Consider the following 103,636-nt stretch of genomic DNA (forward strand, 5'->3'; position numbering starts at 1 on the left):
TGGGCCGGCCAATGCTGCAGGCGCGTCTGGAAGGCCTGCAGGCCTCCGGCCCGACCTACGATCTGGATTACGATCAGAACCGCGCAATGCTGGCGACGCTGAACGTTGGCCCGACGTTGGATGAGAAGTTCCAGACCTATCGCTATTTGCGCACGCCGGAAGAGCCGGTAAAACGCGACAGCCCACGCCGGGTCTTCTGGCTGATTTTGTGGGGCGCGATGGGCGCGTTGGTTGGCGCCGGTGTGGCCTTGGCGCGTCGGCCGCGTAGTTAAAAAAATAATATAATAATCTGATGCAGGGCGCGTGAGCGCCCCATTCGCAGGCGGGGCCTGCGATTAACCGACCAAAAGAGATTCGCTGTGAAAGTGTTGACTGTTTTCGGCACCAGACCTGAAGCCATTAAAATGGCGCCGCTGGTACATGCACTGGCCCAGGATGAGGCCTTTGAAGCAAGAGTCTGCGTAACGGCACAGCATCGTGAGATGTTGGATCAGGTATTGCGGTTGTTCGAGATCACGCCGGATTACGACCTGAACATCATGAAACCCGGCCAGGGGCTAACGGAAATCACCTGTCGCATCCTGGAAGGGCTGAAAGGGGTGCTGGAAGACTTCAAACCGGACGTGGTGCTGGTGCACGGCGATACCACCACCACGCTGGCGACCAGTCTGGCGGCGTTCTATCAACGCATCCCCGTTGGGCATGTCGAAGCCGGGCTGCGTACCGGCAATCTGTATTCTCCCTGGCCGGAAGAGGCCAACCGCAAACTGACCGGCCATCTGGCGATGTACCACTTCGCGCCGACCGAGAACTCGCGCCAAAATCTGCTGCGCGAGCTGCTGCCGGACAACCGCATTTTCGTGACCGGCAATACGGTGATCGACGCGTTGTTCTGGGTGCGCGATCGTGTGATGAGCGATGCTGCGCTGCGCGCCAGCCTGGCGCAGCGTTACCCGTTCCTCGATGTCGACAAAAAACTGATTCTGGTCACCGGCCATCGCCGGGAAAGCTTTGGCGGTGGTTTTGAGCGGATTTGCAGCGCGCTGGCGGAGATCGCCCGCAGCCACCCGGAAGTGCAGGTGGTGTACCCGGTGCATCTCAATCCGAATGTCAGCGAGCCGGTGAATCGCATTTTGAAAGGCATCGACAACGTCATGCTGATCGAGCCGCAGGATTATTTGCCGTTTGTCTATCTGATGACCCACGCTTACATGATCCTCACCGACTCCGGCGGCATTCAGGAAGAGGCGCCCTCGTTAGGCAAGCCGGTGCTGGTGATGCGCGACACCACCGAGCGCCCGGAGGCGGTAGATGCGGGCACGGTGCGCCTGGTCGGCACCGATGTGGCCAAAATTGTTGAAGCGGTGACCCGGCTGCTGACGGACGAAAGCGAATATCACGCGATGAGCCGGGCGCACAACCCATACGGCGACGGGCATGCCTGTCAGCGTATCCTCGAAGCTTTAAAGAATCATCAGGTGACACTATGAGTTTTGACACTATTTCGGTTATCGGCCTGGGTTATATCGGCTTGCCAACGGCGGCGGCGTTTGCTTCCCGCAAGAAAAAAGTGGTGGGCGTAGATGTTAACCAACATGCGGTAGATACCATTAATCGCGGTGCTATCCACATCGTCGAACCGGATCTGGATAAAGTGGTCAAGGATGCCGTCGACGGCGGTTTCCTGCAGGCGGTGACCAAACCGCTGGCGGCCGATGCGTTCCTGATCGCGGTGCCTACGCCGTTCAAGGGCGACCATGAGCCGGATCTGGCCTATGTCGAGGCGGCGGCGAAATCGCTGGCGCCGGTGCTGAAAAAAGGCGATCTGGTGATCCTTGAGTCCACCTCGCCGGTGGGCGCCACTGAACAGATGGCGGCATGGTTGGCGCAGGCGCGCAGCGATCTCAGCTTCCCGCAACAAGCGGGCGAAGCGGCGGACGTGAATATCGCCTATTGCCCGGAGCGCGTGTTGCCGGGGCAGGTGATGGTAGAGCTGATTCAAAACGATCGCGTGATCGGCGGCATGACGCCGAAGTGCTCGGCGCGCGCCAGCGAACTGTACAAGATTTTCCTCGAGGGGGAATGCGTGGTCACCAACTCACGCACTGCCGAGATGTGCAAGCTGACGGAAAACAGCTTCCGTGATGTGAACATCGCCTTTGCTAACGAACTGTCGCTGATTTGCGCCGAACAAGGGATCAACGTCTGGGAACTGATTCGCCTGGCGAACCGTCACCCGCGGGTGAACATTCTGCAGCCTGGCCCAGGCGTCGGCGGCCACTGCATCGCCGTCGATCCGTGGTTTATCGTAGCGCAGAACCCACAGCAGGCGCGCTTGATCCACACCGCGCGTCTGGTAAACGACGGTAAACCGTTGTGGGTAGTCGACCGGGTGAAAGCGGCGGTGGCCGATTGCCTGGCCGCCACCGACAAGCGTGCGTCTGAGGTGACAATCGCCTGCTTCGGCTTGGCCTTCAAGCCGAATATCGACGATCTGCGTGAAAGCCCGGCGGTGGAAGTGGCCCACCTGATCGCCGAATGGCACGCCGGCGAAACGCTGGCGGTGGAACCGAACGTCGAGCAGCTGCCGAAGTCGTTGGCGGGCCATGTGACGTTGACGCCAATCGCCGAAGCGTTGCAGCAGGCCGATGTGATCGTGATGTTGGTCGATCACCAGCAGTTCAAGGCCATCCGGCCGGAAGATGTAAAACAAACATGGGTAATTGATACCAAAGGAGTCTGGCGTTGAAACGTATCTTAGTCACCGGTGGTGCCGGTTTTATTGGTTCTGCAGTTGTGCGGCACATCATCGAGGCCACCGGCGATAGCGTGGTGGTGGTGGATAAGCTGACCTATGCCGGTAACCTGGAGTCGCTGGCGGTAGTGGCCGACAGCGATCGTTATGCCTTCGAGCAGATCGACATCTGCGATCGCGTCGGGTTGGATCGGGTATTCGCCCAGTATCAACCGGATGTAGTGATGCACCTGGCGGCGGAAAGCCACGTCGATCGCTCTATCGACGGCCCGGCGGCGTTTATCGAGACCAACGTGGTTGGCACTTACACGATGCTGGAAGCGGCACGCCATTACTGGCAGCCGTTGGCGGCGGAGAAGAAGCAGGCTTTCCGTTTCCATCATATCTCCACCGACGAAGTGTACGGCGATCTGCACGGCACCGACGATCTGTTCACCGAAACCACGCCATATGCGCCGAGCAGTCCGTATTCCGCCTCCAAGGCGTCGAGCGATCATCTGGTGCGTGCCTGGTTGCGCACCTACGGTTTGCCGACCCTCGTGACTAACTGTTCGAACAACTACGGCCCTTATCACTTCCCGGAGAAGCTGATCCCGCTGGTTATCCTGAATGCCGTCGCCGGTAAACCGCTGCCGGTATACGGCAACGGCGCGCAGGTGCGCGACTGGCTGTATGTCGAGGATCACGCGCGTGCGCTCTATCAGGTGGTGACCGAAGGCGTGGTGGGCGAAACTTACAATATCGGCGGCCATAACGAGCGCAAGAATATCGAAGTGGTGCAGACCATCTGTGACCTGCTGGAAGAACTGGCGCCAAACAAACCCCAGGGCGTGGCGCACTACCGCGATCTGATCACTTACGTTAAGGATCGCCCGGGCCACGACATGCGTTACGCCATCGACGCCGGCAAAATCGATCGTGAGCTGGGCTGGCGCCCGCAGGAAACGTTCGAAAGCGGCATTCGCAAGACGGTAGCCTGGTACCTGGCTAACGAAACCTGGTGGCGCCGGGTGCAAGACGGGTCTTATGCCGGCGAGCGTTTGGGGTTGTCAGATTAATTTAACGCCGCGCCGCCCTGAAGTGGCGCGGCGGGTTTTGGAGTTAGTATGAAAGGTATTATTCTGGCCGGCGGTTCCGGCACGCGTTTGCATCCGATCACGCGCGGCGTCTCGAAACAGCTGTTGCCGATTTACGACAAGCCGATGATCTATTACCCGATGTCGGTGCTGATGCTGGCGGGGATCCGCGATATTTTGATCATCTCGACCCCGGAAGATCTGCCGTCCTTCGAGCGTTTGTTGGGTAACGGCGAACAGTTTGGCGTCAATCTCAGCTACGCTGCGCAGCCTAAGCCTGAAGGCTTGGCCCAGGCGTTCCTGATCGGCGAGGAGTTTATCAACGGCGATTCTTGCTGCCTGGTGTTGGGAGATAACATCTTCTTCGGCCAGTCTTTCAGTCCAAAATTAAAAACCGTCGCGGCTCGTACCGAGGGCGCCACCGTGTTCGGTTATCAGGTCATGGATCCTGAACGCTTTGGCGTGGTGGAGTTTGACGATAACTTCCGTGCGCTGTCGATCGAAGAAAAACCGAAGAAACCGAAATCCGATTGGGCGGTGACCGGCCTGTATTTCTATGATAGCCAGGTGGTGGAGTTTGCCAAGCAGGTGAAGCCTTCCGAGCGCGGCGAGCTGGAAATTACCAGCATCAACCAGATGTATCTGGAGCGCGGTGATCTGACCGTCGAGCTGCTGGGGCGCGGTTTTGCCTGGTTGGACACCGGGACTCACGACAGCCTGCTGGAAGCCAGCAGCTTCGTGCAGACGGTAGAAAAACGCCAGGGCTTTAAAATCGCCTGTCTGGAAGAGATTGCCTGGCGCAACGGTTGGCTGGATGACAAGGGGCTGAAACGCGCCGCCACCTCGTTGTCCAAAACGGGCTACGGCAAGTATTTGCTGGATCTGCTGCATGCACGTCCACGCCACTATTGAGCCTTTGTCATGGGAAAGTGAGTTTTTCGCGCTAGACAGCGCGAAACTCAGTTTCTCCTCCTCAGCTCCGGTTCTGGCTGAGGCCGACGTGGCGGCTTATGCCCTGGTGCAGGCCAAAGTTTCCGCACAGCAATTGGCCTTGGCGGATGGCTTGGCCGATTTAGGCTTCCGCCTGGTTGAGGGCGAGGTCGATTTGGTTTTGGCGCTTGATAACAGACCGATGCTTGAATTTGGTGACCGCGTAAAGGCGATACGCTTCGCGACCGAGGCCGATATCCCCGCATTGCGTAGCGCGGCGGCTCAGGCATTCGCCGCCAGCCGCTTTCGTGCGCCCTGGTATCAACCTGATGACAGCGGCCGGTTTTATGCTTTGTGGATCGAAAAGGCCGTTTTGGGCACCTTCGATCATCAGTGCCTGTTGGCGCTGGACGAACAGGGGCACCCAGAAGGATTCGTCAGCCTGCGCAATTTGGGCGAACGGGAAACACGCATCGGCCTGTTGGCAGCTTTCCCCGGCGCATCCGGCCGGGGGATTGGTTCCAGGCTGATGGCGGCGGCGATCGCCGAATCCCGGCGTCAGGGGATGCAGCACCTGCGGGTCGCGACCCAGATAGGCAATATCGCCGCATTACGACTCTATCAACGACAGGGTGCCGTGATTGAAAGCACCGCGTACTGGTTATACAGAGGTAGACATGATTCCATTTAACGCACCACCGGTTGTTGGCACTGAACTGGAATATATGCAGGCTGCCATGGGCAGCGGCAAGTTGTGCGGCGACGGCGGTTTTACCCGTCGCTGCCAGCAGTGGATGGAACAGCATTTCGGCAGCGCGAAAGTGCTGTTGACGCCTTCCTGCACCGCGTCGTTGGAAATGGCCGCCATCCTGCTGGATATTCAGCCGGGCGACGAAGTGATCATGCCGAGCTTTACCTTCGTTTCAACCGCCAACGCCTTTGTGCTGCGTGGCGCCAAAGTGGTGTTCGTCGATCTGCGTCCGGACACCATGAACATCGACGAAACCAAAATCGAAGCGGCGATTACCGATAAAACCCGCGCGATCGTGCCGGTACACTACGCCGGCGTCGCCTGCGAGATGGATACCATCATGGCGCTGGCGAAGAAATATAACCTGTTCGTGGTGGAAGACGCCGCGCAGGGCGTGATGTCGACCTATAAAGGCAAGGCATTGGGCACCATCGGCCATATCGGCTGCTTCAGCTTCCATGAAACCAAAAACTATACCGCCGGCGGCGAAGGCGGTGCGACGCTGGTGAACGATCCGGCCCTGATCGATCGGGCGGAAGTCATCCGCGAGAAAGGCACCAACCGCAGCCAGTTCTTCCGTGGCCAGGTCGACAAATATACCTGGCGCGACATCGGCTCCAGCTACTTGATGTCTGACCTGCAGGCCGCCTACCTGTGGGGTCAGCTGGAAGTGGCGGAGCGCATCAACCAGCGCCGCCTGTCGCTGTGGCAGAAGTACTACGACAGTTTCCTGCCGTTGGTTCGGTCAGGCCGTATCGAGTTGCCGAGCATTCCGGCGGACTGCGTGCATAACGCGCACATGTTCTATATCAAGCTGCGCGATATCGAAGAGCGCACGGCCTTTATCGACTACCTGAAGGAAGCCGAAATCATGGCCGTGTTCCACTATATCCCGCTGCATGACTGCCCGGCCGGCGAACAGTTTGGCCGCTTTGCCGGCGAAGACCGTTACACCACGCAGGAAAGTGCGCGTCTGGTGCGCTTGCCGCTGTTCTACAATATGTCCGATGTCAATCAGCGTACGGTAATCAATACCATTCTGAGCTTCTTCGCCTGATATGTCGTTGGCAAAAGCATCGATATGGACCGCCGGCTCCACGCTGATCAAAATTGGCGTGGGGCTATTGGTGGTGAAACTGCTGGCGGTGGCGTTTGGCCCCAGCGGCGTGGGGCAGGCGGGTAACTTTCGCCAGTTGATCACCGTGCTGGGCGTGCTGTCCGGCGCGGGCATTTTTAACGGCATCACCAAATACGTGGCGGAGTACCACCAGGACTCGCAGCGTCTGCGTCTGGCGGTCGGCACCGCGTCGAGCATCGTGCTGGGCTTTTCGACCTTGCTGGCGCTGGTGTTTTTGTTCGCCGCCGAGCCGATCAGCATCGGGCTGTTCGGGCATGCCGATTACGTCGGCGTGGTGCGCGCCGTCGCCTTCATTCAGATGGGCATCGCCTACGCCAACCTGTTCATGGCGGTGCTGAAAGGCTATCGCGACGCGATGGGCAACGCGCTGGCGGTGATCGGCGGCAGCCTGATCGGCGTGGTGGCTTATTATCTGTGCTTCAAGCTGGGCGGCTATGAAGGCGCGCTGGCAGGGCTGGCGTTGGTGCCGGCGTTGGTGGTGGTGCCGGCCGGGCTGATGCTGTGGCGGCGCAAAACGTTGCCGCTGCGCTACCTGGCTCCGCGCTGGGACAAAGGGGTGGCCGGCAACCTCGGCAAATTCACCCTCATGGCGTTGATCACCTCGGTGACGCTGCCGGTGGCCTACGTGATGATGCGTAACCTGTTGGCCGCGCATTACGGTTGGGATGAGGTGGGGATCTGGCAAGGCGTCAGCAGCATTTCCGATGCCTATCTGCAGTTTATCACCGCCTCGTTTACCGTCTATCTGCTGCCGACGCTGTCGCGGTTGACGGACAAGGGCGCCATCTCGCGGGAGATCGTGCGCTCGCTGAAATTCGTGCTGCCGGCGGTAGCGGCGGCGAGCTTTACGGTGTGGCTGCTGCGTGATTTCGCCATCTGGCTGCTGTTCTCGGACAAGTTCGTCGCCATGCGCGATCTGTTTGCCTGGCAGCTGGTGGGCGACGTGCTGAAAGTCGGGGCCTATGTGTTCGGCTATTTGGTGATCGCCAAAGCGTCGCTGCGCTTTTATATCCTGACGGAAGTCAGCCAGTTTCTGCTGCTGACGCTGTTCTCGCACTGGCTGATCCCGCTGCGCGGCGCGCTGGGGGCGGCTCAGGCCTATATGGCAACCTACATCGTGTATTTCGCGCTCTGTAGCTGCGTGTTTCTTATTTATCGTAGACGAGTATGACCACACTGATTCACGTTCTGGGATCCGATATCCCGCATCATAACCAGACGGTGCTGCGCTTCTTCAACGACGTGCTGGCGCCGCGTTTGCCGGCTGAGCAGACGCGGCATTTTATGGTGGCGGCCAAGGATGTGGCGGCACTGGGGGATTTCCCCGCCCTGAACATTGAGCCTTACGCCGACAAGAAGAGCCTGGCGGCGGCGGTGATCGCCCGCGCCCAGGCCGATCGCGATGCGCGCTTCTTCCTGCACGGTCAGTTTAACCCGGGGCTGTGGCTGGCGCTGCTGAGCGGCAAGATCAAGGCGCATCAGGTCAGTTGGCATATTTGGGGCGCCGATCTGTATGAAGACGCCACCAGCTGGAAATTTCGGCTGTTTTACCTGCTGCGCCGCATTGCTCAGGGGCGAGTGGGGAACGTGTTCGCCACCCGCGGCGACGTGATCCACTATCAGCAGCGCCATGCGCGGGTGCCGGCCTCGTTGTTGTACTTCCCGACGCGGATGGATCCGGCGCTGACCGACGTTCACGTCGAGAAAAATCTGGCCGGGCCGATGACGATTCTGGTGGGCAACTCCGGCGATCGCAGCAACCGGCATATCGAAGCGCTGCAGGCGATACATCAGCAGTTCGGCGCCGACGTGCGCGTGATCCTGCCGATGGGCTATCCGGCCAATAACGACGCCTACATCGAGCAGGTGCGCGCCGCCGGGTTGCCGCTGTTTGGCGAGAAAAACCTGCAGCTGCTCACGCAGCAGGTGGCGTTTGAGGACTACCTCAACATCCTGCGTGCCTGCGATCTGGGTTATTTCATTTTCAATCGCCAGCAGGGGATAGGCACCCTGTGTCTGCTGATTCAGTTTGGCGTGCCTTTCGTGCTCAGCCGGCAGAACCCGTTCTGGCAGGATTTGGCGGAACAGCACCTGCCGGTGCTGTTCTACGGCGACTCGCTCGACGAGGCGGTGGTGCGCGAAGCGCAGCGTCAGCTGGCGGCGGTGGACAAGCAGACGATCGCCTTCTTTAATCCGAACTATGTCGATGGCTGGCAGCAAGCCCTGGCGCTGGCGGCGGGAGAGCACTCATGACGTTGGCGCAATTCGGCGGTCTGTTCGTCGTCTACCTGGTCAGCCTGACGTTTATTCTGACGCTGACCTACCAGGAGTTTCGGCGCGTGCGCTTTAACTTCAACGTCTTCTTCTCGCTGCTGTATTTGCTGACGTTTTATTTCGGCTTCCCGCTGACCTGTCTGCTGGTGTTTCAGTTTGACGTCGAGGTGGTGCCGGTGGAGTTTCTGCTGTACGCCTTGCTGTCGGCGACGGCGTTTTACGCCATCTATTACGTCACCTACAAGACCCGGCTGCGCAAGCGCCGCTCTCAGCCGCGCGCGGCGCTGTTCACCATGAACCGGGTGGAAACCCATATGACCTGGGTGCTGCTGGCGCTGGTGGCGATCGGGACCGTGGGTATCTTCTTCATGCAGAACGGCTTCCTGCTGTTCAAGCTCAATTCCTACAGCCAGATCTTCTCCAGCGACGTGTCCGGCGTGGCGCTCAAACGGTTCTTCTACTTCTTCATTCCGGCAATGCTGGTGGTCTATTTCCTGCGGCAGGATCTGCGCGCCTGGTTCTTGTTCCTGGTGGCGACGGTGGCGTTCGGCATTTTGACCTACGTGATCGTCGGCGGCACCCGCGCGAATATCATCATCGCCTTCGCGCTGTTCCTGTTTATCGGCATCGTGCGCGGCTGGATCACGCTGTGGATGTTGGCGGCGGCCGGCATATTCGGCGTGGTCGGCATGTTCTGGCTGGCGTTGAAGCGCTACAGCCTGGACGTTAGCGGCGCGGAAGCGTTTTATACCTTCCTCTATCTGACCCGAGACACCTTCTCGCCGTGGGAAAATCTGGCGCTGCTGCTGCAAAATTACGACAAGATCGATTTCCAGGGCCTGGCGCCGATCCTGCGTGATTTCTACGTCTTTATCCCAACGTGGCTATGGCCGGGCCGGCCGGACGTGGTGCTGAACTCGGCCAACTATTTCACCTGGGAAGTGCTGAACAACCACTCCGGGCTGGCGATATCCCCGACGCTGATCGGTTCGCTGGTGGTGATGGGCGGCGCGCTGTTCATCCCGCTCGGCGCGATTCTGGTGGGCATGATCATCAAGTGGTTCGACTGGCTGTATGAGTTGGGCAAAACCGAACCGAACCGCTATAAGGCGGCTATCCTGCAAGGATTCTGCTTCGGCGCGGTGTTCAACATGATCGTGTTGGCGCGCGAAGGGGTGGACTCATTCGTTTCGCGCGTGGTGTTCTTCTGCATTATTTTCGGCGCCTGTCTGGTGCTGGCGAAGTTGCTGTATTGGCTGTTCGATACCGCCGGGCTCATCAAGGCCAGAGTGACGCGCGCCCGCGCGCTGGCCTCTCCCCCACGGGCGGACGGTCTTTTGTAAGGGTAATGACGACGATGGAAACAAAGATTTCGGTGCCGCAGTATGAGCTGCGCGGTTTCAGCCTGTGGGGCTTTCGCGATATGGCGCACTGCATGGACTTTCTGTTCGACGGCGGCCGGGTCAAACAGGGCACGTTGGTGGCCATGAATGCGGAAAAGATCCTGAAGGCGGAAGAGGACCCGGCGCTGCATGCGTTGCTGGATGAAGCGGAGTACAAGTACGCCGACGGCATCAGCATGGTGCGCTCGATTCGCCGCAAATACCCGGCGGCGGACGTTTCGCGCGTCGCGGGCGCCGACCTTTGGGAAGCCTTGATGCAGCGCGCCGGCCGTGAAGGCACGCCGGTCTTCCTGATCGGCGGTAAGCCGGAGGTGCTGGCGGAAACCGAGCAAAAGCTGCGCAGCCAGTGGAATGTCAACCTGGTGGGCAGCCAGGACGGCTATTTCAAACCGGAGCAGCGAGAGGCGCTGTTCGAGCGTATTCGCGCCAGCGGCGCCGCCATCGTGACGGTGGCGATGGGATCGCCGAAGCAGGAGATCCTGATGCGCGACTGCCGCAAGGTGCATCCGCAGGCGCTGTATATGGGCGTAGGCGGCACCTACGACGTGTTTACCGGCCATGTGAAGCGTGCGCCCAAGGTGTGGCAGAACCTCGGTCTGGAGTGGCTTTACCGCCTGCTCAGCCAGCCCAGCCGCATCGGCCGGCAGCTGAAGCTGTTGAAGTTTGTCGGCTACTACTACAGCGGCAAAATGTAATCGGTTATCCGGGGTGGAATGTGTCGGTTCGCCCCGGTCTGCTGTACCAATAATCTGCTTTTGCCTATTTCTCCCGCATATCTATAACCCCCAGCCCTAAACGTCGCCGCATTTATTCCATAAAGTTTTAAATTGCGGTTTGCTTATAGCGACGAAATGCGAAACGATACCGCCCGGAAATTATCCCTGGCCGCTGAAGCCTGATGCGACAGCGCTGAACGATGTTCTTCTCACGGTAACTTCGCTCCGACTACCCGTTGATGCCAACCCGAACGGCAGGGGATGATTTATTCTTTTAATAATGACAATAACGACCGGCAGCGGCCGGCAGGCAAACACAACCCGAGAAAAATTATTGAGGATTTATGGCACACAAAGAGAAACCGCAAGGGCTACACCGAGGCCTTGAGGCCCGGCACATCGAGCTTATCGCTCTCGGGGGCACCATTGGTGTCGGCCTGTTTATGGGATCGGCCAGTACGCTGAAATGGGCCGGGCCGTCGGTACTGCTGGCTTACATCATCGCCGGGCTGTTCGTGTTCTTCATTATGCGTTCGATGGGGGAGATGCTGTTCCTCGAGCCGGTTGCCGGGTCATTCGCCGTTTACGCGCATAAATACATGAATCCCTATTTCGGCTACCTGACCGCCTGGGGGTACTGGTTTATGTGGATCGCCGTCGGCATTTCGGAGATCACCGCCATCGGGGTGTATGTGCAGTTCTGGTTCCCGGAAATACCGCAGTGGGTCCCCGCGCTGATCGCCGTGGCGATGGTGGCGCTGGCCAACCTGGCGGCGGTGCGCCTGTACGGTGAGCTGGAGTTCTGGTTCGCCATGATCAAGGTCACCACCATCATCGTGATGATTTTGGTGGGGCTGGGGGTGATCTTCTTCGGTTTCGGCAACGGCGGTGAACCTATCGGTTTCGCCAATCTGACGGCGCACGGCGGCTTCTTTGCCGGCGGCTGGAAGGGCTTCCTGTTTGCGCTATGCATCGTGGTGGCGTCCTATCAGGGGGTTGAGCTGGTGGGCATTACCGCCGGTGAAGCCAAAAACCCGCAGGTAACGCTGAAACGTGCGATCAACAATATCCTGTGGCGCATCCTGATCTTCTATGTCGGCGCGATCTTCGTCATCGTGACCATCTTCCCGTGGAACGGCATCGGCACTACCGGCAGCCCGTTCGTGCTGACCTTCGCCAAGATCGGCATCGTCGCCGCCGCCGGCATCATTAACTTCGTGGTACTGACCGCCGCGCTTTCCGGTTGCAACAGCGGCATGTACAGCGGCGGCCGCATGCTGTACGCCCTGGCCAAGAATCGCCAACTGCCGGCGGCGCTGACCAAGCTTTCCGCCAGCGGCGTGCCGGTCAACTGCATCGCCGTCACCATCGGCTGCCTGTTGGTGGGCTCCGCGCTGAACTACATCATCCCCAATCCGGAGCAGGTGTTCGTCTATGTCTACAGCGCCAGCGTGTTGCCGGGCATGGTGCCGTGGTTCGTGGTGCTGATAAGCCAACTCTATTTCCGCCGCGCGCACAAGGAAGCGATCAAAAACCACAGCTTTAAGTCGATCATGTTCCCGTATGTGAACTATCTGACCATCGCTTTTCTGGTTTGCGTGCTGGTCGGCATGGGAATCAACCCGGATACGCGAATTTCCCTGCTGGTCGGGGCGATTTTCTTAGCGGGCGTCAGCCTGTGCTACTTCGCTTTCGGCATGCATAAGAAACATCATCCGGCTGAAAATCGGGTAGAAACGCGGCAATAAACGGTGAAAAGGGGCTACGGAGTGCGCTTTCCTGCGCAGGAGTGAGCAAAGCGTAATCAAACGCAACATTTCTGCGAAAAAGCACTAGACAGGATTGGCGTAAATCCGTAGTATCCCCTCCCGCAACGGCGCTACGCGCCCGTAGCTCAGCTGGATAGAGCGCTGCCCTCCGGAGGCAGAGGTCTCAGGTTCGAATCCTGTCGGGCGCGCCATTAAGTTTGTGCGCAGGAGCTGCGGTGGTAATATTACCGCGTGAGTAAGAAGAAGTAGTAATGGTGGCTATAGCTCAGTTGGTAGAGCCCTGGATTGTGATTCCAGTTGTCGTGGGTTCGAGTCCCATTAGCCACCCCACTTCCTAAGTGAAGATTTAGCAGTATTTTGTGACAGTGCGAAGGTGGCGGAATTGGTAGACGCGCTAGCTTCAGGTGTTAGTGTTCTTACGGACGTGAGGGTTCAAGTCCCTCTCTTCGCACCACGCAAAATATCTGATAAATATAAGATTTATATGGACAACGGTCTGATAAATCGGGTAGTATGAGCAACACAAATCGGCGAGTAGCGCAGCTTGGTAGCGCAACTGGTTTGGGACCAGTGGGTCGGAGGTTCGAATCCTCTCTCGCCGACCACCATTCGAAAAACCTGCTTTTAAAGCAGGTTTTTTTTCGCCTGCAGTTTATGAGGATGAGTACCTCCGCAGGAGGTTCGAGCCTCGCGAAGCGAGACAACGTTGCTTTAGCAACGGCCCGCAGGGCGCGCATCAAGGATGCGCGTAATCCTCTCTCGCCGACCACTTTCAAAGAAACCGACGCAAGTCGGTTTTTTTACGCCTGCGGTTTATGAGGATGAGCACCTCCGCAGGAGGTTCGAGCCTCGCGAAGCGAGACGACGTTGCTTTAGCAACGGCCCGCAGGGCGTTACATCCTGGGGCGCGCGTCATCTTTCTCTCGCTGACCAGTTTCAAAGAAACCGACGTAAGTCGGTTTTTTTATTATGAGGGTAAGTCCTTCCCGCCGCGACGAAACGCATAGCGACCAACCCGTGCAGCATTGCACGGGTTTTTGCGTATCTGAACATTGGCATTTTGTCTCAACCGGCACGTGTGTAGGTTTTCAGCGACAATGTGGTTCGACGTTGTCGCCAGGTTGAGACACATAATGCATTGATTTTAAACATTAAAAGTGGCTTTGGCTTAAGTCGTCGTTTTGCGGCGACAGCGTCAGATCGTCCGTGGGTAAAGAACGACAGGGGACGGCATGCTGAGAGAAAGTTAGACGTAAATAAAAATTCAATATTTTCAATCAATTGAATGCTATTTTTTATAGCGACTTTCCTGAAACTGAAAGTTGGCACGCCAAGTGCAATACCTACAGCGTAGATGCTCATTCCATTTCTTATGTTCGCCTTAGGCTTCATAAACCCTGGGAATGACGCAGAGCCGATTTAGGGTGCCTATCGCCCACGAGAACGATGACTAACCCGTCATCACGCTCAGGGCAAAACGTTGAGTGAGGCACCGCCCCTGTTGTCCTAGACCTGATTGCTTCTTTATACACTTGCCATGCGGCAAGTGTTTTTTTTTGCGCTTCAGCAAGCTAACGGGCAAAAAAAAGCGTGGCACCGAGGCCACGCTTTCTCTGCCGGGCGGGCGGTTATTCGCCGCCGTTCTGTTTCAGCGTCAACATCAGTCCTTCACGCCGCATCTGCGCCGCTTCATCCGAACGATGCAGTTTCTCCAGCGTATCGGCCAGCCAGGCGTAATCGTAGGCGTCCGGACGCTGTTTCAGCGCTTCGCGGAAGGCGTCGGCCGCCTGCTGCCACTCGCCGTGCTTCATCAGCAACTGCCCCAGCGTGCTGTTCAACAGCGGCGTCGCGCCGTGCTGCCTCATCTGCTGACGCAGCGCTTTCTCAAGCTGGTCGGGGTTGCCGGACTTCAGCCGTGGCAGCAACAGCACCAGGCGCTCGTCATATTGGCGTTTCAGGCCGTCGAGCACAATCTCCTGCGCCAGTTCGTGGTCGTTGCATTCGATCAGGTGCTCCACCATCGCGATTTGCAGCGGCACTTCGTGACGCGTCTTGCGGCTCTGATCTTTCCACCAGCGCTTCAGGCCTTCGCTGCCTTCGTCCGCCATCGCCTGATTCATCAGCCCGATGTAAGCCTGTTGCTGCAACGCCTGCAGCTGCTCTTCGCTGTGCAGTTCGATTTTACGCATCGACGGCAGCACTTCCAGCAGCGACGCATAGGCGCCGGTGCGCAGATAGGCTTGTTCCGCCAGGCGCAACACTTCCGGATGGCGCGGCGCCTGGTTCAGCAAGCGATCGACGCCGTGGCGCGCGGCGTGGTTCTCGCCCTGCGCCAGCTGGATGCGAACCCGGGTGATATCCACCGGCAGCTGATCGGTATCGGCGGCTTCTGCGGCCCGCTCCAGATACTGATTGGTGCGGAAGTCATCGCCGCGTTGCTGCGCAGCCTCGGCGGCCAGCAGATAGTTCACCACCGGCTGTTCGGCGTGATCGGCGTTGCGCGTCATCAGCTTTTCAACCTGCTTGTAGTCGCCCTCCGCCAGTTTGATCAGCGCGGCTTTGGTTTGCTGACGCGCGCGGGTGCGCTTGCGGCCGATAAACCAACCGCGCGTGCGGGCGCCGGTACGGAAGATGCGGCGCAGGATCCACTCGATCGCCAGCAGCACCACGAACAGCAGCACCAACATGATCACCAGGCCGGTGACGCTGGTTTCAATATTGTAGTTATCGGTCTGGATCAGCACATAGCCCTGATGCCCGGCCAACATCGGCCCGAGCACCACGCTGGCGATCACCACCAGGAACAGAAATAGCACGCGTAACATGGCTTAACCCTCCTGATGAGCGGCAGGGGACTGGGTCATCAGGTTGCGCACCCGGGTCTGCATCACTTTTTCGAGCAGCGGCTGGCTTTTCAGCTGATCCGGCACGTCCATCGAGATCGACTGTTGGCTCAGGCTGTCCAGCTCTTCAAGGAAGGCCTTGGTCGCCGGATCGGTGGTGTCGAAATAGGCGCGCACCCAGGTGGAGACGGTTTCCAGCGACTGCTTGTAGGTCTCGTTCTGGTGACGCGGAATGGCCTGTGCGGCCACCAGCAGGCGCGAACGGATGTTTTCGCGCAGGTAGATGTCCTGATTCGGGGCCAGCAGCGGTTCGGCGCTGGTATCGCGACGGCGGATGGTGATGAAGTCGGCCATGAAATTGCGCCAGCTCTTGGCCAGGTTCTGCCGCCATTCGCCGATCGAGCCGGAGAGCTCGCTGCTGTTTTGATCCATCGGCGCTTCGTCGGTGTCGTTATCGGCCAGGCGCAGGTTATCCACCTGATTGGACAGCTGATTGACCTTGAGGATGATGCCGTCGTAATCGACCTGGGTCAGCGTAGAAAGCGTGCTGATGTCTTCGGTAATGGCGCGGCGCACGTCCAGCAGGCTCGGATCGTTCATGTCCGCCAGGCTGGCGTCGGCGCTTTTCAGCAGCGCGGCGGCGCTGGTCACGTCCTGATCGCTCCATAGCTTGCGGCCGGCCATTTTCACCAGGAAATCGGCCTGCGCCAGCAGCCAGGTTTTGGCGTCGCTGCCGGAGATGGTCGCCACTTTTTCCTGCAGCTCGCTCAGTTGGCGCGCCAGGTTCGCCTGCTCGCGATCGGCGGCGTCCAGGGTTTTACCCTGCTGTTGCAACAAGCCTTCCAGCGCATTTCTTTCCTGCTGCTGGCTCTGCTTCACGCCGTCAAGCTGCTGCTGCAGCGCCTGATTGGCGGCGATCAGCTGTTGTGCCTGCTTGTGCGTATGATAATAACCGCCCGCGCCGAGGGCGATGACCAGCACGATAGCGATCGCGCCGAGCACCGGGCCGGTGTTCTTGCCTTTGCGGCTGGCAGCGGCTGGCTGCTGGGAGCTCTCAACCGCGGTGGTGGGTTCTTCAACCGGGGCGGCTGGGGTATTTTGTTCCGTCATAGTGGCACATCCCATAGTCAGATTATTGTAGCGCGCGGATCAGCGCGTCATTATCGGCGTTGTCAGCTACCCGAATCGTACGCCAGCCCAATTCCCGGGCGAGGGTAGCCAGGCGTTCGCTCACTACTACCAGGCGGCAACGCAGCAGCCATGAAGAACGATAGTAATCAGGAACTAAAGTATAGAGCTGTTGTAACATTTCACCGCTGGTCACCACCAGCGTATCCACACCGGCGCGCTGCCAGTGGGCGCTTTGCTCGCTGCCGTCGTAGTGCACCGGGCTGCGTTGATAGCATTCATAATAGCTGACGTCGGCGCCGCGCTCGCTCAGCGTCGACCCCAACAGTTCGCGGCCGCCGTTGCCGCGTAAAATCAGCGCGCGTTTGCCCGCCAATTTTTGCAGCGCCGGCAGCAGCAGCAGCGTTTCGCTGATCTCGCGTTCGCGCGGGTATTCCACCGGCAAACTGCTGATGCGGTGCAGCGCCAGCCCGGTGGTGCGGCCGATGGCGTAATAAGCCAGGTGAGCGGGCCAGCTCAGCCCGGCGCGGCCGATAACCGAATCGGCATAACTCACCGAATGTTGCGACAGCACGAACACCAGATCGCCGGCGCTAAGCTGCTGCAACGCCTGCGGCAGCTGCGGCAGATCGCCGCCCGGCGCGAAGTCGATCAGCGGTGCATGATAGGCAACCCGGCCGAGTGCGCGCAGCCGGCTCACTAACAGCTCCCCCGAAGGCGATGGGCGGGTTACCAGGATCGTCATGCCGGCGGATTTCCCTGATAAACCTCGCGCAGGATCTCGCGCGCGCCGCGCGCCAGCAACTCTTCCGCCAGCTCAACGCCCATCCGTTCGGCCTCGGCGGCCGGGCCGCGGCGTTCGCCGCGCACCATCTGGCTGCCGTCCGGCGCGCCGACCAGGGCGCGCAGCCACAGGCTGTCGCCATCCAGTTCGGCATAGCTGCCGATCGGCACCTGGCAGCCGCCTTCCAGGCGGGTGTTCATCGCCCTCTCGGCGCGCACGCGGGTTTCGGTGGCCGCATGGTTCAGCGGCGCCAGCAGCGCGCGGGTGACGCTGTCGTCGAGACGGCATTCAATGCCGACCGCACCCTGGCCGACCGCCGGCAGGCACTCTTCGGCGCTCAGCGGGCTGCGGATGCGTTGCTCCAGGCCTAAACGCTTCAGGCCGGCCACCGCCAGGATAATCGCGTCGTAGTCGCCGTTGTCCAGCTTGGCCAGGCGAGTGCCGACGTTACCGCGCAGGTCACGCACGACAAGATCCGGGCGGCGTTCACGCAGCTGGCACTGACGGCGCAGGCTGGAGGTGCCGACCACGCTGCCCAGCGGCAGCTGATCGAGCGAGGCGAAACGATTGGAAACAAAAGCGTCGCGCGGATCTTCGCGTTCGCAAATGGTGGTCAAACCGAGCCCGGCAGGGAAATCGACCGGCACGTCTTTCATCGAATGCACGGCGATGTCGGCGCGGCCTTCCAGCAGCGCGAGCTCGAGTTCTTTAACAAACAGGCCTTTACCGCCGACTTTCGCCAACGGCGTATCCAGAATAACGTCGCCGCGGGTGACCATCGGCACCAACTCGACCTGCAGGCCGGGATGGCAGGCCATCAGACGTTGCTGCACATAATGTGCTTGCCAAAGTGCAAGCGGGCTTTGTCGGGTGGCAATTCGAATAATTTTGTCTAACATGCTTGTTACCGTTTTTATATTTCGCCATCCATCCTACCACTGAGAGTCAATACTGTCAGTGCAAGAAGCCGGAGGCGGAAAAAGGACAACGGAATCAAAGGGACGTGTGATGTGCTTTGGGGCAGTTAACACTGCGGGTAAATCGTTTAGGGAAGCGCTACAATAATTGTGAAGCGTTACCTCCTTTACGGTCAATCAGCAAGGTGTTAAATTGATCACGTTTCCAGCAATAAGTCGCCAAATATTCTTCTTACACTAACGGCGCTTATGGAATACGGGTTTTTTTCTAAACACCGGGATAATCAGGCGAGACGTCTTGTACCTCTACATCGAGACATTGAAGCAGAGACTGGATGCGATCAATCAGCTACGCGTCGATCGCGCCCTGGCGGCTATGAAGCCCGCGTTTCAACGGGTATACAGTCTGCTGCCCACCTTACTGCACCACCACCACCCGCTGATGCCGGGTTACCTGAACGGTAACGTTCCCCACGGCATTTGCCTCTACACGCCTGATGAAACTCAACAAGATTACCTGAACGATTTAGAAGACAAATGGGGCAGCCCGTTTGACAAACCGGCCAGCGGCGAGCTGCCGATCACCGGCGTCTATTCGATGGGCAGCACCTCGTCTATCGGCCAAAGCTGCAGCTCGGATCTCGACATCTGGGTCTGCCACCAGTCCTGGCTGGACAACGAAGAACGCACCCGCCTGCAGCAAAAATGCAGCCTGCTTGAGAAGTGGGCCGCGTCGATGGGGGTGGAAGTCAGCTTCTTCCTGATCGACGAAAACCGTTTCCGCCATAATGAAAGCGGCAGCCTGGGCGGCGAAGACTGCGGCTCGACGCAGCACATCCTGTTACTGGACGAGTTCTACCGCACCGCGGTGCGCCTGGCCGGTAAACGCATCCTGTGGAACATGGTGCCGGGCGAAGAAGAAGCGCACTACGATGAATACGTGCTGTCGCTGTACGCGCAGGGCGCGCTGACGCCGAACGAGTGGCTGGATCTCGGCGGCCTGAGTTCGCTGTCGGCGGAAGAGTACTTCGGCGCCAGCCTGTGGCAGCTGTACAAGAGCATCGATTCGCCCTACAAGGCGGTGCTGAAAACACTGCTGTTGGAGGCCTATTCCTGGGAATACCCCAATACCCAACTGCTGGCGACGGACATCAAACATCGCCTGCACCAGGGCGAGATCGTCAGCTTCGGGCTCGACGCCTACTGCATGATGCTCGAGCGCGTCACCCGCTACCTCACCGACATCAACGACACCACCCGCCTCGATTTGGCCCGTCGCTGTTTCTACCTGAAAGTGTGTGAAAAGCTGTCGCTGGCCAAGGCCTGCGTCGGCTGGCGGCGCGAGATCCTCAGCCAATTGGTCAGCGAGTGGGGCTGGAGCGAAGAGCGTCTGGCGATGCTGGACAACCGCGCCAACTGGAAGATCGAGCGAGTGCGCGAAGCGCACAACGAACTGCTCGACGCGATGATGCAGAGCTACCGCAACCTGATCCGTTTCGCCCGCCGCAACAACCTCAGCGTCAGCGCCAGCCCGCAGGATATCGGCGTGCTGACCCGCAAACTGTATGCGGCGTTCGAAGCGCTGCCCGGCAAGGTGACGTTGGTGAACCCGCAGATCTCGCCGGATCTGTCGGAAAACGATTTAACCTTTATTCATGTGCCGGTTGGCCGCGCCAACCGCACCGGCTGGTACCTGTACAATCAGGCGCCGGCCATGGATTCGATCGTCAGCCATCAGCCGCTGGAATATAACCGCTACCTGAACAAGCTGGTGGCCTGGGCCTATTTCAACGGCCTGCTGACGCCGCAGACCCGCCTGCACATCAAGAGCGGCAATCTGTGTGACACCGCCAAGCTGCAGGAGCTGGTGGCCGACGTTTCCCATCACTTCCCGCTGCGCCTGCCAGCACCGACGCCGAAAGCGTTGTACAGCCCGTGCGAGATTCGCCATCTGGCGATCATCGTCAATCTGGAAAACGATCCGACCGCCGCCTTCCGCAATCAGGTGGTGCACTTCGATTTCCGCAAGCTGGACGTGTTCAGCTTCGGCCAGCAGCAGCAGTGTTTGGTCGGCAGCATCGATCTGCTGTACCGCAACTCTTGGAACGAAGTGCGTACCCTGCATTTCAGCGGCGAGCAGTCGGTGCTGGAAGCATTGAAAACCATTCTCGGCAAAATGCACCAAGACGCCGCACCACCGGAGTCGGTGGAAGTGTTCTGCTACAGCCAGCACCTGCGCGGCCTGATCCGCACCCGTATTCAGCAACTGGTATCGGAGTGCATCGAGCTGCGCCTGTCCAGTACCCGGCTGGAACCCGGCCGCTTCAAGGCGGTGCGCGTCGCCGGGCAGACCTGGGGGCTGTTCTTCGAGCGCCTGAGCGTGTCGGTGCAGAAGCTGGAGAACGCGGTGGAGTTTTACGGCGCCATCTCCAACAACAAGCTGCACGGCCTGTCTATCAAGGTGGAAACCGATCAGGTGCATCTGCCGCCGGTAGTGGACGGCTTCGCCAGCGAGGGGATCATCCAGTTCTTCTTCGAAGACACCTCAGACGACAAGGGCTTCAACATCTATATTCTGGATGAGTCGAATCGGGTGGAGGTGTATCACCACTGCGAGGGCAGCAAAGAGGAGCTGGTGCGCGACGTCAGCCGCTTCTATTCCTCGTCGCACGACCGCTTTACCTACGGCTCCAGCTTCATCAACTTCAACCTGCCGCAGTTCTATCAAATCGTGCAGCTCGACGGGCGCACGCAGGTGATCCCGTTCCGCAGCAACGTGCTGTCCAGCCTGTGCGTGACGGTGGCCGACGGCGCCGCTCAGCCGCTGAAGCAGCAGTTCCAGCTGCATTGACGCCGCAAGGGCTCGGTTGCCGAGCCCTGCTTAGCCTCAGGAAAAACGCAGTTCCTCGCCGGCCTGCGCGCTGGCCGCTTCGCTGAGCAGTTGGTAAAACGGCTGCCCGCTGCGATCGCATACCCAGACGCCGTCGCGGTAGTTGAAGTGGTAACCGCCGGCCTTAGTGGCGAGCCACACCTGGTGCAGCGGCTCCTGGCGGTTGATGACGATTTTGGTGCCGTTTTCGAAGCTCAGCGTCATCACGCCGCCATTGGTTTCGTAATCGATATCCGCATCGCCGTCAAAATCGTCCAGTGTCTCTTCAATATTCAGCATCAGCTGGTCGGCCAACTGGTGAAACTCACTGTCGTTCATATTCAATTCCTATTGCTTTTCATGATCCACCTGCGATTATAGAGACCTTGGACGCATGAATTACAGGCATTAATGCAAATGAAAAAACAACTACGCTATGCGCTGATGGCCGTTCTGGTTACCGGCCTCGCCGGCTGTGGTCTGAAAGGCCCGCTTTACTTCCCACCTGCCGACTCCGCCGGCCAAAAACCGGCCAAACCGCCGGTGCAAACGGGCGATCAGGTGCAAAAGAACCAGCAGGAGCAGTCTGGCTCTCAGCAAAAACCGTCGATGGTTGCCCAGTAACACCCGGTTTGCGGTGGCGAGCGCCGCCGCAAAATCAAGACGGATAGCGCGTCCAGATAGCGGAGTATGATATGCAGTTCTCCAAAATGCACGGTCTGGGCAACGACTTTATGGTGGTCGATGCCGTTACACAGAATGTCTATTTTTCACCTGAGCTGATCCGCCGGCTGGCCGATCGGCACCTGGGCGTCGGCTTTGACCAGATGCTGGTGGTAGAACCGCCTTACGATCCCGAGCTGGATTTTCACTACCGAATTTTTAACGCCGACGGCAGCGAAGTGGCGCAGTGCGGCAACGGCGCGCGCTGTTTCGCGCGCTTTGTGCGGCTGAAAGGGTTGACCAACAAGCGCGATATCCGCGTCAGCACCCAAACCGGGCGCATGGTGCTCAGCGTCACCGACGACGATCTGGTGTGCGTCAATATGGGCGAGCCGAATTTCGATCCGCAGGCGGTGCCGTTCCGCGCCGCCAAGGCGGAAAAGACCTACATCATGCGCGCGGCGGAACATACCGTGCTGTGCGGCGTGGTGTCGATGGGCAACCCGCATTGTGTTTTGCAGGTGGATGATGTAAAAACCGCCAAGGTGGAGCTGCTTGGACCGGTGCTGGAGGGGCACGAGCGCTTCCCGGAACGGGCCAACATCGGCTTTATGCAAGTGGTTAGCCGCGATCACATCAAGCTGCGCGTTTACGAGCGCGGCGCCGGTGAAACGCAGGCCTGCGGCAGCGGCGCCTGTGCGGCGGTGGCGGTAGGGATCCAACAGGAATTGCTGTCAGAAGAGGTGCATGTAGAACTGCCGGGCGGCAGCCTGCATATTCGCTGGAAAGGGCCGGGCAATCCGCTGTTTATGACCGGTCCGGCAACCCATGTCTATGACGGATTTATTCATCTATGAAAAGCGTAGAAGAACAGAGCGTCGCCGGCCTGGCGCTGGATGACGACGCCGTGATGCAGTACCTGCTGCAGAACCCGGATTTCTTTATTCGCAACGCGCGCCAGGTTGAGCAGATGCGCGTGCCTCACCCGGTGCGCGGCACCGTTTCGCTGGTGGAATGGCATCTGGCTCGTCAGCGCAATCACATCGAACGGCTGGAAGAAGAGATCACGCTGTTGATGGAGCAGGCCAGCGCCAACGAAGGGCTGTTCGCCAGGCTGCTGCACCTGCAGGCCGATCTGGCCACCGCCGACAGCCTGCAGGACATGCTAAACCGGCTGCAGCGCTGGGCGCGCGGCTTCGGTTTGGCCGGCGCCACGGTTCGGCTGTTCGCCGAGCGCTGGAATATCGGCGCGCCTTCCGATTTCACCCACCTGGCGCTGACGCGTTCGGCGTTCGAACCGTTCCGCATTCAGCGGCTGGGCAGCGAACAACACTATCTCGGCAGCCTGAACGGCCCCGAGCTGCTGCTGCTGTTGCCGCAGGCCAAACAGATTGGCCAAATTGGCTCGGTGGCGCTGTCGATGTTGGGCGACGACGGCGAGCTGGGCATGGTGATCTTCAGCAGCCGCGATACGCAACATTATCAGCAGGGCATGGGCACGGTGATGCTCAATCAGCTGGCGCGCATGCTGCCGGCGCTGCTGGAACGCTGGATCGAACGCGCATGACGCCGATTGCGCCCAGCCTGCAGCAGCCGGTGGACGCTTTTCTGCGTTATCTCAAGGTAGAACGGCAACTCAGCCCGCTGACGCAGCTCAGCTATTCACGCCAGCTGACGGCGCTGATGCGCCTGGCGCAGGAGATCGGCGTCACCGACTGGACGACGCTGGACGCCGCCCGGGTGCGCATGCTGGCGGCGCGCAGCAAACGCGCCGGTCTGCAGTCCGCCAGCCTGGCGCTGCGGCTCTCTTCGTTGCGTAGCTTCCTCGATTGGCTGGTCAGCCAGGGCGTGCTGCACGCCAACCCCGCCAAGGGCATCCGCACGCCGCGCAGCGGCCGCCATCTGCCGAAAAACATCGACGTTGATGAAATGAACCAGCTGCTGGAGATCGATCTCAACGATCCGCTGGCGGTGCGCGATCGCGCCATGCTGGAGGTGATGTACGGCGCCGGCCTGCGCCTCTCCGAGCTGGTGGGGCTGGATTGCCGCCATGTCGATATGGCGGTGGGCGAGGTGTGGGTGATGGGGAAAGGCAGCAAAGAGCGCAAACTGCCGATTGGGCGCACCGCCGTCACCTGGCTGGAACACTGGCTGGCGATGCGCGATCTGTTTGGGCCGCAGGACGACGCCATGTTCCTGTCCAATCAGGGGCGACGCATCTCGACGCGCAACGTGCAAAAACGCTTCGCCGAATGGGGCGTGAAGCAGGGCGTCAATAGCCATATCCATCCGCACAAGCTGCGCCACTCCTTCGCCACCCATATGCTGGAGTCCAGCGGCGATCTGCGCGCGGTGCAGGAGCTGCTCGGCCACGCCAACCTGACCACCACGCAAATTTATACCCACCTCGACTTTCAACATCTGGCGAACGTGTACGATGCCGCGCATCCGCGCGCCAAACGGGGGAAATCCTGATGCATTTTTATCGCCCGCTGCGCCCGCTGGCGGCGCTGACTTTCGATCTGGACGACACGCTGTATGACAACCGTCCGGTGATCCGGCAAACCGAGCAGCAGTCGGTGGCCTTCCTGCAGAGCTACCATCCCGGCCTGAACGGCTTCCAGTCGGCGGATTTCCACCGCCTGCGCCAGGAACTGCGCGAGCAGGATCCGGAGATCTACCACGACGTCACCCAGTGGCGCTGGCGCGCCATTCATCTGGCGTTGAGCCGGCAGGGGCTGCGCGACGCCGAAGCGGCGATCGGGGCCGATGCGGCGATGCAGAATTTCGCGCTGTGGCGCAGCCGTATTGAGGTGCCGGAAGCGACCCATGCCACGCTGAAGGCGCTGGCGGCGCGCTACCCGCTGGTGGCGATCACCAACGGCAACGCCGATCCGGCGCAGTGCGGCCTGGACGGCTACTTTCAGTTTGTGCTGCGTTCCGGGCCGGACGGGCGCGCCAAGCCGTATCAGGACATGTATCACCTGGCCGTCGAGCGGCTGGGTGTGGCGCCCGAGCAGATCCTGCACGTGGGCGACGATCTGACCACCGACGTGGCCGGCGCGCTGCGCGCGGGGCTGCAGGCCTGTTGGATCAACGATCGGCAACGCAGCCTGATGCAGGCCGCCGACAGCCGCCTGCTGCCGCATATTGAGATTTCGCAGTTGGCATCGCTGACAGCATTGTTATAATCCCTGCCAGAACTCTGTATAAATTTCCAGTGAAAAACCCGTCGCCGGCGGGTTTTTCCTTAACCATTAGTGGTGCCTATGGACGTCTCCGATCTGCTCGACAGCCTGAATGAAAAACAACGTGAAGCCGTGGCGGCGCCGCGCAGCAACCTGTTGGTTCTGGCCGGAGCGGGCAGCGGCAAGACGCGGGTGCTGGTGCATCGCATCGCCTGGCTGCTGTCGGTGGAGAACTGCTCACCGTATTCGATCATGGCGGTGACCTTCACCAACAAGGCGGCGGCGGAAATGCGCCACCGTATCGAACATTTGATCGGCACCAGCCAGGGCGGCATGTGGATCGGCACTTTCCACGGTCTGGCGCACCGCCTGCTGCGCGCTCATCATCTGGAAGCCAACCTGCCGCAGGATTTCCAGATCCTCGACAGCGACGACCAGTTGCGGTTGCTCAAGCGCATCATCAAGGCGCTGAACGTCGACGAGAAACAGTGGCCGCCGCGTCAGGCGATGTGGTACATCAACGGCAAGAAAGACGAAGGCCTGCGCCCGCAGCACGTCGAGACCTACAACAACCCGGTAGAGGCCACCTGGCTGCGCATCTATCAGGCCTATCAGGAAGCCTGCGATCGCGCGGGGCTGGTGGATTTCGCCGAGCTGCTGCTGCGCGCGCACGAGCTGTGGCTGAACAAGCCGCATATCCTCAACCACTACCGCGAGCGTTTCACCAACGTGCTGGTGGACGAATTCCAGGATACCAACAGCATCCAGTACGCCTGGATCCGCCTGCTGGCGGGCGGCAACAGCAACGTGATGATCGTCGGCGACGATGACCAGTCGATCTACGGCTGGCGCGGCGCGCAGGTGGAAAACATCCAGCGCTTCCTGAAGGATTTCCCCGGCGCGGAAACCATCCGCCTGGAGCAGAACTACCGTTCCACCAGCAACATCCTGAAAGCGGCCAACACCCTGATCGCCAACAACGACGGGCGCATGGGGAAAAACCTGTGGACCGAAGGCGGCGAAGGCGAGCCGATTTCCCTCTACTGCGCCTTCAACGAACTCGACGAAGCGCGCTTCGTGGTCAACCGCATCAAGACCTGGCAAGACAACGGCGGCGCGCTGAACGACTGCGCCATTTTGTACCGTAGCAACGCCCAGTCGCGAGTGCTGGAAGAGGCGCTGCTGCAGACGGCGATGCCGTACCGCATCTACGGCGGCCAGCGGTTCTTCGAACGTCAGGAAATCAAGGATGCGCTGGCTTACCTGCGCCTGATCTCCAACCGCAACGACGACGCGGCCTTCGAGCGCGTGGTCAACACCCCGACGCGCGGCATCGGCGATCGCACCCTCGACGTGGTGCGCCAGGCGGCGCGCGATCGCCAGCTGACGCTGTGGCAGGCGACGCGTGAACTGATGCAGGACAAGGTTCTGGCCGGCCGCGCCGCGTCGGCGCTGCAGCGCTTCATCGAGCTGGTGGAGTCGCTGGCGCATGAAACCGCCGATATGCCGCTGCACGTGCAGACCGATCGGGTGATCCGCGACTCCGGGCTGTTCATCATGTATGAGCAGGAAAAGGGCGAGAAGGGACAGGCGCGCATCGAAAACCTTGAGGAACTGGTGACGGCGACGCGCCAGTTCAGCTATCAGGAAGAAGATCAGGATCTGATGCCGCTGCAGGCGTTCCTGTCGCATGCGGCGCTGGAAGCGGGCGAAGGCCAGGCCGACGCCTATCAGGACGCGGTGCAGCTGATGACCCTGCACTCGGCCAAGGGGCTGGAGTTCCCGCTGGTGTTTATCGTCGGCATGGAAGAAGGCATGTTCCCGAGCCAGATGTCGCTGGACGAAGGTGGCCGTCTGGAGGAGGAGCGCCGTCTGGCCTATGTGGGCGTGACGCGCGCCATGCAGAAACTGACGCTGACCTATGCCGAAACGCGCCGTCTGTACGGCAAAGAGGTTTATCACCGGCCGTCGCGCTTTATCGGCGAATTGCCGGAGGAGTGCGTGGAAGAAGTGCGCCTGCGCGCCAGCGTATCGCGCCCGGTCAATCACCGCCGCATGGGCACGCCGATCAGCGAGAACGACACCGGTTACAAGCTGGGCCAGCGCGTGCGTCATCCCAAGTTTGGCGAAGGCACCATCGTCAATCTGGAGGGCAGTGGCGAGCACAGCCGGCTGCAGATCGCCTTCCCGGGTGAGGGCATCAAATGGCTGGTGGCGGCCTACGCGCGTTTGGAAACGGTATAAAGAGAGAGGCGTTGCAGGGGCCAGCCCCTGCAACCTTTCACGATCAGTGAGGGTACCGGTCGCCGACCTGTGCGGTGGCATACCAGCGCATCACCGCTTCGGTGCCTTCACCGCCTTCCTGCGGCGCCCACTGCATGCAGTCTTCTTCGGTCAGCGCCTGATACGGGCCCTGCTTCACTTCGAACACTACGCCGCCGGCATCGACCGACAGCACCGCATGCCAGGTAAAGGCCGGCATCTCCAGCACTTTAGTTTCTTCGCCGAGCAGGGTGCGCTGTGTTACGACGCCGTCATCGTTGAACTGCAGCACCACAAAGCGGCCGCGCAGCGGCGTCAGCAGCTCCCAGGTTTGCGGGTGGCGGTGCGGGCGGATATAGGTGCCGGGTTCCATGGCGATCGCCAGGCGTTGCACCGGGTCGCTCAGCTCTTCGTGTAAGGTGCGGTGCGCGCGCAGGCGGGCCACGCTGGCGGCCTGTTCGCTCATCGCGGTCAGTTCATGGGCGGTAATCTGTTTCATCGTTTAAATCCGCATGCTTGTCGTACCATTAGGGTGATGTCATCTTAGCAACATTCTTGGTGGCGGTAAGCGATCGCCGCGACTTTTTCAGTACGGTTTAAGCCCCATTTCTGCTATTGATCATCGTGATGATTTGTTGCGCAATTATCCCGCCTAACGTGTTGACAGGCTTTTTCTTCTCGGCGTAACATGCGCGCACTATTATCATTGAGGACAGACGCCTTGGACACACCCAGTAGATACTGGCTCACTGACCTGCGCCGCAGGTATAACTTCTAAGGCTCTCCGTTTTTGCTGATAGCCTTCGTGGTTGTCGGCGACCCCGCAAAGTGTCGCTATGAGTCAGATCTCTTCATGGTCTGAAACAAATCGGTGATACGCATCCCCTCTGTTTCTGTGCTTCAACGCGTTGTCCGCACCCGTTACCTTCACGGAGTTTTGGCACATGCTGAGCGCTTTTAAATTAGATAACCGCCGCTTGTCCCGTCTGGAACTGGACGACTCAGATGATCTCACGTCATCGCTGTGGGTTGATCTGGTCGAGCCGGAAGAGGGCGAGCGTGAGCGCGTGCAGAATGAGCTGGGACAAAGCCTGGCGACGCGTCCTGAACTGGACGACATCGAAGCCTCCGCCCGTTTCTTCGAAGACGAAGACGGTCTGCATATCCACTCCTTTTTCTACTTTGAAGATGCGGAAGATCACGCCGGCAACTCCACGGTGGCGTTCACCATCCGCGACGGGCGTCTGTATACCCTGCGCGAGCGCGAACTGCCGGCGTTCCGCCTGTACCGCATGCGCGCCCGCAACCAGACGATGCTCGAAGGCAACGCTTACGAACTGCTGCTGGATCTGTTCGAGACCAAGATTGAACAGCTGGCGGACGAGATAGAGAATATCTACAGCGATCTGGAACAGCTCAGCCGGGTGATCATGGAAGGGCATCAGGGCGACGAATACGACGCCGCGCTGTCGACGCTGGCGGAGCTGGAAGATATCGGCTGGAAGGTGCGTTTGTGCCTGATGGATACCCAGCGCGCGCTCAACTTCCTGGTGCGCAAGGCGCGTCTGCCGACCGGCCAGCTGGAGCAGGCGCGTGAAGTGCTGCGCGACATCGAATCCCTGCTGCCGCACAACGAATCGCTGTTCCAGAAGGTGAACTTCCTGATGCAGGCGGCGATGGGCTTCATCAACATCGAACAGAACCGTATTATCAAGATCTTCTCGGTAGTGTCGGTGGTGTTCCTGCCGCCTACGCTGGTGGCTTCCAGCTACGGCATGAACTTCGAATTCATGCCGGAACTGAAATGGTCGTTCGGCTACCCGGGCGCGATCACGCTGATGATCCTGGCGGGCCTGGCCCCTTACCTGTACTTCAAGCGCAAGAACTGGCTGTAACCCGGCGGCGCCGGGCTCAGCGCAGCTTGCGCTGGGTATAGAGCGCGTCGAGGGTGAACAGGATCAGCGCCGCCCAGATAAAGCCGAAGGTCACCAGCTTGTCCTGGCCGACGGTCTCGCCGTAGAAGGTGACCGCCAGCAGGAACATCAGCGTCGGGCCGAGATACTGGAAGAAACCGAGCGTCGACAGGCGCAGCCGGGTAGCCGCCGCGGTGAAGCACAGCAGCGGCACGGTGGTGACGATGCCGGCGGCGACCAGCAGCAAGTTCAGCGACCACGGGTTGGCGCTCAGGTGGCTGGTGGGGCTGTCGGCGAACAGGAACAGATAGGCCGCCGCTACCGGCAGCAGCCACAGCGTTTCAATCAGCATGCCGGTCTGCGCGTCGATGGCGATTTTCTTGCGCAGCAGGCCGTAGAAGGCAAAGCTGAACGCCAGCCCCAGACCGATGATCGGCAACGACCCGAACTGCCAGAGCTGCACCAGCACCCCGGTGAACGCCAGCGCCACCGCCACCCACTGCATGCGGCGGAAACGTTCGCCGAGAAACAGCATCCCCAACAGCACGTTAACCAGCGGGTTGATGAAGTAGCCCAGGCTGGCTTCCAGCATATGGTGATTGTTCACCGCCCAGATGAACAGCAGCCAGTTGCCGCCGATCAACAGCGCGGTGACCGCCAGCAACAGCAGCCGTTTGCGATTTTGGCAGGCGGCGCGCACTTTAGGCCAGTTGCGGCCCAGCGTGATCAGCGCCAGCATGAAGAAAAACGACCAGATGATCCGGTGGGTGAGGATCTCATCCGCGGACACTTGCTGGATCAGTTTGAAATAAGCCGGGGCGATGCCCCACATAAAATAGGCGGCCAGGGCAAAGAAAATGCCCTGACGCGTTTGCTTTGCGTCCATGACGTCACTCTGGTGGGGAACTTAAGATGCGGTGAGTGTACTGAAGACGCTCACCGCACACAATCATCAGCCGACCAGGTAGGTGGCGGTGGCGGTCGCGATATGCAGACCGTCGTGGTTATGCAGTTCTACGCGCGCGACGGCGACTTTGTTGCCGCTGCGCAGCACGCTGGCGGAGGCGACGAAGTGCTCGCCGCGGCCGGGGCGCAGGTAGTCGACGCGCAGGTCGATGGTGCCCATGCGCGACAGCCTGGCGGCGATCTCCTCTTCGACCAGCGGCTCCAGGCGCGTCAGCACGCCGCCGGCGCAGGCCAGCCCGGCGGCGACGTCAAGCACGGCGGCGATCACGCCGCCATGCAGAATTTCCTGCGCGGCGTTGCCGACCAGCTTGCGCTGGTTGGTGAAGCTCAGCTCGACGTAGTCATCGTCGAAGCGGCGCAGCTCCAGGCCAAGCTCGCGGTTGAACGGCATGTGGTAGACAAAAATTTCGCCGATCTTGCGGCGGGCGGCTTCCAGGGTCAGTGGTGTTGTCGGCATAGCGGGTTTCCGTTTTTCTTTTGCGTTTTAAGGGAGCTAACTGGTCAGTCCAGGTTAATGGAATGTTGATTTTATGCTTAACCTTTGTTGCTTGCCAGCCCGTTTAGGCAAAAGAGTCACGCGCGCGTTGGTGTCATGCTGAACGATATTGTGTAATCATACCCGGTGGGTGTGTACCGATGAAAAAATGGGGAAGTGTGTGTCAACCGCAGCAGTGATTAACAGAGAGTTGCTGGCCGAGCAGGTATTGCGCGATACCTTCGGCTACCAGCAATTCCGTCCGGGGCAGCAAACGATTATCAATGCCGCGATCGGCGGGCAGGATTGCCTGGTGGTGATGCCGACCGGCGGCGGCAAGTCGTTGTGTTACCAAATCCCTGCGCTGGTGATGGACGGCCTGACGCTGGTCGTTTCTCCGCTGATCTCGCTGATGAAGGATCAGGTCGACCAACTGTTGGCCTACGGCGTTTCCGCCGCCTGCTACAACTCGACGCAAACCCGCGAGGAGCAGCTGGACGTCATGGCCGGCTGCCGCAACGGCACCATCAAGATGCTGTACATCGCGCCGGAGCGGCTGATGATGGAAAGCTTCCTCAACCTGCTCGATCACTGCCCGCCGGCGATGCTGGCGGTGGATGAGGCGCACTGCATCTCCCAATGGGGCCACGACTTCCGGCCGGAATACCGCGCGCTGGGGCAGTTGAAACAGCGCTTCCCGTCGATGCCGGTGATCGCGTTGACCGCCACTGCCGACGAAGCCACGCGCGGCGATATCGTGCGTCTGCTGTCGCTGCAGGATCCGCTGGTGCAGGTCAGCAGCTTCGACCGGCCGAACATCCGTTACACGCTGGTGGAAAAATTCAAACCGCTCGACCAGCTGTGGCGCTTCGTGCAGGATCAGCGCGGCAAGAGCGGCATTATCTATTGCAACAGCCGCGCCAAGGTGGAAGACACCGCCGCGCGCCTGCAAAGCCGCGGGCTGAGCGTCGGCGCTTACCACGCGGGGCTGGACAACGATCGCCGCGCCCAGGTGCAGGAAGCGTTCCAGCGTGACGATCTGCAGGTGGTGGTGGCCACCGTCGCCTTCGGCATGGGCATCAACAAACCCAACGTGCGTTTCGTGGTGCATTTCGACATCCCGCGCAATATCGAATCCTATTATCAGGAGACCGGCCGCGCCGGGCGCGACGGCCTGCCGGCCGAAGCCATCCTGCTGTACGATCCGGCCGACATGGCCTGGCTGCGCCGCTGTCTGGAGGAAAAACCCGCCGGGCAACAGCTGGACATCGAGCGTCACAAGCTGAACGCCATGGGCGCTTTCGCCGAGGCTCAAACCTGCCGTCGCCTGGTGCTGCTCAACTACTTCGGCGAAGGCAAGCACGAAAACTGCGGCAACTGCGATATCTGCCTCGATCCGCCCAAGCGCTACGACGGGCTGGAGGACGCGCGCAAGGCGCTGTCTTGCGTGTACCGCGTCGGCCAGCGCTTTGGCCTCGGGTACATCGTGGAAGTGCTGCGCGGCTCCAACAATCAGCGCATTCGCGAATACGGTCACGACAAGCTGCCGGTGTACGGCATCGGCCGCGATCAAACCACGGAGCACTGGACCAGCGTGCTGCGCCAGCTGATCCACCTGGGCTTTATCACCCAGAACATCGCCATGCACTCGGCGCTGCAATTGACCGAGGCGGCGCGTCCGGTGTTGCGCGGCGAGGTGGCGCTGCAGCTGGCGGTGCCGCGCATTCAGAGCCTGAAGTCGCGCAGCAGCGCCAACCAGAAATCCTACGGCGGCAATTACGATCGCAAGCTGTTCGCCAAGCTGCGCAAACTGCGCAAGTCGATCGCCGACGAAGAAAACATTCCACCCTACGTGGTGTTCAATGACGCCACGCTGCTGGAAATGGCCGAACAGATGCCGATCAAGGCCGGCGATCTGCTGAGCGTCAACGGCGTGGGGCAGCGCAAACTGGAGCGTTTCGGCGCGCCCTTTATGGCGATGATCCGCGACCATCTCGACAATGACGAAGACTGAGGGCGATAAATCATGCTGATGCTGTTTCTCACCGTGGCGCTGGTGCATCTGATTGCGCTGATGAGCCCGGGGCCGGACTTCTTTTTCGTGTCGCAGACCGCCGCCAGCCGCTCGCGCCGCGAGGCGATGATGGGCGTGGTCGGCATTTCGCTCGGCATCGTGGTATGGGCCGGCGTGGCGTTGATGGGGCTGCATCTGATCCTGCAGAAGATGGCCTGGCTGCATCAGATAATCATGGTCGGCGGCGGCATTTACCTGTGCTGGATGGGGTGGCAACTGCTGCGTTCCGCGCGGGCGCAGCAAGCTCCGCCGGCGGCGGAGGCCCAGGTGGCGTTGCCGAAGGCCGGGCGCAGCTTTATTCGCGGCTTCTTGACCAACCTGTCCAACCCGAAAGCGGTGATCTATTTCGGCAGCGTGTTCTCGCTGTTCGTCGGCGACAGCGTCGGCGCCGGGGCGCGCTGGGGGCTGTTCTTGCTGATCGTCGCCGAGACCTTCGTCTGGTTCAGCCTGGTGGCGGTGGTGTTCGCGCTGCCGGCGATGCGCCGCGGTTATCAGCGGTTGGCCAAGTGGATAGACGGGGTGGCGGGCGTGCTGTTTACCGGCTTCGGGTTACACCTGATCTTTACCCGCTAACCGGCAGTTAAATGCCCAAGGCCGAGCAGCGATGCCCGGCCTTTTTTGTCAGGCTTTGCGGGCGGTCGCCAGCAGCCCCGCCACCAAAATGAACAGCGAACCGAACACCCGGTTGAGCAGCTGCATTTGACGCGGGGTCTTCAGCCAGCCGGCGATGCGCGTCGCCAGGGTGGCGTAACCGATCATCACCAGAATATCCACCACCACGGTGGTGACGCCGAGCACCAGATACTGTTCGGCCTGCGGCTGATGGGGCAAGATGAACTGCGGGAACAGCGCGGCGAGGAACACGATGCTTTTCGGGTTGGTCAGGTTGACCAGCACCGCGCGGCGGAACAGGCGGCGGCGCGGCATGCTGCCCGCCAGCGCATGCAGATCCAGCGCGCCGGCGGCGCGCCATTGCTGGATGCCGAGCCACACCAGGTAGGCGGCGCCCAGCCATTTCAGCAGCTCGAACGCCAGCAGCGATTGCGATATCAGCGCGCCGAGGCCGATGCCCACCAGCACGATGTGCGCGCTCAGCCCGACCTGCAGCCCGGCGATTGACGCGGCGGCGCCGCGATAGCCGTGGCTGATGCCGGTGCTCATGGTGTTGATGGCGCCGGATCCGGGGGAGAGGCTAAGGATAAGCGTGGTCAGCAGGTAGGTTAACCACCAGTCCAAGGTCATGGTTCTCGGCTCCCTGAAAGTGTCGTTTTGTGCCACAATGCGCCGAGGCGGCGCCGTTTTTTGTCAGAATTGAATCACAATACGCTAGTATGATTTCTTGTGCCAGCGGTCACATTTTCCGCCGGCTCCACAGGGAAAACGCTCTCGATGACCTCGTTCACTCTCAGCTCCGATGACTGGTTAACGCGTGAAACGCAGTTCGCTGCCTTCGCCACCGGGCCGCTGCTGGATTTCTGGCGGCAGCGCGAAGAAGGCGAGTTCAGCGGCGTGGACGGCGTGCCGATCCGCTTTGTGCGTTTCCGTTCCGCGCGGCATCAGCGGGTGGTGGTGGTCAGCCCCGGCCGCATCGAAAGCTACGTGAAATACCCTGAGGTGGCCTACGACCTGTTCCACTGCGGTTACGACGTGGTGATCGTCGATCATCGCGGCCAGGGGCGCTCCGGGCGTTTACTGGCGGATACGCACCGCGGTCATGTGGTAAACTTTGCCGACTACGTGGACGATTTCGAGCAGCTGTGGCTGCGCGAGGTCGAGTCGCGCGGTTACCGGCAGCGTTTCGCGCTGGCGCATTCGATGGGCGGCGCGATCCTGGCGCAGTTCCTGCAGCGCCGGCCGCAGGCGTTCGACGCGGCGGCGTTTTGCGCGCCGATGTTCGGCATCCAGCTGCCGATGCCGGGCTGGCTGGCCGACCGCATTCTCGACTGGGTGGAGACACGCCCGGCGATCCGTGATTATTACGCGGTGGGCACCGGCCAGTGGCGTCCGCTGCCCTATGTGGTCAACGTGTTGACCCACAGCCGCGAGCGCTACCGGCGCAGCCTGCGTTATTACGCCGACTATCCCGAGCTGCAGGTGGGCGGGCCGACTTACCATTGGGTGCGTGAGAGCATCCGCGCCGGCCGGCAGATCATCGCGCAGGCCGGGAACATCACAACGCCGCTGTTGCTTTTGCAGGCCGGTGAAGAACGGGTGGTCGACAACCGTTCGCACCAGGCTTTTTGTCAGGCTCTGTCAGACGCGGGGCGCCCTTGCGAAGGGGGGCTTCCGTGGGTTATCAACGGCGCACGCCATGAGATCCTGTTCGAGCGGGACGCGATGCGCGCCGAAGCACTGAACGCAATCCTGCGCTTCTTTGCTCAACACTTAGGCGGCGCGCTGCCGCCGACAACTCCATCAGAGGTTAGAACATAACGCTATGTATCACGTCGTCGCTTCCGATTTAGATGGCACGCTGCTGTCTCCCGACCATACCCTGTCGCCGTACGCCAAAGAAACGCTGAAGTTGCTGACCCAGCGAGGCGTGCATTTCGTGTTCGCCACCGGCCGCCACCACATCGACGTGGCGCAGATCCGCGACAGCCTGGAAATCAGCGCCTTTATGATCACCTCCAACGGCGCGCGGGTGCACAACACGGCCGGCGAGCTGATCTTCAGCCATAACCTGGACGGGGATATCGCCCGCGATCTGTACGGCATGCTGCACGACGATCCGCAGATCACCACCAACGTCTACCGCAACGACGATTGGTTTACCAACCGCGAAAGCCCGGAGCAGGAAGAGTTCTTCCAGGAGTCGGTGTTCAAATATCAGCTGTTCGAGCCGGGCCTGCTGGAAACCGACGGCGTCTGCAAGGTTTACTTCACCTGTGAAGACCACGAGCGGTTGCTGCAGGTGGAAGACGCCATCAACGCCCGCTGGGGCGATCGGGTCAACGTCAGCTTCTCGTTCCCAACCTGCCTGGAAGTGATGGCGGGCGGCGTGTCGAAAGGGCATGCGCTGGAAGAAGTGGCCAAGATCATCGGCTATACGCTGCAAGAGTGCATCGCCTTCGGCGACGGCATGAACGATCTGGAGATGCTGTCGATGGCCGGCAAGGGCTGCATCATGCGCGATGCGCATCAGCGCCTGAAGGATATGCTGCCGGAGCTGGAGGTGATCGGTTCCAATGCCGATAACGCGGTGCCGCACTACCTGCGCAAGATGTTCCTCTGAAATAACAAGGGCGCCTTGCGGCGCCCTTGGCATTACTTGTGCTGGCCCTGCTTCTGCAGGAACTGCACGCCCTTGTCCGGGAAGTCGGTGAACACGCCGTCGACGCCGGCCTGGTTGTAAATCACGTCATACAGTTGGTTCACGTCGGTCACGTACTTCGGCAGCGCATCGGCGCGGATGGTGAACGGATGCACCGCCAGCTTGCTGGCGTGCGCTTCTTTCACCATGTCGGTCAGCACGATGTGGCCCGGCTTGGATTGATCCGCCACCACCAGCATGTGGTAGTCCGGCCCGATGCCGTCGGCATACTGAGCGATTTTCTTCATCGCGCCCGGTTTAAACATCCAGTCATAGTCGTATTCCACCCACTTGCCGTCGGCTTTCTGCTCGTAGGTTTCCTGCCAGTCGTTGTAGGCGATCAGCTGAACCAGCTTCAGATCCATGCCCAGCTTCGGCTCCAGCTCGTTCTTGATGCGTTTGAGCTCGTTGGCGTCGAAGCACTGCAGGTAGACGTTGTCGTTCTTGCCGGTGTAACCGTACTGCTTGAGCACCGCCAGCACTTTGCTGGAGATGTCTTTGCCTTCCTGCTTGTGGAACCAAGGCGCTTTGATTTCAGGATAGATGCCGATGTTTTTGCCGGTCGAATGGTTCAGACCCTGTACGAATTCGATCTCTTCCTGGAAGGTGTGGACGCGGAAGTCGGATTTGCCCATCGGGAAGCGGCCAGGGTAGCCCTGTACCTTCTTGCCGTTTTCGATGTCAAAGCCTTCGGTGAACTTCAGCGATTTGATCTCCGCCAGCGTAAAGTCGATGGCGTAATAACGGCCGTCTTTGCGTGCGCGGTTCGGGAAACGTTCGGCGACGTCGGTGACGCGATCGAGGTAATGGTCGTGCAGCACCACCAGCTCGTTGTCCTTGGTCATCACCAGATCTTGCTCGAGGTAATCGGCGCCTTGCGCGTAGGCCATCGCCTTCGCCGGCAGGGTGTGTTCCGGCAGGTAGCCGCTGGCGCCGCGGTGGGCGATCACCACTTTGTCCGCCGCCTGCGCGGCGCTGACCATTGAGGTGGCGAGAATGATCCCTGTCAGCAGGGCTTTGACTTGAGTCCGCATTCCGTTTTCTCCGTGTTGTTGGGGGCAGGGTAGTAAAAAGGCCGCAGGGCGGCCTTTAAATCATGCAAAAGTCGTGTGACGGTTAGCCGCGCTTGCCGGCAGCGATTTCCGCGTGGTGTTTCTTCTCGTTCAGCATGGTCAGCAGCAGCAGGATAACCGCCAGCACGCCGCCGCCGATCATCACCATGAAGCCGCCGTCCCAACCGAAGAAGTCCACGGTGTAACCGACGATGGCGCTGGCCGCAACCGAGCCGCCCAGGTAACCGAACAGGCCGGTGAAGCCCGCGGCGGTGCCGGCGGCTTTCTTCGGCGCCAGCTCCAGCGCGTGCAGGCCGATCAGCATCACCGGACCGTAGATCAGGAAGCCGATGACCAGCATACAGATCATGTCCACGGTCGGGTTACCGGCCGGGTTCATCCAGAACACCACGGTGGCGATGGTCACCAGCGTCATGAAGAACACGCCGGTGGCGCCGCGGTTGCCTTTGAACACTTTGTCCGACATCCAGCCGCACAGCAGGGTGCCCGGGATACCGGCGTATTCATACAGGAAGTAGGCCCAGGAAGACTTGTCCAGCGCGAAGTGCTTCACTTCTTTCAGGTAGGTCGGCGACCAGTCCAGAATGCCGTAACGCAGCAGGTAGACGAACACGTTGGCGACCGCGATGTACCACAGCAGCTTGTTCGGCAGGATGTACTGCATGAAGATCTGCTTGGCGGTCAGCTCTTCTTCGTCTTTTTCGCTGTAGTCGTCCGGGTAGTCGTTTTTGTACTCTTCAATCGGCGGCAGGCCGCAGGATTGCGGGGTGTCGCGCATCAGGCCGAAGGCGATCAGGGCCACCAGGATGGCGCCGAAGGCCGGCATGTACAGCGCCGTGTGCCAGTCGTTGAACCAGGCCATGCCCAGCAGGAACAGCAGCGGCGGCAGGCCGCCGCCCACGTTGTGGGCGCAGTTCCAGATGGAGACGATGCCGCCGCGTTCTTTCTGCGACCACCAGTGCACCATGGTGCGGCCGCACGGCGGCCAACCCATGCCCTGGAACCAGCCGCACAGGAACAGCAGGACGAACATGATGGCGATGCTGGAGGTTGCCCACGGCACGAAGCCCATGAACAACATCACCGCCGCCGCCAGGATCAGGCCGGCAGGCAGGAACACTCGCGGGTTGGAACGGTCGGAGACCGAACCCATGATGAATTTGGAGAAGCCGTAGGCGATGGAGATGCCCGACAGCGCGAAGCCGAGGTCACCGCGGCTGAAGCCTTGTTCGATCAGGTAAGGCATGGCCAGGGTGAAGTTCTTACGCACCAGATAGTAGGCGGCGTAACCGAAGAAGATCCCCAGGAAAATTTGCCAGCGCAGCTTACGGTAGAGCGGGTCTACCTTATCGCTCGGCACACGGGCGATGTGTGCGGCCGGCTTAAAAATACTCAACATGAGCGCCTCCGATGGCTTTATCTGTTATCACATCAATATGACCTTTTACGTTCATTTGATGATTGAGCGGATATCGAATGTGGTGTTTTTGTGTTCCATAACGAGCGCCATTGTCATCAAATACGCCTGGTGTCGCTGTGACGAATGGCGCAATTGTTACACTTTCATGAAACCACGGCGGATTTTGAGCGATTCGTTAACGTTATGAAATAGAAAAACGTCCAAAAATCGTGATTATGATCACATTGATGGTTTTTTGTGGACATTTTTATTTCGTTTCGTGTTCGTTATTGTTCCTTATCAAACAAAGACCCTAATAACCGTGGCTCAATAGGCTCATAACTACCGATCCTGAGGGAGCGACATGAGCAGCTATTTTGACGGCGGCGAAACGGATGTGATCATCATCGGCGGCGGCGCCACCGGCGCAGGCATTGCCCGCGACTGTGCGCGGCGCGGCTTGCGATGCATTTTGCTGGAGCGCCACGACATCGCCACCGGCGCCACCGGCCGCAACCACGGTTTGCTGCACAGCGGTGCGCGCTATGCGGTGACCGACGGCGAGTCGGCGCGCGAATGCATAGAAGAGAACCGCATCCTGAAACGCATCGCGCATCACTGTATCGAGCGCACCGACGGGCTGTTCATCACCTTGCCGCAAGACTCGCTGGACTATCAGCAGCAGTTTATCGCCGCCTGTCGCCAGGCCGACATCGACGCCGAAGCGATCGACCCGCAGCTGGCGCTGCGGCTTGAGTCGGCGGCTAACCCGGCGCTGATCGGCGCGGTGCGGGTGCCGGACGGCACCGTCGATCCCTTCCGGCTGACCGCCGCCAATATGCTGGACGCGCGCGAGCACGGCGCGCAGATCCTGACCTACCATCAGGTGGTGGGGTTGCTGCGCAGCGGCGATCGGGTGACGGGCGTGCGCGTTTACGACCATCAGAATCAGCGGCGCTATGAGCTGCACGCGCCGGTGGTGGTCAACGCCGCCGGTATCTGGGGCCAGCAGATCGCCGAATACGCCGATTTGCGCATCCGTATGTTCCCGGCCAAGGGAGCGCTGCTGATCCTCGGCCATCGCATCAACAACATGGTGATCAACCGCTGCCGCAAACCGGCGGACGCCGACATCCTGGTGCCGGGCGACACCATCTCGCTGATCGGCACTACCTCGACCCATATCGACTACGACCAAATTGACAACATGCTGGTGACCCCGCAGGAGGTGGACATTCTGATCCGCGAAGGGGCGCTGTTGGCGCCCACCCTGGCGCAGACCCGCATTTTGCGCGCCTATGCCGGGGTGCGGCCGCTGGTGGCCAGCGACGACGATCCCAGCGGGCGCAACGTCAGCCGCGGCATCGTGCTGCTCGATCACGCCGCCCGCGACGGGCTGGAAGGGTTTATCACCATTACCGGCGGCAAGCTGATGACCTACCGCCTGATGGCGGAGTGGGCCACCGACAAGGTATGCGAAAAGCTCGGCGTAAATAGTCCGTGCACCACCGCGCAGGACGCGCTGCCCGGATCCCGTCAGTCGGCGGAGGAAACGGTGCGCAGCGTGGTTTCTCTGCCCGCCAGCATTCGCGGCTCGGCAATTTACCGCCACGGCGATCGCGCCAGCCAGGTGCCGGCGGCCGATCGGCTCGACACCAGCCTGGTGTGCGAATGCGAGGCGGTGACCGCCGGGGAAGTGCGCTATGCGGTCAACTCGCTGACCGTCAATAACCTGGTGGATCTGCGCCGCCGCACCCGTGTCGGCATGGGCACCTGCCAGGGCGAACTCTGCGCCTGCCGCGCCGCCGGGCTGTTGACGCGCTTTAACGTCAGCACGCCGCAGCAATCCATCGCGCAGCTGTCGCAGTTCCTCAACGAACGCTGGAAAGGCGTACGGCCGATCGCCTGGGGCGATGCGCTGCGCGAGAGCGAATTTACCAGCTGGGTTTACCAGGGATTATGCGGGCTTGAAGCCCAGGCCGACCAGGAGCAGGAGGCGGATGATGCGATTTGACGTCGTGGTGATTGGCGGTGGTCTGGCGGGCCTGAGCTGCGCCATTGCCGTGGCCGAACAGGGCAAGCGCTGTGCGGTGGTCAGTTCTGGCCAGAGCGCGCTCTACTTCTCCTCCGGCTCGCTCGATCTGCTGGCGAGATTGCCGGACGGCACGCCGGTCGAGATGCCGCTGGCGGCGTTGCCGCAGCTGGCGCAACAGGCGCCGCAGCATCCGTACGCCCTGATCGGGCCCGGCCGGGTGGCGGCGCTGTCCGCCGCCGCGCAGCGGCTGCTGGAACGCTGCGGGTTGAATCTGCAGGGCGAGGGGGTGAACAACCATCTGCGCATCACGCCGCTCGGCACGCGCCGCGCCACCTGGCTCAGCCCGCAAGCGATCCCGACGCTGCCGCTGACCGGCCAACTGCCGTGGCGGCGTATTGCGGTGATCGGCATCGAAGGGTTCCTCGACTTCCAACCGCAGATGGCCGCCGACGCCCTGAGCCGCGAGCTCGGCGTGCAGACGAACGTGGCCTATCTGCACATGCCGGCGCTGGACAGATTGCGCAATAACCCCAGCGAGTTCCGCGCGGTGAACATCGCCCGGGTACTGGATTTGATGGAAAGCCTGCCGCCGATGGCCGAAGAGCTGCGACGGCTGGCGGGCGAGGCCGAGGCGCTCTTCCTGCCGGCCTGTCTGGGCCTGGAGGACGACGCGTCGCTGGCGGTGTTGCAGGATGCGGTCGGCAAGCCGATCCGACTGCTGCCGACGTTGCCGCCTTCGGTGCCCGGCATGCGCTTGCATCAGGCGCTGCGGCGGCGTTTCCAGCAGTTGGGCGGCGTTTTCATGCCCGGCGACAGCGTGCTGCGCGCCGAGAGCGAAGCCGGCCGCGTCACCGGTTTGTACACCCGCAACCACGGCGATATTCCGCTGCGGGCGCAGCAGGTGGTGCTGGCCAGCGGCAGCTTCTTCAGCAATGGGCTGGTGGCCGATTTCGACGGGGTGCGTGAGCCGATCTTCGGGCTGGACGTACACAGCCGGGCGGATCGCGCCGACTGGAGCCGACGCGAGCTGTTCGCGCCGCAGCCTTACTTGCAGTTTGGCGTGCGCACCGACGGCAGACTGCGGGCGATGAAGCAGGGAGTGCCGTTCGACAATCTGTACGCCATCGGCGCGGTCGCCGGCGGCTACGATCCGCTGCAGCAGGGCTGCGGCGCCGGCGTGTCATTGATCGGCGCGTTGCACGTCGCGCAGCAGATCGCCGCGGAGGAGAACGTATGAGCCTGCATCGGGACCACAGCTTTGAAAGCTGCATCAAATGCACCGTCTGCACCACTTACTGCCCGGTCGCCAAAGTGAACCCGCTCTACCCGGGGCCGAAACAGGCGGGGCCGGACGGCGAGCGGCTGCGGCTGAAAGACCCGGCGCTGTACGACGAAGCGCTGAAATACTGCACTAACTGCAAGCGTTGTGAAGTGGCCTGCCCGTCCGACGTCAAAATCGGCGACATCATTCAGCGCGCCCGCGCCGATTTCGCCCAGAGCAAGCCGACGCTGCGCGATGCCATCCTCAGCCATACCGATATCATGGGATCGCTGTCGACGCCGTTTGCGCCGATCGTCAACGCCGCCACCGGGTTGAAACCGGTGCGCAAGCTGCTGGACAAGGCGCTGAAGATCGATCACCGGCGCGAACTGCCGAAATATTCCTTCGGCACCTTCCGCCGCTGGTACCGGCAACAGGCGCAGGCTCAGCAGCGTTACGCCGAGCAGGTGGCATTTTTCCACGGTTGCTTCGTCAACTATAACCACCCGCAGCTGGGCAAGGATTTGGTCCGGGTGTTCAACGCGCTGGATATCGGCGTGCAACTGCTGAAACGCGAGAAATGCTGCGGCGTGCCGCTGATCGCCAACGGGTTTATCGACCAGGCTAAAAAGCAGGCCAGGGTCAATGCCGAATCGCTGCAGGAAACGGTGCTGGAGCGCGGCATTCCGGTGGTGGCGACCTCATCGAGCTGCACCTTCACCCTGCGTGACGAATACCCTCATCTGCTGGACGTAGACACCACTGCGGTGCGCGATCGGGTGGAGCTGGCGACGCGCTATCTCTATCGCCTGATCAATCAGGGGCGCAGCCTGCCGCTCAAGCGCACGCCGCTACGGGTGGCTTATCACACGCCTTGCCATATGGAGAAGATGGGCTGGACCGCCTACACCCTGGAGCTGCTGCGGCAGATACCGGGGCTGGAGCTGGTGGTGCTGGATTCGCAGTGCTGCGGCATCGCCGGCACTTACGGGTTCAAATCGGAGAACTACGCCACGTCGCAAGGCATCGGCGCGCCGCTGTTCCGGCAGATAGAAGAGAGCGGAGTGGATCTGGTGGTGACCGACTGCGAGACCTGCAAATGGCAGATCGAAATGTCCACCAGCAAGCGCTGCGAACATCCGATCACCCTGCTGGCGCAGGCGCTGGCATAAAAACTAAAGGGCCGGCACGCCGGCCCTTTGTGGGATTACTGCTTCAGCTTCAGGGTGGAGATGATGCCTTCGGCTTCGGTCTGCGCCTGCTGCTGGTTGTCCGCCGGCAGCGTCACCTGAATGGTCAGCATGTTGTTGTTCAGCGAACCGATCAGAACGGAGGAATAGGCTTTTTCGCCGCCGCTGGTGATGATGCTGTCCAACTGACGCAGCGGCACACCGTTGACGTCGAGCGCTTTGTTGGTGATCACCTGCAGGTTGGCGTCACGCGCGCGCTGGGTGTTCTCCAGGCGCTTGGCCAGGGTCTCCAGGCTGTCGGCGGTCTTGTCGCCCAAGATGACGATCACTGCGCGCTGACCGGTGCTGTCTGCGTAAACATGCATGTTGTTGGCCTGGTTGCCCAGTTTGCCGCTCTGATCCGCCATGCCGACCGGCAGGGTGAACGCCAGTTTACCGTCCAGCAGGTTGACTTGCTGCCCGGCCGGCGCGCTGGCCGCCGCGCCGTCTGGCGCTGCCTTGGTGTCTTTGGTATTGCCGTCGCAGGCCGCGAGGCCAAGCGCCAGCAGGCTGATACCCATCAATTTCGCTACTTTACGCATCGGGCTTCCTTCTTCCTTTCCGGTAGGGATTCACTGTCGTATCGCAACCTATTCCAGGTTGAAATGCAAGGCAGATGTTGTCACAAGTTTTTTTCCAGTAATAGCCGATAATCAGCCACTTCGCCTTTCTTTTCCAGATGAACAATCTGATAGTGATGGGCGAGCAGCATCGTCAGCATGGCGCGGAACCGGTTACGGGTTTTGACCGTCAGTTGGCGATAGCCTTGCGCCCGCGCCCAGCGCTCTTGTTCGGCCAACAAGGCCTGCGCCACGCCGTGGCGACGGAATGCCGGCAGCACGCCGCCCAGCCAGCTGTAAAACACCGTTTCCTGCCGTTGATAACCGAGTTTGAAACCGGCCGGCTGTCCGTCTATCTCGGCGATCAACAGGCTGGTGGGGGCGGCGCCGATACGTTGCTGCAGATCGGCCAGGCTGTGCAGGCCGCCGAATTCGGGGATGCGTTGGTAAAGGCGGTGGATTTCTTCGAGCGTGGCGGTGCGGATGATTGGGGTCATGAGCGGCCTCCAAAGGATAAGGCCGCCCAGAATAACACGACTCAGCCCGGCTGCAGGCTGCCGCTGCGCGCCGCGATGCGTTTGAGCAGCATGTTCAGCAACACGCCGTACATCGGCAGGAAGAACAGCAGGCAGATCATCACCTTGAAGCTGTAATCCACCAGCGCGATCTCCACCCAGTTGTTGGCCATGAAGGGATCGCTGCTCTTATAGAAGGCGATGAAGAAGAACGCCAGCGTATCGCTGATGTTGCCGAGGAACATCGCCGCCGCCGGCGCCACCCACCAGGCGCTGCGTTGACGCAGGCGGTTGAAGACGTGTACGTCGAGGATCTGGCCGAGCACATAGGCCATAAAGCTGGCCACCGCGATGCGCGCCACGAACAGGTTAAAACTGCTCAGCGCGGCGAAGCCCTGCCATTCTCCCTGATAGGTGACGGTGGAGATCACGTAGGAGATGAACAGCGCCGGCACCATCACCGCCAGGATGATGCGCCGCGCCAGCGGCGCGCCGAAGATGCGCACGGTCAGATCGGTCGCCAGGAAGATAAACGGGAAGGTAAAGGCGCCCCAGGTGGTATGGAAGCCGAAAACGCTGATCGGCAGCTGCACCAGGTAGTTGCTGGAGGTAATGATGGCGATATGAAACAGCGAAAGCCAGACCAACGCCGTGAAGCGCTGCTGTGCGGTAAACGAATACATACTTGTAGCCTTTTTAGCAGTGGGGTGAGGGAACCCAGTGTGTCTTGTCAAAACAGCAAAAAACGCTGCGCGGCGGCATGATACGCGTTTGCGCAACCAATGCAATGGTTAAATTTAACGCAAACGTTAACGCATCTTGCGCAGAAAAACTACCGGCGTAAACTAGGCGCTAATGAGATGCGGCGAGCGTTCGCCGATCGTTTTTGAACGAGAAAAATTGCATGACTGACTTATTTGCCCAGGCAGACCAGACGCTCGACGCGCTGGGGCTGCGTTGCCCGGAACCGGTGATGATGGTGCGCAAAACCGTGCGCCATATGGACAACGGCGAAACGCTGCTGATTATCGCCGACGATCCGGCCACTACCCGCGATATCCCGGGGTTCTGCCGCTTTATGGAGCACACGCTGGTGGCGCAGGAGACCGAGCAGGCGCCATACCGTTATCTGTTACGTAAAGGCGTCTAACGGCGGCGCGGCCGAGTTAAAAGTTCCCTCCCCCAAATGACAACGGGCGCGGTATGCCGCGCCCGTGTTTGTTTCAGAGCTTAGCTGCGCTTTCTCAACAGCCGCAGCGCGTTGGCGGTGACCAGCGCGGTGGCGCCGGAGTCCGCCAGTACTGCCAGCCACAGCCCGGTTAACCCCAGCAGGCTGGTGATCAGAAAGACCCCTTTCAATCCCAGCGCGATGGTGATGTTTTGCCGGATATTGGCGTGGGTGGCGCGCGAGATGCGGATCATTTCCGCGACGCCCACCAGCCGGTTGTGGGTCAGGGCGGCGTCGGCGGTCTCCAGCGCCACGTCGGTGCCGCTGCCCATGGCGATGCCGATGTTTGAGGCTTTCATCGCCGGGGCGTCGTTGATGCCGTCGCCGATCATCGCCGTCGGGCGCAGTTCGTTCAGCTCGGTAACCGTAGCGACCTTATCTTCCGGCAACAGACCGGCGCGATAGTCGAGGCCCAGCTCGCCGGCGATCGCCGCGGCGGCGCGCGGGTTGTCCCCGGTCAGCATCACGCCGCGAATACCCAGCGCGTTCAGTTCGGCTATCGCCTGTTTGGCGTCGCTGCGCAGCGTATCGCGCAGCGCCAGCAAGCCGATGGGCGCGCCGTCTGCCAGCACCACCACCGCCGTTTTACCGGCGTTTTCCAGCTTGTCTACCTGGCTCTGCCATTGGGTGGCGAGCAGGCCCGGCGCCAGCTTGCCCGGCGCGCTGATCAGCACGGTCTTGCCGTCCACGATCCCTTCCACACCGACGCCGGCCAGCGCGCGGCGCGCCTGCGCCAGCGGCAGCTCGGCCCCGCTGGCGGCGGCGCGGTTAATGATCGCTTGCGCCAGCGGGTGATGTGAACCGGCCTCTACCGCGGCGGCAAGCTGCAACAGCCGTTGTTCGGTCAGTGCGCCGATGGGCAGCACGTCGGTGACCGTCGGCTTGCCTTCGGTCAGGGTGCCGGTTTTATCGAAGGCGATGGTTTGAATCTGGCCCAGTTGCTCCAGCGCCGCACCGCCTTTAATCAGTGCGCCGCGCCGCGTGGCGGCCGCCAGCCCGGATGTGATGGCCGCCGGCGTCGAGATCACCAGCGCGCATGGACAGCCGATCAGCAGCAGCGTCAGGCCGCGATAGATCCAGGTCTCCCACGGCTGCGAGAACAGCAGCGGCGGCACCAGGATCACCGCGACGGCCAGCAGCATAATGGCCGGGGTGTAGTAGCGGCTGAAGCGATCGAGGAAGCGTTCGATCGGCGCGCGGCGCTCTTCGGCCTCTTCAATCAATTGCAGAATGCGGTCGATGGCGTTTTTGCCGGGCTCTGAGATCACCTTCATCTGTGCCGCCTGATCGACGGACAGGCTGCCCGCGGCCACTTTTTCCCCCCGTTGACGCTCGACCGGCACCGATTCGCCGGTCAGGGCGCTTTCGTCGAAGCTGGCGAACGGATTGAGCAGCTCGGCGTCGGCCGGCAGACGCCCGCCGGGCGCGATTTCAATCACGTCGCCGGGGCGCAGGCTGGCGACCGGCACGCGTTTGCGTTCCGTGCCTTGCAGCAGCAGCGCATCTTCCGGCACCAGCTCCATCAGCGCCTTCACCCCGCGCCGCGCACGGTTGGCGGCGTAGGATTCCAGCAGCTCGCCAACCATAAACAGCAGTAGCACCATCGCCGCCTCGGCGGTGGCGCCAATGAACAGCGCGCCGATGGCCGCCACGCTCATCAGCGTTTCGATGGCGAACGGCGTGCCGGAGCGAATCAGACGCAGCGCCTTGGCGGCGACCGGCGCCAACCCGACCAGCGTGGTGGCGATAAAGGCGATGCGACCCAGCTCCGGGTTAATCCGATCCAGCACCCAGCTGACCACCATCAGGGTGGTTAACAACAGCAGCGGCGCAAATTCGCCGAAGCGCGAGGCTTTTGGCGCGGCATCTTTGGCGGTCTGAGCGCCGAGCAGGGTAAAACCGGCCTGGGCGACCGCGTCCTGGATCCGCAGGCTGATATCGGACTGTGCGTCGACAACCAGTTTTTCGGTGGCGAACAATACGCGTGCGCTGTCAACGCCGGGGAGCGCGGTGACGGCATTTTCGATTTTCTTGGCGCAGCTGGGGCAGTCCATACCGGTGACTTTCCAGCTGAAACGTTGGCTGCCGGAAGGGGGAGCGGCGGCCAGCCTGTCGCTTTCCTCGTCCGGATCGTCGGGGGCGGCGGCGGCGCAGCCGCTCTCGCCATGATCGTGATGGTGATGGGCGTGTTCGGTCTGCGCAGCGGCGTTTTTCGGCTCGCTGCTGCAGCCATGCTGGGTTTTGCTGTGGCTGTGGTTGCAGCCGCATCCGCCTTCAGCGTGGTGATGTTCCTGATGATTATGATTTTGCTGATTGTGCATAACGTCCCCCTTCGGGCAGTTAACCGGGTTTGCTCAGCTGACTCTACACCCTGGAGTGCACTCCAGAGTCAAGCGCCGGATGAGAATTATTGCTAACGGCGTTCAGGCGTTATGGGGGGATTCATTCAATAATGAATAATGCGAATTTTAATCTATTGCTTTTTCTTATTACCTATTTCGAGAAAAAGTCTCGCCGCCGTTAGTTTAAATAAGAAAATAATATTCCTATAGAAACTAAAAAGTCGCCCGGTCTAATAATAAAGAGTTATTTATCTATAACGCGTTAGCAAAATTTATCTTTTGGCGCCTAATTAGCCAGCATGATTCGCTTGTGTCTGCAAGCCGCATTGCTATTGAAGTTTGGTGCCAACTTCTCCTCTCTAAGTTTCATTTGTTTTGTAAATAAGCGCAAAAAGTAGCATAACAAACTTTCGTTGCGATAATAAATGGTTGATTATTTTATGTGCAGTTTTGCGGTCCTGCCTATAATTGGAATCGATTACCATTTTTAATGGTGATCTTATTTGCTGATATATATGCATTAATTCTACCAAACACACTGCCGGTAACGGCGCATAAGCCCCTTCCAGCAAGCTTAAGGTTCATTAACCGTGGCTTACGGGGAGGTTATGTCTATCTGTCTGATTGATATCAATCAGGTAATGAGTGGAATCGAACCAATGCAATCTACTAAAAAGGCAATTGAAATTACTGAATCCAACTTCGCGGCCGCCACAACCGGCTACGATGCTGTAGACGACCTGCTGCATTATCATGAGCGGGGCAACGGGATTCAGATTAATGGCAAGGATTCATTTTCTAACGAGCAAGCTGGGCTGTTTATTACCCGTGAGAACCAAACCTGGAACGGTTACAAGGTATTTGGCCAGCCGGTCAAATTAACCTTCTCCTTCCCGGACTATAAGTTCTCTTCCACCAACGTCGCCGGCGACACCGGGCTGAGCAAGTTCAGCGCGGAACAGCAGCAGCAGGCTAAGCTGTCGCTGCAGTCCTGGGCCGACGTCGCCAATATCACCTTTACCGAAGTGGCGGCCGGACAAAAGGCCAACATCACCTTCGGTAACTACAGCCAGGATCGTCCCGGCCACTATGATTACGGCACCCAGGCCTACGCCTTCCTGCCGAACACCATTTGGCAGGGGCAGGATCTGGGAGGCCAGACCTGGTACAACGTCAACCAGTCCAACGTGAAGCATCCGGCGACCGAAGACTACGGCCGCCAGACGTTCACCCATGAGATTGGCCATGCGCTGGGTCTGAGCCACCCGGGCGATTACAACGCCGGTGAAGGCAACCCGACCTATCGCGACGTCACTTATGCGGAAGACACCCGCCAGTTCAGCCTGATGAGCTACTGGAGCGAAACCAACACCGGTGGCGATAACGGCGGTCATTACGCCGCAGCTCCGCTGCTGGATGACATTGCCGCCATTCAACATCTGTATGGCGCCAACCTGTCGACCCGCACCGGCGACACCGTGTACGGTTTTAACTCCAGCACCGGTCGTGACTTCCTCAGCACCACCAGCAACGCGCAAAAACTGATCTTTGCGGTGTGGGATGCGGGCGGCAACGATACCTTCGACTTCTCCGGTTATACCGCTAACCAGCGCATCAACCTGAACGAGAAGTCGTTCTCCGACGTGGGCGGCCTGAAAGGCAACGTCTCGATCGCCGCCGGTGTGACCATCGAGAACGCCATTGGCGGTTCCGGCAACGACGTGATCGTCGGCAACGCGGCCAATAACGTGCTGAAAGGCGGCGCGGGTAACGACGTGCTGTTCGGCGGCGGCGGGGCGGATGAGCTGTGGGGCGGTGCCGGTAAAGACATCTTCGTGTTCTCTGCTGCCAGCGATTCCGCGCCGGGCGCTTCAGACTGGATCCGCGACTTCCAGAAAGGGATCGACAAGATTGATCTGTCGTTCTTCAACAAAGAGGCGCAGAGCAGCGATTTCATTCACTTCGTCGATCACTTCAGCGGCGCGGCGGGTGAAGCGCTGCTGAGCTACAACGCGTCCAACAACGTGACCGATTTGTCGGTGAACATCGGTGGTCATCAGGCGCCGGACTTCCTGGTGAAAATCGTCGGTCAGGTAGACGTCGCCACTGACTTTATCGTGTAACGCAGCAACGGAGCGCCCGGCGCAGTCTCGGCCGGGCGTGATGTGGGAGCCGGTATGAAAGGTACTTTAACGCGCGCCGCCCTGGCGGCGGGAGGCATGATGGTGACGAGTGCGGTGATGGCCGGCAGTCTGGCGCTGCCGACCGCGCAGTCGCTGGCGGGGCAATGGCAGGTAGCCGACAGCGAACGGCAATGCCAAATCGAGTTTCTGGCCAATGAGCAAAGCGAGACCAACGGCTACCAGCTGGTGGATCGGCAGCGTTGTCTGCAAAGCGTATTTGCGGCCGAGGTGGTGGGCTGGCGCCCGGCGCCGGACGGCATCGCCCTGCTGCAGGCGGATGGCAGCACGCTGGCGTTCTTCTCGCGCGACGGCGATCTGTACCGCAATCAGCTGGGTGCGGGTGATGCCCTGACGTTGAAAGCGCTGGCTTGATGAAGAAACGGGTTCGGCGCGCCGAACCCGCGGCAGGTCTCTACAGGTAGAGCGAACGCACGATCAGGAAGTGGCCGGAGAAGTAACAGAAAGCCACGATGGCGTCCGCCGCGCGGAAGGTGAAGCGGTAGCGGTTGAGCAGCCAAACCACGTTGGCCAGCAGCAGCAGCGAGGTGCCGGTCAGCAGCGAGAAGCCGAAATCGGTGCTGCGCAGGAAATATTGCTCGCCCGCCAGCCAGACCATCAGCAGCGTCATCGCCACATAGGTGACGATCGGCCAACGCATCTCTTCCAACCGGGTCCAAAGGGCGGCCAGCAGCAATGCGCCGATCGCCAGCAGCGCCAGCGGCAGCGGCCAGAACAGACTGAACGTCATCTGGCTGGCGAAACTCAGGGTGTACAGCAAGTGGGACAGGAAAAAGGCGCCGATGGCGTACAGCACCCGCTCGCGCGGCAACAGAAGCAGCGCATCGCCGATCAGTGTCGCCAGCAGGCCGAGTACGATCAGATAGCCCGCGGCGCTGAGCACCGGCGCCTGCCAGGCCAACAGCAACAGCAGCAGCAGCGTGACGGGTTTGAACACCCAACGCTGCCAGCGCGGCCCACGGTAAGAGGCGTCGACGAACAGCCAACCGGAAAAGAATACGGCAAGGAACGGCCAACTCATTTATGTCTTCCTTATGTAGGAGGGAGCCGCAACCACCGGCTCCAAACTGTCACCCATGTCACTTCTTCATTTCAGTGTAGGTAGCCTGCCGACGATCGACAATGCTTTCTTGAGAATGCTATGTTTACGCCGATTTGACCGTGAAGGAAATGGGAAACCGATGAGTAAGCCACCGTTATTTTTTGTCGCCGTCATTGCGTTGATCGCCGTGCTGGCCACGCAACGTTACTTCAAACAGCGCCAGCAGGAGGCGGAAAACGATCGCGCGCCGATGCGCAGTCTGCAGGTGACGGTGAGTGACAAGCGGAGCTTCCCGGTCGCCAAGACCCGTGCGCCGCAGCGCGAGCCGTTGGTCAACGAGCCGATGTATTACGAGGTGGTGTTCAGCCCGAACCAGGGCGGTGAAGACATTACGCTGCGGCTGAAGCAATGGCAGTACAACCCGATAGAAAAAGGCGCGCAGGGCACGTTAAACATGCAGGGCACGCGCTTCGTCTCGTTCACCGTTCAGCCGTAGCGGTCACTTTTTCTTGATGGGCGGCTGTTTCTTTTGCCAGGCCAGCAGCTCGAACACGCCAAAGATAAAGATCTTGGCCTCTTGCCAGTAGCTGATCGGCTGATCCTTCGGCTGGGTGGATTTCAACAGCACCAGCTGCAGGCCGTGCATCACCACCATAAAGAACAGCGCCACGTCGATGAAATACTTCAGCGGCTTGGGAAACGGATGGAACAGGTTAGAGAGCAGGAAGCCCCATACGCACAGCATCAGCAGGCGGCCCAGATTAATCAGCATGGTCGGTTTTCTCTTGCGAACGAAGATAAAGGCGATAAGCCACCTGGCCGGCGACCTTCTCCCGGTGCAACTGCCAGCTGGCAGGCACGTCCGCCGCGGCGCTTTCCGCCTCGGCTTCTACATAGATCCAGGCCTCGTCGGCCAGCCAGCCCCGCTGCTCCAGCAACAAGACGGTCTCCGCCAGCAGGCCTTTGCGAAACGGCGGATCGAGGAACACCACGTCGAACGGTTGACCGTCGCCCGCCAGCCAGCTCAGCGCGTTGGTGTTGATAACCACCCCTTTGCCCTGCAGCAGCGCCAGATTTTTTTCCAGCTGCTGCGCCACCGGCCGCTCGAATTCCAACAGCGTGGCGCTGCCGGCATAGCGCGACAGCGCTTCCAGCCCTAATGCGCCGCTGCCGGCGAAGCAGTCCAGGCAGCGCGCGCCCTGAATCACCGGCGCCAGCCAGTTGAACAGGGTTTCGCGTACCCGATCGGTCGTGGGGCGCAGCCCCGGGCTGTTCGGCACCGGGAGCTTACGGCCGCGCCATTGGCCGCCGATGATGCGGATCTGTCCGGCTGCGGCCTGGGGCGGTTTTTTGGCCGCCGCCCGTGGCGAGAGTCTTGTCATAAGCGTTGTTTGATTTCTTTTGCGGCGCGGGGCCGCAGAGGTTAACGAAAAGTTGTCCCTATTCTACCGGTGACGGGCGTCGGGGGGAACGGTAAAACTTTGTTGTCTGATTTCACACCGGAAAGCATGCCGGATGCGTGTTGCTGCGCGAGGGAAAGTGATAGACTCGGCGGATTATTGTCAGCATATATCCTTCAGGTATGTAGGGTAAGCGAGCCTTCGGTACGGAGTAGAGTCATAACATGGCAAAAGATAAGAAACGTGGGTTTTTCTCCTGGCTGGGCTTTGGCCAGAAGGAAAAGGAAGAAGAGCAACAGCAACCTGAGCAGCCGGTAGAGCAGGCGGAAGCTCAGGCCGCGGAGACGCCGGCTGCACCGGCCGCCGCCAAGCTGGACGACAAGCTCCCCGCCCAGGAATCTGAACCTGCCGCCTCCGTCGACACCCCGGGAGAGTGGGATAACGGTCAGGCCGGCGAGCAAATCGCGGAAAATTTGCCGGCGGCGGCTGAACAGCCGGCGGCGCAAGCGCTGGCCGAAGAGATCGTCAGCGTCACCGAACAGGTGGCGGCGCAACAGCAACCGGTCGTTGAACCTGAGCCGGTCGTCGAGCCTGAGCCGGTCGTCGAGCCTGAGCCGGTGGTTGAACCTGAGCCGGTCGTTGAGCCTGAGCCGGTCGTTGAGCCTGAGTCGGTCGTTGAGACTGAGCCGGTCGTTGAACCCGAGCCGGTCGTCGAGCCTGTGTCGGTTGTTGAGCCGGTGCCGGTCGTCGAGCCTGAGCCGGTCGTCGAGCCTGAGCCGGTCGTTGAACCCGAGCCGGTCGTCGAACCCGAGCCGGTCGTCGAACCTGAGCCGGTCGTTGAACCTGAATCCGTGCCGGAAGTGGAAGAAGAACCGCTTGAGCCGGTGGTGCCGGCCGCGGCGCAAGAACAGGAAAGGCCGACCAAAGAAGGCTTCTTCGCCCGCCTGAAGCGCAGCCTGCTGAAGACCAAACAAAACCTCGGCTCCGGCTTTATGGGGCTGTTCCGCGGTAAAAAGATCGACGACGATCTGTTCGACGAGCTGGAAGAACAGCTGCTGATCGCTGACGTCGGCGTGGATACCACGCGCAAAATCATCACCTCCCTGACCCAGCACGCCAGCCGCAAACAGCTGAAAGACGCCGAAGCGCTGTACGGCAAGCTGAAGGAGGAAATGTCCGAAATTCTGGCCAAGGTCGATCAGCCGCTGGATGTCAGCGGGAAAACCCCGTATGTCATCCTGATGGTCGGGGTGAACGGCGTGGGTAAAACCACCACCATCGGCAAGCTGGCGCGTCAATTCCAGGCGGAAGGCAAGTCGGTGATGCTGGCGGCGGGGGATACCTTCCGCGCCGCCGCGGTGGAGCAGCTGCAGGTATGGGGTGAACGTAACCGCATTCCGGTGGTGGCGCAGCATACCGGCGCGGATTCCGCTTCGGTGATCTTCGATGCGGTGCAGGCCGCCAAGGCGCGCGGCATCGATGTGTTGATCGCCGATACCGCCGGCCGTCTGCAGAACAAATCGCACCTGATGGAAGAGCTGAAGAAGATCGTCCGCGTCATGAAAAAACTGGACGACCAGGCCCCCCATGAGGTTATGCTGACGCTCGATGCCAGCACCGGCCAGAATGCGGTCAGTCAGGCGAAATTATTTAATGAGGCCGTGGGCTTAACCGGCATCACGCTGACTAAACTGGACGGTACCGCCAAGGGCGGGGTGATCTTCGCCATCGCCGATCAGTTCGGTATCCCGATCCGCTATATCGGCGTCGGGGAAGGCATCGAAGATTTGCGGCCGTTTAAGGCTGACGATTTTATTGAGGCACTTTTTGCCCGAGAGGATTAATACGGATGATTCGCTTTGAACAGGTCAGTAAAGCTTATCTGGGCGGACGGCAAGCGCTGCAGGGGGTTGATTTCCATCTGCGCCCGGCGGAGATGGCGTTTCTGACCGGCCATTCCGGCGCGGGGAAAAGTACCCTGCTGAAACTGATTTGCGGTATCGAACGGCCCAGCGCCGGCCACATCTGGTTTGGCGGTCACGACATCAGTCGCTTGAAAAACCGCGAGGTGCCGTTCCTGCGTCGGCAGATCGGCATGATCTTCCAGGATCACCACCTGCTGCTGGATCGCACGGTGTATGACAACGTGGCGATGCCGCTGATCATCGCCGGCGCCAGCACCGAAGATATCCGCCGCCGCGTTTCCGCCGCGCTGGACAAGGTCGGTTTGCTGGATAAAGCGAAAAACTTCCCGATTCAGCTGTCCGGCGGTGAGCAGCAGCGCGTGGGCATCGCCCGTGCGGTGGTGAACAAGCCGGCGGTGCTGTTGGCGGATGAACCGACCGGTAACCTGGATGACGCGCTGTCGGAAGGCATTCTGCGCCTGTTTGAAGAATTCAACCGCGTCGGCGTGACCGTACTGATGGCGACGCACGACACCGGGCTTATCGCCCGCCGCAATTACCGCATCCTGACGCTGAGCCAGGGCCGCATGCAAGGGGGCGCTCACCATGGCCAATAACGCAAAAACCGCCAAGAGCAAGGCGCTGCGCGGCGGCTGGCGCGAACAGTGGCGTTACGCCTGGATGAACGCCATCAAAGACATGCTGCGTCAGCCGTTGGCGACGCTGCTGACGGTGATGGTGATCGCCATTTCCCTGACGCTGCCGAGCGTGTGCTACATCGTGTGGAAAAACGTCAGCACCGCGGCCAGCCAGTGGTATCCAACGCCGCAGCTGACCGTTTATCTGGATAAATCGCTCGATGACGACGCCGCGCTGAAAGTGCTCGACGCCATCAAGGCGGAAGCCGGCGTGGAGAAGGTCAATTACCTGTCGCGTGAAGAAGCGCGCGGCGAGTTCCGCAACTGGTCGGGCTTTGGCGGCGCGCTGGACATGCTGGAAGAGAACCCGCTGCCGGCGGTGGCGATCGTCACGCCGAAGATGAGCTTCCAGAGTTCGGATACCCTCAACACCCTGCGCGATCGCGTAGCGGCGGTGCAGGGCGTGGAAGAAGTGCGTATGGATGACAGCTGGTTTGCCCGCCTGGCGGCGCTGACCGGGCTGGCGGGTCAGATCGCGGCGATCATCGGCGTGCTGATGATCGTGGCGGTGTTCCTGGTGATCGGCAACAGCGTGCGTCTGAGCATCTTCAGCCGCCGCGACACCATCAACGTGATGAAGCTGATCGGTGCCACCGACGGCTTTATTCTGCGGCCGTTCCTCAACGGCGGGGCGATGCTGGGCTTTGCCGGCGCGCTGCTGTCGCTGGTGTTGTCCGGCGCGCTGGTGTGGCAGCTGGAGTCGGTGGTCGCCGGGGTGGCCAAGGTATTCGGCACCACCTTCACCTTGCACGGGCTGGGCTGGGATGAGGCGCTGCTGCTGCTGATCATCTCCGCGATGATCGGCTGGATCGCCGCCTGGCTGGCGACGGTGCAACATTTACGCCGATTTACACCACAGTAAGATTTTTTTGGTATACTCTTCTCCTGCTGCTTTTGATCGCGTTGCGGGAGAAGAGTGACCTCAAGCGAAGTCAGCACCATCCCTCTCTTCTTAGCGCACAAATTCCCTATCGGCCTGCACCCTCGTCACGTATTGTCAGCAACAATGCTTGCAAAAAAGGGTGAACTTTTAGGGCGGAGTACGGTCAAAAATTGCAGCAAATGTTAAGGTGCCCGGCGTGTGGAACCGCTTTTGCTTCAGCAACTGCCGTAGAATCAATCATTTCCCCGCTGTAATAATCACCTGCATGATTTTGTATTCTCATAGAGAGGGTTTGAATGACCAAAGAAATGCAAACTTTAGCCTTAGTACCCCAAGGTAGCTTGGAAGCCTATATCCGGGCAGCCAACGCCTATCCGATGCTGACGGCAGAGGAAGAGCGGGAGCTGGCTGAACGGCTGCATTATCAGGGCGATCTGGATGCCGCTAAGCAGCTCATCCTGTCTCACCTGCGCTTTGTCGCTCATATTGCCCGCAACTATTCAGGCTATGGTCTGCCGCAGGCGGATCTGATTCAGGAAGGCAACATCGGCCTGATGAAAGCCGTTCGCCGCTTCAACCCGGAAGTCGGCGTGCGTCTGGTTTCCTTTGCGGTGCATTGGATTAAGGCGGAAATCCACGAGTACGTATTGCGCAACTGGCGCATTGTGAAAGTGGCGACCACCAAAGCGCAGCGCAAGCTGTTCTTTAACCTGCGCAAAACCAAACAGCGTTTGGGCTGGTTCAACCAGGACGAAGTGGAACTGGTGGCCCGTGAGCTGGGCGTCACCAGCAAAGACGTGCGCGAGATGGAATCGCGCATGGCGGCGCAGGACATGACGTTCGATCCGACTCCGGACGACGAGGCCCGCGATGGCCAGTCGATGGCGCCGGTGCTGTACCTGCAGGACAAGAGCTCGGACTTCGCTGAAGGCATCGAGGAAGATAACTGGGAAAGCAACGCCGCAGACAAACTGGCCTATGCGCTGGAAGGTCTGGACGAGCGCAGCCAGCATATCATCCGCGCCCGTTGGCTGGATGACGACAATAAGTCGACGCTGCAGGAGCTGGCCGATCAGTACGGCGTTTCCGCCGAACGCGTGCGCCAGCTGGAAAAGAACGCCATGAAGAAACTCAAAATGGCGATCGAAGCCTGAGTCGATGCGAGATTCGATAAAATTCGATAAAAAAAGCCCGGCAAGCCGGGCTTTTTAGTGCCTGAAATTCGGCGTTATGGCGCCACGGCGGCGAAGTCCGGCGCCGGGCAGTCGTAGCCGAATTTCGCCGCCCACGGATAACGGGTGCCGGTGTTGATATAGCGCTGATAAAGCGCCCGGCCGGTTTTGGCATCGCGTTTGATAACCCAGCTGGCGGCGTTACACAGCACGGCGGCATAGGCCTGGCTCTTAGGCGGCAGCAGATCGGCCGCCTGTTGCGCCAGTCCCACCGCCTGCCAGCGATAGTGCAGGAAACGGTTGTCTTCCTCCGGTAGCGCCGCCTTGGCGCGCGCCGCTTCGGCGCTGTCGATCCAGCTTTTATGCTTCAGCTCGCGGGTATCGAACGCATCTCCCAGATAGGAATAGCCGGCGCCATAGATGGCGTAATCCGGCGTCATCTCATAGCCGGTAAACTCCAGCCCCTGGGCGCGCAGCAGGTTGGCGGCGCGATAGTAAGCCTGCGCGCGCGCCAGCGGCGCAGCGGATTTGTCCTTGGCGGCCTTCAGCTCGTCGGCGAACTGCTGCGCCGCTTGCCGGTAGTTGGGGATATCGAAATAGGCCAGCGCTTCCGGCGCTCGTCCGGCGCGCATCAGCCGCCGCGCCAGCAGTTCGCGTAGCTGCACTTCCGGCGTGATCTGCTGGCCGCCGTAGTCGTCCGGATTAACCGGCTTGAGCGGCGTCGTCGGCGCCGGGGCGTGCTTATCGACAAAGCCTTTCAACTCATCGACGGTCAGCACCCGTTCCGCCACGTCGGCCACGTCGGCCCAGTAGAGCGCTTTGCCGCGATACAGCAGGTCCATCGCCTGCAGATAGTCGCCTCGGTTCAGCGCCAGGATGGCCTGTTCGCCGGCCACCCGGCACTCGGGCACGATGGTTTCCGCGACGAAGTCGGCGTTGCGCTGTTCACCCCAGCTTTCGTCGGCGGGGAACGCGCTTGCCGCCTTGGCGTAGGCGGCGGTGGCGGCTTTCACGTCGCCGTCGCGCAGCGCCATTTTGGCGCGCAGCCACCACGCCAGGCCGCTGTCGCCGGCGTTTTTCAGCAGGCTGGCCGCCATCGGGTACTGCCCCGAACGGTAAGCCAGCGCCGCCAGCCGATCGCTGCCGGCGAAGCCGCTTTTCACTGAGCCGTCCAGCAGCGTCAGGATCTGGTTGATGATTTGCGCGGAGCGGCCGTTGCCGTCGGTATCCGCCATTTGCAGGTTGCCGCTGCGGGCGAACAGCTCAATGGTCACCAGCTGCTGGATCAACGGATCGCCGATAATCCGTTTCAGCGTGTCCAAATGGTCGGGGTTGACCAGGAAGCTGGAGACGTACTGCAGCGACTGCCCGCCGCTCGGATCGCCCTGCGCCGCCTGTTGCGCGTACAGATGGGCGGCGGGGGCGACGTCACCCAGCCACAGGTGGATGCGCGCCTGCTGCCCAAGGCTGCTCAGCGCCAACTGATCGGGATCGGCGGCGCCGCTTTTCACCCGGTCGATCACCTGCTGGAATGCCGTCAGCGCCTGTTCAAGCGCGGCTTTTGGCGGGTGCTCGGCGGCGGGGGCCGCTTCACCGGATTCGTTTACCGGCGTCCCGTGGTCAGCCATCAGTACGCGGCCAAGCGAATACTGCGCCCGCAGTCCCCAGTCGCCCTGCTCGGCGGCCGGTAGCTTCAGCACCTGTTGGAAATAGTCTGCGGCGCGCGGATCGTGGCTGGCGAAAGCCACGGCGCCCAGTTGATAGAGACGCGCGGCGTTGGACAACCCCTGCGTATTGACGGCGTCAGCCTCTTCCACCGTTTTGGCGGCGCGCATTTTGCCTATCGCTATCGTTTCCGGCGATTGCGGCATCGGTTTCGGCGGCATCGGCGGCGGCGGGGCTTGCCAGTGCGGCAACTGTTTATCCATCGGCACCAGCCGGCCGGCTTCGAAGGCGAAATTGCCCTCCGGCATATACAGCAGGGTGCCGTTGCGATCGATCAGCAGCCGGTTAGGAAAATCCGGGCCGCAGGCATAGCCGCCCAGCGGCAGTGCGGCGCCGATCAGCATGGCCAGCGGAAGAAGGCGGCGGGTGTTCCGTGCCGCGCGCGAATCAAGGTGTGACAAGGGTGCCTCCTGGCGTCAGTTGTTGGCAGCGCAGCCAGCCCAGCGGCCGGGATTGCCCGGCGCGCAGCTGGTCGCTGCTGATGCGAATAAAGCGTTGCCGTTGCGGTGCGGATTCCAGCCGGTAGTTGCCGACCGCGTCCGCCGCCAGGCAGTCGTCGGCGCGGATGACCACCTCTTGCGGCAGCGGGGCGTCCACCGGCCCGTTGTTATGAATTATCAGATCATACAGCCCGTTTTGCTGCGGCTGAGGCCTAAATTTTACCTGCCAGTCGACATTCAGCGGCCGCCGTTCGATCACCGCTCGTAGCGTGGCGAGCGACCAGGCGCGCCGATCGTCCGCCAGCGGCAGTCGGAACCAAATCACGCCGCGCAGCCGGGGCGGCGTTTGCTGCGCCAGCGTTTGCAGAAAATCGGCGATCTGCTGCGGCGCGACCGTCAGTTCGCGGCCGTTGCCGGCCACGCGCAGCGAGGATTCGCTCTCCACCTGCGCGCCTTGCGCATCAAACCCCAGCAGCGCCATGCCATAGGCCGGCAGCGCGACGCGAAACGGTTTCGGTGTGACGGCGGCGTACTGCCGCACCCAGCGCAGCGCCAAGGGGCCGTCAAACAGCCCCTGCTGCGGTGAGAGCACCGCATGCACTTGCAGAACGGAACTGTCGGCCTGTTGCAGTACGCCGGGCAAGTTGGGCGAGCCGATCCAGGCCGGCAGGGCGGTGATGCCGAGTTGCAAAGCGGCGGGCAGCCGTTGGCGCAGCCGCTGTAGAAAGCGTTGGTAGTCCGGCAGGCGAGCCGTGGCGGCGTCATGATCGATCTCGACGCCGGTGACGGGCAGCCCGGCCGCCTGCCAGCGCTGGGCGATCGCCAGCAGACGCTGGATAATGGCTTCTTGGTCCAGCTGCGGCAGCTGGCCGTCGAGGCGCGCTACCAGCCAGAGCGGGCGGCCGTCCTGCTTCAGCAGGCTGAGATCGGCCGGGATTTCCCGCCAGCCCTCGCGTGGATGCACCTGCAGCGCCAACACCCGCAGCGCGCCGAACAGATCGCGGCTGTGCGCCAGCGCATCGGCGTGTTGCGGCGTCCAAACCCGCTGCCAAACGTAAACCTGCTGATCCCAGCCTGAGGCCTGGCGCAGCGCCTGCTGACGCCCGGCGAACCAGGCCGCCAACCCCAGCGCAATCAAGACCAGCGCCGCCAGCCGGCGTTTCATTTTTGCCAGAGATCGCCCTGCGGCGCGAAGCCGCAGGCGCGCATGAAGTTATCGACTTCCCCACGTTCGCGCGGCGCCAGACCGGCGGTCGACAGCTGCCAATGGGCGACCTGCGGCAGCTGACGCTGTGCATCTTGCACCAGGTAAAGACCGACGCCGCGGCGGCGCGTCACTTCGCGTACCAGCAGATCCAGCAGTTCGGCGCGGTCGTCCTGCAGCGCAATTTTCACCGCGCCCAGCAGACGCTCGTTGAAGCGGGCGGCGAACAGCGCCTTGCCGCCGCTCAGCCAGCTCTGCCACTGTTCCGGCTGCTGGTGCGGCCAAATTTTACCGAGGTCGATAAGGTCTTGCGGGGACAGCGCGGTCAGGCGCTCGATGGTCAGTTTCATGCAGAATTTCCGCGCAGCTAAATGATGCCGACAGTGTAATAGATCTTGTGCAGAGCGTTGTGTAAGTTTTTCTGTACGATTACTGTGCAATATGTTTTTTGCACGGGGCATTTTCCGAGTAAATAGTTAGTAAACGGATTGTTAACCAGCACAACGCGCTACGCCTCAAGGTAAACAGCGCAGATTTAATTCGAATTTTATCCTGTTTACACCGCTTGTTTCTGTTGGGTGAAGTTGATTTGCAGCAGAAAATTCCTGTTTAATGGTATGAAAAATAAAGTCTTATTAGAAAATAATGCCAACAAAACGCCTAAATCATTATTACTTATAACAAAAGCGGTCAATAACGATCGGGCGCAGGCAAACACAACAGGTACGTTCACAACGACAGATGGGGATTTGCGGATGAAATTAACAACAGGTAAGGCACTGCTGGCGGGTTGTATTGCGATGGCCATGAGCCAGGCGGCCATGGCGAAAGACATCAAGGTGGCGATCGTCGGGGCAATGTCCGGCCCGGTCGCGCAGTATGGCGACATGGAATTTACCGGCGCGCGCCAGGCGATTGCCGACATTAATGCCAAGGGCGGCATTAAGGGCGACAAGCTGGTCGGCGTGGAATACGACGACGCCTGCGACCCGAAACAGGCGGTTGCGGTCGCCAACAAGGTGATCAACGACGGCATTCGCTACGTGATCGGCCACCTGTGCTCCTCTTCCACCCAGCCGGCGTCCGATATCTATGAAGACGAAGGCGTGATCATGATTACCCCGGCGGCCACCAACGCCGATCTGACCACCCGCGGCTACAAGATGATCCTGCGCACCACCGGTCTGGATTCGGATCAGGGCCCGACCGCCGCCAAATACATTCTCAGCGACATCAAGCCGAAGCGCATCGCCGTGGTGCACGACAAGCAGCAATACGGCGAAGGCCTGGCGCGCTCGGTGCGCGACAGCCTGAAAAAACAGGGCACCGAAGTGGCGATGTTCGAAGGCATCACCGCCGGCGACAAAGACTTCTCCACCCTGGTGGCGCGCCTGAAGAAAGAGAATATCGACTTCGTGTACTTCGGCGGTTACTACCCGGAAATGGGCCAGATCCTGCGTCAGGCCAAGCAGGCCGGGTTGACCACCCGCTTCATGGGGCCGGAAGGCGTGGGCAACTCCTCACTGTCCAACATCGCCGGCGCCGCTTCGGAAGGCATGCTGGTGACGCTGCCGAAACGCTACGATCAGGTGCCTGCCAACCAGCCGATCGTCGATGCGTTGAAAGCCAAGAAGCTGGATCCGACCGGCCCGTTCGTCTGGACCACCTATGCCGCGCTGCAGTCGCTGACCACCGGCATGGAGCGCAGCGGCAGTCAGGAACCGGCGGACATCGTCAAGGATCTGAAAACCGGCAAGCCGGTGGAGACCGTGATGGGGCCGCTGACCTGGGATGACAAGGGCGACCTGAAAGGCTTCGAGTTCGGCGTGTTCGAGTGGCATGCCAACGGCACGTCCACACCGATCAAATAAGCCATAATGATTAGGGTGGGGCGCAGCCCGCTGCGCCCGGCGGGTCGGCTTGTCGGCCCCGTCTCCCTTTACCCGCCGGTTCTCCGCCGGCGGGTTTCGCAGCCAAGGGTTCAGAGTATGTCAGAGCAGCTCCTCTATTTTCTGCAGCAGATGTTCAACGGCTTAACGTTGGGCAGCACCTATGCATTGATCGCCATCGGTTACACCATGGTTTACGGCATCATCGGCATGATCAACTTCGCCCACGGCGAGGTGTACATGATCGGCAGCTATGTCTCCTTTATCGTTATCGCCGCCCTGATGATGCTCGGCATCGACGTCGGCTGGCTGCTGATCGGCGCCGCGTTCCTGGTCTCGATCGTCATCGCCAGCGCCTACGGCTGGAGCATCGAGCGGGTGGCCTACAAGCCGGTGCGCAACTCCAAGCGCCTGATTGCGCTGATCTCGGCCATCGGCATGTCGATATTCCTGCAAAACTACGTCAGCCTGACGCAGGGCTCACGCGATCTGGCGCTGCCCAGCCTGGTGACCGGCCAGTGGGTGCTGGGGGAAAGCAACGGCTTCGCCGCCACCATCAGCACCATGCAGCTGACCATCTGGCTCGTGACCTTCCTGGCGATGCTGGCGCTGACGCTGTTTATCCGCTATTCGCGCATGGGCCGTGCCTGCCGCGCCTGTGCGGAAGATCTGAAGATGGCCAGCCTGCTGGGCATCAACACCGACCGGGTGATCTCGCTGACCTTCGTCATCGGTGCGGTGATGGCGGCGGTGGCCGGGGTGTTGCTCGGCCAGTTCTACGGCGTCATTAACCCTTACATCGGCTTTATGGCCGGTATGAAAGCCTTCACCGCCGCGGTTCTGGGCGGCATCGGCAGCATTCCGGGCGCGATGATCGGCGGCCTGGTGCTGGGCGTGGCGGAAGCGCTGACCTCCGCCTACCTGAGCACCGAATACAAAGACGTGGTGTCGTTCGCGCTGCTGATCGTGGTGCTGCTGATCATGCCGACCGGCATCCTCGGGCGTCCGGAGGTTGAGAAAGTATGAAACTCAATCTGCTCAATGCGCTGATCGCCACGGCGGTGCTGTTCGTGATGGCGTCGTTCCTGATGGGCATGCAGCTCAGCCTGGACGGCACCAAACTGGTGGTGCACGGCGCGGCGGAAGTGCGCTGGATGTGGATCGGCATCGGCTGCGTCATCGTCTTTTTCTTCCAGCTGTTGCGCCCGCTGCTGCAGCAGGGCCTGAAAAAGGTCTCCGGCCCGGCGTTCGTGCTGCCTAGCTTCGACGGCACCACGCCGCGGCAAAAGCTGCTGGCGGCTCTGCTGCTCGTCGCGGCGGTCGCCTGGCCGTTCCTGGTGTCGCGCGGCACGGTGGATATCGCCACCCTGACGCTGATCTACGTGATGCTGGGCCTCGGCCTCAACGTGGTGGTGGGCCTGTCCGGTCTGCTGGTGCTCGGCTACGGCGGTTTCTACGCCATCGGCGCCTACACCTATGCGCTGCTGAATCATTATTACGGCCTCGGCTTTTGGGAGAGCCTGCCGCTGGCGGGTATCGTCACCGCCGCCTTCGGCTTCCTGCTCGGTTTCCCGGTGCTGCGGCTGCGCGGCGACTATCTGGCGATCGTGACGCTCGGCTTCGGTGAGATCGTGCGCATCCTGCTGCTGAACAATACCGAGATCACCGGCGGGCCGAACGGCATCAGCCAGATCCCGAAACCGACCTTCTTCGGCCTGGAGTTTAACCGCAGCGTGCGCGACGGCGGCTGGGATACCTTCCATAACGTCTTCGGCCTGAAATACGATCCGAGCGATCGCATCGTATTTCTGTACCTGGTGGCGCTGCTGCTGGTGGTGCTGACGCTGTTCGTCATCAACCGCCTGCTGCGCATGCCGCTCGGGCGCGCCTGGGAAGCGCTGCGCGAAGACGAGATCGCCTGCCGCTCGCTGGGCCTCAGCCCGACGCGCATCAAGCTGACCGCCTTTACCATCAGCGCCGCTTTCGCCGGGTTTGCCGGCACGCTGTTTGCCGCGCGCCAGGGGTTCGTCAGCCCGGAATCCTTCACCTTCGTCGAGTCGGCCTTCGTGTTGGCGATCGTCGTACTGGGGGGCATGGGCTCGCAGTTCGCGGTCATTCTGGCGGCGATCCTGCTGGTGGTGTCGCGCGAGCTGATGCGCGATCTGAATGAATACAGCATGCTGCTGCTGGGGGCGCTGATGGTGCTGATGATGATTTGGCGGCCGCAGGGGCTGTTGCCGATGAAGCGGCCGCAGCTGAAGCTGCAGGCGGCGGACATTCACGCGGGCAAGGGGGAACAGGCATGAGCGTTCAACCTTTACTGCAGGTGGAAGGCCTGTCGATGCGTTTTGGCGGGCTGCTGGCGGTCAACAATGTCGCGTTGACGCTCAATGAAGGCGAAATTGTCTCGCTGATCGGCCCCAACGGCGCCGGTAAAACCACGGTGTTTAACTGCCTGACCGGTTTCTACCGCCCGAGCGGCGGCACCATCAAATTGCGCGATCGCCATCTGGAAGGGCTGGCGGGGCAGGCCATCGCCCGTATGGGCGTAGTGCGCACCTTCCAGCATGTGCGGCTGTTCCGTGAAATGACGGTGATTGAAAACCTGTTGGTGGCGCAGCATCAGCACCTGAAAAGCGGCGTGTTCGCCGGGCTGCTGAAAACCCCGGCCTTCCGCCGCGCCGAAGCCGAGGCACTGGCGCGCGCGGCGGAGTGGCTGGAGCGCGTAGGCCTGCTATCGATGGCCAACCGTTCGGCGGGCAACCTGGCCTACGGGCAGCAGCGTCGGCTGGAGATCGCCCGCTGCATGGTGACCCGGCCGGAGCTGCTGATGCTGGACGAACCGGCCGCCGGTCTGAACCCGAAAGAGACCGACGAGCTGGATCATCTGATCGTCGAGCTGCGCGATCGGCATAAGGTCTCGGTGTTGCTGATCGAGCACGACATGAAGCTGGTGATGGGCATCTCCGATCGCATTTACGTGGTGAATCAGGGCACGCCGCTGGCGCAGGGCACACCGACGGAGATCCGCAACAACCCGGACGTGATCCGGGCTTATTTGGGCGAATAATAATATGTTGTCATTCAATCAGGTATCCGCCCATTACGGCAAAATTCAGGCGCTGCATCAGGTCAGTCTCACGATTAGTCAGGGCGAAATCGTGACGTTAATCGGCGCCAACGGCGCCGGTAAAACCACGCTGCTCGGCACCCTGTGCGGCGAACCGCGCGCCAGCGAAGGCAGCATCGTCTTCCAGGGGCAGGACATCACCCAGTGGCAAACCTCGCGTATCATGCGCGAAGCGGTGGCGATCGTTCCTGAAGGGCGGCGAGTCTTCTCGCGCATGACGGTGGAAGAAAACCTGGCAATGGGCGGCTTCTTCGCCGATCGCCAGCAGTATCAACAGCGCATTGAACGGGTGTTCACGCTGTTCCCGCGCCTGCTGGAGCGCCGAAGCCAGCGTGCCGGCACCATGTCCGGCGGCGAACAGCAGATGTTGGCCATCGGCCGCGCGCTGATGAGCCAGCCGAAGCTGCTGCTGCTCGACGAACCTTCGCTTGGGCTGGCGCCCATCATCATTCAGCAGATCTTCGACATCATTCAGCAGCTGCGGGAAGAGGGCATGACCATCTTCCTGGTTGAGCAAAACGCCAATCAGGCGCTGAAATTGGCGGACCGCGGTTATGTGCTGGAAAACGGCCGCGTGGTGTTGGAAGATACGGGGGCTGCATTGTTAGCCAACGAAGCAGTGAGGTCGGCGTATCTGGGCGGTTAATCCGCCCCCCTACGAATTAAAATAATCAGGTACGAGAAGAAGAAATGAAGACAGAAGGGTTACTCGCGCAGCGCATCGTTAACGTAAAAAGTTCGGCCATCCGTGAATTGCTTAAGCACAGCAAGATGGAACACGTCATTTCGCTGGCGGGCGGCATCCCCTCTGATGCGCTGTTCGATTTCGAAGGATTGAGCACCGCCACCCAGCAGGCGATCACCGAACAGCCGAAAAGCGCATTCCAGTACGGCCTGACCGAGGGCAGCCCGCTGCTGCGTGAGCGCATTTGCGCGCTGTGCGCCGAGCGCGGCGTCACCGCGCGCGCAGAAGAGGTGATGGTCACCGCCGGCTCTCAGCAGGCCCTGGATTTGGTGATGCGCGCCATCGTCAACCCGGGCGACGTGTTCGTGGTGGAGCGCCCGACCTACCTGGCGGCGCTGCAAACGCTGGAACTGGCGGAGGCCAACATCATGTCGGTCTCGTCCGACAGCGACGGCATGGTGGTGGAAGAGCTGGCCGAGCTGCTGAAAACCCAGCGCATCAAGGGCGTGTACGTGGTGCCGAACTTCGGCAACCCCAGCGGCATCACCCTCAGCGCCGCGCGCCGCGAACTGCTGGTGAAGCTGGCCGCCGAACATAACTTCCTGATCATCGAAGACGATCCGTACGGCGAGCTGCGTTTCACCGAAGAGCGCCACCCGACGCTGCATCAGGTGTCGCAGCAGGTGCTGGGCAACACCGACCACATCATCTATACCTCGACCTTTTCCAAGATCCTGGCGCCGGGCCTGCGTTTGGGCTGGGCGATCCTGCCGCCGTTCCTGCTGCATAAAGTGGCGATCATCAAACAGGCGGCGGATCTGCACGCCAGCGCCCTGTCGCAGAGCATCGTCGAATGCTACCTTGGCCTGGATCGCCTGCCGGCGCAGATCGACAAGATCCGCGCCGCCTATAAACACAAGGGCGAGATCCTGGCCGGTTTGGTGGAGCAGGAGCTGGGCGACTACATCACCTTCGATAAACCGAAGGGCGGCATGTTCCTGTGGGCGCGTTTCCGCCAGCCGTTCAACGCCACCGAATGGCTGAACACCACGCTGCAGCAGGGCGTGGTGTTCGTGCCGGGGGAATACTTCTTCTCCGACAACCCGGATCGTTCGACCTTCCGCCTGTCGTTCGCCACCGCCACCGAGCAGCAGATGCAAGAAGCGGTGGCGCGCCTGCGTCGTTCGCTGTAATCCTCGCGGCGGCGGAGCCCATGCCCGCCGCCGACATCAAACCGCCATCTTCACTTCACCTTGCCGTCATGTGGCTGTCATCTAACGGTTATTTTTCTGTCATCCGCGCATGGCATGTTAGCTTCCGAACAAAAAACTGATTCTTTTCGCTCACGCGCTTTTACACCAGCTTTTCAGGAGTTAGGCATGCTCACCTACGCTATTCGCAAAACCACGCTGTGCGTCGCGTTGACCCTGGCGGTCAGCACTCAGGCGCTGGCGGCGACCGAGATCCCGTTCTGGCATTCGATGGAAGGCGAACTGGGTAAGGAAGTGGATTCCCTGGCGGATCGCTTCAACCAGTCGCACAGCGACGTCAAGATTGTGCCGGTTTATAAAGGCAACTACGAACAGAGCCTGGCGGCGGGCATCGCCGCTTACCGCTCCGGCAAGGCGCCGGCGATCCTGCAGGTTTACGAGGTGGGCACCGCCACCATGATGGCAAGCAAAGCCATCAAGCCGGTCTATGAAGTGTTTAAAGAGGCCGGCATCAACTTCGACGAGTCGGTGTTCGTGCCGACGGTAGCCGGCTATTACACCGACAACAAGAGCGGCCATCTGCTGTCGCAGCCGTTCAACAGCTCCACGCCGGTGCTGTACTACAACAAAGACGCCTTCAAGAAGGCCGGCCTGAACCCAGACCAGCCGCCGAAAACCTGGCAGGAACTGGCGGCGGATACCGCCAAACTGCGCGAAGCCGGCATGAAGTGCGGTTACGCCAGCGGCTGGCAGGGCTGGATCCAACTGGAGAACTTCAGCGCCTGGCACGGCGTGCCGTTCGCCAGTGAAAACAACGGCTTTGGCGGCACCAGCGCCAAGCTGGAGTTCAACCAACCGCTGCAGGTCAAACATATTGCGCTGCTCGAAGCGATGAACAAGAAGGGCGACTTCACCTATTTCGGCCGCAAAGACGAATCCACCGAGAAGTTTTATAACGGCGACTGCGCCATCACCACCGCCTCATCCGGTTCGTTGGCGGACATCAAGCACTACGCCAAATTCAACTACGGCGTCGGCATGATGCCGTACGACGCCGACGCGAAAAATGCGCCGCAAAACGCCATCATCGGCGGGGCCAGTCTGTGGGTGATGAACGGCAAAGACGCCGCCACCTACAAGGGCGTGGCCGAGTTCCTGCAGTACCTGGCGCAGCCGGAAATCGCCGCCGAATGGCACCAGAAGACCGGCTATCTGCCGATCACCACCGCGGCTTACGATCTGACCAAGCAGCAGGGCTTCTACGACAAGAACCCGGGTGCCGACGTCGCCACTCGTCAGATGCTGAACAAGCCGCCGTTGCCGTTCACCAAGGGCCTGCGCCTGGGCAACATGCCGCAGATCCGCAGCGTGGTGGATGAGGAACTGGAAGGCGTGTGGACCGGCAAGAAAACGCCTCAGCAGGCGTTGGACGCCGCCGTGCAGCGCGGTGACGTGCTGCTGCGCCGCTTCGAAGCATCGACCAAGTAACCCTGCGTCGCGAGCCCGACAGACCGGGCTCGCATCTTCACGCCGATCCTTCCTTACCCGATCAATGGTTTAACTGCTATGTCATCTTCCCGTCCCGGTTTCGGCTGCAGCTGGTTGCCCTATGCGTTGGTGCTGCCGCAGCTGCTGATTACCGCCGTCTTCTTTTTATGGCCCGCCGGCGAGGCGCTGTGGTATTCGGTGCAGAGCCTCGATCCGTTCGGCCTGTCCAGCCAGTTTGTCGGGCTGGATAACTTTAAGCAGCTGTTTCAGGATCCTTACTATCTCGATTCGTTCTACACCACGCTGATCTTCAGCTTCCTGGTGGCGGGCATCGGGCTGGCGGTGTCGCTGTTCTTTGCCGCGCTGGTGGACTACGTGCTGCGCGGCAGCCGCCTCTATCGCACGCTGATGATCCTGCCCTACGCGGTGGCGCCGGCGGTGGCGGCGGTGCTGTGGATCTTTCTGTTCAACCCCGGCCTGGGGTTGATCACCCATTTCCTCAACGAGCTGGGCTATAACTGGAACCATGCGCAAAACAGCGGCCAGGCGATGTTCCTGGTGGTGCTGGCCTCGGTATGGCAGCAGATAAGCTATAACTTCCTGTTTTTCCTCGCGGCGCTGCAGTCGATCCCGCGCTCGCTGGTGGAGGCGGCGGCCATCGACGGCGCCGGCCCGGTGCGGCGTTTCTTCCATCTGGTGCTGCCGCTGATCGCGCCGGTGAGTTTCTTCCTGCTGGTGGTCAATCTGGTGTACGCCTTCTTCGATACTTTCCCGGTGATCGACGCCGCCACCGGCGGCGGGCCGGTGCAGTCCACCACCTCGTTGATCTACAAGATCTACCGCGAGGGCTTCGCCGGATTGGATCTCTCCAGCTCTGCCGCGCAGTCGGTGATTCTGATGCTGCTGGTGATCGGCCTGACGGTGATCCAGTTCCGCTTTGTCGAACGTAAGGTGCGCTACCAATGATTGAGAATCGACGCGGGCTGGACATCTTCAGCCATGTGATGCTGATTATCGGCGTGCTGGTGGTGCTGTTCCCGCTGTACGTGGCCTTTGTCGCCGCCACGCTGGACGACAAACAGGTGTTTCAGGTGCCGATGACGCTGGTGCCCGGCGGTCACCTGTGGGAGAACATCCGCAATATCTGGCAGGGCGGCGTGGGCAACCTCAAGGTGCCGTTCTCGCTGCTGCTGCTCAACAGCGTGATCATGGCGCTGGCGATCACCTGCGGCAAGATCGCGGTGTCGGTGCTGTCGGCTTACGCCATCGTGTATTTCCGTTTCCCGCTGCGCAGCCTGTTTTTCTGGCTGATTTTCCTCACCCTGATGCTGCCGGTGGAGGTGCGCATTTTCCCGACGGTGGAGGTGATCTCCAACCTCAACCTGCTGGACAGCTATACCGGCCTGACGCTGCCGCTGATGGCCTCGGCCACCGCCACCTTCCTGCTGCGCCAGTTCTTCATGACGCTGCCGGATGAGCTGCTGGAGGCGGCGCGCATCGACGGCGCGGGGCCGATGCGTTTCTTCTGGGACATCGTGTTGCCGCTGTCGAAAACCAATCTGGCGGCGCTGTTCGTCATCACTTTTATCTACGGCTGGAACCAATATCTGTGGCCGATCCTGATCACCAGCGACGCTTCGATGGGCACCGCGGTGGCGGGCATCAAGAGCATGATCTCCACCTCCGGCGCGCCGACCCAGTGGAACCAGGTGATGGCGGCGATGATTCTGACTTTATTGCCACCGCTGGCGGTGGTGCTTCTGATGCAGCGCTGGTTTGTGCGCGGTCTGGTTGATAGCGAGAAATAACGACGATGGCAGGATTAAAACTACAGGCGGTCACCAAGTCTTACGACGGTAAAACGCCGGTGATCAAACAGATCGACCTCGATGTGGCGGACGGCGAATTCATCGTGATGGTCGGCCCGTCCGGCTGCGGCAAATCCACGCTGCTGCGGATGGTGGCCGGGCTGGAGCGCACCACCAGCGGCGATATCTATATCGATACCCGGCGCGTGACCGATCTGGAGCCCAAGGATCGCGGCATCGCGATGGTGTTCCAGAACTACGCGCTCTATCCGCACATGAGCGTGTACGACAACATGGCTTACGGCCTCAAGATCCGCGGTTTCGGCAAGGAGCATATCCGCCAGCGGGTGGAGGAAGCGGCGCGCATCCTGGAGCTGGAACCGCTGCTCAAGCGCAAACCGCGCGAACTTTCCGGCGGCCAGCGCCAGCGCGTGGCGATGGGGCGCGCCATCGTGCGCGAACCGGCGGTATTCCTGTTCGATGAACCGCTGTCCAACCTGGACGCCAAGCTGCGGGTGCAGATGCGTCTGGAGCTGCAACAGCTGCACCGCCGTCTGAAAACCACCAGCCTGTACGTGACCCACGATCAGGTGGAGGCGATGACGCTGGCGCAGCGGGTCATCGTAATGAACAAGGGCGTGGCGGAGCAGATCGGCACCCCGAGCGAAGTGTATCAGCGGCCGGCTTCGCTGTTCGTCGCCGGCTTTATCGGCTCGCCGGCGATGAACCTGTTGCCCGGCACCCTCAGCGCCGACGGCGGCCAGCTGCTGCTGGCGGAAGGCATGGCGCTGCCGTTACCGGCGGCCAAACCGCAGTGGGCGGGGCGGCAGTTGACGCTGGGCATTCGGCCGGAGCATATTCAGCTGGTGGCGCAAGGCCAGGGCGTGCCGCTGCAGCTGCAGACGCTGGAACTGCTGGGGGCCGACAATCTGGCGCACGGCCAGTGGGGCGGTCACGGGGTGATCGCGCGGTTGTCGCATGAAACCTTGCCGACGGCGGGCAGTACGCTATATTTGCAGCTGCCTGCTCAGGCGCTGCACTTCTTTGACACCCACAGCGGATTACGGATGGATTGATGACGAGACCCTGGCCTTACCCTCATATTGTCGCCCACCGCGGCGGCGGTTCTCTGGCGCCGGAAAACACCCTGGCGGCGATCGACGTCGGCGCGCGCCACGGCCACAAGATGATCGAGTTCGACGCCAAGCTGGCGCAGGACGGGCAAATTTTCCTGCTGCACGACGACACGCTGGATCGCACCAGCAACGGTTGGGGCGTGGCGGGCGAGCTGCCGTGGGACAAACTGGTGCAGCTGGACGCCGGCAACTGGTACAGTTCGGCCTTCAAGGGCGAGCGGCTGCCGCTGCTGTCGGAGGTGGCGGAACGCTGCCGGGAACACGGCCTGATGGCCAATATCGAGATCAAACCGACCACCGGCAGCGACGATGAAACCGGGCGGGTGGTGGCGCTGGCGGCGCGGTTGCTGTGGCAAGGGCAGACCGACCCGCTGCTCTCCTCCTTCTCGGTGGAAGCGTTGGCGGCGGCGCAACGCACCGTGCCGGACTTGCCGCGCGGCCTGCTGCTGGAGGCCTGGGACGACAACTGGCGCGAGCTGACCGAACGCCTGGACTGCGTCTCGCTGCATATCGATCACAAAGCGCTGACCGCCGAGCGGGTAAAAGCGTTGAAAGACGCCGGGCTGCGCATTCTGGTGTACACCGTCAACCAACCGGATCGCGCGCGCCTGCTGCTCGACTGGGGCGTTGACTGCATTTGCACCGACCGGATAGATTTGATCGGCCCGGATTTTTAATCCGGCACCGATGAATCCCGCGACGACAAGCCTTGCCGCCGCACCACCGGAAGGAATGCGATGCCTGGCTTTATCCTGTCACTGTGGCACCAGATCGTGCTGTCTTTACCGCTGTTTGTTCTGATTGCGTTGGGTTATGGGCTGATTCGCTGGGGGAAATGGCCTGCCAGCATCACCGATGGCCTGACGCGCTTCGTGTTTTCCCTCGCCTTGCCCGCCATGCTGTTTCGCATGATGTGCGACTTCTCGCAGCGCCCGGCGGTCGACGCCCGGCTGCTGATCGCGTTCTTCGGCAGTTGCCTGATGGTGTTCGTGCTCGGCCGCCTCGTCGCCCGGCATCTCTTCCGGCTGGATGGCGTCGCCGGATCGGTGTTTGCGCTGGGCGGTATTTTCTCCAATAACGTGATGCTCGGCTTGCCGATCGCCAACGTGATGCTGGGGGAGGCGGCGATCCCGTCGGTGGCGCTGGTGCTGGTGTTCAACGGCCTGATCCTGTGGACGCTGGTGACGGTGTCGATCGAATGGGCGCGCAACGGTTCGCCGACGCTGAGCGGTTTCGTTAAAACCGCGCGTAGCGTGCTGACCAATCCGCTGATCGTCGGCATCTTATCCGGCACCCTGTTCAGCCTGACCGGCCTGCCGCTGCCGGCCTTCGTCGATCGGCCGGTCAGCATGCTCGGCCAGGTGGCGGCGCCGCTGTCGCTGGTGGTGCTCGGCATGGGCCTGGCGGAGTATCGCATCAGCGAAGGCTGGCAGCTGAGCAGCGCTATCTGCGTGCTGAAGTTGCTGGTGCAGCCGTTGGTAATTTGGCTGCTGGCCTGGATGATGGATCTGCCGCCGATGGAGACCCGCGTGGTGGTGCTGTTGGGCTCAATGGCGGTGGGGGTGAACGTCTACCTGATGTCGCGCCAGTTCAATACGCTCACCGGCCCGGCCGCCACCAGTCTGGTGATGTCCACCGTGCTGGCGGCGATCACCACGCCGCTGATCCTCACCGTTATGGGCGTGCGGGCGTAGCCGGCATCGGCGCCTGCGGCACCGCCGGCGCGGTGCGATTGAACGGATCGCGCGGCTGGTTGCCGTTGGGCAGCAGTTGCCCGCCGTTCGGCGCGGTTTGCAACAGCTGTTGCCGTTGATTGTCGAACTGTCGCTGCTGCTGCAGGCGGCGTTGATCCATCTGCCGGTTGTTCAACAAGCGCTGTTGTTGCGCCTGCTGGCTGTTTTGGTTGAGTAACTGCTGCTGCGAGCGCAGGTCGGTTACGCCGTTGGCCGCCGCCGCCAACCCAGGCAGCAACAGCAGAGCGAACAGAATGTGAGAAGTTTTCATGATGGTTACCTCGCCTTTTTATTAAGCCTAACCCAGCGGTGAAATTTTGCCGGTAGTTTATCTTTTGTTCGGATGTAAACCGCCTTTTCACCAACGCGGTGCGCATCTTCCGTTACAATCGCCCTTTCGGTCTTTTTAGGGTGAACCCATCGTGCTGCTTTTGGTTATAACCACCATTCTGTGGGCATTTTCTTTCAGCCTGATTGGCGAGTACCTGGCGGGCCACGTCGACAGCGGATTCTCGGCGCTGGTGCGCATCGGGCTGGCGGCGCTGGTGTTTCTGCCGTTTCTGCGTTGGCGCAACATCAAACTCAAGGTGATCCTGCTGTATATGCTGGTGGGCGCCTTCCAGCTGGGCATCATGTATCTGTTCAGCTTCCGCGCCTATCTGTACCTGACGGTGCCGGAATTCCTGCTGTTCACCGTGCTGACGCCGCTGTACATCACGCTGATTTACGACTTGCTGAGCGGCCGACGCCTGCGTTGGGGCTATGTCTTCAGCGCGTTGCTGGCGGTGCTGGGCGCGGCGATTATCCGCTATCACCAGCTGAGTGAGCATTTCTGGTGGGGGCTGTTGCTGGTGCAGGCGGCGAACATCAGCTTCGCCATCGGCATGGTCGGCTATAAGCGCCTGATGGAAGTGCACCCCTTGCCGCAGCACACCGCCTTTTCCTGGTTCTACCTGGGGGCGGCGGCGGTGGCGGTGGTGGCCTGGTTCCTGTGGGGCAATCCGCAGCAGCTGCCAACCACCAATCTGCAGTGGGGCGTGCTGATCTGGCTGGGCGTGGTGGCGTCGGGGCTGGGTTACTTCATGTGGAACTACGGCGCGACGCAGGTCGATGCCGGCACGCTCGGCATCATGAACAACATGCATGTGCCGGCCGGCTTGTTGGTCAACCTGGCCATTTGGCAGCAGCAGCCGCACTGGCCGAGCTTTATCCTCGGCGGGGCGGTGATCGTCGCTTCGCTGTGGGTGCACCGCCGCTGGGTGGCGCCGAAACAGCTCGGCTAAACGAGGGCCGGCAGTTTACACGCCGGCCGCCAACGCTTTGGCGCCGGTCGCGCCGGGGCGTGCCGCGTCGCGCACGAACGGCAGATGATCGCAGGCGTGCTGGCGGGCCGAGCGGATAAAGGCTTCGGTCACCGCCTGGCGCTGTTCGCCGTCGCGCACGGCGGCGTACAGGCGGCTCCACAGGCCGTCACCCAGGGTTTTGGTCACCACCAGCCCCTGCCGTTCGAAACTTTCCACCACCCAATGCGGCAGCGCCGCAATCCCCATCCGCGCCGAGACCATCTGGATCAGCAGCAGCGTGTTATCGACGTTCTTCAACGCCGGGTTGACGCCCGCCGGCTGCAGGAAATGCCGCCAGATATCCAGCCGCTGGCGTTGCACCGGGTAAATCAACAGCGTTTCATCGCTCAAGTCTTCCGGCTCGATGTGCGGCTTGTCGGCGAGCGGATGATCCGGCGCCAGCACCAGACGCACCTCAAAATCGAACATCGGCGAATAGTGCAGGCCGCTGCGCGGCAGGATATCCGACGTCATCACCAGATCCAGCTCGCCCTGTTGCAGGGCTGGCTGCGGATCGAAAGTGACGCCGGAGGTAAAGTCCATCACCACCTGCGGGAAACGCTGGCGGAAGTTGTCCAGCGCCGGCGTCAGCCACTGAATGCAGCTGTGGCATTCGATGGCGATGCGCAGCGTGGTTTGATGCGGCTCGTGGCAGGCCTGCAGCGCCTGCTGGATCTGCGGCAGCACCTGTTCCGCCAGCTGCAGCAGGATCTCGCCCTGGGCGGTGAAGCGTAGGGGCTGGCTCTTGCGCACGAACAGCTTGAAGCCCAGACGTTGCTCAAGATCGCTGAACTGGTGCGACAGGGCAGACTGCGTCTGATGAAGTTGGGCCGCCGCCCCCGCCAACGAACCGCTGTTGCGCAGAGCCTGCAGCGTCCGTAAATGTTTCAGTTCGATCATGAGAGTCCTTCACATTGACAGTGAATAAATTGCGCTTGTGGTTAATACAGTACCTGCTGATTATGGATGTGTAAACATCTGGACGGCTAAATGGGGAATATGACGATGGCAATCTTGAATCACACACTGGGTTTTCCTCGCGTTGGGCTACGACGTGAACTGAAAAAAGCTCAGGAAAGCTACTGGGCCGGCAACTCAACGCAGGAAGAGCTGTTGGCGGTTGGCCGCGAGCTGCGCGCTCGTCATTGGCAGCAGCAACGGCAGGCCGGGGTGGATTTGGTGCCGGTCGGCGATTTCGCCTGGTACGATCATGTGTTGACCACCAGCCTGCTGCTGGGCAACGTGCCGGCGCGCCATCAGAATGCGGATGGCTCTATTGATCTGGACACGCTGTTCCGCATCGGCCGTGGCCGCGCACCGACCGGCGAGCCGGCGGCCGCGGCGGAAATGACCAAATGGTTTAACACCAACTATCACTACATGGTGCCCGAATTCCAGCAAGGCCAGCAGTTCAAGCTGGGCTGGACCCAACTGCTGGACGAAGTGGACGAAGCGCTGGCGCTGGGGCATCACATCAAGCCGGTGCTGCTTGGCCCGGTGACCTATCTGTGGTTGGGTAAAGTGAAGGGCGAGCCGTTCGACCGCCTGTCGCTGCTGAAAGAGATCCTGCCGGTTTACCAGCAGGTGCTGGCGGAGCTGGCGAAGCGCGGCGTCGAGTGGGTGCAAATCGACGAACCTGCGCTGGTGCTGGAGCTGCCGCAAGCCTGGCTGGACGCCTTCAAACCGGCGTATGACGCGTTGCAGGGGCAGGTTAAGTTGCTGTTGACCACGTATTTCGACAGCGTCGGCCACAACCTCGACACCATTCGCACGCTGCCGGTGCAGGGGCTGCACGTCGATCTGGTCGCCGGCCATGACGATATCGCCGCGCTGAGCGCCGCATTGCCGCAAGACTGGCTGCTGTCGCTGGGCGTGATCAACGGCCGCAACGTTTGGCGCGCCGATCTGAGCCGCTGGTTCGAACGTCTGCAGCCGCTGGTGGGACAGCGCCCGCTATGGATCGGCACCTCCTGTTCACTGCTGCACAGCCCGATCGATCTGAGCGTGGAAAGCCGTCTGGACGAAGAAGTGAAAAGCTGGTTCGCCTTCGCCCTGCAAAAATGCGCCGAGCTGGCGCTGTTGAGCTCGGCGCTGAACGCGCCTGACGCGACGAAACAGGCCGAGCTGGACGCCTACAGCGCGCCGATCCGCGCCCGTCGCCAGTCGAACCGCGTGCATAACCCACAGGTTGAGCGCCGTCTGGCCGCGATCACCGCGCAGGACTGCGAACGTCGCAGCGTGTACGTCGAGCGCGCCAGGGCGCAGCGCGAGCGTTTCAAGCTGCCGGCCTGGCCGACGACGACCATCGGCTCGTTCCCACAGACCACCGAAATCCGCGGCCTGCGTCTGGACTTCAAACAGGGCCGTTTGGACGGCAGCAACTACCGCACCAGCATCGGTGAGCACATCAAACAGGCGATCGTCGAGCAGGAGCGCCTCGGGCTGGACGTACTGGTGCACGGTGAAGCCGAGCGCAACGACATGGTGGAGTATTTCGGTGAGAACCTCGACGGCTTCGTGTTTACCCAGAATGGTTGGGTGCAGAGCTACGGTTCCCGCTGCGTGAAGCCGCCGGTGATCATCGGTGACGTCAGCCGTCCGGAAGCCATTACCGTCGAATGGGCCAAATTCGCCCAGTCGTTGACCGACAAGCCGGTGAAAGGCATGTTGACCGGGCCGGTGACCATCCTGTGCTGGTCGTTCCCGCGTGAAGACGTGACCCGCGAAGTGATCGCCAAGCAGATTGCGCTGGCGCTGCGCGACGAGGTGGAGGATTTGGAAAAAGCCGGTATCGGCATCATTCAGGTCGACGAACCTGCGCTGCGCGAAGGGCTGCCGCTGCGACAATCCGACTGGGCCGCCTACCTGAACTGGGCGGTGGACGCCTTCAAATTGAACGCCGCCGTGGCGCAGGATGACACCCAGATCCACACCCACATGTGTTACTGCGAGTTCAACGACATCATGGACTCCATCGCCGCGCTGGACGCCGACGTGATCACCATCGAGACCTCGCGTTCCGATATGGATCTGCTGGAAGCCTTCAAAGAGTTCGAATACCCGAACGAAATCGGGCCGGGCGTCTACGATATCCACTCGCCGAACGTGCCGAGCGTGGAATGGATCGAAGCGCTGCTGCGTAAAGCGGCGCAGAACATCCCGGCGGAACGCCTGTGGGTCAACCCCGATTGCGGCCTGAAAACTCGCGGTTGGCCGGAAACCCGGCAGTCGCTGGCCAACATGGTATTGGCGGCGCAGCGCCTGCGCGAGCACGCGTGATGCCGTGCGGCGGGTAAACCGCCGCAGATAGATTTACTGGTGTGATGATTGGGCGCTTCGGCGCCCTTTTTTATGCGAGGAGGATTACTTGACGCCGTGCTGGGCGAACCACGCCAGCATGCGCTGCCAGCCGTCTTCCGCCGCTTCGGCGTTGTAGCTGGGGCGATAGTCGGCGTTGAATGCGTGCCCGACGCCAGGATACACCACGATTTCGGCATCGGCGTTGGCGGCGCGGATCGCCTGACGCATGTTTTCCACCGTATCCAGCGGAATGCCGCTGTCCTGCCCGCCATACAGCCCCAGCACCGGCGTTGACAAGTGCGTGGCGACATCGACCGGATGCTTCGGCGAATTCAGCGTTTTTTCACCCACCAGTTTGCCGTACCAGGCGACGGCCGCTTTTAACTGCGGGTTGTGCGCCGCGTACAGCCAGGTAATGCGGCCGCCCCAGCAAAAACCGGTGATCGCCAGCTTGCCGGCGTCGCCGCCGTGGCGGATAGCCCAGTGCGCGGCGTGATCCAGATCCGACAGCACCTGACGATCCGGCACCTTGGTCACCAGCTGCTGGAACAGCTCGCCGATATCGGTGTAGTCGTTGGCGTCGCCCTGGCGGAAATAGAGCTCGGGGGCAATCGCCAGATAGCCCTGTTTGGCCAGACGACGGCACAGATCCTGAATATGTTCATGGACGCCGAAGATTTCCTGCACCACCAGCACGATGGGGAAGGGACCGTTGTGGTCAGCGGGTTTGGCGACGTAGGCCGGCAGCGCGTCTCCCTGGGAAGGAATAGTCGTTTGCCCGGCGTGAATGCCCTGTTCATCGGTGATAATCGCGGAGGCGGCTACCGGCGCGGCGGCCGGGGCGAATCCTCCCTGAGCCTGTTCTAATGTCATCACATGTTCGGTTTTCATTGCGGTCTCCGTGCAATAGAAAAAAGCGCTGAGATTAACTATAGGAAAGATTACCCATTATTGGCGCTGCGTGGCGCACTTTCGGACAAGTCGATAAAAAACGGCTAATTATCTGGCTTTACGGCATTTTTAAGCGCTTTTTATCATGTTATTACGCGTTTTGGCCCGCGTAAGTGCCATAAGGTGCGTTAGAGGGCTTTTTTGTCCCTAAGCAACCGATAAGATGGGGGTATTTCGAATTGATGAGCTAAATAGTTTCAGCCGGCAATCAACGGGCAGGGAGCGGCAAGGTTTGTCGGCTAGACTGAGGTTTAGCGGTGCGTTCTGGATGCCTTATAGTGCTTTTTTTGTGATAAATATCACAAAAAATATGTAGTATGTAATTTGTTTCTCTTTTCATAGTGACTATCGTCACGAAATTAAGCGGCGATTTTCAGTAGAGTGCTTTTTTGTTCCTCCCAATAAACATGATCCATGAGGAGTCTCGTATGTCTCAGTCTGATGTTTTTCATCTCGGCCTCACCAAGAACGATTTACAAGGGGCCCAGCTTGCCATCGTGCCGGGCGATCCGCAGCGCGTAGAGAAAATTGCCAAGCTGATGGAAAATCCGGTGCATCTGGCCTCCCATCGTGAATTCACCACCTGGCGCGCAGAGCTGGATGGCAAGGCGGTGATCGTCTGCTCCACCGGCATCGGCGGCCCGTCTACCTCTATCGCGGTGGAAGAGCTGGCGCAGCTGGGCATCCGCACCTTCCTGCGTATCGGCACCACCGGCGCCATTCAGGCGAACATCAACGTCGGCGACGTACTGGTGACTACGGCAGCGGTACGCCTCGACGGCGCCAGCCTGCACTTTGCGCCGATGGAGTTCCCGGCGGTCGCGGACTTCGCCTGCACCACCGCGCTGGTGGAAGCGGCCAAAGCCAGCGGCGCCACCACCCACATTGGCGTGACGGCTTCTTCCGATACCTTCTATCCGGGCCAGGAACGTTACGATACCTACTCTGGCCGCGTGGTCAGCCGTTTCAAAGGCTCGATGGAAGAATGGCAGGCGATGGGCGTGATGAACTATGAAATGGAATCCGCCACGCTGCTGACCATGTGCGCCAGCCAGGGCCTGCGCGCCGGCATGGTGGCCGGGGTGATCGTTAACCGCACCCAGCAAGAGATCCCGAACGCCGAGACCATGAAAAACACCGAAAGCAAAGCGGTGCAGATCGTGGTGGACGCCGCCCGCCGTCTGCTGTAATCGCCTTCCCTCAACGGGCCGCCGACGCGGTCCGTTGAGATTGATGACAAACCTCATGCCATTGCCCGGTTTGTAGAAAGCAGCGGATAACAAACAGGGAAAATCAATTCATTGATTTTCGGCTGATGACCACAAAGGAGGAAAAACCGCGTTTTTTCCTCCTTTGTCAACGGACTGAACGGGCCGCCGACGCGGTCCGTTTTTCCATTCGCGGCTAATCTGTTACGGTGATACTCCTCAGCGCTGCGCCGATGGCTGCCGCGCGTTGTCATAACAAAAACAACGAGGACGTTTATGACCGCCCAGATCCTGCTTCATCCTTCGCTTGCGCCGCTCGACGGCGGCATTAACTTCCGTGACTTCGGCGGCAACGGCGTGGCCGACGGGCGCCGCATCAAACGCGGTCTGCTGTTCCGCTCCGGTTCTCTCGAGCGGCTGACGGAAAACGACTGCACTTTCCTCGCTGGGGTGCCGGTGCGTTCGGTGCTCGACTACCGCGATGCCGACGAAGTGCAGGCCAAACCGGATATTCTGTGGAATGGCGCCGACTATCACCACGTGCCGGCCAACCCGCTGAGCAGCGAAGTCAACGCCAACCTGGAAAAGCTCACCAACGAAACGCTGGCCGCTTTCGACGCCCGGGCGTTCATGCTGGAGCTGTATCGCCGCCTGCCGTTCGGCAATGCGGCCTATCAGCGGTTGGCGCAGCTGTTGAGCAACCCCGGCGGCGGCGCAATCGTGCAACACTGCGCGGTCGGCAAGGATCGCACCGGGGTCGGTTCGGCGCTGGTGCTGTTCGCGCTGGGGGCCGACGAAGCGACGGTGCTGGAAGACTATCTGCTGACCGAAACCACGCTGGCCGCTTTCCGCGAGCAGATGCTGGATCAGCTGTCTATCAAGTTGAATGCGGCGGCGCTGGAGCAATTCGCCTACGTGCTCAGCGCGCGCGAGGAGTTCCTGATGACGGCGCTGGGCTGCATCCGCCAACAATACGGCTCCACCGACCGCTGGCTGGAAGCGGAATACGGCCTGGGCGCGGCCCAGCGCGAAGCGCTGCGGGCGTTCTACCTCGAGTAAATTGCCGCGTGTTTAGCCGGGGTTTAACTCGCCCCGGCTTATCCTAGGCGGCGAACCATCGCGTATCAGGAGCCCCGCATTGAGCCTCAATGACGTTATTAACTGGGTCAGCGACGTCGTGCGTCAGCACGAAGGCTGGGCCATTCCCATCATCTTCTTCCTGGCGTTCGGCGAGTCGCTGGCGTTTTTGTCGCTGCTGCTGCCGGCCACGGTGATCCTGCTGGCGCTGGGCGCGCTGATCGGCGAAAGCGGCATCGCCTTTTGGCCGATTTGGGCCGCCGCCGCCGCCGGGGCGTTTTTCGGCGACTGGCTCTCGTACTGGATCGGCTACCACTATCAGGATCGGGTGGCCCATATGTGGCCGCTGTCGCGCAATCCGCAGCTGCTGGCGCGCGGCCACGCCTTCTTTGAGCGCTGGGGCGTGCTGGGCATTTTCATTGGCCGCTTCTTCGGCCCGCTGCGCGCCGTGGTGCCGCTGGTGGGGGGCATTTGCGGCATGCCGCAGCGCTACTTCCAGTTGGCCAACGTCACGTCGGCGATGATCTGGGCGTTCGGCATTCTGGCGCCGGGGGCGTTCGGCATCAAGTGGCTCAGCCAGTGGCTGGGCTGATTTCTCGCTAAATTGCGCAGCGCCGCGCAATATTGTGCGCGGCGGGCAAAATCAGGCTGGACATCCATACAGCCTCCCCTTAACGTGACGGGCAATGGGCGTGCGAAACGCCGGAACGGCAAGGTGCAACAGGAGGCAGGGTGGATACCAGTCTGATTTATGGGATTGGCGGCGTCGCGATCGGCATGCTGTTAGGGTGGCTGATCGCCAGTCTGCGAGTGCAGCAGACGAACGCGCAACATGAAACCGAACTGCGGTTGCTGGAGCAAGCGTTGCAGCAGGCGCAGCAGGAGACGGCCGTGCGGCAGGAGGCCCTGCTGCGCCACGAACAGCAGTCGCGCCAGAACGAGCTGGAGCTGCGTAACCTGCACAGCCAGCTGGCGGCCGGGCATGAAAAACTGCAACAGCTCAACCATTGGCGCAACGAATGCGAGCTGCTCAACCAAGAGCTGCGCGCCCAGCGCGAGGTGAACAGCGCGCAGGAGGCCGAGCTGCGCGAAGTCACCATCCGTCTTGAAGAGACGCGCATGGCGGCGGAGGAGAAGCAGCGTCTGCTGATCAACAGCGAACAGCGCCTCACTACCCAGTTTGAAAACCTCGCCAACCGCATTTTTGAACACAGCGGCCGCAAGGTGGACGAGCAAAATAAGCAAAGTTTGGATCGGTTACTGTTGCCGCTGCGCGAACAGCTGGACGGTTTCCGCCGACAGGTGCAGGACAGCTTTGGCCAGGAGGCGCGTGAGCGCCACACGCTGACGCACGAGATACGCAATCTGCAGCAGTTGAATGCGCAAATGGCGCGCGAGGCCATCAACCTCACCAAGGCGCTGAAAGGCGACAACAAGACCCAGGGCAACTGGGGCGAAGTGGTGCTGAGCCGGGTGCTGGAGGCCTCCGGCCTGCGCGAAGGGCACGAGTATGAAACGCAGGTCAACGTGCGGGTAGATCATCAGAGTCGCATGCAGCCCGATGTGATCGTGCGCCTGCCGCAGGGCAAGGATGTCGTGATCGACGCCAAGATGTCGCTGATCGCCTACGAGCGCTATTTCAACGGTGAAGACGAGGCGGAGCGCGAAGCGGCGCTGAGCGAACATATCGCTTCGCTGCGCGGCCACATTCGCATGCTGGGCCGCAAGGACTACCAGCAGCTGCCGGGGCTGCGTTCGCTGGACTATGTGCTGATGTTCATTCCGGTCGAGCCGGCCTTCCTGCTGGCTATCGATCGCGAGCCGGAGCTGATCAGCGAAGCGCTCAAGCACAACATCATGCTGGTCAGCCCGACCACGTTGCTGGTGGCGCTGCGTACCATCACCAACCTGTGGCGCTATGAGCATCAGAGCCAGAATGCCCAGCGCATCGCCGAGCGCGCGGCGAAACTGTATGACAAGATGCGGCTGTTCGTGGACGATATGTCTGCGCTGGGACAGAGCCTGGACAAGGCGCAGGGCAGTTATCGTCAGGCGATGAACAAACTGAGCGAAGGCCGTGGTAATCTTATCGGCCAAATTGAAGGTTTCCGCGCGCTGGGGGTAGAGGTCAAGCGGCCGATAAACCCGCTGCTGGCGCAGCAAGCCGGCGCGCAACACGATGAAGCGGAAGAGGCGAACGACGACGAGGTCGCCGCGCTGCCGCAGACGAACGACGATGATGATACCACCGGGGAACCGGGCTTCGTTTCGCACGGCTGAGGCCGTGGCGAGGTGGGGTATTCCTCGGGCTTCTGGTACACTCATCCACACAAAATTGACTGAATAGCAGGCAGGACAATGGCAGATCAATCGCAGGAAACCACCGATTTCGGTTTTCGCACCGTCGCTAGAGACGAAAAACAGGCCATGGTGGCGGACGTTTTTCATTCGGTAGCGGCAAAGTATGACGTGATGAACGACCTGATGTCGTTCGGCATCCACCGTATCTGGAAGCGTTTCACCATTGACTGCAGCGGCGTGCGCCGCGGGCAGCGCGTGCTGGATCTGGCCGGTGGCACCGGCGACCTGGCCGCCAAGTTCTCCCGCATGGTTGGCGAGCAGGGGCAGGTGGTGCTGGCGGACATCAACGATTCGATGCTGAAGATGGGGCGCGAGAAGCTGCGCGATCGCGGCATCGTCGGCAACATCAATTACGTGCAGGCCAACGCCGAGGCGCTGCCGTTCCCGGATAACTACTTCGATTGCATCACCATCTCCTTTGGCCTGCGCAACGTCACCGACAAAGACAAAGCGCTGCGTTCGATGTTCCGCGTGCTGAAGCCGGGCGGCCGCCTGTTGGTGCTGGAGTTCTCCAAACCGCTGCTGGCGCCGCTGAGCAAAGCTTACGACGCATACTCTTTCCACGTGCTGCCGAAGATCGGCGAGCTGGTAGTGAAAGATCCGGACAGCTATCGCTATCTGGCGGAATCGATCCGTATGCACCCCGATCAGGAAACCCTGAAGGGCATGATGGGCAACGCCGGTTTTGAAAACGTCACCTATTTCAACCTGACCGGTGGGATTGTCGCCCTGCATCGCGGCTTCAAGTTCTGAGAGGGAGATGCCGATGCTGTTTACCCCTCTGCTGACCGGTGCGCTGGAAACCTCGCTGAATAACCTGCTGTTTCGCGATCGCAGCATGAAAGCCGCTCGCCAACGCCTGGCGGGCAAGGTGCTGCGCATCGAACTGGAAGAGTTGGCTTCACCGCTGGTGCTGGTGTTCAGCGAACTGCGCGTGGATGTGCTGGGGCAGTCTGAAGACAGCGCCGATTGCACGGTGCGCAGCCGCATTCCCTCCTTACTGAAGCTGCGCGATCGCCAGCAGTTGCCGGTGCTGATGCGCAGCGGCGAATTGACGGTGGAAGGGGATATTCAGGTGGTGCAACAGCTGGTTGGCCTGCTCGATCTGGCGGAGTGGGATCCGGCGGAATGGCTGGCGCCCTATATCGGCGATATCGCCGCTCAAGGCATTACGCAGGCGCTGGGCAAAGGTGCTTCGTTACTCAAGGCCGGATTGATGCGTCGGCAGCAAGACATGGCTGAGGCGCTGACGGAAGAGTGGCGTCTGGCGCCGGGGCCGCTGGAAGTGGTGTGGTTCAATGAAGAAGTGGATGCGCTCGCCCGCAGCGCGGAAGCGCTGATTGCCCGCATGGATAAGTTGGAGGGCAAGCGATGACCCCAGGCGAACTGCGTCGTTTGTATTTTATCGTCCGCGTTTTTCTCAGCTATGGGCTGGACGAGCTGATCCCGACAATGCGTTTGACGCTGCCGCTGCGCTTCGGCCGCCGGCTGCTGTTCTGGATGCCTAATCGGCATAAGGACAAACCGCTGGGCGAACGTCTGCGGCTGGCGCTGCAGGAATTAGGGCCGGTCTGGATCAAGTTCGGCCAGATGATGTCGACCCGCCGCGATCTGTTCCCGCCGCACATTGCCGATCAGCTGACGCTGCTGCAGGATCGGGTGGCGCCTTTCGACGGTGCGCTGGCGCGCAAGCATATCGAGCTGGCGATGGGCGGCCCGCTGGAAACCTGGTTCGACGACTTCGAGCAGCAGCCGCTGGCGTCCGCCTCGATCGCGCAGGTGCATACCGCGCGGCTGAAAACTACCGGCCAGGAAGTGGTGCTGAAGGTGATCCGGCCGGATATCGGGCCGATTATCAAAGCCGACGTGCGCTTGATGTACCGGCTGGCAGGCTGGGTGCCGAAGCTGTTGCCGGACGGCCGCCGCCTGCGTCCGCGCGAAGTGGTGCGCGAGTACGAAAAAACCCTGCTGGACGAATTGAACCTGCTGCGCGAAGCGGCCAACGCCATTCAGCTGCGTCGCAATTTCGACGGCAGCCCGATGCTGTACGTGCCGGAAGTTTACTCCGACTACTGCCGCGAAAGCGTGTTGGTGATGGAGCGTATCTACGGCATTCCGGTCTCGGACATCGCCACGCTGGAGCAGCAGGGCACCAACATGAAGCTGTTGGCGGAACGCGGCGTTCAGGTGTTCTTTACCCAGGTATTCCGCGACAGCTTCTTCCATGCGGACATGCATCCCGGTAATATTTTCGTCAGCTACGAACATCCGGAAGATCCTTGCTACATCGGCATCGACTGCGGCATCGTCGGTTCGTTGAACAAGGATGACAAACGCTATCTGGCGGAAAACTTCATCGCCTTCTTCAACCGCGATTACCGCAAGGTGGCGGAACTGCACGTCGACTCCGGCTGGGTGCCGCGCGACACCAACGTGGAAGACTTCGAATTCGCCATCCGTACCGTGTGCGAACCGATTTTCGAGAAGCCGTTGGCGGAGATCTCCTTCGGCAACGTGCTGCTGAACCTGTTCAACACCGCGCGCCGCTTCAATATGGAAGTGCAGCCGCAGCTGGTGTTATTGCAGAAGACCTTGCTGTATGTTGAAGGGCTGGGGCGTCAGCTTTACCCGCAGTTGGATCTGTGGACCACCGCCAAGCCGTTCCTCGAGAGTTGGCTGCGCGATCAGGTCGGCATTCCCGCCGTAGTGCGCGCGCTGAAAGAGAAAGCGCCGTTCTGGGCGGAGAAACTGCCCGAGCTGCCCGAGCTGTTTTACGACAGCCTGCAGCAGCATAAACTGTTGCAACAAAGCGTTGATAAGCTCACCAACCAGATGCAGGCTCAGCGGGTTCGTCAGGGGCAGTCACGTTATTTGTTCGGCGTTGGCGCTACACTGTTGGTAAGCGGCACGCTGTTGCTGCTGGGGCAAATCGAGGTGTTCCCCGCCTGGATGATGGCCGCCGGCATCGTATGCTGGGTGATTGGCTGGAAGCGAACCACCTGATTTAATTCGTTACTCTGGTAAAGTCGGCTCTATAATGCGGGCTGGCTTTAAAAGACCCCTTAAAATTAGAGGTAATTAAAATGGGCGGTATTAGTATTACGCAATTGTTGATCATCGCAGTGATCGTGGTGCTGCTGTTCGGTACCAAAAAACTGCGCACGCTGGGTTCCGATCTCGGCGCCTCGATCAAGGGCTTCAAAAAAGCGATCGGCGACGATACGCCGTCGACCCCCAACACGGCTGAAAAAAGCAGCCTGGATGACGCTGATTTCTCGGCCAAACCTATTACCGATAAGCAGCCGGAAGTGAAACCGGAAGAGTCGAAGAACAAAGAGCAGGTATAAACCGTGTTTGACATTGGGTTTAGTGAGCTGCTGCTGGTGCTGGTGATCGGCCTGGTTGTTCTGGGGCCGGAACGCTTGCCGGTTGCGGTCAGAACGGTATCGGGCTGGATCCGCGCGCTGCGCTCGCTGGCGGCCTCGGTGCAGCACGAACTGTCTCAGGAGCTGAAGCTGCAGGAGCTGCAGGACAGCCTGAAGAAAGCCGAACAGGCCGGCCTGCAGAACCTGACGCCGGAGTTGAAGGCGTCGATGGATGAGCTGAAAGACGCGGCGGAATCCTTGAAACGCACCTACCGGGGCGAGAAAGAAGAGCTGGCGAACACCATCCATAACCCGCAGGCCATCGATCCGGAAGCCTTGCACGACGGCGTGACGCCGGCGGAAGCGGCAACCAGCGCCAGCGCGCCCGCCGCCGTGCCAAAACCGGCAGTGGAACCTGAAGCCGTCGTGGCTGCGCCAGTGGCGGCGCAACCCGCTAAAGCGCCGGTGGAAACCGCGCCTGCTCCTGTCGAACCTGTTGCGGATAAAACCCCAGCGTCTCACCAACCTAGTGGCGATCGTTAATACATGGCTGTTGAAGATACCCAACCCCTTATCAGTCATCTGATAGAACTGCGCAAGCGGCTGTTGAACTCGATTATTTGCGTACTGGCGGTGTTCGTGGTGCTGGTGTTTTTCGCCAACGACATCTACCAGCTGGTTTCTGCGCCGCTGCTCAAGCAGTTGCCGGCCGGCGCGAGCATGATCGCCACCGACGTGGCGTCACCGTTTTTCACCCCGATCAAGCTGACCATGATCGTTTCGGTGTTCGTCTCCGCGCCGATGATCCTGTATCAGGTATGGGCGTTTATCGCGCCTGCGCTGTACAAGCATGAACGCCGCCTGATGATGCCGTTGCTGGTGTCCAGCAGCCTGTTGTTTTACCTCGGCATGGCTTTCGCCTACTTCATCGTGTTCCCGCTGGCCTTCGGCTTCTTCGCCAAGACCGCGCCGATGGGGGTGACCATTGCGACCGACATTAAAAACTACCTCGATTTCGTCATGGCGCTGTTTATGGCGTTTGGCGTCGCCTTCGAAGTGCCGGTCGCCATCATTCTGCTGTGCTGGAGCGGCGTCACTTCGCCGGAAGACCTGAAGAAGAAACGGCCGTATGTGTTGGTCGGCGCGTTTGTGGTCGGCATGTTGTTGACGCCGCCGGACGTGTTCTCGCAAACCCTGCTGGCGATACCGATGTATCTGCTGTTTGAAGTGGGGGTATTCTTCGCTCGCTTCTATACCGGCAAACGCCGTCCGCAGGCGGAAGACGACGACGAGGGTGACGAACCCCCAGCGCCCTGATCCACATTGATTGCGAAGCCGCCCATAGGGCGGCTTTTGCTTTGGAAAAAACCATGTTTGATATCGGCGTTAACCTCACCAGCAGCCAATTCGCCAAAGACCGCGAGACCGTGGTGGAGCGCGCCCGCGCGGCGGGCGTTACCGGGATGTTGATTACCGGCACCGATCTGCCTGAGAGCCGCGAGGCCGCCAAACTGGCGCAGCAGCATGCGGGCTATTGCTGGTCCACCGCCGGTGTGCATCCGCATAACGCCGGCAGCTGGGATGAACGCAGCGCTGAGCAGATTTATGCCCTGGCCGCCGGCCCAGAAGTGGTGGCGATCGGTGAATGCGGTCTGGATTTCAACCGCAACTTCTCGACGCCGGAGCAGCAGGAAGCGGCGTTCAGCGCGCAACTGGCGCTGGCGGCGGAGTTGGCGCTGCCGGTGTTTCTTCACTGTCGCGACGCACACGCACGTTTTGCCGAGCTACTGACGCCGTGGTTGGATAAACTGCCCGCGGCCGTGGTGCACTGCTTCACCGGCACTGCCGAAGAATTAGCAAGCTGCCTGTCGCTGGGCCTGTCGATCGGGATTACCGGTTGGGTATGCGACGAGCGGCGCGGTCTGGAATTGCGCGCCCTGCTGCCGCAGATCCCGGCCGAGCGTCTGCTGCTGGAAACTGACGCCCCTTATCTGTTGCCCCGGGATTTACAGCCTAAACCCGCATCTCGCCGCAACGAACCCTGTTTCCTGCCCCACCTCGTGCATCAGGTCGCCGTCTGGCGGCAGGAAGAGCCGCAATGGCTGGGGCAAAAAACCGATGAGAACGCCCGCCGGCTATTCCGGCTGGTTTGAGCTAGGAGAAAACTATGAGCTATGCATTTCCGGGCACCTTTCCTGGTCGCCGTATGCGCCGCGTGCGCCGTCATGACTTCAGCCGCCGTCTGGTCGCCGAAAACCAACTGACGGTCAATGACCTGATTTATCCGGTGTTCGTCATGGAAGGCAGCAACCGTCAGGAAGAAGTGGCCTCGATGCCGGGCGTATCGCGCATGACGATCGATCTGCTGGTCAAGGAAGCGGAAACCATCGCCAAACTCGGCGTGCCGGTGATCTCCCTGTTCCCGGTGATTGAACCGGGCTTGAAATCGCTGCATGCGGAAGAAGCCTATAACCCGGAAGGGCTGGTGCAGCGTACGGTGCGCGCGCTGAAAGACGCGGTGCCTGAGTTGGGCATTCTGACCGACGTAGCGCTCGATCCCTACACCACCCACGGTCAGGACGGGGTGATCGATGAGCAGGGCTACGTGATTAACGACGTGACCAAAGACATTCTGGTGCGTCAGGCGCTGTCTCATGCCGAAGCGGGCGCGGAAATCGTGGCGCCGAGCGACATGATGGACGGCCGTATCGGGGCGATCCGCGATCGTCTGGAACTGCAGGGCCTGGTGAACACCCAGATCATGGCCTACTCCGCCAAGTACGCTTCCTGCTATTACGGTCCGTTCCGCGATGCGCTGGGTTCCAGCGGCAACCTGAAAGGCGGCAACAAAAAGACCTATCAGATGGATCCGGCCAACAGCGATGAAGCGCTGCAAGAGATTGCGCAGGATCTGCAGGAAGGCGCGGACATGGTGATGGTGAAACCGGGCATGCCTTACCTGGATGTGGTGCGCCGGGTGAAGGATACCTTCGGCGTGCCGACTTTCGCTTATCAGGTGTCCGGCGAGTACGCCATGCACATGGCGGCGATTCAGAACGGCTGGCTGCAGGAGCAGCCTGCTGTGATGGAGTCGTTGATGTGCTTTAAACGCGCCGGCGCTGACGGCGTGCTGACCTACTTCGCCAAGCGTGTCGCCCAATGGCTGCATGAAGAAGCGCTGCGCCGCTAAGCGCGATACCGTAAAAAAGGCGCCTGAGGGCGCCTTTTTGCATTACATTTTCTGGAATTGCCGATTGTCGATGCTTTGACTGACCTGTTTGTTGATCAGGTTGAGCAACAGCATCGAGCGGGCCTCGCCGTCCGGCTCGGTGTAGATCGCCTGCAGCCCTTCGAATACGCCGTCGACGATCAGAACGGTATCGCCCGGCTGCGGGGTTTCCGGATCGACGTAGGTCTCGCTGGTGTGCGTGCGCAGCTCATCGATCACCTTGCTCGGGATGACGCTCGGTAGCGCGCCGAAACGCACGAAGTGGCTGACGCCGCGGGTGGCGCTGATGGTGGTGGTGTGAATGCGCTCCGGGTCGAATTCCACAAACAGATAATTGGGAAACAGGGGTTCGCTGACCGCGATGCGCTTGCCACGCACGATTTTTTCCAGCGTGATGATCGGGCTGAGGCAGTTTACCTGCTGCCGCTCCAGATGTTCCTGCGCTCGCAACAGCTGACCGCGTTTGCAATAAAGTAGATACCAGGATTCCATAATTTCACATGCCTTTCTGCCAGCCGGTAAGCATATCAAAAGCTATTCCGGATACATAGTGATGCAAGTTTCAGCATGTAACATCGCCTATCTTTCTGAATCTACGGCTATTAGCGAGGGGTCACACACTTATCGATACGGCGCTGGTATAACAGAGGGCTAAAAATTTGTTACCGTCACAGTATGGCAAGGCGTTGCGCCGCCGGCTGTGACGCTATTCATCGTTTTTGACCGAGGGGAGAAAAATGGAGCTGTTTCTGTTGAGCAACGGCAAGCTGTCTGGCGAAGCCGAGCTGCTGGGGTACGCCAAAAGCCAACTGCTGGCGATGATTGCGCGCCGCGGCATCAAATCCGCCGTCTTTATCCCTTACGCGCTGATCCGTTACGACTACGATCGGCGCGCGCAGGAGCTGGCGCAAACATTGGGCATTGAAGTCACCAGCATTCACCACGCCGCTTCACCGGCGGCGGCGATCGCGCAGGCCGAATGCATTTTGGTCAGCGGCGGCAACACCTGGTTGCTGAACCAGATGTTGCACGAACAAAGCCTGATCGTGCCTATCCAGCGCGCGGTGCGCGAGCGTGAAGTGCCCTACGTCGGCTGGAGCGCAGGTTGCAACGTGGCGACGCCGAGCATTCGCACCACCAATGACATGCCGGTGCGCTGCAGCGTGGTATTGCCGGCGCTGGGGCTGTTCCCGGTGCAGATTAACCCGCATTACATCGATGCGCACATCAGCGGCCACATGGGCGAAACCCGTGACGAGCGTCTCGCGGAGTTCTGCGCGATCAACCCGAGCGAATCGGTAGTGGCGTTGCGTGAAGGTAGTCTGTTGCACGTTGAAGGCAATGCGCTGCGTTATTTCAGCGCCAACGGGCAGGGCTTTAAGGTGTTCCGCCACGGCGAAGAGACGCGCGAATATCAGGATACGCGCGCACTGGCTGCGCTGGTGCCGTTCAACTGCGGCTGAGAGCCACCCGGCAGCGGGCGGCGTTAACAAAATTGCAGCAACAACCTTGAAGAGGGCTTATAATGCCCTCCCCACTGGCCGCTATAATGATCAGCATGAAATACCGTGACTTACGCGATTTCCTCTCGTTGCTGGAGAAGAGAGGGGAACTAAAACGCATCAGCCAGCCGATCGATCCTTACCTGGAAATGACGGAAATTGCCGATCGCACCCTGCGGGCGGGCGGCCCGGCACTGCTGTTTGAAAACCCGAAAGGGTACGACATGCCGGTGCTGTGCAACCTGTTCGGCACCGCCAATCGCGTGGCGATGGGCATGGGGCAGGAAGACATCAGCGCGCTGCGCGAAGTCGGCAAACTGCTGGCTTTCCTCAAAGAGCCGGAGCCGCCGAAAGGTTTCCGCGATCTGTTCGACAAAATACCGAAGTTCAAGCAGGTGCTGAACATGCCGACCAAGGTGCTGGGATCCGCGCCTTGTCAGGAGCAGGTATGGCAGGGTGACGATGTCGATCTGGGCCGTATTCCGGTGATGCACTGCTGGCCGGAAGACGCCGCGCCGCTGATCACCTGGGGGCTGACGGTGACCCGCGGCCCGCATAAGGAACGGCAAAACCTCGGTATCTATCGTCAGCAGGTGCTGGGCAAGAATAAAGTGATAATGCGTTGGCTGTCGCACCGCGGCGGCGCGCTGGATTACCAGGAGTGGTGCCAGGCGCACCCCGGCGAGCGTTTCCCGGTTGCGGTGGCGCTGGGCGCCGATCCCGCCACTATCCTCGGCGCGGTGACGCCGGTGCCGGATACCCTGTCTGAATATGCCTTTGCCGGGCTGCTGCGCGGCAATAAAACCGAAGTGGTCAAGTGCCTTTCCAACGATCTGGAAGTGCCCGCCAGTGCCGAAATCGTGCTGGAAGGCTATATCGAGCCGGGTGAAATGGCGCCGGAAGGCCCCTACGGTGACCACACCGGTTACTACAATGAAATCGACCAGTTCCCGGTATTCACCGTCACGCACATCACCCAGCGTCGCAACGCGATCTACCACTCGACCTACACCGGCCGCCCGCCGGATGAGCCGGCGATCCTGGGCGTGGCGCTGAATGAAGTGTTCGTGCCGATCCTGCAAAAACAGTTCCCGGAAATCGTTGATTTTTATCTGCCGCCGGAAGGGTGCTCGTATCGCCTGGCGGTGGTGACCATGAAAAAACAGTACGCCGGCCACGCGAAACGCGTGATGATGGGCGTCTGGTCGTTCCTGCGGCAGTTTATGTACACCAAATTTGTTATCGTCTGTGACGATGACGTCAATGCGCGCGACTGGAATGACGTGATTTGGGCGATCACCACACGAATGGATCCGGCAAGGGATACGGTTCTGGTGGAGAATACGCCGATCGACTATCTGGACTTCGCCTCGCCGGTTTCCGGACTGGGTTCGAAGATGGGGCTGGACGCCACCAACAAATGGCCGGGTGAAACCGATCGCGAATGGGGCCGTCCGATTCAGATGGATGAAAAGGTACGTGCGCGCGTCGACGAAATCTGGGATGAGCTCGCAATTTTCAGTGACAGGGAACCGACGTTATAGCGTCAGGCCCTGTTCTCAGCTTTGCATTGATGACCCGACAGAGGGAACGCATGACAATATTGAGCTGTAAAGTGACCTCGGTAGAGGCCATTACCGATACGGTTTATCGGGTACGTCTGGTGCCCGAGCAGCCGTTTTCTTTCAAGGCAGGGCAATATCTGATGGTGGTGATGGACGAGCGCGACAAACGTCCGTTCTCGCTGGCATCAACCCCGACGCAGCAAGATTACATCGAGCTGCATATCGGTGCTTCGGAGCTGAATCTGTACGCCATGGCGGTGATGGATCGCATTCTGAAAGAGCAGGCGATCACCGTCGATATGCCGCACGGCGACGCCTGGCTGCGGGAAGAGGGCAGCCGTCCGCTGGTGCTGATCGCCGGCGGCACCGGCTTCTCCTATGCGCGTTCAATCCTGTTGACCGCGTTGGAGCAGCAGCCCGATCGCGATATTTCCATCTACTGGGGCGGGCGTGAGCTGAAGCACCTGTACGATCTGAGCGAGCTGGAAGCGCTGTCGGTGCAACACCCGAACCTGAAGGTGATCCCGGTGGTCGAGCAGCCGGAGGCGGAATGGCGTGGCCGCAGCGGCACCGTGCTCAGCGCGGTGTTGCAGGATTTCGGCACGTTGGCGGAGCATGACATCTACATCGCCGGGCGTTTCGAGATGGCGAAAATCGCCCGCGAGCGTTTCTGCGCCGAGCGCGGCGCGCAGGAAGCGCATATGTTTGGCGACGCGTTTTCGTTTATCTGACAGAGGCGATGCGCAGTGAACGGGGTGGCCGAGGGGCGCCCCGTTTTTATTTGGGCGTCGGCAAATTTCAGGCATAAAAAACCCGCCCCTGACAGGCGGGAAGAACGGCAACTAAACTTGGCGGGATGCCGCGATTTGAAGTGGTGACGCGGTCATCCCAAGATAGACACAGCTAAACGCGTTCAAACACGGTGGCGATACCCTGGCCCAGGCCGATGCACATGGTTGCCAGGCCGAACTGCGCGTCGTGACGTTCCATGTTGTTCAACAAGGTGGTCGAGATGCGGGAGCCGGAACAGCCCAGCGGGTGGCCGAGCGCGATGGCGCCGCCGTTCAGGTTAATCTTGTCGTCGATGCTGTCCATCAGCCCCAGATCCTTGATGCACGGCAGCGACTGGGCGGCGAACGCTTCGTTCAGCTCGAACAGATCGATGTCCTGCACGCTCAGACCGGCGCGTTTCAGCGCCAGCTTGCTGGCCGGCACCGGGCCGTAGCCCATGATGGAAGGATCGCAGCCGACGACCGCCATCGAGCGGATGCGGGCGCGGGCTTTCAAACCGAGCGCTTTGGCGCGTGATTCGCTCATCAGCAGCATGGCGGAAGCGCCGTCCGACAGGGCGGAAGAACTGCCGGCGGTGACGGTGCCGTTGACCGGATCGAACGCCGGACGCAGGGCCGACAGGCTTTCGACGGTGGTTTCCGGGCGGATGACTTCATCAAAATCGTAACGAGTCAGCACGCCGTCGGCGTCATGGCCGTTGGTCGGAATGATCTCGTTTTTGAAGTAACCCGCCAGCGTCGCCGCATGTGCGCGTTGGTGGGAGCGCGCGGCGAACTCATCCTGCATCTGGCGGCTGATGTTGTGCATCTTGGCCAGCATTTCAGCGGTCAGCCCCATCATCCCGGCGGCCTTGGCTACGCTGCGGCTCAGGCCCGGATGGAAATCCACGCCGTGGTTCATCGGCACATGGCCCATGTGTTCCACGCCGCCGATCAGGCTGATGTGCGCGTCGCCAACCATGATGGCGCGCGCCGCGTCGTGCAGCGCCTGCATCGAAGAGCCGCACAGGCGGTTGACGGTCACCGCCGGCACACGGTGCGGGATCTCGGCCAGCAACGCGGCGTTGCGGGCGATGTTGAAGCCTTGTTCCAGCGTCTGCTGCACGCAGCCCCAGTAAATGTCATCGATCTCGTCGGCGTTCAGCGCCGGGTTGCGGCTCAGCACTTCACGCATCAGATGAGCGGAGAGATCTTCGGCGCGCACCTGGCGGAAGGCGCCGCCCTTGGAGCGGCCCATCGGCGTGCGTACGGCATCAACAATAACTACGTTTTCCATCTTTATGACCTCATGCCGGTTGGCGGGTTGCGACGTCGGACAGCGGTGTCGCCACCGGGTAGTAGCTTTCATTGCGTTCGGCCTTGGCGCGCAGACCGGCCGGCACCTGATACAGGGCGCCGAGGTGTGCGTAACGCTGGGCCAGCTCAACGTAGTTGGCGGTGCCGAGCGTATCCAGGTAGCGGAACGCGCCGCCGTGGAACGGAGGGAAACCGATGCCGTAGACCAACGCCATATCGGCTTCGGCCGGGCTGGCGACGATCTTCTCTTCCAGGCAACGCACCACTTCGTTGATCATCGGGATCATCATGCGCGCAACGATCTCTTCGTCGCTGATGGTCTGGCGCGGTTGGCTCACTTCTGCCAGCAGCGCATCGGTCTGCTCGTCGTTGTCCTTGCGCGGCTTACCTTTGTTGTCCTGGCTGTAGCGGTAGAAGCCCAGCTGGTTTTTCTGACCGAAGCGCTGGTTGTCGAACATCACGTCAATGGCGTCGCGATAGTCTTTGCTCATGCGCTCCGGGAAGCCGGCCGCCATTACCGCTTGCGCGTGGTGTGCGGTGTCGATGCCCACCACGTCGAGCAGGTAGGCCGGGCCCATCGGCCAACCGAACTGTTTTTCCATCACTTTATCGATCTGACGGAAGTCGGCGCCGTCGCGCAGCAGCAGGCTGAAGCCGGCGAAGTATGGGAACAGCACGCGGTTGACGAAGAAGCCCGGGCAGTCGTTCACCACGATCGGCGTTTTGCCCATGCGGCTGGCGTAGGCCACCACTTTGGCAATGGTCTCATCGCTGGTTTGTTCGCCGCGGATGATTTCGACCAGCGGCATACGGTGTACCGGGTTAAAGAAGTGCATGCCGCAGAAGTTTTGCGGACGCTTCAACGATTTTGCCAGATGATTAATCGGAATGGTCGAGGTGTTCGACGCCAGAACGGTGTCTTCGCCGATCAGGTTTTCCACTTCCGACAGCACGGCGGCTTTGACCTTCGGGTTCTCCACGACCGCTTCGACGATCACCTGCGCGCGCTCGATGCCGGCGTAGTCCAGCGTCGGCTGAATGGTCGACAGCACCTGCGCCATTTTCAGGCCATCCAGCTTGCCGCGTTCCAACTGCTTATTGAGCAGCTTGGCCGCTTCGTTCATGCCCAACGTCAGCGATTTGTCGCTGATGTCCTTCATGATCACCGGCACGCCTTTCAACGCCGATTGGTAAGCAATGCCGCCGCCCATGATGCCGGCGCCCAACACCGCCGCCTGTTTCGGCGCGTCCACATTCTTGGCCAGCTTTTTCGCCTGACCCTTCACGAACTGATCGTTAAGGAAGATGCCGACCAGCGCACGCGCTTCGTTGGAGCGCGCCAACGGCACGAAGCTGGCGGTTTCCAGTTTCAGCGCTTCATCGCGGCCCAGCTTGGCGGCGGCTTCAATGGTTTTCACCGCCGTCATCGGCGCCGGGTAATGTTTGCCGGCGGTCTGCAGCACCATGCCTTTGGCGGTGGTGAAGCTCATTGCCGCCTCGATCGGGCTGAGCTTCAGCGGCTCCAGCTTCGGTTGACGCGCGGCGCGCCAGTTCAGCTTGCCGTCGATCGCCTGTTGCAGCATGTTGAGCGCGGCTTCGGCCAGTTTTTCCGGCGCCACTACCGCATCGACCAGGCCGACTTTCAACGCGTCTTTGGCGCTGACGTCTTTGCCGGCGGCGATGATTTCCAGCGCGCTGTCGTTACCCAGCAGGCGCGGCAGGCGGACGGAGCCGCCGAAGCCCGGCATGATGCCCAATTTGGTTTCAGGCAGGCCGATGCGCGCGTCCGGTGAGGCGACGCGGAAATCGGTCGCCAAAATGCATTCGCAACCGCCGCCGAGCGCATAGCCGTTAATGGCCGAAATGGTCGGCACCGGCAAATCTTCCAGCCGGTTAAAGACGTTGTTGGCGAATACCAGCCACTCCTGCAGCTTTTCAGCCGGCGCGGCGAACAGAGAAAGGAATTCGGTGATATCGGCGCCGACGATAAATGCGGCTTTGGTGGAGCGCAGCAGCAGCCCCTTGAGCTCTGGCTGGTTTTCCAGCACGGTGAGCGCTTCGCCCAGGCTGGCGACGGTGCGGGTGTCCAGCTTGTTGACCGAGCCCGGTGCGTTGAACACCAGCTCGGCGATGCCGTTATCGAGCCAGTGCAGTTGTAATGTTTCGCCTTGGTAGAGCATGTCTATCTCCTGAATCAGCGTATGATCTGGTATGACCAGATGAAGAGGAGTGTGGTTTTTATGTTAACAATATGCAAATGAGAGATTGCATTTTTGCTGGTCTGATCACATGTCGCCAAGTTAGTTTTTTGATTTGAAACGAAGTTATATTTTATGTGCTATCGGCATTTGCCGGAGCTTGTCGGCCCTCATACACTTGCTCGCAGCGAATGAACATTCAGACGAGGTTACGCATGACTAAGGCGGCTTGTGTTAAACGCAGCGGCTTATGGAGCATTCCCGCCAGAACCATGACGCTGGCGTGTCTGTTGGTGTTTATGGCGCAAATGGCGACGACCGTGTACTTGCCTTCGCTGCCGACGGTGATGCGGGAGCTGGCGATGAGCCGGCGCGCTACCGAGTTGTCCATTTCAATCTTCGTCATCGGCGCCGCCTTGCCGGTGCTGTTCTGGGGCGCGGCCGCCGATCGCTTTGGCCGCCGCGCGCCCCTGACGCTGTCTTTATTTCTTTTCATTGGCTGCAGCGGGCTGTTGGCGCTGTGCAGCAACGGCGCCCAATTGCTGACGCTGCGTGCGCTGCAGGGCGTGGGTGCCGGCGGTGCGGCGATCATCGCGCGCATCATCGTGCGGGATAACTGGAGCGGGGACGAACTGGCGCGGCGTCTGTCGGTGCTCTCCATCGCCTTTATCACCGCGCTGGGCGGCGGTCAGTTTATCGGTGGCCTGCTGAGCCAATATGCGCACTGGCAGATGGGCTTCGTCCTGATGGGCGCCACCGGTTTGATCATTCTGGCGCTGATGGCGACGCTGCCGCTGGAGGCGGGACGGGCTGGGGGCGTGCGCCCGGCGATGGCGGCAACCTACTTTGCCATCCTGCGGCGGCCTGGGTTCTTTTGGCCGGCCTGCGTCGGCGGGCTGGGGTTTGCCACCACGGTGACACTGCAGGAAGTGAGTCCGTTCGTCATGCAGCAGGAGTTTGGTCTCAACGTCACGGCGTTCGGCGCCCTGGGGCTGGTGATCGGCGTCGCCTACTTCAGCGGGGCGCTGACGGTGAACCGTACGGTGGCGCGTCTCGGCGGGAAAAAACTGATGCAGGCCGGCAGCGGCATCGTGGCGCTGGCGACGGCGGCGATCCTGCTGCTGTGGTGGAGCGGCGTCCTGGCCGGCCTTTCCGGCATGGCGCTGTTCATCGCGCTGTATTGCCTGACCATTTTTGGCCAGGCGGTGCTGTTTCCCAACAGCATGGCGATGGCGGTCAGCGATGCCAAAGAGTACGGCGCTTATGCGATGGCGCTGTGTGGCTTTCTGCAGCAGTGTCTGGCGGGCGTCGCCGCGGCCGGCGCGGTGTTGTTGGAACACCATGGCCTGTGGGCGCTGGCGATAGCGCTGCTCGGTTTGGGCGGCTGGTTAATGGTTAAGCTGCGGATGTAACGGCATTTGCAGGGAATTGCGAGCTGCTCCGCATGCCCAACGCGATGAGGTTGGTGCGTCGGAGCGCTGTGTTAAGATGGCTTCTTTCGTGCTAAGGCATAAGGGTACTGTGATGGAAACGCTGGCTTCTTTGTATAACGACCACCTGGCAGAACTGCAAAAACGCGCGCGTGAAGTGCTGGAGCGCAACAAGTTGGATGCGCTGCTGATTCACTCCGGGGAACTGCAAAAGGTATTTTTGGACGACCATAGCTACCCGTTCAAAGTGAACGCGCATTTCAAAGCCTGGGTGCCGGTGACGTCGGTGCCGAACTGCTGGTTGTGGATAGATGGCGTCAACAAGCCGAAGCTGTGGTTCTACTCCCCGGTTGACTACTGGCACAGCGTAGAGCCGCTGCCGAACAGTTTCTGGACCAAGTCCCTCGAATTGATGCCGCTGGCCAACGCCGATGCGATCGCGCAGCAGCTGCCGCCGCAGCGTGAGCGCGTCGGCTATATCGGTTATGCCCAACAGCGCGCCCGCGATCTCGGCATCCCTTCGGAAAACATCAACCCGAAAGCGGTGCTGAACTACCTGGATTTCCACCGTTCGATTAAAACCGGCTATGAGCTGGCCTGCATGCGCGAAGCGCAGAAGACGGCGGTAACCGGCCATCGTGCCGCGCATGAGGCCTTCCTCTCCGGCATGAGCGAGTTCGACATCAATCTGGCCTACCTGACGGCTACCGGCCATCGCGATACCGATGTGCCTTACGACAACATCGTGGCGTTGAACGAGCACGCTTCGGTGCTGCACTACACCAAGCTGGATCATCAGCCGCCGGCCGAGTCCCTGAGTTTTCTGATCGACGCCGGGGCGGAATATAACGGCTACGCCGCCGATCTGACGCGTACCTATGCGGCGCAAAGCGGCAGCGAGTTCGCTCATCTGGTGAAAGATCTCAATAGTGAACAGCTGGCGCTGATCGACACCATTAAAACCGGCGTGCGTTACACCGACTATCATGTGCAGATGCATCAGCGCATCGCCAAGCTGCTCAAGAATCACAAACTGGTGAATGGCCTCAGCGAAGAGGCGATGGTCGAAACGGGTATCACCACGCCGTTCCTGCCGCACGGGTTGGGCCATCCGTTGGGCCTGCAGGTGCACGACGCCGCCGGTTTTATGCAGGATGAGCAAGGCACCCATCTGGCGGCGCCGTCCAAGTACCCGTTCCTGCGTTGTACCCGCGTGTTGCAGCCGGGCATGGTGTTGACCATCGAACCGGGTCTGTACTTCATCGAGTCTCTGTTGGCGCCGTGGCGCAGCGGTGAGTTCAAGCAGCACTTCGCCTGGGATCGCATCGATGCGCTGAAACCGTATGGCGGTATTCGCATCGAAGACAACATCGTGATCCATGAAAAGCGCATCGAGAACATGACGCGCGATCTGAACCTGGCTTGATGCGGCCGTACCCGATACCGGCGGAAGCAACCTGCTTTACCGAAGAGATAAAGAAGAGCCGTTTCATCACCCTGCTGGCGCCGACCGGCGGGGTGGAGGCGGCAAAGGCGTTTATTCAGCAGGTGCGGGATGAGCACCCGGCGGCGCGGCACCACTGTTGGGCTTTCGTCGCCGGTAGCCCCGATGATTCGCAGCAGCTGGGGTTCTCCGACGATGGAGAACCGTCGGGCACCGCCGGCAAACCTATCCTCGCGCAGCTGATGGGCAGCGGTATCGGTGAAGTGACCGCCGTAGTCGTTCGGTACTACGGCGGTGTCAAGCTGGGCACCGGCGGGCTGGTGAAAGCTTATGGCAACGGTGTTCAACAGGCATTGAAGCAGCTGGCGCTGGCGCAAAAGGTGCCCGAAGCCGAATATATCTTGCAGTGCGACTATGCGCAGTTGGCGCTGGTGGAGAACTTGTTGCAGCAAATCGCAGGTCGGATCCTGCAGGGTGAATACGGCGCCGCCGTTGTGCTGCATTTGGCGCTGCCGGCGACTGAGGTCGAGCTGTTTGGGAATAAATTGCGTGATCTCAGTCGCGGTAATTTGCAATTAACCCCCATTTCGCAATAATCCTCCCAATTGAATTGCTAAGGATCGTGCTGAAATGCATTTTCGCGCCATAACCCGTATCGTTGGTCTGCTGGTCATCCTGTTCTCCGGGACAATGTTTATTCCCGGCCTGGTGGCATTGATTTATCGCGATGGGGCGGGGCGAGCGTTCAGCCAAACGTTCTTCGTGGCGTTGACCATCGGGCTGATGCTGTGGTGGCCGAACCGTAAGCAGAAACACGAGCTGAAGCCGCGTGAAGGTTTCCTGATCGTTGTGCTGTTCTGGACCGTGCTGGGCAGCGTGGGGGCATTGCCGTTCCTGTTTTCGGAACGTCCTAATTTGTCGCTGACCGACGCCTTCTTTGAATCCTTCTCGGGATTGACGACTACCGGCGCAACGACGCTGGTGGGGCTGGACTCGTTGCCTAAGGCCATCCTGTTCTATCGCCAAATGCTGCAATGGATGGGCGGGATGGGGATCATCGTGTTGGCGGTGGCGATACTGCCGATACTCGGCGTCGGGGGCATGCAGCTGTATCGGGCGGAAATGCCCGGGCCGCTGAAAGATAACAAGATGCGTCCGCGTATTGCCGAAACCGCCAAAACCCTATGGCTAATCTATGTGTTGCTGACCGTCGCCTGTGCGCTGGCGCTCTGGGGGGCCGGGATGTCGGTGTTCGACGCCATCGGCCACAGTTTCTCGACCATCGCCATTGGCGGGTTTTCTACCCACGATGCCAGTATCGGTTATTACGCCAGCCCGACCATCAACACCATCATTGCCGTGTTCCTGCTGATTTCCGGCTGTAACTACGGTCTGCACTTCGCTTTGCTAAGCGGCCGCAGTCTGAAGGTCTATGGGCGCGATCCTGAATTCCGCATGTTTATCTTCGTTCAACTGACGCTGGTGGTGGTGTGCACGTTGGTGCTCTGGGGACATGGCGTCTATAAGAGCGGTATGGAAACGCTCAATCAGGCGTTCTTCCAGGTGGTATCGATGGCGACCACGGCCGGTTTTACGACCGACAGCATCGCCAAGTGGCCGCTGTTCCTGCCGATGCTGTTGCTGTGTTCGGCATTCATCGGCGGTTGCGCCGGTTCGACCGGCGGCGGCCTGAAGGTGATCCGTATTCTGCTGTTGTACCTGCAAGGCTCGCGCGAATTGAAAAGGCTGGTGCACCCTAACGCGGTCTATACCATCAAATTGGGCAATCGCGCACTGCCGGAACGTATTCTGGAAGCAGTGTGGGGATTCTTCTCCGCCTATGCGCTGGTGTTTATCGTCAGCATGCTGGCGATCATTGCGACCGGCGTTGATGATTTCTCCGCGTTTGCCGCAGTGACGGCAACGCTGAATAACCTTGGTCCTGGTCTGGGCGTGGTGGCGGACAACTTCACCACGATGCCAGCGGCGGCCAAGTGGATCCTGGTGGTGACGATGCTGTTCGGGCGCCTGGAAGTGTTTACATTGCTGGTGCTGTTCACGCCAACCTTCTGGCGTGAGTGAGCCTGTTATAAGGAGTACGCCATGAAGGCATTGATACTTTATTCGAGCCGTGACGGGCAAACACGTGCTATCGCTTCTTATATAGCAAGCAAATTGCAGGATACGCTGCGCTGTGAGGTTATCGATCTGTTGCAGGCGGAACAGATCGACCTTAGCCAGTATCAGCAGGTGATGATCGGCGCTTCTATTCGCTACGGGCACTTTAACCCGGTGCTGGATAAATTCGTTAAACGTCATGCCGAGCAGTTGAATCGGATGCCGAGCGCATTCTTTGCCGTCAATCTGACCGCGCGCAAACCGGAAAAGCGTTCGCCGCAAACCAACGCCTATACCCGCAAGTTCCTGTTGGCGTCGCCGTGGCAGCCAAAACAGTGCGCGGTGTTTGCCGGGGCATTGCGTTATCCACGTTATCGCTGGTTCGATCGCATCATGATTCAATTTATTATGCGTATGACCGGTGGAGAAACGGATACCAGTAAGGAAGTTGAGTACACAGATTGGCAGCAAGTCGATCGTTTCGCCCAGGAATTTAGCCAGATTCAGTACGAAAAGTGACAAAAATGCGGGTTTGGCCAGCGTTTTGCCGAAAAAATCCGCGCTTGAAAAGTTTTTTGCATTTAGGGGTTGCGGCCTGCCGAGAACTCCCTATAATGCGCCTCCACTGACCGGGAACAACGACTGACAAGCCGCCGGGTCAGCGAGAAGAAAGCGAAATAAACGCTTGACTCTCCGGGTGAAAAGCGTAATATACGCAGCCCGCGCCGATGAGTTTCTCGGCACTGCTCTTTAACAATTTATCAGACAATCTGTGTGGGCACTCCACAAGACGATATCCAGCATCTTCGGATGCAAAAAAATATCAAGTCTTGAAGAGTGACTAACTGAAGTAAAATTCA

97 protein-coding genes, 4 tRNA genes and 2 other RNA genes (1 of these 103 running past the window's edge) are annotated in these 103,636 nt (G+C 60.6%); 75 read left to right on the forward strand and 28 right to left on the reverse strand.

What is annotated here, in order from left to right:
* From wzzE to ACJ8PE_RS21800, 18 genes are all read left to right on the forward strand, one after another.
* Positions 1-272 carry the final stretch of an ECA polysaccharide chain length modulation protein gene (gene wzzE / locus ACJ8PE_RS21715; RefSeq protein WP_117187655.1) on the forward strand. 781 nt of this gene lie to the left of the window's left edge, so 272 of the gene's 1,053 nt are visible here — the last part of the coding sequence; the start codon falls outside the window, past its left edge; its stop codon occupies positions 270-272.
* Between the two features lie 87 nt (positions 273-359).
* Entirely contained in the window at positions 360-1,490 is a 1,131-nt protein-coding gene (gene wecB, locus ACJ8PE_RS21720) for a non-hydrolyzing UDP-N-acetylglucosamine 2-epimerase (RefSeq protein WP_197792962.1), read from the forward strand.
* Positions 1,487-2,749 (forward strand): UDP-N-acetyl-D-mannosamine dehydrogenase, encoded by a 1,263-nt coding sequence (gene wecC, locus ACJ8PE_RS21725; RefSeq protein WP_197792961.1) that lies wholly within the window; start codon positions 1,487-1,489, stop codon positions 2,747-2,749. Before wecB ends, wecC begins: the two co-directional genes overlap by 4 nt.
* Entirely contained in the window at positions 2,746-3,813 is a 1,068-nt protein-coding gene (gene rffG, locus ACJ8PE_RS21730) for a dTDP-glucose 4,6-dehydratase (protein WP_182265646.1), read from the forward strand. Before wecC ends, rffG begins: the two co-directional genes overlap by 4 nt.
* A 48-nt stretch (positions 3,814-3,861) precedes the next feature.
* On the forward strand, positions 3,862-4,743 hold the full coding sequence (gene rfbA / locus ACJ8PE_RS21735; RefSeq protein WP_047025962.1) for a glucose-1-phosphate thymidylyltransferase RfbA: 882 nt from the start codon (positions 3,862-3,864) through the stop codon (positions 4,741-4,743).
* Positions 4,721-5,452, forward strand: a complete 732-nt coding sequence (gene rffC, locus ACJ8PE_RS21740; protein WP_172755643.1) for a dTDP-4-amino-4,6-dideoxy-D-galactose acyltransferase — start codon at positions 4,721-4,723, stop codon at positions 5,450-5,452. The genes rfbA and rffC overlap by 23 nt, the downstream gene beginning before the upstream one ends.
* Positions 5,439-6,569 (forward strand): dTDP-4-amino-4,6-dideoxygalactose transaminase, encoded by a 1,131-nt coding sequence (gene rffA, locus ACJ8PE_RS21745; RefSeq protein WP_033631478.1) that lies wholly within the window; start codon positions 5,439-5,441, stop codon positions 6,567-6,569. Before rffC ends, rffA begins: the two co-directional genes overlap by 14 nt.
* 1 nt (position 6,570) lies before the next feature.
* Positions 6,571-7,821 (forward strand): lipid III flippase WzxE, encoded by a 1,251-nt coding sequence (wzxE, locus tag ACJ8PE_RS21750; RefSeq protein WP_042783443.1) that lies wholly within the window; start codon positions 6,571-6,573, stop codon positions 7,819-7,821.
* Positions 7,818-8,903: a TDP-N-acetylfucosamine:lipid II N-acetylfucosaminyltransferase gene (locus ACJ8PE_RS21755; RefSeq protein ID WP_033645035.1), complete on the forward strand. Its 1,086-nt coding sequence runs from the start codon at positions 7,818-7,820 to the stop codon at positions 8,901-8,903. Before wzxE ends, ACJ8PE_RS21755 begins: the two co-directional genes overlap by 4 nt.
* Positions 8,900-10,267 (forward strand): ECA oligosaccharide polymerase, encoded by a 1,368-nt coding sequence (wzyE, locus tag ACJ8PE_RS21760; protein ID WP_033631481.1) that lies wholly within the window; start codon positions 8,900-8,902, stop codon positions 10,265-10,267. The genes ACJ8PE_RS21755 and wzyE overlap by 4 nt, the downstream gene beginning before the upstream one ends.
* A 14-nt stretch (positions 10,268-10,281) precedes the next feature.
* On the forward strand, positions 10,282-11,022 hold the full coding sequence (gene wecG / locus ACJ8PE_RS21765; protein WP_197760377.1) for a lipopolysaccharide N-acetylmannosaminouronosyltransferase: 741 nt from the start codon (positions 10,282-10,284) through the stop codon (positions 11,020-11,022).
* Between the two features lie 365 nt (positions 11,023-11,387).
* Positions 11,388-12,791, forward strand: coding sequence for a bifunctional threonine/serine APC transporter ThrP (gene thrP / locus ACJ8PE_RS21770; protein WP_004934226.1), 1,404 nt, complete (start codon positions 11,388-11,390; stop codon positions 12,789-12,791).
* A gap of 135 nt (positions 12,792-12,926) precedes the next feature.
* Positions 12,927-13,003, forward strand: a tRNA-Arg gene (locus ACJ8PE_RS21775).
* A gap of 63 nt (positions 13,004-13,066) precedes the next feature.
* Positions 13,067-13,142, forward strand: a tRNA-His gene (locus tag ACJ8PE_RS21780).
* Between the two features lie 37 nt (positions 13,143-13,179).
* Positions 13,180-13,266 (forward strand) — tRNA-Leu (locus ACJ8PE_RS21785).
* 74 nt (positions 13,267-13,340) lie between these two features.
* Positions 13,341-13,417: transfer RNA gene (locus tag ACJ8PE_RS21790), tRNA-Pro, on the forward strand.
* A 35-nt stretch (positions 13,418-13,452) separates the two neighbouring features.
* Positions 13,453-13,581, forward strand: a non-coding RNA gene (locus ACJ8PE_RS21795) — RtT sRNA.
* Positions 13,582-13,615: 34 nt separating this feature from the next.
* A non-coding RNA gene (locus ACJ8PE_RS21800) (RtT sRNA) lies at positions 13,616-13,744 on the forward strand.
* 133 nt (positions 13,745-13,877) lie between these two features.
* On the opposite strand, the gene ACJ8PE_RS21805 is transcribed toward ACJ8PE_RS21800, so the two are convergent.
* The 5 genes from ACJ8PE_RS21805 to hemC form a co-directional block, all read right to left on the reverse strand.
* Positions 13,878-14,174 carry a hypothetical protein gene (locus ACJ8PE_RS21805; RefSeq protein ID WP_404769114.1) on the reverse strand — a complete coding sequence of 99 codons (297 nt, stop codon included), beginning with the start codon at positions 14,172-14,174 and terminating at the stop codon, positions 13,878-13,880.
* Between the two features lie 266 nt (positions 14,175-14,440).
* Positions 14,441-15,637 carry a protoheme IX biogenesis protein HemY gene (gene hemY / locus ACJ8PE_RS21810; protein ID WP_197792960.1) on the reverse strand — a complete coding sequence of 399 codons (1,197 nt, stop codon included), beginning with the start codon at positions 15,635-15,637 and terminating at the stop codon, positions 14,441-14,443.
* Between the two features lie 3 nt (positions 15,638-15,640).
* Entirely contained in the window at positions 15,641-16,765 is a 1,125-nt protein-coding gene (hemX, locus tag ACJ8PE_RS21815; protein WP_033645029.1) for a uroporphyrinogen-III C-methyltransferase, read from the reverse strand.
* Positions 16,766-16,787: 22 nt separating this feature from the next.
* Positions 16,788-17,528, reverse strand: a complete 741-nt coding sequence (gene hemD / locus ACJ8PE_RS21820) for a uroporphyrinogen-III synthase (RefSeq protein WP_273873448.1) — start codon at positions 17,526-17,528, stop codon at positions 16,788-16,790.
* The gene (gene hemC, locus ACJ8PE_RS21825; protein WP_047573146.1) at positions 17,525-18,466 is read right to left on the reverse strand and encodes a hydroxymethylbilane synthase; all 942 of its coding nucleotides are present in this window, start codon (positions 18,464-18,466) and stop codon (positions 17,525-17,527) included. The genes hemD and hemC overlap by 4 nt, the downstream gene beginning before the upstream one ends.
* 316 nt (positions 18,467-18,782) lie before the next feature.
* On the opposite strand from hemC, the gene ACJ8PE_RS21830 reads away from it, so the two are divergent.
* Entirely contained in the window at positions 18,783-21,335 is a 2,553-nt protein-coding gene (locus ACJ8PE_RS21830) for a class I adenylate cyclase (protein WP_019452546.1), read from the forward strand.
* Positions 21,336-21,371: 36 nt separating this feature from the next.
* Here ACJ8PE_RS21830 and cyaY read toward each other — a convergent pair whose 3' ends face one another.
* Positions 21,372-21,692: an iron donor protein CyaY gene (gene cyaY / locus ACJ8PE_RS21835; RefSeq protein WP_094141601.1), complete on the reverse strand. Its 321-nt coding sequence runs from the start codon at positions 21,690-21,692 to the stop codon at positions 21,372-21,374.
* A 78-nt stretch (positions 21,693-21,770) separates the two neighbouring features.
* Here cyaY and lptM point away from each other — a divergent pair, with 78 nt between their 5' ends.
* From lptM to uvrD, 6 genes are all read left to right on the forward strand, one after another.
* Positions 21,771-21,977, forward strand: coding sequence for an LPS translocon maturation chaperone LptM (lptM, locus tag ACJ8PE_RS21840; RefSeq protein ID WP_080273427.1), 207 nt, complete (start codon positions 21,771-21,773; stop codon positions 21,975-21,977).
* A 71-nt stretch (positions 21,978-22,048) separates the two neighbouring features.
* Complete coding sequence (dapF, locus tag ACJ8PE_RS21845; RefSeq protein ID WP_004934244.1) at positions 22,049-22,873, forward strand: diaminopimelate epimerase; 825 nt, start codon at positions 22,049-22,051, stop codon at positions 22,871-22,873.
* A complete protein-coding gene (locus ACJ8PE_RS21850; RefSeq protein WP_033645022.1) occupies positions 22,870-23,583 on the forward strand; it encodes a DUF484 domain-containing protein in 714 nt (237 codons plus the stop codon). Before dapF ends, ACJ8PE_RS21850 begins: the two co-directional genes overlap by 4 nt.
* On the forward strand, positions 23,580-24,491 hold the full coding sequence (gene xerC, locus ACJ8PE_RS21855) for a tyrosine recombinase XerC (protein WP_197760374.1): 912 nt from the start codon (positions 23,580-23,582) through the stop codon (positions 24,489-24,491). Before ACJ8PE_RS21850 ends, xerC begins: the two co-directional genes overlap by 4 nt.
* Positions 24,491-25,207 (forward strand): 5-amino-6-(5-phospho-D-ribitylamino)uracil phosphatase YigB, encoded by a 717-nt coding sequence (gene yigB / locus ACJ8PE_RS21860; protein ID WP_033636653.1) that lies wholly within the window; start codon positions 24,491-24,493, stop codon positions 25,205-25,207. Before xerC ends, yigB begins: the two co-directional genes overlap by 1 nt.
* Positions 25,208-25,285: 78 nt before the next feature.
* A complete protein-coding gene (gene uvrD / locus ACJ8PE_RS21865; protein WP_025304874.1) occupies positions 25,286-27,448 on the forward strand; it encodes a DNA helicase II in 2,163 nt (720 codons plus the stop codon).
* Between the two features lie 43 nt (positions 27,449-27,491).
* Here the strand turns inward: uvrD and ACJ8PE_RS21870 are convergent, their stop codons facing one another.
* Positions 27,492-27,965 (reverse strand): WbuC family cupin fold metalloprotein, encoded by a 474-nt coding sequence (locus tag ACJ8PE_RS21870; RefSeq protein ID WP_025160392.1) that lies wholly within the window; start codon positions 27,963-27,965, stop codon positions 27,492-27,494.
* Between the two features lie 445 nt (positions 27,966-28,410).
* On the opposite strand from ACJ8PE_RS21870, the gene corA reads away from it, so the two are divergent.
* A complete protein-coding gene (gene corA / locus ACJ8PE_RS21875; RefSeq protein ID WP_004934262.1) occupies positions 28,411-29,361 on the forward strand; it encodes a magnesium/cobalt transporter CorA in 951 nt (316 codons plus the stop codon).
* 16 nt (positions 29,362-29,377) lie between these two features.
* Here the strand turns inward: corA and rarD are convergent, their stop codons facing one another.
* Together rarD and ACJ8PE_RS21885 are read right to left on the reverse strand one after the other, a co-directional pair.
* A complete protein-coding gene (gene rarD, locus ACJ8PE_RS21880) occupies positions 29,378-30,265 on the reverse strand; it encodes an EamA family transporter RarD (RefSeq protein ID WP_033645018.1) in 888 nt (295 codons plus the stop codon).
* Between the two features lie 66 nt (positions 30,266-30,331).
* Entirely contained in the window at positions 30,332-30,802 is a 471-nt protein-coding gene (locus ACJ8PE_RS21885; protein ID WP_197792954.1) for a thioesterase family protein, read from the reverse strand.
* A 199-nt stretch (positions 30,803-31,001) separates the two neighbouring features.
* Between ACJ8PE_RS21885 and recQ the strand changes: the two genes are divergently transcribed.
* On the forward strand, positions 31,002-32,834 hold the full coding sequence (gene recQ, locus ACJ8PE_RS21890; protein WP_046688049.1) for an ATP-dependent DNA helicase RecQ: 1,833 nt from the start codon (positions 31,002-31,004) through the stop codon (positions 32,832-32,834).
* Positions 32,835-32,846: 12 nt separating this feature from the next.
* Positions 32,847-33,467, forward strand: coding sequence for a threonine export protein RhtC (gene rhtC, locus ACJ8PE_RS21895; protein WP_033645015.1), 621 nt, complete (start codon positions 32,847-32,849; stop codon positions 33,465-33,467).
* Between the two features lie 48 nt (positions 33,468-33,515).
* Here the strand turns inward: rhtC and rhtB are convergent, their stop codons facing one another.
* Positions 33,516-34,136, reverse strand: a complete 621-nt coding sequence (gene rhtB, locus ACJ8PE_RS21900) for a homoserine/homoserine lactone efflux protein (RefSeq protein WP_033645013.1) — start codon at positions 34,134-34,136, stop codon at positions 33,516-33,518.
* Between the two features lie 147 nt (positions 34,137-34,283).
* On the opposite strand from rhtB, the gene pldB reads away from it, so the two are divergent.
* A complete protein-coding gene (pldB, locus tag ACJ8PE_RS21905) occupies positions 34,284-35,327 on the forward strand; it encodes a lysophospholipase L2 (RefSeq protein WP_038874116.1) in 1,044 nt (347 codons plus the stop codon).
* 4 nt (positions 35,328-35,331) lie between these two features.
* A complete protein-coding gene (yigL, locus tag ACJ8PE_RS21910) occupies positions 35,332-36,129 on the forward strand; it encodes a sugar/pyridoxal phosphate phosphatase YigL (protein ID WP_033652427.1) in 798 nt (265 codons plus the stop codon).
* 32 nt (positions 36,130-36,161) lie between these two features.
* Here yigL and glpQ read toward each other — a convergent pair whose 3' ends face one another.
* Positions 36,162-37,241 (reverse strand): glycerophosphodiester phosphodiesterase, encoded by a 1,080-nt coding sequence (gene glpQ / locus ACJ8PE_RS21915; RefSeq protein ID WP_025304882.1) that lies wholly within the window; start codon positions 37,239-37,241, stop codon positions 36,162-36,164.
* Positions 37,242-37,323: 82 nt separating this feature from the next.
* Positions 37,324-38,679, reverse strand: a complete 1,356-nt coding sequence (gene glpT / locus ACJ8PE_RS21920; protein WP_197792953.1) for a glycerol-3-phosphate transporter — start codon at positions 38,677-38,679, stop codon at positions 37,324-37,326.
* A 364-nt stretch (positions 38,680-39,043) separates the two neighbouring features.
* Here glpT and glpA point away from each other — a divergent pair, with 364 nt between their 5' ends.
* Genes glpA through glpC form a run of 3 tightly spaced genes read left to right on the forward strand, consistent with a single transcriptional unit; the run spans position 39,044 to position 43,147 of the window.
* Positions 39,044-40,693: an anaerobic glycerol-3-phosphate dehydrogenase subunit A gene (gene glpA / locus ACJ8PE_RS21925; protein ID WP_442536867.1), complete on the forward strand. Its 1,650-nt coding sequence runs from the start codon at positions 39,044-39,046 to the stop codon at positions 40,691-40,693.
* The gene (gene glpB, locus ACJ8PE_RS21930; protein WP_342177864.1) at positions 40,683-41,951 is read left to right on the forward strand and encodes a glycerol-3-phosphate dehydrogenase subunit GlpB; all 1,269 of its coding nucleotides are present in this window, start codon (positions 40,683-40,685) and stop codon (positions 41,949-41,951) included. Before glpA ends, glpB begins: the two co-directional genes overlap by 11 nt.
* A complete protein-coding gene (glpC, locus tag ACJ8PE_RS21935) occupies positions 41,948-43,147 on the forward strand; it encodes an anaerobic glycerol-3-phosphate dehydrogenase subunit GlpC (RefSeq protein ID WP_038874129.1) in 1,200 nt (399 codons plus the stop codon). The genes glpB and glpC overlap by 4 nt, the downstream gene beginning before the upstream one ends.
* Positions 43,148-43,182: 35 nt before the next feature.
* Here the strand turns inward: glpC and ACJ8PE_RS21940 are convergent, their stop codons facing one another.
* From ACJ8PE_RS21940 to ACJ8PE_RS21950, 3 genes are all read right to left on the reverse strand, one after another.
* Positions 43,183-43,746 (reverse strand): DcrB family lipoprotein, encoded by a 564-nt coding sequence (locus ACJ8PE_RS21940; protein ID WP_197760370.1) that lies wholly within the window; start codon positions 43,744-43,746, stop codon positions 43,183-43,185.
* A gap of 80 nt (positions 43,747-43,826) precedes the next feature.
* Positions 43,827-44,261 (reverse strand): GNAT family N-acetyltransferase, encoded by a 435-nt coding sequence (locus ACJ8PE_RS21945; protein ID WP_089192362.1) that lies wholly within the window; start codon positions 44,259-44,261, stop codon positions 43,827-43,829.
* Between the two features lie 41 nt (positions 44,262-44,302).
* Positions 44,303-44,962, reverse strand: coding sequence for a 7-cyano-7-deazaguanine/7-aminomethyl-7-deazaguanine transporter (locus ACJ8PE_RS21950; protein WP_033652423.1), 660 nt, complete (start codon positions 44,960-44,962; stop codon positions 44,303-44,305).
* A gap of 221 nt (positions 44,963-45,183) precedes the next feature.
* Here ACJ8PE_RS21950 and tusA point away from each other — a divergent pair, with 221 nt between their 5' ends.
* Positions 45,184-45,429 (forward strand): sulfurtransferase TusA, encoded by a 246-nt coding sequence (gene tusA / locus ACJ8PE_RS21955; RefSeq protein WP_025304890.1) that lies wholly within the window; start codon positions 45,184-45,186, stop codon positions 45,427-45,429.
* 80 nt (positions 45,430-45,509) lie between these two features.
* Here the strand turns inward: tusA and ACJ8PE_RS21960 are convergent, their stop codons facing one another.
* Entirely contained in the window at positions 45,510-47,828 is a 2,319-nt protein-coding gene (locus ACJ8PE_RS21960; RefSeq protein ID WP_404769113.1) for a zinc/cadmium/mercury/lead-transporting ATPase, read from the reverse strand.
* A gap of 680 nt (positions 47,829-48,508) precedes the next feature.
* Between ACJ8PE_RS21960 and ACJ8PE_RS21965 the strand changes: the two genes are divergently transcribed.
* The gene (locus ACJ8PE_RS21965) at positions 48,509-49,972 is read left to right on the forward strand and encodes a serralysin family metalloprotease (protein WP_442536868.1); all 1,464 of its coding nucleotides are present in this window, start codon (positions 48,509-48,511) and stop codon (positions 49,970-49,972) included.
* 54 nt (positions 49,973-50,026) lie between these two features.
* Positions 50,027-50,404 (forward strand): AprI/Inh family metalloprotease inhibitor, encoded by a 378-nt coding sequence (locus ACJ8PE_RS21970; protein WP_025304893.1) that lies wholly within the window; start codon positions 50,027-50,029, stop codon positions 50,402-50,404.
* A 40-nt stretch (positions 50,405-50,444) separates the two neighbouring features.
* Here the strand turns inward: ACJ8PE_RS21970 and ACJ8PE_RS21975 are convergent, their stop codons facing one another.
* Positions 50,445-51,071 carry a lysoplasmalogenase gene (locus tag ACJ8PE_RS21975; protein ID WP_033644998.1) on the reverse strand — a complete coding sequence of 209 codons (627 nt, stop codon included), beginning with the start codon at positions 51,069-51,071 and terminating at the stop codon, positions 50,445-50,447.
* A gap of 160 nt (positions 51,072-51,231) precedes the next feature.
* On the opposite strand from ACJ8PE_RS21975, the gene ACJ8PE_RS21980 reads away from it, so the two are divergent.
* Complete coding sequence (locus tag ACJ8PE_RS21980) at positions 51,232-51,588, forward strand: DUF2500 domain-containing protein (RefSeq protein WP_033636677.1); 357 nt, start codon at positions 51,232-51,234, stop codon at positions 51,586-51,588.
* Between the two features lie 3 nt (positions 51,589-51,591).
* Here ACJ8PE_RS21980 and ACJ8PE_RS21985 read toward each other — a convergent pair whose 3' ends face one another.
* Both ACJ8PE_RS21985 and rsmD read right to left on the reverse strand, forming a co-directional pair.
* Positions 51,592-51,864, reverse strand: a complete 273-nt coding sequence (locus ACJ8PE_RS21985; RefSeq protein ID WP_004934327.1) for a DUF1145 family protein — start codon at positions 51,862-51,864, stop codon at positions 51,592-51,594.
* The gene (rsmD, locus tag ACJ8PE_RS21990; protein WP_042783457.1) at positions 51,854-52,474 is read right to left on the reverse strand and encodes a 16S rRNA (guanine(966)-N(2))-methyltransferase; all 621 of its coding nucleotides are present in this window, start codon (positions 52,472-52,474) and stop codon (positions 51,854-51,856) included. Before rsmD ends, ACJ8PE_RS21985 begins: the two co-directional genes overlap by 11 nt.
* A gap of 242 nt (positions 52,475-52,716) precedes the next feature.
* Here rsmD and ftsY point away from each other — a divergent pair, with 242 nt between their 5' ends.
* The 4 genes from ftsY to rpoH all read left to right on the forward strand — a co-directional run bounded on the left by ftsY (position 52,717) and on the right by rpoH (position 57,131).
* The gene (gene ftsY / locus ACJ8PE_RS21995; protein ID WP_197792950.1) at positions 52,717-54,336 is read left to right on the forward strand and encodes a signal recognition particle-docking protein FtsY; all 1,620 of its coding nucleotides are present in this window, start codon (positions 52,717-52,719) and stop codon (positions 54,334-54,336) included.
* A 5-nt stretch (positions 54,337-54,341) separates the two neighbouring features.
* A complete protein-coding gene (gene ftsE, locus ACJ8PE_RS22000) occupies positions 54,342-55,013 on the forward strand; it encodes a cell division ATP-binding protein FtsE (protein ID WP_004934337.1) in 672 nt (223 codons plus the stop codon).
* On the forward strand, positions 55,003-55,956 hold the full coding sequence (ftsX, locus tag ACJ8PE_RS22005) for a permease-like cell division protein FtsX (RefSeq protein WP_033636680.1): 954 nt from the start codon (positions 55,003-55,005) through the stop codon (positions 55,954-55,956). The genes ftsE and ftsX overlap by 11 nt, the downstream gene beginning before the upstream one ends.
* Before the next feature lie 317 nt (positions 55,957-56,273).
* A complete protein-coding gene (gene rpoH, locus ACJ8PE_RS22010) occupies positions 56,274-57,131 on the forward strand; it encodes an RNA polymerase sigma factor RpoH (RefSeq protein WP_004934345.1) in 858 nt (285 codons plus the stop codon).
* A gap of 74 nt (positions 57,132-57,205) precedes the next feature.
* Here the strand turns inward: rpoH and ACJ8PE_RS22015 are convergent, their stop codons facing one another.
* From ACJ8PE_RS22015 to panM, 3 genes are read right to left on the reverse strand one after another with little or no spacing between them, the layout of a single operon-like run.
* Positions 57,206-59,218, reverse strand: a complete 2,013-nt coding sequence (locus tag ACJ8PE_RS22015; RefSeq protein WP_404769119.1) for a hypothetical protein — start codon at positions 59,216-59,218, stop codon at positions 57,206-57,208.
* A 43-nt stretch (positions 59,219-59,261) separates the two neighbouring features.
* Positions 59,262-60,479 (reverse strand): DUF3142 domain-containing protein, encoded by a 1,218-nt coding sequence (locus ACJ8PE_RS22020; RefSeq protein ID WP_404769112.1) that lies wholly within the window; start codon positions 60,477-60,479, stop codon positions 59,262-59,264.
* Positions 60,476-60,868, reverse strand: coding sequence for an aspartate 1-decarboxylase autocleavage activator PanM (gene panM / locus ACJ8PE_RS22025; protein WP_033644987.1), 393 nt, complete (start codon positions 60,866-60,868; stop codon positions 60,476-60,478). Before panM ends, ACJ8PE_RS22020 begins: the two co-directional genes overlap by 4 nt.
* Before the next feature lie 405 nt (positions 60,869-61,273).
* Here panM and ACJ8PE_RS22030 point away from each other — a divergent pair, with 405 nt between their 5' ends.
* The 12 genes from ACJ8PE_RS22030 to ACJ8PE_RS22085 all read left to right on the forward strand — a co-directional run bounded on the left by ACJ8PE_RS22030 (position 61,274) and on the right by ACJ8PE_RS22085 (position 73,559).
* Positions 61,274-62,389: a branched-chain amino acid ABC transporter substrate-binding protein gene (locus tag ACJ8PE_RS22030; RefSeq protein WP_025304902.1), complete on the forward strand. Its 1,116-nt coding sequence runs from the start codon at positions 61,274-61,276 to the stop codon at positions 62,387-62,389.
* A 117-nt stretch (positions 62,390-62,506) separates the two neighbouring features.
* The gene (gene livH / locus ACJ8PE_RS22035) at positions 62,507-63,433 is read left to right on the forward strand and encodes a high-affinity branched-chain amino acid ABC transporter permease LivH (protein ID WP_015376290.1); all 927 of its coding nucleotides are present in this window, start codon (positions 62,507-62,509) and stop codon (positions 63,431-63,433) included.
* On the forward strand, positions 63,430-64,713 hold the full coding sequence (locus ACJ8PE_RS22040; RefSeq protein ID WP_042783462.1) for a high-affinity branched-chain amino acid ABC transporter permease LivM: 1,284 nt from the start codon (positions 63,430-63,432) through the stop codon (positions 64,711-64,713). The genes livH and ACJ8PE_RS22040 overlap by 4 nt, the downstream gene beginning before the upstream one ends.
* Positions 64,710-65,477, forward strand: a complete 768-nt coding sequence (gene livG, locus ACJ8PE_RS22045) for a high-affinity branched-chain amino acid ABC transporter ATP-binding protein LivG (RefSeq protein ID WP_197792946.1) — start codon at positions 64,710-64,712, stop codon at positions 65,475-65,477. The genes ACJ8PE_RS22040 and livG overlap by 4 nt, the downstream gene beginning before the upstream one ends.
* 4 nt (positions 65,478-65,481) lie before the next feature.
* On the forward strand, positions 65,482-66,183 hold the full coding sequence (gene livF / locus ACJ8PE_RS22050; protein WP_004934391.1) for a high-affinity branched-chain amino acid ABC transporter ATP-binding protein LivF: 702 nt from the start codon (positions 65,482-65,484) through the stop codon (positions 66,181-66,183).
* A 44-nt stretch (positions 66,184-66,227) separates the two neighbouring features.
* The gene (locus ACJ8PE_RS22055; RefSeq protein ID WP_197762110.1) at positions 66,228-67,415 is read left to right on the forward strand and encodes an aminotransferase-like domain-containing protein; all 1,188 of its coding nucleotides are present in this window, start codon (positions 66,228-66,230) and stop codon (positions 67,413-67,415) included.
* A 186-nt stretch (positions 67,416-67,601) separates the two neighbouring features.
* Positions 67,602-68,921, forward strand: a complete 1,320-nt coding sequence (gene ugpB / locus ACJ8PE_RS22060; protein WP_197792945.1) for a sn-glycerol-3-phosphate ABC transporter substrate-binding protein UgpB — start codon at positions 67,602-67,604, stop codon at positions 68,919-68,921.
* Between the two features lie 78 nt (positions 68,922-68,999).
* Positions 69,000-69,887: a sn-glycerol-3-phosphate ABC transporter permease UgpA gene (gene ugpA, locus ACJ8PE_RS22065; protein ID WP_197792944.1), complete on the forward strand. Its 888-nt coding sequence runs from the start codon at positions 69,000-69,002 to the stop codon at positions 69,885-69,887.
* Complete coding sequence (gene ugpE / locus ACJ8PE_RS22070) at positions 69,884-70,729, forward strand: sn-glycerol-3-phosphate ABC transporter permease UgpE (RefSeq protein WP_004934403.1); 846 nt, start codon at positions 69,884-69,886, stop codon at positions 70,727-70,729. The genes ugpA and ugpE overlap by 4 nt, the downstream gene beginning before the upstream one ends.
* Before the next feature lie 5 nt (positions 70,730-70,734).
* Positions 70,735-71,805: a sn-glycerol-3-phosphate import ATP-binding protein UgpC gene (locus tag ACJ8PE_RS22075; protein ID WP_197762114.1), complete on the forward strand. Its 1,071-nt coding sequence runs from the start codon at positions 70,735-70,737 to the stop codon at positions 71,803-71,805.
* On the forward strand, positions 71,805-72,542 hold the full coding sequence (ugpQ, locus tag ACJ8PE_RS22080; protein WP_033644980.1) for a glycerophosphodiester phosphodiesterase: 738 nt from the start codon (positions 71,805-71,807) through the stop codon (positions 72,540-72,542). Before ACJ8PE_RS22075 ends, ugpQ begins: the two co-directional genes overlap by 1 nt.
* A gap of 60 nt (positions 72,543-72,602) precedes the next feature.
* A complete protein-coding gene (locus tag ACJ8PE_RS22085; protein WP_197762116.1) occupies positions 72,603-73,559 on the forward strand; it encodes an AEC family transporter in 957 nt (318 codons plus the stop codon).
* On the opposite strand, the gene ACJ8PE_RS22090 is transcribed toward ACJ8PE_RS22085, so the two are convergent.
* Positions 73,540-73,869 (reverse strand): hypothetical protein, encoded by a 330-nt coding sequence (locus ACJ8PE_RS22090; protein WP_033652650.1) that lies wholly within the window; start codon positions 73,867-73,869, stop codon positions 73,540-73,542. The two genes, ACJ8PE_RS22085 and ACJ8PE_RS22090, sit on opposite strands and share 20 nt — an antisense overlap.
* A 151-nt stretch (positions 73,870-74,020) precedes the next feature.
* Between ACJ8PE_RS22090 and ACJ8PE_RS22095 the strand changes: the two genes are divergently transcribed.
* Complete coding sequence (locus tag ACJ8PE_RS22095; protein ID WP_197762118.1) at positions 74,021-74,881, forward strand: carboxylate/amino acid/amine transporter; 861 nt, start codon at positions 74,021-74,023, stop codon at positions 74,879-74,881.
* 15 nt (positions 74,882-74,896) lie between these two features.
* Here ACJ8PE_RS22095 and metR read toward each other — a convergent pair whose 3' ends face one another.
* Entirely contained in the window at positions 74,897-75,841 is a 945-nt protein-coding gene (metR, locus tag ACJ8PE_RS22100) for an HTH-type transcriptional regulator MetR (protein ID WP_197792943.1), read from the reverse strand.
* A 90-nt stretch (positions 75,842-75,931) separates the two neighbouring features.
* Between metR and metE the strand changes: the two genes are divergently transcribed.
* Complete coding sequence (gene metE, locus ACJ8PE_RS22105) at positions 75,932-78,220, forward strand: 5-methyltetrahydropteroyltriglutamate--homocysteine S-methyltransferase (protein ID WP_197792942.1); 2,289 nt, start codon at positions 75,932-75,934, stop codon at positions 78,218-78,220.
* Between the two features lie 84 nt (positions 78,221-78,304).
* Here the strand turns inward: metE and ACJ8PE_RS22110 are convergent, their stop codons facing one another.
* The gene (locus tag ACJ8PE_RS22110) at positions 78,305-79,132 is read right to left on the reverse strand and encodes a dienelactone hydrolase family protein (protein WP_033652652.1); all 828 of its coding nucleotides are present in this window, start codon (positions 79,130-79,132) and stop codon (positions 78,305-78,307) included.
* A gap of 488 nt (positions 79,133-79,620) precedes the next feature.
* Here ACJ8PE_RS22110 and udp point away from each other — a divergent pair, with 488 nt between their 5' ends.
* The 12 genes from udp (at position 79,621) to hemB (ending at position 90,393) form a co-directional block, all read left to right on the forward strand.
* Positions 79,621-80,382 carry a uridine phosphorylase gene (gene udp / locus ACJ8PE_RS22115; protein WP_004934432.1) on the forward strand — a complete coding sequence of 254 codons (762 nt, stop codon included), beginning with the start codon at positions 79,621-79,623 and terminating at the stop codon, positions 80,380-80,382.
* A 294-nt stretch (positions 80,383-80,676) separates the two neighbouring features.
* Complete coding sequence (locus tag ACJ8PE_RS22120) at positions 80,677-81,459, forward strand: tyrosine-protein phosphatase (RefSeq protein ID WP_047573105.1); 783 nt, start codon at positions 80,677-80,679, stop codon at positions 81,457-81,459.
* 79 nt (positions 81,460-81,538) lie between these two features.
* Positions 81,539-82,069 carry a DedA family protein gene (locus ACJ8PE_RS22125; RefSeq protein WP_004934438.1) on the forward strand — a complete coding sequence of 177 codons (531 nt, stop codon included), beginning with the start codon at positions 81,539-81,541 and terminating at the stop codon, positions 82,067-82,069.
* 140 nt (positions 82,070-82,209) lie between these two features.
* Positions 82,210-83,757, forward strand: a complete 1,548-nt coding sequence (gene rmuC / locus ACJ8PE_RS22130; RefSeq protein ID WP_033644974.1) for a DNA recombination protein RmuC — start codon at positions 82,210-82,212, stop codon at positions 83,755-83,757.
* Positions 83,758-83,835: 78 nt separating this feature from the next.
* Positions 83,836-84,591: a bifunctional demethylmenaquinone methyltransferase/2-methoxy-6-polyprenyl-1,4-benzoquinol methylase UbiE gene (gene ubiE, locus ACJ8PE_RS22135; RefSeq protein WP_004934443.1), complete on the forward strand. Its 756-nt coding sequence runs from the start codon at positions 83,836-83,838 to the stop codon at positions 84,589-84,591.
* 13 nt (positions 84,592-84,604) lie between these two features.
* On the forward strand, positions 84,605-85,213 hold the full coding sequence (gene ubiJ / locus ACJ8PE_RS22140) for a ubiquinone biosynthesis protein UbiJ (protein ID WP_033644973.1): 609 nt from the start codon (positions 84,605-84,607) through the stop codon (positions 85,211-85,213).
* Positions 85,210-86,841, forward strand: a complete 1,632-nt coding sequence (ubiB, locus tag ACJ8PE_RS22145) for a ubiquinone biosynthesis regulatory protein kinase UbiB (protein WP_033644971.1) — start codon at positions 85,210-85,212, stop codon at positions 86,839-86,841. The genes ubiJ and ubiB overlap by 4 nt, the downstream gene beginning before the upstream one ends.
* 80 nt (positions 86,842-86,921) lie before the next feature.
* A complete protein-coding gene (tatA, locus tag ACJ8PE_RS22150) occupies positions 86,922-87,185 on the forward strand; it encodes a Sec-independent protein translocase subunit TatA (RefSeq protein WP_004934452.1) in 264 nt (87 codons plus the stop codon).
* A 3-nt stretch (positions 87,186-87,188) separates the two neighbouring features.
* Positions 87,189-87,746 (forward strand): Sec-independent protein translocase protein TatB, encoded by a 558-nt coding sequence (gene tatB / locus ACJ8PE_RS22155; RefSeq protein WP_033644970.1) that lies wholly within the window; start codon positions 87,189-87,191, stop codon positions 87,744-87,746.
* Between the two features lie 3 nt (positions 87,747-87,749).
* Positions 87,750-88,520, forward strand: coding sequence for a Sec-independent protein translocase subunit TatC (tatC, locus tag ACJ8PE_RS22160; RefSeq protein ID WP_033644968.1), 771 nt, complete (start codon positions 87,750-87,752; stop codon positions 88,518-88,520).
* Between the two features lie 53 nt (positions 88,521-88,573).
* A complete protein-coding gene (gene tatD / locus ACJ8PE_RS22165; protein ID WP_033652661.1) occupies positions 88,574-89,356 on the forward strand; it encodes a 3'-5' ssDNA/RNA exonuclease TatD in 783 nt (260 codons plus the stop codon).
* A 14-nt stretch (positions 89,357-89,370) separates the two neighbouring features.
* Complete coding sequence (gene hemB, locus ACJ8PE_RS22170; RefSeq protein ID WP_042783470.1) at positions 89,371-90,393, forward strand: porphobilinogen synthase; 1,023 nt, start codon at positions 89,371-89,373, stop codon at positions 90,391-90,393.
* A 42-nt stretch (positions 90,394-90,435) separates the two neighbouring features.
* On the opposite strand, the gene rfaH is transcribed toward hemB, so the two are convergent.
* Positions 90,436-90,924 carry a transcription/translation regulatory transformer protein RfaH gene (gene rfaH / locus ACJ8PE_RS22175; protein WP_033644965.1) on the reverse strand — a complete coding sequence of 163 codons (489 nt, stop codon included), beginning with the start codon at positions 90,922-90,924 and terminating at the stop codon, positions 90,436-90,438.
* Positions 90,925-91,169: 245 nt separating this feature from the next.
* Between rfaH and pepE the strand changes: the two genes are divergently transcribed.
* From pepE to fre, 3 genes are all read left to right on the forward strand, one after another.
* The gene (pepE, locus tag ACJ8PE_RS22180; RefSeq protein WP_033644964.1) at positions 91,170-91,895 is read left to right on the forward strand and encodes a dipeptidase PepE; all 726 of its coding nucleotides are present in this window, start codon (positions 91,170-91,172) and stop codon (positions 91,893-91,895) included.
* A 62-nt stretch (positions 91,896-91,957) separates the two neighbouring features.
* A complete protein-coding gene (gene ubiD, locus ACJ8PE_RS22185; protein ID WP_033644963.1) occupies positions 91,958-93,478 on the forward strand; it encodes a 4-hydroxy-3-polyprenylbenzoate decarboxylase in 1,521 nt (506 codons plus the stop codon).
* Between the two features lie 50 nt (positions 93,479-93,528).
* Positions 93,529-94,230, forward strand: a complete 702-nt coding sequence (fre, locus tag ACJ8PE_RS22190; RefSeq protein ID WP_033644962.1) for an NAD(P)H-flavin reductase — start codon at positions 93,529-93,531, stop codon at positions 94,228-94,230.
* Positions 94,231-94,402: 172 nt separating this feature from the next.
* Here the strand turns inward: fre and fadA are convergent, their stop codons facing one another.
* Together fadA and fadB are read right to left on the reverse strand one after the other, a co-directional pair.
* Positions 94,403-95,566, reverse strand: coding sequence for an acetyl-CoA C-acyltransferase FadA (gene fadA, locus ACJ8PE_RS22195; protein ID WP_197792940.1), 1,164 nt, complete (start codon positions 95,564-95,566; stop codon positions 94,403-94,405).
* Positions 95,567-95,576: 10 nt separating this feature from the next.
* Positions 95,577-97,766, reverse strand: coding sequence for a fatty acid oxidation complex subunit alpha FadB (fadB, locus tag ACJ8PE_RS22200; RefSeq protein ID WP_033644960.1), 2,190 nt, complete (start codon positions 97,764-97,766; stop codon positions 95,577-95,579).
* A 233-nt stretch (positions 97,767-97,999) separates the two neighbouring features.
* On the opposite strand from fadB, the gene ACJ8PE_RS22205 reads away from it, so the two are divergent.
* From ACJ8PE_RS22205 to hemG, 5 genes are all read left to right on the forward strand, one after another.
* A complete protein-coding gene (locus ACJ8PE_RS22205; RefSeq protein ID WP_180995575.1) occupies positions 98,000-99,196 on the forward strand; it encodes an MFS transporter in 1,197 nt (398 codons plus the stop codon).
* A gap of 112 nt (positions 99,197-99,308) precedes the next feature.
* Positions 99,309-100,640 carry a Xaa-Pro dipeptidase gene (pepQ, locus tag ACJ8PE_RS22210; RefSeq protein ID WP_033644957.1) on the forward strand — a complete coding sequence of 444 codons (1,332 nt, stop codon included), beginning with the start codon at positions 99,309-99,311 and terminating at the stop codon, positions 100,638-100,640.
* The gene (locus ACJ8PE_RS22215) at positions 100,640-101,254 is read left to right on the forward strand and encodes an IMPACT family protein (RefSeq protein WP_033644956.1); all 615 of its coding nucleotides are present in this window, start codon (positions 100,640-100,642) and stop codon (positions 101,252-101,254) included. Before pepQ ends, ACJ8PE_RS22215 begins: the two co-directional genes overlap by 1 nt.
* Before the next feature lie 34 nt (positions 101,255-101,288).
* Entirely contained in the window at positions 101,289-102,740 is a 1,452-nt protein-coding gene (trkH, locus tag ACJ8PE_RS22220) for a Trk system potassium transporter TrkH (RefSeq protein ID WP_004934492.1), read from the forward strand.
* Between the two features lie 21 nt (positions 102,741-102,761).
* On the forward strand, positions 102,762-103,295 hold the full coding sequence (gene hemG / locus ACJ8PE_RS22225) for a menaquinone-dependent protoporphyrinogen IX dehydrogenase (protein WP_033652659.1): 534 nt from the start codon (positions 102,762-102,764) through the stop codon (positions 103,293-103,295).
* Positions 103,296-103,636 lie beyond the last annotated feature (341 nt).

Source organism: Serratia sp. CY74737 (assembly GCF_052166775.1).
GTDB lineage: Bacteria > Pseudomonadota > Gammaproteobacteria > Enterobacterales > Enterobacteriaceae > Serratia > Serratia ureilytica.

Coding starts and splice junctions, on each gene's coding strand:
- glpQ (WP_025304882.1), bottom strand. CDS start 37,241: ATGCGGACTCAAGTCAAAGCCCTGCTGACAGGGATCATTCTCGCCACC.
- pepE (WP_033644964.1), top strand. CDS start 91,170: ATGGAGCTGTTTCTGTTGAGCAACGGCAAGCTGTCTGGCGAAGCCGAG.
- glpB (WP_342177864.1), top strand. CDS start 40,683: ATGCGATTTGACGTCGTGGTGATTGGCGGTGGTCTGGCGGGCCTGAGC.
- hemB (WP_042783470.1), top strand. CDS start 89,371: ATGAGCTATGCATTTCCGGGCACCTTTCCTGGTCGCCGTATGCGCCGC.
- ACJ8PE_RS21985 (WP_004934327.1), bottom strand. CDS start 51,864: ATGCTGATTAATCTGGGCCGCCTGCTGATGCTGTGCGTATGGGGCTTC.
- wecG (WP_197760377.1), top strand. CDS start 10,282: ATGGAAACAAAGATTTCGGTGCCGCAGTATGAGCTGCGCGGTTTCAGC.
- ACJ8PE_RS22020 (WP_404769112.1), bottom strand. CDS start 60,479: ATGAAACGCCGGCTGGCGGCGCTGGTCTTGATTGCGCTGGGGTTGGCG.
- rhtB (WP_033645013.1), bottom strand. CDS start 34,136: ATGACCTTGGACTGGTGGTTAACCTACCTGCTGACCACGCTTATCCTT.
- ACJ8PE_RS21885 (WP_197792954.1), bottom strand. CDS start 30,802: ATGCCGACAACACCACTGACCCTGGAAGCCGCCCGCCGCAAGATCGGC.
- ACJ8PE_RS22040 (WP_042783462.1), top strand. CDS start 63,430: ATGAAACTCAATCTGCTCAATGCGCTGATCGCCACGGCGGTGCTGTTC.
- ftsX (WP_033636680.1), top strand. CDS start 55,003: ATGGCCAATAACGCAAAAACCGCCAAGAGCAAGGCGCTGCGCGGCGGC.
- ACJ8PE_RS22090 (WP_033652650.1), bottom strand. CDS start 73,869: ATGAAAACTTCTCACATTCTGTTCGCTCTGCTGTTGCTGCCTGGGTTG.
- livF (WP_004934391.1), top strand. CDS start 65,482: ATGTTGTCATTCAATCAGGTATCCGCCCATTACGGCAAAATTCAGGCG.
- lptM (WP_080273427.1), top strand. CDS start 21,771: ATGAAAAAACAACTACGCTATGCGCTGATGGCCGTTCTGGTTACCGGC.
- ACJ8PE_RS21940 (WP_197760370.1), bottom strand. CDS start 43,746: ATGCGTAAAGTAGCGAAATTGATGGGTATCAGCCTGCTGGCGCTTGGC.
- hemG (WP_033652659.1), top strand. CDS start 102,762: ATGAAGGCATTGATACTTTATTCGAGCCGTGACGGGCAAACACGTGCT.
- wzxE (WP_042783443.1), top strand. CDS start 6,571: ATGTCGTTGGCAAAAGCATCGATATGGACCGCCGGCTCCACGCTGATC.
- glpA (WP_442536867.1), top strand. CDS start 39,044: ATGAGCAGCTATTTTGACGGCGGCGAAACGGATGTGATCATCATCGGC.
- ftsY (WP_197792950.1), top strand. CDS start 52,717: ATGGCAAAAGATAAGAAACGTGGGTTTTTCTCCTGGCTGGGCTTTGGC.
- ACJ8PE_RS21960 (WP_404769113.1), bottom strand. CDS start 47,828: ATGCACAATCAGCAAAATCATAATCATCAGGAACATCACCACGCTGAA.
- rffA (WP_033631478.1), top strand. CDS start 5,439: ATGATTCCATTTAACGCACCACCGGTTGTTGGCACTGAACTGGAATAT.
- ugpE (WP_004934403.1), top strand. CDS start 69,884: ATGATTGAGAATCGACGCGGGCTGGACATCTTCAGCCATGTGATGCTG.
- ACJ8PE_RS22055 (WP_197762110.1), top strand. CDS start 66,228: ATGAAGACAGAAGGGTTACTCGCGCAGCGCATCGTTAACGTAAAAAGT.
- ACJ8PE_RS22215 (WP_033644956.1), top strand. CDS start 100,640: ATGCGGCCGTACCCGATACCGGCGGAAGCAACCTGCTTTACCGAAGAG.
- rsmD (WP_042783457.1), bottom strand. CDS start 52,474: ATGACAAGACTCTCGCCACGGGCGGCGGCCAAAAAACCGCCCCAGGCC.
- dapF (WP_004934244.1), top strand. CDS start 22,049: ATGCAGTTCTCCAAAATGCACGGTCTGGGCAACGACTTTATGGTGGTC.
- trkH (WP_004934492.1), top strand. CDS start 101,289: ATGCATTTTCGCGCCATAACCCGTATCGTTGGTCTGCTGGTCATCCTG.
- ugpA (WP_197792944.1), top strand. CDS start 69,000: ATGTCATCTTCCCGTCCCGGTTTCGGCTGCAGCTGGTTGCCCTATGCG.
- ubiD (WP_033644963.1), top strand. CDS start 91,958: ATGCCCTCCCCACTGGCCGCTATAATGATCAGCATGAAATACCGTGAC.
- hemY (WP_197792960.1), bottom strand. CDS start 15,637: ATGTTACGCGTGCTATTTCTGTTCCTGGTGGTGATCGCCAGCGTGGTG.
- livG (WP_197792946.1), top strand. CDS start 64,710: ATGAGCGTTCAACCTTTACTGCAGGTGGAAGGCCTGTCGATGCGTTTT.
- rarD (WP_033645018.1), bottom strand. CDS start 30,265: ATGGACGCAAAGCAAACGCGTCAGGGCATTTTCTTTGCCCTGGCCGCC.
- ACJ8PE_RS21945 (WP_089192362.1), bottom strand. CDS start 44,261: ATGACCCCAATCATCCGCACCGCCACGCTCGAAGAAATCCACCGCCTT.
- yigB (WP_033636653.1), top strand. CDS start 24,491: ATGCATTTTTATCGCCCGCTGCGCCCGCTGGCGGCGCTGACTTTCGAT.
- ACJ8PE_RS21755 (WP_033645035.1), top strand. CDS start 7,818: ATGACCACACTGATTCACGTTCTGGGATCCGATATCCCGCATCATAAC.
- rfaH (WP_033644965.1), bottom strand. CDS start 90,924: ATGGAATCCTGGTATCTACTTTATTGCAAACGCGGTCAGCTGTTGCGA.
- glpT (WP_197792953.1), bottom strand. CDS start 38,679: ATGTTGAGTATTTTTAAGCCGGCCGCACACATCGCCCGTGTGCCGAGC.
- ACJ8PE_RS22015 (WP_404769119.1), bottom strand. CDS start 59,218: ATGCTGATCGGCGCCGCACTGCCGCTGGGCGGCTATGCCTGCGGCCCG.
- panM (WP_033644987.1), bottom strand. CDS start 60,868: ATGAAACTGACCATCGAGCGCCTGACCGCGCTGTCCCCGCAAGACCTT.
- xerC (WP_197760374.1), top strand. CDS start 23,580: ATGACGCCGATTGCGCCCAGCCTGCAGCAGCCGGTGGACGCTTTTCTG.
- fre (WP_033644962.1), top strand. CDS start 93,529: ATGACAATATTGAGCTGTAAAGTGACCTCGGTAGAGGCCATTACCGAT.
- rpoH (WP_004934345.1), top strand. CDS start 56,274: ATGACCAAAGAAATGCAAACTTTAGCCTTAGTACCCCAAGGTAGCTTG.
- ACJ8PE_RS22120 (WP_047573105.1), top strand. CDS start 80,677: ATGACCGCCCAGATCCTGCTTCATCCTTCGCTTGCGCCGCTCGACGGC.
- hemC (WP_047573146.1), bottom strand. CDS start 18,466: ATGTTAGACAAAATTATTCGAATTGCCACCCGACAAAGCCCGCTTGCA.
- corA (WP_004934262.1), top strand. CDS start 28,411: ATGCTGAGCGCTTTTAAATTAGATAACCGCCGCTTGTCCCGTCTGGAA.
- yigL (WP_033652427.1), top strand. CDS start 35,332: ATGTATCACGTCGTCGCTTCCGATTTAGATGGCACGCTGCTGTCTCCC.
- livH (WP_015376290.1), top strand. CDS start 62,507: ATGTCAGAGCAGCTCCTCTATTTTCTGCAGCAGATGTTCAACGGCTTA.
- ACJ8PE_RS22075 (WP_197762114.1), top strand. CDS start 70,735: ATGGCAGGATTAAAACTACAGGCGGTCACCAAGTCTTACGACGGTAAA.
- hemD (WP_273873448.1), bottom strand. CDS start 17,528: ATGACGATCCTGGTAACCCGCCCATCGCCTTCGGGGGAGCTGTTAGTG.
- wzyE (WP_033631481.1), top strand. CDS start 8,900: ATGACGTTGGCGCAATTCGGCGGTCTGTTCGTCGTCTACCTGGTCAGC.
- ftsE (WP_004934337.1), top strand. CDS start 54,342: ATGATTCGCTTTGAACAGGTCAGTAAAGCTTATCTGGGCGGACGGCAA.
- wecC (WP_197792961.1), top strand. CDS start 1,487: ATGAGTTTTGACACTATTTCGGTTATCGGCCTGGGTTATATCGGCTTG.
- udp (WP_004934432.1), top strand. CDS start 79,621: ATGTCTCAGTCTGATGTTTTTCATCTCGGCCTCACCAAGAACGATTTA.
- ACJ8PE_RS22030 (WP_025304902.1), top strand. CDS start 61,274: ATGAAATTAACAACAGGTAAGGCACTGCTGGCGGGTTGTATTGCGATG.
- ubiB (WP_033644971.1), top strand. CDS start 85,210: ATGACCCCAGGCGAACTGCGTCGTTTGTATTTTATCGTCCGCGTTTTT.
- ACJ8PE_RS21970 (WP_025304893.1), top strand. CDS start 50,027: ATGAAAGGTACTTTAACGCGCGCCGCCCTGGCGGCGGGAGGCATGATG.
- ACJ8PE_RS21975 (WP_033644998.1), bottom strand. CDS start 51,071: ATGAGTTGGCCGTTCCTTGCCGTATTCTTTTCCGGTTGGCTGTTCGTC.
- rffC (WP_172755643.1), top strand. CDS start 4,721: ATGCACGTCCACGCCACTATTGAGCCTTTGTCATGGGAAAGTGAGTTT.
- pldB (WP_038874116.1), top strand. CDS start 34,284: ATGACCTCGTTCACTCTCAGCTCCGATGACTGGTTAACGCGTGAAACG.
- metE (WP_197792942.1), top strand. CDS start 75,932: ATGGGGAATATGACGATGGCAATCTTGAATCACACACTGGGTTTTCCT.
- ACJ8PE_RS22205 (WP_180995575.1), top strand. CDS start 98,000: ATGACTAAGGCGGCTTGTGTTAAACGCAGCGGCTTATGGAGCATTCCC.
- fadA (WP_197792940.1), bottom strand. CDS start 95,566: ATGGAAAACGTAGTTATTGTTGATGCCGTACGCACGCCGATGGGCCGC.
- rhtC (WP_033645015.1), top strand. CDS start 32,847: ATGCTGATGCTGTTTCTCACCGTGGCGCTGGTGCATCTGATTGCGCTG.
- tatA (WP_004934452.1), top strand. CDS start 86,922: ATGGGCGGTATTAGTATTACGCAATTGTTGATCATCGCAGTGATCGTG.
- uvrD (WP_025304874.1), top strand. CDS start 25,286: ATGGACGTCTCCGATCTGCTCGACAGCCTGAATGAAAAACAACGTGAA.
- cyaY (WP_094141601.1), bottom strand. CDS start 21,692: ATGAACGACAGTGAGTTTCACCAGTTGGCCGACCAGCTGATGCTGAAT.
- ACJ8PE_RS22085 (WP_197762116.1), top strand. CDS start 72,603: ATGCCTGGCTTTATCCTGTCACTGTGGCACCAGATCGTGCTGTCTTTA.
- tatC (WP_033644968.1), top strand. CDS start 87,750: ATGGCTGTTGAAGATACCCAACCCCTTATCAGTCATCTGATAGAACTG.
- ACJ8PE_RS21950 (WP_033652423.1), bottom strand. CDS start 44,962: ATGTATTCGTTTACCGCACAGCAGCGCTTCACGGCGTTGGTCTGGCTT.
- ACJ8PE_RS21850 (WP_033645022.1), top strand. CDS start 22,870: ATGAAAAGCGTAGAAGAACAGAGCGTCGCCGGCCTGGCGCTGGATGAC.
- pepQ (WP_033644957.1), top strand. CDS start 99,309: ATGGAAACGCTGGCTTCTTTGTATAACGACCACCTGGCAGAACTGCAA.
- tatD (WP_033652661.1), top strand. CDS start 88,574: ATGTTTGATATCGGCGTTAACCTCACCAGCAGCCAATTCGCCAAAGAC.
- ACJ8PE_RS21805 (WP_404769114.1), bottom strand. CDS start 14,174: ATGAGCATCTACGCTGTAGGTATTGCACTTGGCGTGCCAACTTTCAGT.
- metR (WP_197792943.1), bottom strand. CDS start 75,841: ATGATCGAACTGAAACATTTACGGACGCTGCAGGCTCTGCGCAACAGC.
- rfbA (WP_047025962.1), top strand. CDS start 3,862: ATGAAAGGTATTATTCTGGCCGGCGGTTCCGGCACGCGTTTGCATCCG.
- ubiJ (WP_033644973.1), top strand. CDS start 84,605: ATGCTGTTTACCCCTCTGCTGACCGGTGCGCTGGAAACCTCGCTGAAT.
- glpC (WP_038874129.1), top strand. CDS start 41,948: ATGAGCCTGCATCGGGACCACAGCTTTGAAAGCTGCATCAAATGCACC.
- fadB (WP_033644960.1), bottom strand. CDS start 97,766: ATGCTCTACCAAGGCGAAACATTACAACTGCACTGGCTCGATAACGGC.
- ACJ8PE_RS22110 (WP_033652652.1), bottom strand. CDS start 79,132: ATGAAAACCGAACATGTGATGACATTAGAACAGGCTCAGGGAGGATTC.
- ACJ8PE_RS21980 (WP_033636677.1), top strand. CDS start 51,232: ATGAGTAAGCCACCGTTATTTTTTGTCGCCGTCATTGCGTTGATCGCC.
- thrP (WP_004934226.1), top strand. CDS start 11,388: ATGGCACACAAAGAGAAACCGCAAGGGCTACACCGAGGCCTTGAGGCC.
- ugpQ (WP_033644980.1), top strand. CDS start 71,805: ATGACGAGACCCTGGCCTTACCCTCATATTGTCGCCCACCGCGGCGGC.
- ACJ8PE_RS21965 (WP_442536868.1), top strand. CDS start 48,509: ATGCAATCTACTAAAAAGGCAATTGAAATTACTGAATCCAACTTCGCG.
- tusA (WP_025304890.1), top strand. CDS start 45,184: ATGACTGACTTATTTGCCCAGGCAGACCAGACGCTCGACGCGCTGGGG.
- ACJ8PE_RS21870 (WP_025160392.1), bottom strand. CDS start 27,965: ATGAAACAGATTACCGCCCATGAACTGACCGCGATGAGCGAACAGGCC.
- hemX (WP_033645029.1), bottom strand. CDS start 16,765: ATGACGGAACAAAATACCCCAGCCGCCCCGGTTGAAGAACCCACCACC.
- ubiE (WP_004934443.1), top strand. CDS start 83,836: ATGGCAGATCAATCGCAGGAAACCACCGATTTCGGTTTTCGCACCGTC.
- ugpB (WP_197792945.1), top strand. CDS start 67,602: ATGCTCACCTACGCTATTCGCAAAACCACGCTGTGCGTCGCGTTGACC.